Source organism: Pseudomonas sp. W17, assembly GCF_040268305.1.
In the GTDB taxonomy this organism is placed as follows: domain Bacteria; phylum Pseudomonadota; class Gammaproteobacteria; order Pseudomonadales; family Pseudomonadaceae; genus Aquipseudomonas; species Aquipseudomonas protegens.
On the sequence record NZ_CP158490.1, the window covers coordinates 4,071,950 to 4,181,965 of the forward strand.

113 protein-coding genes and 2 pseudogenes (2 of these 115 only partly in view) are annotated in these 110,016 nt (G+C 64.8%); 69 read left to right on the top strand and 46 right to left on the bottom strand.

Annotation, left to right across the window (positions count from 1 at the left end; all coding sequences use genetic code 11):
- Positions 1-692 carry the 3' portion of a phytanoyl-CoA dioxygenase family protein gene (locus ABCR88_RS18710; RefSeq protein WP_019094400.1) on the top strand. The gene continues 244 nt to the left of window position 1, outside the view, so the window shows 692 of its 936 coding nt (coding positions 245-936); the start codon falls outside the window, past its left edge; its stop codon occupies positions 690-692.
- Between the two features lie 6 nt (positions 693-698).
- Here ABCR88_RS18710 and ABCR88_RS18715 read toward each other — a convergent pair whose 3' ends face one another.
- Positions 699-1,592, bottom strand: a complete 894-nt coding sequence (locus ABCR88_RS18715; protein ID WP_041117577.1) for a LysR family transcriptional regulator — start codon at positions 1,590-1,592, stop codon at positions 699-701.
- A gap of 131 nt (positions 1,593-1,723) precedes the next feature.
- Between ABCR88_RS18715 and ABCR88_RS18720 the strand changes: the two genes are divergently transcribed.
- Together ABCR88_RS18720 and ABCR88_RS18725 are read left to right on the top strand one after the other, a co-directional pair.
- Positions 1,724-3,370, top strand: coding sequence for a GMC family oxidoreductase (locus ABCR88_RS18720; protein WP_325985913.1), 1,647 nt, complete (start codon positions 1,724-1,726; stop codon positions 3,368-3,370).
- Positions 3,371-3,565: 195 nt separating this feature from the next.
- Positions 3,566-5,188 (top strand): MFS transporter, encoded by a 1,623-nt coding sequence (locus ABCR88_RS18725; protein ID WP_350403051.1) that lies wholly within the window; start codon positions 3,566-3,568, stop codon positions 5,186-5,188.
- Positions 5,189-5,321: 133 nt separating this feature from the next.
- Here ABCR88_RS18725 and ABCR88_RS18730 read toward each other — a convergent pair whose 3' ends face one another.
- Positions 5,322-6,548: a DUF2599 domain-containing protein gene (locus tag ABCR88_RS18730; protein WP_053157830.1), complete on the bottom strand. Its 1,227-nt coding sequence runs from the start codon at positions 6,546-6,548 to the stop codon at positions 5,322-5,324.
- 207 nt (positions 6,549-6,755) lie between these two features.
- Between ABCR88_RS18730 and ABCR88_RS18735 the strand changes: the two genes are divergently transcribed.
- Positions 6,756-7,505 (top strand): hypothetical protein, encoded by a 750-nt coding sequence (locus tag ABCR88_RS18735; protein ID WP_041117569.1) that lies wholly within the window; start codon positions 6,756-6,758, stop codon positions 7,503-7,505.
- A 52-nt stretch (positions 7,506-7,557) separates the two neighbouring features.
- On the opposite strand, the gene ABCR88_RS18740 is transcribed toward ABCR88_RS18735, so the two are convergent.
- On the bottom strand, positions 7,558-9,015 hold the full coding sequence (locus ABCR88_RS18740) for a serralysin family metalloprotease (protein ID WP_041117567.1): 1,458 nt from the start codon (positions 9,013-9,015) through the stop codon (positions 7,558-7,560).
- 281 nt (positions 9,016-9,296) lie between these two features.
- Here ABCR88_RS18740 and ABCR88_RS18745 point away from each other — a divergent pair, with 281 nt between their 5' ends.
- Positions 9,297-9,593 carry a hypothetical protein gene (locus ABCR88_RS18745; protein ID WP_015635226.1) on the top strand — a complete coding sequence of 99 codons (297 nt, stop codon included), beginning with the start codon at positions 9,297-9,299 and terminating at the stop codon, positions 9,591-9,593.
- 6 nt (positions 9,594-9,599) lie between these two features.
- On the opposite strand, the gene ABCR88_RS18750 is transcribed toward ABCR88_RS18745, so the two are convergent.
- A complete protein-coding gene (locus ABCR88_RS18750) occupies positions 9,600-11,960 on the bottom strand; it encodes a DNA polymerase II (RefSeq protein WP_350403055.1) in 2,361 nt (786 codons plus the stop codon).
- A gap of 568 nt (positions 11,961-12,528) precedes the next feature.
- Here ABCR88_RS18750 and ABCR88_RS18755 point away from each other — a divergent pair.
- Together ABCR88_RS18755 and ABCR88_RS18760 are read left to right on the top strand one after the other, a co-directional pair.
- Positions 12,529-12,858, top strand: coding sequence for a hypothetical protein (locus ABCR88_RS18755; protein ID WP_041117563.1), 330 nt, complete (start codon positions 12,529-12,531; stop codon positions 12,856-12,858).
- A 279-nt stretch (positions 12,859-13,137) separates the two neighbouring features.
- Entirely contained in the window at positions 13,138-13,716 is a 579-nt protein-coding gene (locus ABCR88_RS18760; RefSeq protein ID WP_041117561.1) for a hypothetical protein, read from the top strand.
- Between the two features lie 91 nt (positions 13,717-13,807).
- On the opposite strand, the gene ABCR88_RS18765 is transcribed toward ABCR88_RS18760, so the two are convergent.
- The 3 genes from ABCR88_RS18765 to ABCR88_RS18775 all read right to left on the bottom strand — a co-directional run bounded on the left by ABCR88_RS18765 (position 13,808) and on the right by ABCR88_RS18775 (position 17,024).
- Positions 13,808-15,658, bottom strand: coding sequence for an amidohydrolase (locus tag ABCR88_RS18765; protein WP_337153401.1), 1,851 nt, complete (start codon positions 15,656-15,658; stop codon positions 13,808-13,810).
- Positions 15,659-15,689: 31 nt separating this feature from the next.
- Positions 15,690-16,268 (bottom strand): antibiotic biosynthesis monooxygenase, encoded by a 579-nt coding sequence (locus ABCR88_RS18770; protein ID WP_041117557.1) that lies wholly within the window; start codon positions 16,266-16,268, stop codon positions 15,690-15,692.
- A 114-nt stretch (positions 16,269-16,382) separates the two neighbouring features.
- On the bottom strand, positions 16,383-17,024 hold the full coding sequence (locus ABCR88_RS18775; RefSeq protein WP_011060773.1) for a hydrolase: 642 nt from the start codon (positions 17,022-17,024) through the stop codon (positions 16,383-16,385).
- A 161-nt stretch (positions 17,025-17,185) separates the two neighbouring features.
- On the opposite strand from ABCR88_RS18775, the gene ABCR88_RS18780 reads away from it, so the two are divergent.
- From ABCR88_RS18780 to ABCR88_RS18825, 10 genes are all read left to right on the top strand, one after another.
- Positions 17,186-18,082, top strand: a complete 897-nt coding sequence (locus ABCR88_RS18780; protein ID WP_041117554.1) for a LysR family transcriptional regulator — start codon at positions 17,186-17,188, stop codon at positions 18,080-18,082.
- A gap of 84 nt (positions 18,083-18,166) precedes the next feature.
- Complete coding sequence (locus tag ABCR88_RS18785) at positions 18,167-18,826, top strand: isoprenylcysteine carboxylmethyltransferase family protein (RefSeq protein WP_041117552.1); 660 nt, start codon at positions 18,167-18,169, stop codon at positions 18,824-18,826.
- Between the two features lie 630 nt (positions 18,827-19,456).
- Positions 19,457-20,821: a glutamine synthetase family protein gene (locus ABCR88_RS18790; RefSeq protein WP_015635218.1), complete on the top strand. Its 1,365-nt coding sequence runs from the start codon at positions 19,457-19,459 to the stop codon at positions 20,819-20,821.
- Between the two features lie 137 nt (positions 20,822-20,958).
- Entirely contained in the window at positions 20,959-22,272 is a 1,314-nt protein-coding gene (locus ABCR88_RS18795; protein WP_041117550.1) for an FAD-binding oxidoreductase, read from the top strand.
- Positions 22,273-22,393: 121 nt separating this feature from the next.
- Positions 22,394-23,410 carry a hypothetical protein gene (locus tag ABCR88_RS18800; RefSeq protein ID WP_015635216.1) on the top strand — a complete coding sequence of 339 codons (1,017 nt, stop codon included), beginning with the start codon at positions 22,394-22,396 and terminating at the stop codon, positions 23,408-23,410.
- A gap of 158 nt (positions 23,411-23,568) precedes the next feature.
- A complete protein-coding gene (locus ABCR88_RS18805) occupies positions 23,569-24,234 on the top strand; it encodes a hypothetical protein (RefSeq protein ID WP_015635215.1) in 666 nt (221 codons plus the stop codon).
- On the top strand, positions 24,231-24,752 hold the full coding sequence (locus ABCR88_RS18810; protein WP_015635214.1) for a hypothetical protein: 522 nt from the start codon (positions 24,231-24,233) through the stop codon (positions 24,750-24,752). Before ABCR88_RS18805 ends, ABCR88_RS18810 begins: the two co-directional genes overlap by 4 nt.
- A complete protein-coding gene (locus ABCR88_RS18815; RefSeq protein ID WP_015635213.1) occupies positions 24,749-25,270 on the top strand; it encodes a hypothetical protein in 522 nt (173 codons plus the stop codon). Before ABCR88_RS18810 ends, ABCR88_RS18815 begins: the two co-directional genes overlap by 4 nt.
- Positions 25,270-25,680, top strand: coding sequence for a GFA family protein (locus ABCR88_RS18820; RefSeq protein WP_041117547.1), 411 nt, complete (start codon positions 25,270-25,272; stop codon positions 25,678-25,680). The genes ABCR88_RS18815 and ABCR88_RS18820 overlap by 1 nt, the downstream gene beginning before the upstream one ends.
- A complete protein-coding gene (locus ABCR88_RS18825) occupies positions 25,673-26,140 on the top strand; it encodes a hypothetical protein (protein WP_015635211.1) in 468 nt (155 codons plus the stop codon). The genes ABCR88_RS18820 and ABCR88_RS18825 overlap by 8 nt, the downstream gene beginning before the upstream one ends.
- Positions 26,141-26,244: 104 nt before the next feature.
- Here the strand turns inward: ABCR88_RS18825 and nadE are convergent, their stop codons facing one another.
- From nadE to ABCR88_RS18840, 3 genes are read right to left on the bottom strand one after another with little or no spacing between them, the layout of a single operon-like run.
- Positions 26,245-27,072, bottom strand: coding sequence for an ammonia-dependent NAD(+) synthetase (gene nadE, locus ABCR88_RS18830; protein ID WP_041117545.1), 828 nt, complete (start codon positions 27,070-27,072; stop codon positions 26,245-26,247).
- Position 27,073: 1 nt separating this feature from the next.
- The gene (pncB, locus tag ABCR88_RS18835; protein ID WP_041117543.1) at positions 27,074-28,303 is read right to left on the bottom strand and encodes a nicotinate phosphoribosyltransferase; all 1,230 of its coding nucleotides are present in this window, start codon (positions 28,301-28,303) and stop codon (positions 27,074-27,076) included.
- 9 nt (positions 28,304-28,312) lie between these two features.
- Positions 28,313-28,960, bottom strand: coding sequence for a nicotinamidase (locus tag ABCR88_RS18840; RefSeq protein WP_041117541.1), 648 nt, complete (start codon positions 28,958-28,960; stop codon positions 28,313-28,315).
- Positions 28,961-29,143: 183 nt separating this feature from the next.
- On the opposite strand from ABCR88_RS18840, the gene ABCR88_RS18845 reads away from it, so the two are divergent.
- The 3 genes from ABCR88_RS18845 to ABCR88_RS18855 are packed head-to-tail and all read left to right on the top strand — an operon-like array spanning position 29,144 to position 30,912.
- Positions 29,144-29,689, top strand: a complete 546-nt coding sequence (locus tag ABCR88_RS18845) for an adenylyltransferase/cytidyltransferase family protein (RefSeq protein WP_041117539.1) — start codon at positions 29,144-29,146, stop codon at positions 29,687-29,689.
- Between the two features lies 1 nt (position 29,690).
- A complete protein-coding gene (locus ABCR88_RS18850; RefSeq protein ID WP_015635207.1) occupies positions 29,691-30,398 on the top strand; it encodes an NUDIX hydrolase in 708 nt (235 codons plus the stop codon).
- A 7-nt stretch (positions 30,399-30,405) separates the two neighbouring features.
- Positions 30,406-30,912 carry an NUDIX hydrolase gene (locus tag ABCR88_RS18855; RefSeq protein ID WP_041117537.1) on the top strand — a complete coding sequence of 169 codons (507 nt, stop codon included), beginning with the start codon at positions 30,406-30,408 and terminating at the stop codon, positions 30,910-30,912.
- Here ABCR88_RS18855 and ABCR88_RS18860 read toward each other — a convergent pair.
- Entirely contained in the window at positions 30,864-31,811 is a 948-nt protein-coding gene (locus tag ABCR88_RS18860; RefSeq protein ID WP_041117535.1) for a LysR family transcriptional regulator, read from the bottom strand. The genes ABCR88_RS18855 and ABCR88_RS18860 overlap by 49 nt on opposite strands.
- A 100-nt stretch (positions 31,812-31,911) precedes the next feature.
- Between ABCR88_RS18860 and ABCR88_RS18865 the strand changes: the two genes are divergently transcribed.
- On the top strand, positions 31,912-33,087 hold the full coding sequence (locus ABCR88_RS18865; protein ID WP_041117533.1) for an aspartate aminotransferase family protein: 1,176 nt from the start codon (positions 31,912-31,914) through the stop codon (positions 33,085-33,087).
- A 75-nt stretch (positions 33,088-33,162) separates the two neighbouring features.
- On the opposite strand, the gene ABCR88_RS18870 is transcribed toward ABCR88_RS18865, so the two are convergent.
- The gene (locus ABCR88_RS18870) at positions 33,163-33,699 is read right to left on the bottom strand and encodes a DUF4174 domain-containing protein (protein WP_041117531.1); all 537 of its coding nucleotides are present in this window, start codon (positions 33,697-33,699) and stop codon (positions 33,163-33,165) included.
- A gap of 786 nt (positions 33,700-34,485) precedes the next feature.
- Between ABCR88_RS18870 and ABCR88_RS18875 the strand changes: the two genes are divergently transcribed.
- The 3 genes from ABCR88_RS18875 to ABCR88_RS18885 all read left to right on the top strand — a co-directional run bounded on the left by ABCR88_RS18875 (position 34,486) and on the right by ABCR88_RS18885 (position 37,868).
- Positions 34,486-35,475, top strand: a complete 990-nt coding sequence (locus ABCR88_RS18875; protein WP_011060756.1) for a response regulator — start codon at positions 34,486-34,488, stop codon at positions 35,473-35,475.
- Between the two features lie 3 nt (positions 35,476-35,478).
- Positions 35,479-36,426 carry a sensor domain-containing diguanylate cyclase gene (locus tag ABCR88_RS18880; RefSeq protein ID WP_041117528.1) on the top strand — a complete coding sequence of 316 codons (948 nt, stop codon included), beginning with the start codon at positions 35,479-35,481 and terminating at the stop codon, positions 36,424-36,426.
- 116 nt (positions 36,427-36,542) lie between these two features.
- On the top strand, positions 36,543-37,868 hold the full coding sequence (locus ABCR88_RS18885; protein WP_350403065.1) for a hypothetical protein: 1,326 nt from the start codon (positions 36,543-36,545) through the stop codon (positions 37,866-37,868).
- A 7-nt stretch (positions 37,869-37,875) separates the two neighbouring features.
- On the opposite strand, the gene ABCR88_RS18890 is transcribed toward ABCR88_RS18885, so the two are convergent.
- Complete coding sequence (locus ABCR88_RS18890; RefSeq protein WP_325985907.1) at positions 37,876-39,003, bottom strand: saccharopine dehydrogenase NADP-binding domain-containing protein; 1,128 nt, start codon at positions 39,001-39,003, stop codon at positions 37,876-37,878.
- Between the two features lie 436 nt (positions 39,004-39,439).
- On the opposite strand from ABCR88_RS18890, the gene ABCR88_RS18895 reads away from it, so the two are divergent.
- Entirely contained in the window at positions 39,440-40,309 is an 870-nt protein-coding gene (locus ABCR88_RS18895; protein ID WP_350403067.1) for an oxaloacetate decarboxylase, read from the top strand.
- A 33-nt stretch (positions 40,310-40,342) separates the two neighbouring features.
- Here ABCR88_RS18895 and ABCR88_RS18900 read toward each other — a convergent pair whose 3' ends face one another.
- Positions 40,343-40,747 carry a response regulator gene (locus ABCR88_RS18900; protein WP_011060751.1) on the bottom strand — a complete coding sequence of 135 codons (405 nt, stop codon included), beginning with the start codon at positions 40,745-40,747 and terminating at the stop codon, positions 40,343-40,345.
- 182 nt (positions 40,748-40,929) lie between these two features.
- Between ABCR88_RS18900 and ABCR88_RS18905 the strand changes: the two genes are divergently transcribed.
- The 4 genes from ABCR88_RS18905 (at position 40,930) to ABCR88_RS18920 (ending at position 46,118) form a co-directional block, all read left to right on the top strand.
- A complete protein-coding gene (locus ABCR88_RS18905; protein WP_210693157.1) occupies positions 40,930-41,679 on the top strand; it encodes an NAD-dependent deacylase in 750 nt (249 codons plus the stop codon).
- Positions 41,680-41,730: 51 nt separating this feature from the next.
- A complete protein-coding gene (locus tag ABCR88_RS18910; protein ID WP_350403070.1) occupies positions 41,731-42,396 on the top strand; it encodes a suppressor of fused domain protein in 666 nt (221 codons plus the stop codon).
- Positions 42,397-42,621: 225 nt separating this feature from the next.
- Complete coding sequence (gene ppnN / locus ABCR88_RS18915; protein WP_041117516.1) at positions 42,622-43,995, top strand: nucleotide 5'-monophosphate nucleosidase PpnN; 1,374 nt, start codon at positions 42,622-42,624, stop codon at positions 43,993-43,995.
- Between the two features lie 359 nt (positions 43,996-44,354).
- Positions 44,355-46,118, top strand: a complete 1,764-nt coding sequence (locus ABCR88_RS18920; RefSeq protein ID WP_350403073.1) for an FAD-dependent oxidoreductase — start codon at positions 44,355-44,357, stop codon at positions 46,116-46,118.
- A gap of 15 nt (positions 46,119-46,133) precedes the next feature.
- On the opposite strand, the gene ABCR88_RS18925 is transcribed toward ABCR88_RS18920, so the two are convergent.
- Positions 46,134-46,379, bottom strand: coding sequence for a hypothetical protein (locus tag ABCR88_RS18925; protein ID WP_232512102.1), 246 nt, complete (start codon positions 46,377-46,379; stop codon positions 46,134-46,136).
- 205 nt (positions 46,380-46,584) lie between these two features.
- Between ABCR88_RS18925 and ABCR88_RS18930 the strand changes: the two genes are divergently transcribed.
- Complete coding sequence (locus ABCR88_RS18930; RefSeq protein ID WP_041117510.1) at positions 46,585-46,959, top strand: DUF2784 domain-containing protein; 375 nt, start codon at positions 46,585-46,587, stop codon at positions 46,957-46,959.
- A gap of 152 nt (positions 46,960-47,111) precedes the next feature.
- Entirely contained in the window at positions 47,112-47,852 is a 741-nt protein-coding gene (locus ABCR88_RS18935; protein ID WP_350023972.1) for a TetR/AcrR family transcriptional regulator, read from the top strand.
- Here ABCR88_RS18935 and ABCR88_RS18940 read toward each other — a convergent pair.
- Both ABCR88_RS18940 and ABCR88_RS18945 read right to left on the bottom strand, forming a co-directional pair.
- Positions 47,849-48,700: a helix-turn-helix transcriptional regulator gene (locus ABCR88_RS18940; RefSeq protein ID WP_041117507.1), complete on the bottom strand. Its 852-nt coding sequence runs from the start codon at positions 48,698-48,700 to the stop codon at positions 47,849-47,851. The genes ABCR88_RS18935 and ABCR88_RS18940 overlap by 4 nt on opposite strands.
- Before the next feature lie 6 nt (positions 48,701-48,706).
- Positions 48,707-49,159 (bottom strand): GNAT family N-acetyltransferase, encoded by a 453-nt coding sequence (locus ABCR88_RS18945; RefSeq protein ID WP_041117506.1) that lies wholly within the window; start codon positions 49,157-49,159, stop codon positions 48,707-48,709.
- A 144-nt stretch (positions 49,160-49,303) separates the two neighbouring features.
- Here ABCR88_RS18945 and ABCR88_RS18950 point away from each other — a divergent pair, with 144 nt between their 5' ends.
- Positions 49,304-49,705 (top strand): DUF6713 family protein, encoded by a 402-nt coding sequence (locus ABCR88_RS18950; protein WP_041117504.1) that lies wholly within the window; start codon positions 49,304-49,306, stop codon positions 49,703-49,705.
- A 14-nt stretch (positions 49,706-49,719) separates the two neighbouring features.
- Positions 49,720-50,049: a DUF2834 domain-containing protein gene (locus tag ABCR88_RS18955; RefSeq protein ID WP_011060740.1), complete on the top strand. Its 330-nt coding sequence runs from the start codon at positions 49,720-49,722 to the stop codon at positions 50,047-50,049.
- A gap of 9 nt (positions 50,050-50,058) precedes the next feature.
- On the opposite strand, the gene ABCR88_RS18960 is transcribed toward ABCR88_RS18955, so the two are convergent.
- Positions 50,059-51,414, bottom strand: coding sequence for an MATE family efflux transporter (locus tag ABCR88_RS18960; RefSeq protein WP_325985901.1), 1,356 nt, complete (start codon positions 51,412-51,414; stop codon positions 50,059-50,061).
- Positions 51,415-51,547: 133 nt separating this feature from the next.
- Positions 51,548-52,531, bottom strand: coding sequence for an MDR family oxidoreductase (locus ABCR88_RS18965; protein WP_011060738.1), 984 nt, complete (start codon positions 52,529-52,531; stop codon positions 51,548-51,550).
- A gap of 286 nt (positions 52,532-52,817) precedes the next feature.
- Here ABCR88_RS18965 and ABCR88_RS18970 point away from each other — a divergent pair, with 286 nt between their 5' ends.
- Complete coding sequence (locus ABCR88_RS18970) at positions 52,818-53,753, top strand: ankyrin repeat domain-containing protein (RefSeq protein WP_350403078.1); 936 nt, start codon at positions 52,818-52,820, stop codon at positions 53,751-53,753.
- Between the two features lie 242 nt (positions 53,754-53,995).
- Positions 53,996-54,937, top strand: coding sequence for a class I SAM-dependent methyltransferase (locus tag ABCR88_RS18975; RefSeq protein WP_350403080.1), 942 nt, complete (start codon positions 53,996-53,998; stop codon positions 54,935-54,937).
- 55 nt (positions 54,938-54,992) lie between these two features.
- Here ABCR88_RS18975 and ABCR88_RS18980 read toward each other — a convergent pair whose 3' ends face one another.
- The 5 genes from ABCR88_RS18980 to ABCR88_RS19000 all read right to left on the bottom strand — a co-directional run bounded on the left by ABCR88_RS18980 (position 54,993) and on the right by ABCR88_RS19000 (position 59,913).
- Positions 54,993-55,451 carry a GNAT family N-acetyltransferase gene (locus ABCR88_RS18980; protein WP_236186889.1) on the bottom strand — a complete coding sequence of 153 codons (459 nt, stop codon included), beginning with the start codon at positions 55,449-55,451 and terminating at the stop codon, positions 54,993-54,995.
- Between the two features lie 129 nt (positions 55,452-55,580).
- Complete coding sequence (locus ABCR88_RS18985; protein ID WP_350403081.1) at positions 55,581-56,699, bottom strand: agmatine deiminase family protein; 1,119 nt, start codon at positions 56,697-56,699, stop codon at positions 55,581-55,583.
- A gap of 127 nt (positions 56,700-56,826) precedes the next feature.
- A complete protein-coding gene (locus ABCR88_RS18990) occupies positions 56,827-57,906 on the bottom strand; it encodes an extracellular solute-binding protein (protein ID WP_337153757.1) in 1,080 nt (359 codons plus the stop codon).
- Positions 57,907-57,949: 43 nt separating this feature from the next.
- The gene (aguB, locus tag ABCR88_RS18995; RefSeq protein ID WP_065364710.1) at positions 57,950-58,858 is read right to left on the bottom strand and encodes an N-carbamoylputrescine amidase; all 909 of its coding nucleotides are present in this window, start codon (positions 58,856-58,858) and stop codon (positions 57,950-57,952) included.
- Positions 58,855-59,913, bottom strand: coding sequence for an agmatine deiminase family protein (locus ABCR88_RS19000; RefSeq protein WP_350403084.1), 1,059 nt, complete (start codon positions 59,911-59,913; stop codon positions 58,855-58,857). The genes aguB and ABCR88_RS19000 overlap by 4 nt, the downstream gene beginning before the upstream one ends.
- Before the next feature lie 137 nt (positions 59,914-60,050).
- Between ABCR88_RS19000 and ABCR88_RS19005 the strand changes: the two genes are divergently transcribed.
- Positions 60,051-60,920: a LysR family transcriptional regulator gene (locus ABCR88_RS19005; protein ID WP_041117489.1), complete on the top strand. Its 870-nt coding sequence runs from the start codon at positions 60,051-60,053 to the stop codon at positions 60,918-60,920.
- Between the two features lie 123 nt (positions 60,921-61,043).
- Complete coding sequence (locus ABCR88_RS19010) at positions 61,044-61,658, top strand: LysE family transporter (protein ID WP_236186893.1); 615 nt, start codon at positions 61,044-61,046, stop codon at positions 61,656-61,658.
- Between the two features lie 4 nt (positions 61,659-61,662).
- Here the strand turns inward: ABCR88_RS19010 and ABCR88_RS19015 are convergent, their stop codons facing one another.
- Positions 61,663-62,556: a LysR family transcriptional regulator gene (locus tag ABCR88_RS19015; RefSeq protein ID WP_350403086.1), complete on the bottom strand. Its 894-nt coding sequence runs from the start codon at positions 62,554-62,556 to the stop codon at positions 61,663-61,665.
- Positions 62,557-62,679: 123 nt separating this feature from the next.
- Here ABCR88_RS19015 and ABCR88_RS19020 point away from each other — a divergent pair, with 123 nt between their 5' ends.
- The 5 genes from ABCR88_RS19020 to ABCR88_RS19040 all read left to right on the top strand — a co-directional run bounded on the left by ABCR88_RS19020 (position 62,680) and on the right by ABCR88_RS19040 (position 67,705).
- Entirely contained in the window at positions 62,680-63,207 is a 528-nt protein-coding gene (locus ABCR88_RS19020) for a GNAT family N-acetyltransferase (protein ID WP_041117485.1), read from the top strand.
- A 110-nt stretch (positions 63,208-63,317) separates the two neighbouring features.
- Entirely contained in the window at positions 63,318-64,028 is a 711-nt protein-coding gene (locus ABCR88_RS19025; RefSeq protein ID WP_011060731.1) for a FadR/GntR family transcriptional regulator, read from the top strand.
- A gap of 115 nt (positions 64,029-64,143) precedes the next feature.
- Entirely contained in the window at positions 64,144-65,337 is a 1,194-nt protein-coding gene (gene lhgO, locus ABCR88_RS19030; protein WP_011060730.1) for an L-2-hydroxyglutarate oxidase, read from the top strand.
- 154 nt (positions 65,338-65,491) lie between these two features.
- Positions 65,492-66,820, top strand: a complete 1,329-nt coding sequence (locus ABCR88_RS19035; RefSeq protein ID WP_015635186.1) for an MFS transporter — start codon at positions 65,492-65,494, stop codon at positions 66,818-66,820.
- 87 nt (positions 66,821-66,907) lie between these two features.
- Entirely contained in the window at positions 66,908-67,705 is a 798-nt protein-coding gene (locus tag ABCR88_RS19040; protein WP_041117483.1) for a nucleotidyltransferase domain-containing protein, read from the top strand.
- 119 nt (positions 67,706-67,824) lie between these two features.
- Here ABCR88_RS19040 and ABCR88_RS19045 read toward each other — a convergent pair whose 3' ends face one another.
- The 3 genes from ABCR88_RS19045 to mqo form a co-directional block, all read right to left on the bottom strand.
- A complete protein-coding gene (locus tag ABCR88_RS19045; protein ID WP_350023965.1) occupies positions 67,825-68,607 on the bottom strand; it encodes a DeoR/GlpR family DNA-binding transcription regulator in 783 nt (260 codons plus the stop codon).
- Between the two features lie 67 nt (positions 68,608-68,674).
- Positions 68,675-69,397 carry a GNAT family N-acetyltransferase gene (locus ABCR88_RS19050; protein ID WP_015635183.1) on the bottom strand — a complete coding sequence of 241 codons (723 nt, stop codon included), beginning with the start codon at positions 69,395-69,397 and terminating at the stop codon, positions 68,675-68,677.
- Positions 69,398-69,652: 255 nt separating this feature from the next.
- Positions 69,653-71,290 carry a malate dehydrogenase (quinone) gene (gene mqo, locus ABCR88_RS19055; RefSeq protein ID WP_011060725.1) on the bottom strand — a complete coding sequence of 546 codons (1,638 nt, stop codon included), beginning with the start codon at positions 71,288-71,290 and terminating at the stop codon, positions 69,653-69,655.
- A gap of 665 nt (positions 71,291-71,955) precedes the next feature.
- Between mqo and ABCR88_RS19060 the strand changes: the two genes are divergently transcribed.
- Both ABCR88_RS19060 and ABCR88_RS19065 read left to right on the top strand, forming a co-directional pair.
- Positions 71,956-72,597 carry a hypothetical protein gene (locus tag ABCR88_RS19060; RefSeq protein ID WP_041117477.1) on the top strand — a complete coding sequence of 214 codons (642 nt, stop codon included), beginning with the start codon at positions 71,956-71,958 and terminating at the stop codon, positions 72,595-72,597.
- Positions 72,598-72,701: 104 nt separating this feature from the next.
- Positions 72,702-73,196 (top strand): PaaI family thioesterase, encoded by a 495-nt coding sequence (locus tag ABCR88_RS19065; protein ID WP_232642487.1) that lies wholly within the window; start codon positions 72,702-72,704, stop codon positions 73,194-73,196.
- Positions 73,197-73,223: 27 nt separating this feature from the next.
- On the opposite strand, the gene ABCR88_RS19070 is transcribed toward ABCR88_RS19065, so the two are convergent.
- Positions 73,224-73,679, bottom strand: coding sequence for a tautomerase (locus tag ABCR88_RS19070; protein WP_337153423.1), 456 nt, complete (start codon positions 73,677-73,679; stop codon positions 73,224-73,226).
- Positions 73,680-73,777: 98 nt separating this feature from the next.
- Between ABCR88_RS19070 and ABCR88_RS19075 the strand changes: the two genes are divergently transcribed.
- The 5 genes and pseudogenes from ABCR88_RS19075 (at position 73,778) to ABCR88_RS19095 (ending at position 77,089) form a co-directional block, all read left to right on the top strand.
- Positions 73,778-74,737 (top strand): helix-turn-helix domain-containing protein, encoded by a 960-nt coding sequence (locus ABCR88_RS19075; RefSeq protein WP_350403092.1) that lies wholly within the window; start codon positions 73,778-73,780, stop codon positions 74,735-74,737.
- 79 nt (positions 74,738-74,816) lie between these two features.
- Positions 74,817-75,512: a hypothetical protein gene (locus ABCR88_RS19080; RefSeq protein WP_350403094.1), complete on the top strand. Its 696-nt coding sequence runs from the start codon at positions 74,817-74,819 to the stop codon at positions 75,510-75,512.
- A 100-nt stretch (positions 75,513-75,612) separates the two neighbouring features.
- Positions 75,613-76,458 carry a CAP domain-containing protein gene (locus ABCR88_RS19085; protein WP_236186941.1) on the top strand — a complete coding sequence of 282 codons (846 nt, stop codon included), beginning with the start codon at positions 75,613-75,615 and terminating at the stop codon, positions 76,456-76,458.
- A 9-nt stretch (positions 76,459-76,467) separates the two neighbouring features.
- Positions 76,468-76,674, top strand: a pseudogene (locus ABCR88_RS19090) (NAD(P)-dependent alcohol dehydrogenase); the annotation flags it as partial.
- 196 nt (positions 76,675-76,870) lie between these two features.
- Positions 76,871-77,089 carry a hypothetical protein gene (locus tag ABCR88_RS19095; protein WP_019094443.1) on the top strand — a complete coding sequence of 73 codons (219 nt, stop codon included), beginning with the start codon at positions 76,871-76,873 and terminating at the stop codon, positions 77,087-77,089.
- Positions 77,090-77,175: 86 nt separating this feature from the next.
- On the opposite strand, the gene ABCR88_RS19100 is transcribed toward ABCR88_RS19095, so the two are convergent.
- Positions 77,176-77,850, bottom strand: coding sequence for an ATPase (locus ABCR88_RS19100; RefSeq protein WP_350403096.1), 675 nt, complete (start codon positions 77,848-77,850; stop codon positions 77,176-77,178).
- Positions 77,851-78,096: 246 nt separating this feature from the next.
- Between ABCR88_RS19100 and ABCR88_RS19105 the strand changes: the two genes are divergently transcribed.
- Both ABCR88_RS19105 and ABCR88_RS19110 read left to right on the top strand, forming a co-directional pair.
- Complete coding sequence (locus ABCR88_RS19105; protein WP_041752171.1) at positions 78,097-78,738, top strand: LysE family translocator; 642 nt, start codon at positions 78,097-78,099, stop codon at positions 78,736-78,738.
- Between the two features lie 13 nt (positions 78,739-78,751).
- The gene (locus tag ABCR88_RS19110) at positions 78,752-79,237 is read left to right on the top strand and encodes a hypothetical protein (RefSeq protein ID WP_011060714.1); all 486 of its coding nucleotides are present in this window, start codon (positions 78,752-78,754) and stop codon (positions 79,235-79,237) included.
- On the opposite strand, the gene ABCR88_RS19115 is transcribed toward ABCR88_RS19110, so the two are convergent.
- On the bottom strand, positions 79,238-79,420 hold the full coding sequence (locus ABCR88_RS19115) for a DUF1289 domain-containing protein (RefSeq protein WP_011060713.1): 183 nt from the start codon (positions 79,418-79,420) through the stop codon (positions 79,238-79,240).
- A 3-nt stretch (positions 79,421-79,423) separates the two neighbouring features.
- Entirely contained in the window at positions 79,424-79,795 is a 372-nt protein-coding gene (locus ABCR88_RS19120) for a hypothetical protein (protein ID WP_015635176.1), read from the bottom strand.
- A 114-nt stretch (positions 79,796-79,909) separates the two neighbouring features.
- Between ABCR88_RS19120 and ABCR88_RS19125 the strand changes: the two genes are divergently transcribed.
- The gene (locus ABCR88_RS19125; RefSeq protein WP_350403099.1) at positions 79,910-81,790 is read left to right on the top strand and encodes an amidohydrolase family protein; all 1,881 of its coding nucleotides are present in this window, start codon (positions 79,910-79,912) and stop codon (positions 81,788-81,790) included.
- Between the two features lie 183 nt (positions 81,791-81,973).
- Here ABCR88_RS19125 and ABCR88_RS19130 read toward each other — a convergent pair whose 3' ends face one another.
- On the bottom strand, positions 81,974-83,545 hold the full coding sequence (locus ABCR88_RS19130; protein WP_019094448.1) for a L,D-transpeptidase family protein: 1,572 nt from the start codon (positions 83,543-83,545) through the stop codon (positions 81,974-81,976).
- 153 nt (positions 83,546-83,698) lie between these two features.
- Between ABCR88_RS19130 and ABCR88_RS19135 the strand changes: the two genes are divergently transcribed.
- The 5 genes from ABCR88_RS19135 (at position 83,699) to ABCR88_RS19155 (ending at position 88,268) form a co-directional block, all read left to right on the top strand.
- Positions 83,699-84,424, top strand: coding sequence for a murein L,D-transpeptidase catalytic domain family protein (locus ABCR88_RS19135; protein ID WP_350403102.1), 726 nt, complete (start codon positions 83,699-83,701; stop codon positions 84,422-84,424).
- Positions 84,425-84,532: 108 nt separating this feature from the next.
- The gene (locus ABCR88_RS19140) at positions 84,533-84,850 is read left to right on the top strand and encodes a hypothetical protein (RefSeq protein WP_041117453.1); all 318 of its coding nucleotides are present in this window, start codon (positions 84,533-84,535) and stop codon (positions 84,848-84,850) included.
- 52 nt (positions 84,851-84,902) lie between these two features.
- Entirely contained in the window at positions 84,903-85,424 is a 522-nt protein-coding gene (locus ABCR88_RS19145) for an alpha-ketoglutarate-dependent dioxygenase AlkB (RefSeq protein ID WP_041117452.1), read from the top strand.
- An 87-nt stretch (positions 85,425-85,511) separates the two neighbouring features.
- Positions 85,512-86,393: an alpha/beta hydrolase gene (locus ABCR88_RS19150; RefSeq protein WP_041117450.1), complete on the top strand. Its 882-nt coding sequence runs from the start codon at positions 85,512-85,514 to the stop codon at positions 86,391-86,393.
- A gap of 246 nt (positions 86,394-86,639) precedes the next feature.
- The gene (locus tag ABCR88_RS19155) at positions 86,640-88,268 is read left to right on the top strand and encodes a methyl-accepting chemotaxis protein (RefSeq protein WP_041117448.1); all 1,629 of its coding nucleotides are present in this window, start codon (positions 86,640-86,642) and stop codon (positions 88,266-88,268) included.
- Between the two features lie 11 nt (positions 88,269-88,279).
- Here the strand turns inward: ABCR88_RS19155 and ABCR88_RS19160 are convergent, their stop codons facing one another.
- Positions 88,280-89,614 carry a PLP-dependent aminotransferase family protein gene (locus tag ABCR88_RS19160; protein ID WP_041117446.1) on the bottom strand — a complete coding sequence of 445 codons (1,335 nt, stop codon included), beginning with the start codon at positions 89,612-89,614 and terminating at the stop codon, positions 88,280-88,282.
- A gap of 106 nt (positions 89,615-89,720) precedes the next feature.
- Between ABCR88_RS19160 and ABCR88_RS19165 the strand changes: the two genes are divergently transcribed.
- Complete coding sequence (locus ABCR88_RS19165; protein WP_015635166.1) at positions 89,721-90,617, top strand: DMT family transporter; 897 nt, start codon at positions 89,721-89,723, stop codon at positions 90,615-90,617.
- Between the two features lie 413 nt (positions 90,618-91,030).
- Here ABCR88_RS19165 and metE read toward each other — a convergent pair whose 3' ends face one another.
- Complete coding sequence (metE, locus tag ABCR88_RS19170) at positions 91,031-93,319, bottom strand: 5-methyltetrahydropteroyltriglutamate--homocysteine S-methyltransferase (protein WP_350403106.1); 2,289 nt, start codon at positions 93,317-93,319, stop codon at positions 91,031-91,033.
- A 211-nt stretch (positions 93,320-93,530) separates the two neighbouring features.
- On the bottom strand, positions 93,531-93,860 hold the full coding sequence (locus ABCR88_RS19175; protein WP_041120617.1) for a hypothetical protein: 330 nt from the start codon (positions 93,858-93,860) through the stop codon (positions 93,531-93,533).
- 419 nt (positions 93,861-94,279) lie between these two features.
- Between ABCR88_RS19175 and yfcF the strand changes: the two genes are divergently transcribed.
- Positions 94,280-94,912 carry a glutathione transferase gene (yfcF, locus tag ABCR88_RS19180; protein WP_041117443.1) on the top strand — a complete coding sequence of 211 codons (633 nt, stop codon included), beginning with the start codon at positions 94,280-94,282 and terminating at the stop codon, positions 94,910-94,912.
- A 72-nt stretch (positions 94,913-94,984) separates the two neighbouring features.
- On the opposite strand, the gene ABCR88_RS19185 is transcribed toward yfcF, so the two are convergent.
- Positions 94,985-95,515 carry a DUF1993 domain-containing protein gene (locus ABCR88_RS19185; RefSeq protein WP_011060699.1) on the bottom strand — a complete coding sequence of 177 codons (531 nt, stop codon included), beginning with the start codon at positions 95,513-95,515 and terminating at the stop codon, positions 94,985-94,987.
- A gap of 187 nt (positions 95,516-95,702) precedes the next feature.
- On the opposite strand from ABCR88_RS19185, the gene ABCR88_RS19190 reads away from it, so the two are divergent.
- Positions 95,703-96,140 (top strand): hypothetical protein, encoded by a 438-nt coding sequence (locus tag ABCR88_RS19190; RefSeq protein ID WP_041117441.1) that lies wholly within the window; start codon positions 95,703-95,705, stop codon positions 96,138-96,140.
- A gap of 13 nt (positions 96,141-96,153) precedes the next feature.
- On the opposite strand, the pseudogene ABCR88_RS19195 reads toward ABCR88_RS19190, so the two are convergent.
- Both ABCR88_RS19195 and ABCR88_RS19200 read right to left on the bottom strand, forming a co-directional pair.
- Positions 96,154-96,616: pseudogene (locus tag ABCR88_RS19195) on the bottom strand (isoprenylcysteine carboxylmethyltransferase family protein).
- Between the two features lie 38 nt (positions 96,617-96,654).
- Positions 96,655-97,212 (bottom strand): hypothetical protein, encoded by a 558-nt coding sequence (locus ABCR88_RS19200; RefSeq protein WP_041117438.1) that lies wholly within the window; start codon positions 97,210-97,212, stop codon positions 96,655-96,657.
- Between the two features lie 117 nt (positions 97,213-97,329).
- On the opposite strand from ABCR88_RS19200, the gene ABCR88_RS19205 reads away from it, so the two are divergent.
- Entirely contained in the window at positions 97,330-97,731 is a 402-nt protein-coding gene (locus tag ABCR88_RS19205; RefSeq protein WP_011060695.1) for a GFA family protein, read from the top strand.
- A gap of 31 nt (positions 97,732-97,762) precedes the next feature.
- Positions 97,763-98,128 (top strand): hypothetical protein, encoded by a 366-nt coding sequence (locus ABCR88_RS19210; protein ID WP_041117436.1) that lies wholly within the window; start codon positions 97,763-97,765, stop codon positions 98,126-98,128.
- Here the strand turns inward: ABCR88_RS19210 and ABCR88_RS19215 are convergent.
- Positions 98,125-98,748 carry a cell wall hydrolase gene (locus ABCR88_RS19215; protein WP_041117434.1) on the bottom strand — a complete coding sequence of 208 codons (624 nt, stop codon included), beginning with the start codon at positions 98,746-98,748 and terminating at the stop codon, positions 98,125-98,127. The genes ABCR88_RS19210 and ABCR88_RS19215 overlap by 4 nt on opposite strands.
- Positions 98,749-99,050: 302 nt before the next feature.
- Here ABCR88_RS19215 and ABCR88_RS19220 point away from each other — a divergent pair, with 302 nt between their 5' ends.
- The 3 genes from ABCR88_RS19220 (at position 99,051) to ABCR88_RS19230 (ending at position 103,092) form a co-directional block, all read left to right on the top strand.
- Positions 99,051-99,584 (top strand): RNA polymerase sigma factor, encoded by a 534-nt coding sequence (locus ABCR88_RS19220; RefSeq protein ID WP_011060692.1) that lies wholly within the window; start codon positions 99,051-99,053, stop codon positions 99,582-99,584.
- Positions 99,577-100,551, top strand: coding sequence for a FecR family protein (locus ABCR88_RS19225; protein WP_350403110.1), 975 nt, complete (start codon positions 99,577-99,579; stop codon positions 100,549-100,551). Before ABCR88_RS19220 ends, ABCR88_RS19225 begins: the two co-directional genes overlap by 8 nt.
- Positions 100,552-100,620: 69 nt before the next feature.
- The gene (locus tag ABCR88_RS19230; protein ID WP_350023957.1) at positions 100,621-103,092 is read left to right on the top strand and encodes a TonB-dependent siderophore receptor; all 2,472 of its coding nucleotides are present in this window, start codon (positions 100,621-100,623) and stop codon (positions 103,090-103,092) included.
- A 58-nt stretch (positions 103,093-103,150) separates the two neighbouring features.
- Here ABCR88_RS19230 and ABCR88_RS19235 read toward each other — a convergent pair whose 3' ends face one another.
- The 3 genes from ABCR88_RS19235 to ABCR88_RS19245 are packed head-to-tail and all read right to left on the bottom strand — an operon-like array spanning position 103,151 to position 105,081.
- Positions 103,151-103,579 (bottom strand): NUDIX hydrolase, encoded by a 429-nt coding sequence (locus ABCR88_RS19235; protein ID WP_350403112.1) that lies wholly within the window; start codon positions 103,577-103,579, stop codon positions 103,151-103,153.
- 57 nt (positions 103,580-103,636) lie between these two features.
- The gene (locus ABCR88_RS19240) at positions 103,637-104,266 is read right to left on the bottom strand and encodes a DUF4375 domain-containing protein (protein WP_011060688.1); all 630 of its coding nucleotides are present in this window, start codon (positions 104,264-104,266) and stop codon (positions 103,637-103,639) included.
- Between the two features lie 26 nt (positions 104,267-104,292).
- Complete coding sequence (locus tag ABCR88_RS19245; RefSeq protein WP_350023956.1) at positions 104,293-105,081, bottom strand: hypothetical protein; 789 nt, start codon at positions 105,079-105,081, stop codon at positions 104,293-104,295.
- Between the two features lie 434 nt (positions 105,082-105,515).
- Between ABCR88_RS19245 and ABCR88_RS19250 the strand changes: the two genes are divergently transcribed.
- From ABCR88_RS19250 to ABCR88_RS19265, 4 genes are read left to right on the top strand one after another with little or no spacing between them, the layout of a single operon-like run.
- Positions 105,516-105,896, top strand: a complete 381-nt coding sequence (locus ABCR88_RS19250; RefSeq protein ID WP_123431004.1) for a hypothetical protein — start codon at positions 105,516-105,518, stop codon at positions 105,894-105,896.
- Positions 105,897-105,923: 27 nt separating this feature from the next.
- Positions 105,924-106,253 carry a cyclic-phosphate processing receiver domain-containing protein gene (locus tag ABCR88_RS19255; protein WP_011060685.1) on the top strand — a complete coding sequence of 110 codons (330 nt, stop codon included), beginning with the start codon at positions 105,924-105,926 and terminating at the stop codon, positions 106,251-106,253.
- Between the two features lie 4 nt (positions 106,254-106,257).
- Positions 106,258-106,692, top strand: coding sequence for a hypothetical protein (locus tag ABCR88_RS19260; RefSeq protein WP_350403115.1), 435 nt, complete (start codon positions 106,258-106,260; stop codon positions 106,690-106,692).
- 44 nt (positions 106,693-106,736) lie between these two features.
- Positions 106,737-107,402 (top strand): hypothetical protein, encoded by a 666-nt coding sequence (locus ABCR88_RS19265; protein WP_123431007.1) that lies wholly within the window; start codon positions 106,737-106,739, stop codon positions 107,400-107,402.
- A 52-nt stretch (positions 107,403-107,454) separates the two neighbouring features.
- Here the strand turns inward: ABCR88_RS19265 and ABCR88_RS19270 are convergent, their stop codons facing one another.
- From ABCR88_RS19270 to valS, 3 genes are all read right to left on the bottom strand, one after another.
- The gene (locus ABCR88_RS19270) at positions 107,455-108,006 is read right to left on the bottom strand and encodes a GNAT family protein (protein WP_015635149.1); all 552 of its coding nucleotides are present in this window, start codon (positions 108,004-108,006) and stop codon (positions 107,455-107,457) included.
- Positions 108,007-108,018: 12 nt separating this feature from the next.
- A complete protein-coding gene (locus ABCR88_RS19275) occupies positions 108,019-108,858 on the bottom strand; it encodes an EcsC family protein (RefSeq protein ID WP_350403117.1) in 840 nt (279 codons plus the stop codon).
- A gap of 125 nt (positions 108,859-108,983) precedes the next feature.
- Positions 108,984-110,016, bottom strand: partial view of a valine--tRNA ligase gene (valS, locus tag ABCR88_RS19280; protein ID WP_350403119.1) — the 3' end only. The gene runs 1,541 nt beyond the window's last position; the window shows 1,033 of its 2,574 coding nt (coding positions 1,542-2,574); its start codon lies off the right edge, out of view — the gene reads right to left on this strand; it ends in the stop codon at positions 108,984-108,986.

Sequence of the window (110,016 nt, forward strand, 5' to 3'; positions counted from 1 at the left end):
TCCTCGAACGCCTCTACCGGCAACCGGCCTTCGCCCAGGTGCTGACCCGCCTCAGCGGCTGCCGCCTGATCATGAGCGAGGCCCAGAGTTTCGAGCTGGGGGTGGGACGCTCGGGCTTTGCCTGGCACTACGACTCGCTGAACTTTCGCTACATCCGCCCCCAGGACCCGGCCTTCAGCCTGTGGATGCCGTTGCAGCCGATACGCCCCGAAGTGCAAGGTGGCGGCATGGCCTGGGTGCCCCTGTCGCAATTCTCGGCCCAGGAGAATTTTCAGTTCTCGCGCCTGCTGGCAGGCAAACTGGCACGGGGCGAGTCGGTGGCCGAATTTTCCGCGCACCTGCACCAGACCTACTGCACACCCGGGATGCTCACCGACAGCTTCGAAGCACAGCGCATCGAAGACTCATTCGAACCCGGCGACGCCCTGCTGTTCAGCAAGTACCTGTGGCACCGCTCCAGCCCCTTGCTGGCCGGCGACCTGGAACGCCGCCAGGCTGTGACCCTGCGCCTGCTGGACTGGCGCGCATGCCTTGATCCACTGATGCAGGAAGGCGAAACCCGCAGCGCCGGTGGCCTCGGCATGGGCCTGGACGGTGGCCCGCTGAACCCAGTGTCCTACGGCTCGCGCTTCGTCGATATCACGCCCGGGGCACCGATCCGCAGCTCGGTCCATTGCGGGCCGATCCTCTGATCCAGGCTAGATCTCAGGCCCCAGCAGCACCTGCTGCTGCGCCGCACACTGCTCCACCAGGTAATCCCAGACCACCCGCAGCCGCACCGATTTGTGCAGCTCGCGGCGGGTGCTGATCCAGTAGGCGCGCTGGATGCTTTCCGTCGGCAGCAGCGGCACCAGTTGCGGGTCGGCGGCGGCCATGTAGCACGGCAGCACGGCGATCCCCAGGCCGGAACGGGCCGCTTCCTGCTGGGCAATGACACTGGTGCTGTGGAACACCACCTGGGGGTTGCGGCAGAAGCTGTTGAGGAACATCAGCTCCTGGCTGAACAAGAGATCATCGACGTAGCCGATCCAGGCATGCCGGCCCAGGTCCTCGCGGCTGCGCAAGGGCGGCGCGCGGTCCAGGTAGGCCTGGCTGGCGTACAGCGCCAGGCGGTAGTCGGTGAGCTTGCGGGTCACCAGCATGTCGGCGCTGGGTCGCTCCAGGTGGATGCTGATCTCCGCCTCACGGTTGAGAATGCTGACAAAGCGCGGCACCGCCACCAGTTCCACTTCCAGCCCCGGATACCGCTCGAACAGCCCAACCATGCGGCTGGCGAGAAACTTCACCCCCAGGCCCTCGGTGACCCCGACACGGATCTTGCCCAAAGGCGCGCTGGACTGGGTGATCTCTTCCTGCACCAGCAAGGCGACGTTTTCCATGGCCTCGGCGTGCTTGAGCAGCGCTTCGCCGGCCGGGGTCAGTTCGTAGCCCTGGGCGTGCTGGACGAACAGTGCGGTGCCCAGGGCCTTCTCCACCGCCTCGATGTGCCGGGCCACCGTGGCGTGGGTGGTGTTCAGCCGTCGCGCGGCGGTCAGCAGGCGGCCGCTGCGTTGCAGCTCAAGAAAGAAGCGCAGGTCATTCCAGTCGAACATGGGGTTTCCTTGCCGGAGTCGAAGGCCAACGCTGTTAGAAAACGCACAGCGGGTGGGTAAAAACTAACATTCTTTTAACGAAAGCTAACAACTAGGATGGCTCCCAATAAGAACGAAAAACGAGGTTAAGGATGCTCCCTGCCTTTGACGCCTACGACTACATCGTGGTCGGCGCCGGCCCAGCCGGCTGTCTTCTGGCCAATCGCCTGTCGGCCAACCCCCAGCACCGTGTGCTGCTGCTGGAAGCCGGTGGACGTGACAACTATCCCTGGATCCACATCCCCGTGGGCTACCTGTTCTGCATCGGCAACCCGCGCACCGACTGGTGCTTCAAGACCGAGGCCGAGCCCGGCCTGCAGGGCCGCAGCCTGAGCTACCCGCGGGGCAAGGTGCTGGGAGGCTGCTCGTCGATCAACGGCATGATCTACATGCGTGGCCAGGCTGCCGACTACGACAGCTGGGCCGCTGAAGGCAACCCGGGCTGGGGCTGGGACCAGGTGCTGCCGCTGTTCAAGAAAAGCGAGAACCACTTTGCCGGCGGCAGCGAACTGCACGGCGCCGCCGGTGAATGGCGGGTCGAGCGCCAGCGCCTGTCGTGGCCGATCCTCGATGCCTTTCGCAGCGCTGCCGAGCAGAGCGGCATTCGCAACATCGACGACTTCAACGGCGGCGACAACGAAGGGTGCGGCTACTTCCAGGTCAACCAGAAGGCCGGGGTGCGCTGGAACGCCGCCAAGGCCTTTCTCAAACCCATCGCCCAGCGCCCGAACCTGGTGGTGCTGACCGGCATCGAGGTGCAGCGGCTGATCCTCGAGGACGGCCGCGCCACAGCAGTGCGCGCCAACTGCCAGGGGCGCCTGGAGAACTTCAAGGCGCGCCGCGAGATCATCCTCTGCGCCGGCTCCGTCGGCTCGCCGAGCATCCTGCAGCGCTCGGGGATCGGCCCGGCGCCGCTCCTGCAACGCTTGGGGATCGGCGTCAGCCATGCCCTGCCCGGGGTGGGCGGCAACCTGCAGGACCACCTGCAACTGCGCCTGATCTACAAGCTGGAGAACGCCCGCACCCTGAACCAGATCGCGGGCAGCCTGTGGGGCAAGATGGGCATGGGCCTGCGCTACCTGTATGACCGCAGCGGCCCGCTGTCCATGGCCCCCAGCCAGCTTGGCGCCTTTGCCCGCTCGGGCCCGGAACAGACCCGGGCCAACCTGGAGTACCACGTGCAGCCGCTGTCCCTGGAGCGTTTCGGCGAACCGCTGCACGCCTTCCCGGCCTTTACCGCCTCGGTCTGCGACCTGCGCCCGCAGAGCCGTGGCCGGGTCGAGATCCGTTCCGTGGAGGCCGGCGATGCGCCGCTGATCCAGCCCAACTACCTGAGCCACCCCGAGGACCTGCGGGTCGCCGCCGACGCCATCCGCCTGACCCGACGCATCGTCAGCGCCCCGGCCCTGCAACCCTTCAAGCCCAGCGAATACTTGCCCGGGCCGCAGCTGCAGAGTGAGGAACAACTGCATGAAGCGGCGGCCCGCATCGGCACCACCATCTTCCATCCGGTGGGCACCTGCCGCATGGGCAGCGATGCCCAGGCGGTGGTGGACGCACAACTGCGGGTGCACGGCATTGCGGGGCTGCGCATCGCCGATGCCTCGATCATGCCGCGCATCACCTCGGGCAATACCTGCTCACCGACCTTGATGATCGCTGAAAAGGCCGCTGAACTGATCCTTGCCAGCGTCCCCAGGAGCACCGTCCAGCACAAGGAGCCCGCCACCCCGGCATGAGCGCAGGAGCCGGCTTGCCGGCGAAGGAACCCCCAAGGCCGGCGCCTGGCTTACGGGCCTCTTCGCTGGCAAGCCAGCTCCTACGGATGAGGGAAACGAGGGTTCATCGTGCGGTCGCGGTGAATCTGCAACAGCGGCGCCGGAAACGGCGTCGGCAGTGGAACAACAACAATAATCACTGTAAGGAAGCCCCCTATGTCAGAACACGCACAGCCCCTGAACGCGCCCCTGCAGGACTCCACTGCCAAGGGCAGCCAGAAGGTCATCTTCGCGTCGTCCCTCGGCACGGTGTTCGAGTGGTACGACTTTTTCCTCTACGGCGCCCTTGCGGCGGTGATCAGCAAGCAGTTCTTCGCCGGGGTCAACGACACCACGGCCTTCATCTTCGCCCTGATGGCCTTTGCCGCCGGCTTCGTGGTGCGCCCCTTCGGCGCCCTGGTGTTCGGCCGCCTGGGGGACATGATCGGGCGCAAGTACACCTTCCTTGCCACCATCATCCTCATGGGCGTTGCGACCTTCGCCGTGGGCCTGTTGCCCAACTACGCCAGCATCGGCATCGCCGCGCCGATCATCCTGGTGGCCCTGCGCATGCTCCAAGGCCTGGCCCTGGGCGGCGAGTACGGCGGCGCCGCCACCTACGTGGCCGAGCACGCGCCCCAGGGCAAGCGCGGCTTGCACACCAGCTGGACCCAGTCCACCGCGACCCTGGGCCTGCTGCTGTCGCTGCTGGTGGTGCTGGCCTGCCGTTACTTCACCGGCGACCAGTTCGAGGTCTGGGGCTGGCGCCTGCCGTTCCTGCTGTCCATCGTGCTGCTGGGCATCTCCACCTGGATCCGCATGAGCCTGCACGAGTCGCCGGCCTTCCTGAAAATGAAAGAGGAAGGCCGCGCCAGCAAGGCGCCGATCCGCGAATCCTTCGGCAAGTGGGAAAACCTCAAGGTGGTGCTGATCGCCCTGTTCAGCATCAATGCCGGGCAGGCGGTGACCTTCTATGCCGCGCAGTTCTACGTTTTGTTCTTTCTCACCCAGTTCCTCAAGATGGACCCGGCCCTGGCCAACAGCCTGCTGATCATCAGCGTGGTGATCGGTGCGCCGATGTTCATCTTCTTTGGCTGGCTCTCGGACAAGATTGGCCGCAAGCCGGTGCTGATGCTCGGCCTGCTGCTGGCCACGCTGCTGTACTTCCCGATCTTCAAGGCCCTGGCCCACTACGCCAACCCGGCCATCGACCAGGCCAGCCGCCAGGCGCCCATCAGCGTCACCGCCGACCCGGCCACCTGTACCTTCCAGTTCGACCCGGTGGGCAAGGCGCGCTTCGACAGCCCCTGCGACAAGGTCAAGACCTTCCTGGTGAAGCAGGGCCTGCCCTACAGCAGCATCGCCGCCCCCGCCGGCAGCCCGGTGCAGGTCAGCGTCGGTGATTTGAAGATCAACGGCTTCGACGAGGCCGCCCTGCGCGGCGCGGTGACCCTGGCCGGTTATCCGCAGCAGGCCGACAGCCAGAACGTCAACAAGACCATGGTGGTGGTGCTGATCGTCGCGCTGATCCTGATTGCCGCCATGTGCTACGGCCCGCTGGCGGCGCTGATGGTGGAGCTGTTCCCGACCCGTATCCGCTACACCTCCATGTCCCTGCCCTACCACATCGGCAACGGCTGGTTCGGCGGTTTCCTGCCGACCGTGTCCTTTGCCCTGGTGGTCTACACCGGCGATATCTTCTATGGCCTGTGGTACCCGGTGCTGATTACCGGGGTCAGCCTGGTGGTGGGGTTGTTGTGCCTGCGGGAAACCCGGGACGTCGACATCAACCACAACTGAGCAGCGTGCTCGGGCTTGCCGACGGGGGCGGTCTGGCGGGCCTCTTCGCTGGCAAGCCAGCTCCTACGGTGGCCGGTGATAGTGCGGGGAGCCCGTAGGAGCCGGCTTGCCGGCGAAGGCGGTCTGGCGGGCCTCAGGTGTTGTTGCAGCCCTTGGCGATGGAGTCTTCGTTGGAGGTGTAGGGCCGTGAAGGCTCCAGGTTCCACTCCGGCTTGTTGCGCGCAATATTGAAGTGGCAGACCAGTTGCCGGCGCATGCTGCCCACGCTGCTGTCGCGGTTGTCCGGGTTGTTCTTCCACTGGGCGTCCAGGTAGTGGTCGCTGGCCAGTTCGTTGAAGAAGTTGTTGGTCTGGTTGTCCTTGACGTTGCGCCCGCAATCGGTGGGCGTGACTTCCAGGGTCATGACTTTCTTGCCGAAGCCCGGGTCATCACGTTCGATCCACACCGCACTCTGCACATAGCGATCGCAGCTGTTCTTCTCGGTGATCGGGTAGATCACCTGCTTCTTGTTGTCGTAGACGAAACTCGCGTCCTGCTGGGGCGTCTGCGGCAGCTTCATGTTGATCACCGGCAGATACTGCTGCACGGCCTTGTACCACTGGATCTGGTTCAGCCGCGCACCTTCCAGGCCGCCATCCTCGGTGTAGAACAGGGCCAGGATCGAGGGCGATTGCGGCGGTTTTTCCTCCCACTTGGCCAGGCGCAGCTCATTCTGAGTGCCGAAGGATTCTGCGGCGATCTGCGCCATGGAACGGATGCTCTGGTAGAACGCCGGGCCGGCGGCGCTGTTGCGTTCGTCACGTACATCGAAGGAACACTGGCGCGAGTGGTCGCCACGGTTCTGTCGGTAGTTGGCGCCCCATTGCTCGGCGGTGGTCACACCAATTTCGTGGCAGTACTTCTCGACATTGCCCGGGGTGCGCCGCGAGTCGGTGCAGCCCTGCTGCCCGCGGTCGTCGGTGGCAGCGTCGATGGGGAAGGAACAGAGCACCGCATAGTCCTGGTGATCCTTGGGGTTGCCGAAGATGGTGTCGAAGATGAAGCCGCTCTGCAGTCCGTAGGCCAGCTTGCGGAACTTCGAATCCTTGCGCAGGTAGGACGCCGATACGCCGCCGCTGGCCTGGCTTTTCGGGCTGATGCTGTAGAACTGGTAGTCGGTGGACGGCCAGGTGGCGCGAAACAGCACTCCGGAACACAGGAATGCCGGTTTCGACGGGCCGCCGCAATCCTGGCGGGTGTCGTTGTACAACTGGTTGAGGCGGGCCACCGTGTCGCTGCCCTGGTCGGCCTGCACCGTGGGCAACAGGCACAGGCCGGCGAGACCGATGGCAACGGCAATGGGGGTTCTGCGTGCTTTCATGGGGTGACTTCCGTGTGGTGTGTAAACCCTGGCCAGCCAAGTCGTGGTCCGGCAATAAGCAGAAGATAGAAGCGCTGGTTGGCCCTGATGGACTTTTCCCGGCCTGTGTCCCCGATCCCCACCACCGGCGGCAGGCGCACGGCGATGGCTTGAATAAAACGCCGCATTGCGCCACTGTCTCGGCACTTTTTCCGGCGGAGACCGAACATGCTGTTGATCTTGCCCGCAGTGGTGGCCCTGGCCCTGATCCTGGTGTTCTGGCGCCGTCAGAAAGCCCTCACGGCCTTGCGTCGGGAAGCCCACATCCGCAATTTCACTCTGCCGCCGCGCTTGTTCGAGCCCCTGCGCACCCAGCACCCACACCTGAACCTCAAGGACTGCCAGCTGGTGGCCCAGGGCTTGCGCCAGTTCTTTCTCGCCTACCTCAAGAGTGGCCAGCGCTACGTGTCGATGCCGTCCCAGGTGGTGGACGACCTGTGGCACGAATTCATCTTGCATACCCGGGACTACCAGCAGTTCTGCAACCAGGCCTTCGGCCAGTTCCTCCACCACACCCCGGCGGCGGTGCTCGGCCAGAACGCCGCGCAACAAAGCGACAACGGCCTGCGCCGGGTCTGGCGCCAGGCCTGCCTGGAAGAGAACATCAACCCGGCCCAGCCCAGCCGCCTGCCACTGCTGTTCGCCCTGGACGCCAAGCTGAAGATCGCCGGGGGCTTTCACTACGTCGCCGACTGCCAGTCCCTGCGCCGCCTGACCGACAACGGCGGCAGCGCCACCCTGGTGCACTGCGGCAGCGAGCTGCACAGCAGCTCCCTGGACAGCGACTCTTCCGGCAGCAGCAGCGACAGCGACAGCTCGCGTTTCGGCGGTGATGGCGACGGTGGCGGCAGCGATGGTGGTGGGGGCGACAGCAGTGGCTGCGGGGGCGGAGGTTGTGGCGGCGGGGGCGGTGACTGAAATTCGCCAAAGAGCGGCACCTTGAGGCGCCGCTCCCGTTACCCAGGGTCGATCAGGCGATGATGTCGGTGACCGCCGCCTGGCCCACGGTACCCACGGCGAAGTCCACCGCGCCATGACCGGTCAGGTCGATCATCAGGCTGGTCTGGTTGGTTTCGGCGTAGTAGGTGAGGATCGCGTCGCCGGCATGCCCGGTGAAGCCGCTGACGAAGTTCAGGGTGGCACCACCGGAGGCGAATTGCGGGATCCCGGTGAGGTCGATCTTGTCCTCGCCGCTGACGAAATCCATGATCCAGTCCGGGGCGTCGAAGGTCGAATCCGCGGCTGCGCCGTAGACGAAGGTGTCAGCCCCCGCCCCACCCCACAGGGTGTCGCCACCGCCACCGCCATAGATGATGTCGTTGCCGGCACCGCCTTCGAGGATGTTCGCCGCAGCGTTGCCGATCAGCAGGTCATTGCCCGAGCCGCCGATGGCGTTTTCCACGGTCACGCCATGGGCGATGGACACGTTGCCCACCAGGCCGCCGACATCGGAGAAGCCCCCTTCATTGAGATTGATCTTCTGGTTCTGGGTGAAACCCGAGAAATCCAGGGTATCGTTGCCGCCGCCGTCCCAGACCGCGAACACCAGCTTGTCCGAAGCGCTGTGGGCGCTGTAGAAGTCCCGACCGGTGTTGGAGTTGAAGCCGTAGACAGTGTCGTCGGCACGGGTTTCCAGGTTGGCGCCATAGAGCTTCTGCACCGCGACGATATCGTCCAGCAACGGCGCCGAGGCGTAGGCACCGCCGCCGTCCTTGCTGAAGTCCTGCCCGGTGTTGCTCTCACTCCAGTAGCTCATCAGGCTGTAGCCGCGGGTGTCCTGGGCGTAGGTCACGTCGTTGTAGGTCGGGCTGCCGCTGCCGGCGTTGTACACGCCCGGGTGGGACAGGCCCAGGCTGTGGCCGATTTCGTGGGTCAGGGTCTGGCGGCCGTAGTTGCCGTTGCCCGGGGTTTCGTTGACCCGGTACTGGTCGTTGATCAGGTACCAGGACTGGCCGTCGTAGCTGCTGCCGGACGGCAGGTAGGCAAAGGCCGCGCCGCCGGTGCTGACGTTGTAGTTGCCGAAGCTCATGTGGCCGTCGCCACCCTTGGCCGCTTCAGTGAAGGTCACGTTGGCCACGTCCGCCCAGGATTGCAGGGACAGCAGCGCCTGGGCTTTTTGCAGTGCGCTGAACTCGCTGAAGCTGCCCAGGGCCGGGTTGTAGTTGGCCGGTTTTTCGGTGAGGAAGCTGTAGCTCAGGTCGATCTTGCCGTCGCCGTTCTGGTCGTGCCAGGACAGGCCTTTGCGCAGGATCGAATCCGCCGCCTGGTCGGCGGTGAAGGATGGCTTGCCGTTCACCAGCTCGCTGCCGCCACGGTCATACAGGTGGCTGAAGGCCTGGACCTGTTGGTAGGCAGTGCTGAGCGCTGCGTTCGGGTCGATCCCGTAGCCGATGGTTTCAGGGAGTGCTTTGGAGAGTGCGTTTGACATTGTTACGTCCTTGTTCCAGACAAAAAATTTCCGATAGAACAGCAACGACCCCGCCTGCGAGATCGTCCTATCACTCGCCCATTGAGGCGCAAGAAACCTGACACACTCGTCAACCGCGAGTCCACGGTTTTTTTTGTCCGACAAAAGCCCGAAAAGCGCTCTGGCCCGGGGTAAATATTCCACTCGCGCACGGCTCTGGCAGCAGATAGGCTAAGCATCAATCCGGGGCTGCAAAGCTCGCTCAAGCCTCTGCCCCAAGGCTGTTCCACGAGGAGTCCGCGATGCGCAAAATCCTGCTGCTGGGCACTTTGATGATCTTCACCGGCGCCGCCCACGCCGAAGGTGTACCGCTGTTCAACGTTTCCTGCCCCGGCAATCTGGCCGTCAGTGCCGACCAGGGCGGACCGATTTACATCAATGGCAAGGCGGTCAAGAGCAGCGCCGTGGATGACCGGCATTTCCAGGTCAAGACGCCGGAAACAACCCTGACCATCAGCGTCGAGGACGACGATTCGGTGACCGTGAAATACAGCGACAAACACGGTGCCAGTGGCCTGTGCGAAGCCGTGGACGACTGAGGCCTCTCAGAACAGGCCCATCTGCCCACCCACCAGGGTGCTGAAATCGTCCTGCACGAACGGCAGGATGGCATCTGCCACCGGTTGCAACTGGCGGGTCAGGTAGTGCTCGTAGTCGATGGTCGCGCGGCGGTTTTCCAGGGGCTCGGGGCCGGCCAGGGTGATCACGTAGCTGATCCAGCCGCCGTTCTGGTACTGCAGCGGGCGGCCCTGCTCGCGGTTGTATTCGTCCGCCAGGCGCGCTGCGCGGACATGCGGCGGCACGTTGCGCTCGTAGTCGTCCAGGGGCCGGCGCAGGCGCTTGCGGTAGATCAACAAATCATCCAGTTGCCCGGCCAGGGTGCGCTGCACGTAGTCGCGCACATAGTCCTGGTAGGGCTGGCGGTGGAAGATGCGCTGGTACAGCTCCTGCTGGAATTCCCGGGCCAGGGGCGACCAGTCGGTGCGTACCGTCTCCAGGCCCTTGTAGACCATCTCCTGGCTGCCATCGGCGCGCTGCACCAGGCCGGCGTAGCGCTTCTTGCTGCCCTCCTCGGCGCCACGGATGGTGGGCATCAGAAAGCGTTTGTAGTGGGTTTCGAACTGCAACTCCAGGGCGCTTTCCAGGCCGTATTGCTGCTGCAGGTGATCACGCCACCACTGGTTGACGTGGGCCACCAGGGCACGACCGATCAGGCCTGCCTGTTCCTCGTCATGCAGGCCGCCGAGCCAGACGAAGGTGGAATCGGTGTCGCCGTAGATCACCTGATGGCCCTGGGCCTCGATCAGTTGCCGGGTGCGGGCCATGATCTCGTGGCCACGCAGGGTGATGGAGGACGCCAGGCGCGGGTCGAAGAAGCGACAACCGCTGGAACCCAGCACGCCGTAGAAGGCGTTCATGATGATCTTCAACGCCTGGGACAGCGGCGCATTGTGCTCGCGCTTGGCCACTTCGCGGCCCTCGGCGACCCGGGTCACGATCGACGGCAGGCAATGCCGGGTGCGGGAGAAACGCGCGCCGCGAAAGCCGGCTACCGAATGTTGCTCGTCCGGTTGGCGCAGGCCTTCCACCAGCCCCACCGGGTCGATCAGGAAGCTGCGGATGATCGACGGGTACAGGCTCTTGTAGTCCAGCACCAGCACCGACTCGTAGAGCCCGGGCCGCGAATCCATGACGAAACCGCCGGGGCTGGCCTGGGGCGGCAGCTCGCCCAGGTTGGGGGCGACAAAGCCCTGGCGATGCATCAGCGGCATGTACAGGTGGGTAAAGGCCGCCACCGAACCGCCGCTGCGGTCGGCGGGCAGGCCGGTGACCGTGGCCCGTTCCAGAAGAAAGGTCAGCAACTCGGTCTTGGCGAAGATCCGCGTCACCAGTTCGCAGTCCTTGAGGTTGTAGCGGGCCAGGGCCGGCTTGTCCTCGGCGAACATGCGGTTGATCTCGTCCATGCGCTGGTAGGGATTGTCGATCGACTTGCCCTCCCCCAGCAGGGCCTGGGCGACATTTTCCAGGCTGAAGGACGCAAAGCTCCAGGTCGCCGAACGCAACGCCTCGATGCCGTCGATGATCAAGCGGCCGGCGGCCGAGGCGAAATAGTGGGTACGGCTGCCGTGCTCGCGCCACTGCATTTCCTCGCCACCACGCCCCAGGCGCAGCGGCACCGCCAGGCGCCGGGCATGTTCGTGGAGTACGCGCAGGTCGAACTGCACCAGGTTCCAGCCGATGATCGCGTCGGGGTCATGCTCGGCCAGCCACTGGTTGAGCCTCTCCAGCAACTGCTCGCGGCTGGCGCAGAACTCCAGGTCGAAATCCACCGCACTGTCGTCGTCCCGGGCCTTGCCGAGCATGTACACCTGGCGCTGGCCGCAACCTTCCAGGGCAATGGAATACAACTCGCCGCGCTCGCTGGTCTCGATGTCCAGGGACACCAGCTTGAGGCTCGGCCGGTAGTTTGGCGCCGGCTTCATCTGCGCTTCCAGCAACAAGCCATCGGGGCCGGGCTGGCCGCCGAAGGACACCGGCGCGGTGATGAAGCGCTCCATCAGGTAGCGCTCGGGCGGCCGCACATCGGCTTCGAACACCTCCACCCCGGCGCGCCGCAGGGTCTTCTCCAGGCGCATCAACTGATTGTGCTGCGGGCAGTACAGGCCCAGCACCGGACGCTGGTGGAAGTCACGCAGCTGCAAGGGGCGCAGTTGCACATCCGGGTCGTCGCTCAGCAAGCGCTCGGCCTGGGCGCGCTGCGCCGCCGGGATGAAGGCCACGCAAGTCTGCAACGGCAGGCGGATCTGGCGCGGCCCCTGGTCGGTGGCCAGCCAGAAATCGACTTGCGTGCCCGCCGGCGTATCGCGCCAGTGCCGAGTCAGGACGAAGCCTTGTTGTACATCCACCGCTGCAACCTCAGAACATTTCAAGGCGCCGATTCTACCTGCCCAGCCCTGCGTTGGGGGGGCCGGATGATGGCTTTTCGGCTTTTGTCAGACAATATGTAGTGCCTGAAAATTTTCACTACAAAACCGTTGACGAGAGGATTTCGGCCTTGCATGATGCAGACGTCTCCCCGATCGGGGGACGAGGCAAAGGTGTTATGAGCAAGCTCGTCTGACCGCCGAGTTGTGACCCGGATGTGTACTGCCCACAAGGCAGATTGATGAAACTGACCTGGCATTGACCGTCCAGTACCACGACGGGAAGCCGGCGAAAACTCTTCAAGATGCTTGTGGCCGATGGTGGGAATGTCGGCAGCTTCATCCAGGTTTACGCTGCTTCTCTTCGTTGTGACGCTATTGCGTAGCAGTTAATCAAGGCAACTACACGCATCAGGCTCTGGGCCTTATCTGTATCCGACAGACACCCTCTGTCGCCCTGTTTCCGGTATCAGGGTTCAACTTACCGACGTAGCAAGATGAATTAGCGAATCAACTTAGATAGATCGATAAATGGTCAAGGGGGCTACAAATGAATCTTAATAACCAACCCACTATTGATGAATTGGCACGTATGTTCGCCGCACAGAAAGACAGCCACGACAGCCACATCCTGTGGATCGCCAAGTCGGGCCAAGTGCATATCGACTGCCTGTCGCCCCATAGCCATGAAGCAGAGTTCGACCAGAACAACCGGGAGCTGGCAGCCCGCCTGAAGATGTACCGCCGCGGCCAGGGCTACGTCGGCAAGAAAGCCGCCGCCGACAAGGACTTCATCGGCCGGGTCCTGGAGACCCTGAAAGCCGAATGGCAATCGCTGCGGGATAAATCGGAAGTTCGGGTTATTGATCGGTTTTGCTGAGATAAGTTAACACTGGGTATAAGCCAACAAGGGGCGCTGAACTTTCAGCGCCCCTTTTTATTGTCTGCAACGAACTTGAATTGCCTTTTCCGGACACCGAAACCACTTCAAAAGCGCCATCTGCTAAGGGTTGGACACCATAATGGCTAATTAGTATCATTCGTCCATTCAAGCCGACCTGAAGGTTGGAATACGGACTTTCAGGATCATGCTGAGACTCAGTACAACCATCAGGAGGTCTACTCGATAGCTAAGCCAAATCTGGGAAAAGGATTTTTTGTGACTGATCGCTGCGGTGTTTTGCGTTACATCATTGAACAGTATTACTCGGGAGACATAGAAACTGCCTGTTCCCATACCGGGTACAGCAGCAAGCAGATCGCGGACTGGTGTTCTGGCCAATGCCAGCCACAGCACCTCACAGTTGAACACTTCATACACTGTGCTTTTACGCCTGAATTCCAGTCAGTGGTGGAGTTCGCCGAGTTCAAGCAAGACCAGCCGGTGATGGCTCAGTTGAGAACCCTGTTCAAGGGCCACGAAGAGCGGGCAGGCATCTATGCCTTTTATGACTCGATGGCCAACCTCATCTACCTAGGCAAAGCCACCAACCTGTTGAAAGAAACCTACTCGGCCATTCGCCGGGACGTAGACATCCAGTTCCCGGCAGGGATCAAGAAGAAGCCCGATAAACGCTACGAAATCGTTCGCTACATCTCAGCCTACGACGTCGGCAGCTCCGATTGGTTGGATTTCCCAAAACACGTTGAATCACTGATCCTCAGAATTTCCAAGCCTATCTTGAACAAGAACATCGGCCATATCGAACAGGCGTATACGCCTCCTGGCATCGACTGACACGCATCCTACCCCTCCTGCAGCCGGGAGATCTTCCCAAATAACAGGTGACAGGACGGTCTACCGCCCTGCCGCCTTTTAAGGGTTTGCTTCAGAACGCAAAACACGAACACCCAAACGCCCCCCAGAACCCCTGGAAGTCACTCACCGGCACATTGGACATGCGCGCTTTCTGGTGCCCGTGGGCATGCACCGCGCAGGGTCCGCTGCACTGGTGCACCTGGTTCTGCAGCGGTGCGTTGGGCTTCCAATGCCCTGGCACCTTGGCCACCGGCGACCAGTCCGGAGTCACCGGCAGGCTCGGTGGAGCCAGTTTGTCGAAGTCGCCGGCCGCGTGGACCACCTTGCCGTCCACTACGGTGAGCAGGGATTCGATCCACTTGATCGCCTCTTCCTCGACGCTGAAGTAGTCCGCCGACAGGGCCACCAGGTCCGCCAGTTGCCCGACCTTGATCTGGCCCTTCTTGCCCTGTTCCGAGGAGAACCAGGCGCTGCCGTGGGTGTAGAGCTCCAGCGCGGTATCGCGGCTCAGGCCCTGGGGGTACAGCTCCAGCCCGCCGACAGTCCGGCCACTGACCATCCAGTACAGCGAGGTCCAGGGGTTGTAGCTGGAGACTCGGGTGGCGTCGGTGCCGGCGCCCACCGGAATGCCTTCGGCGAGCATGCGCTGGATCGGCGGGGTCATTTCGGCGGCCTTGGCGCCGTAGCGCTCGACGAAGTACTCGCCCTGGAAGGCCATGCGGTCCTGGATCGCGATGCCGCCGCCCAGGGCCCTCACCCGTTCGATGTTCTTCGGGCTGATGGTTTCCGCATGATCGAAGAACCACGGCAGGCCGTTGAAGGGAATGTCGCGGTCGACCTTTTCGAACACATCGAGCATCCGCGAGATGGATTCATCGTAGGTGGCGTGCAGGCGGAACGGCCAGCGTTGCTCCACCAGGTGGCGCACCACCGGTTCCAGCTCCTGCTCCATGCTCTGCGGCAGGTCGGGACGCGGTTCGAGGAAGTCCTCGAAGTCGGCGGCGGAGAACACCAGCATCTCCCCTGCCCCGTTGTGCCGCAGGAAGTCGTCGCCCTGACCGTAGGTGACACTGGAGGTCCAGTGCTTGAAGTCCGCCAGTTCTTCCTTGGGCTTCTGAGTAAACAGGTTGTAGGCGATGCGCACGGTCAGTTGCTGCTGAGCCGCCAGCTGGTTGATCACCTGATAGTCGTCGGGGTAGTTCTGGAAGCCGCCGCCGGCATCGATGGCGCTGGTGACCCCCAGGCGGTTGAGCTCGCGCATGAACTGGCGGGTCGAGTTGACCTGGTATTCCAGGGGCAGCTTGGGCCCCTTGGCCAGGGTCGCATACAGAATCATCGCGTTGGGGCGGGCGATCAGCATGCCGGTGGGGTTGCCGTTGCCATCGCGGACGATCTCGCCCCCCGGCGGGTTCGGCGTGTTGCGGTCGTAGCCCACCACCCGCAGCGCGGCGCGGTTGAGCAAGGCGCGGTCATACAGGTGCAGGACGAACACCGGGGTATCCGGCGCCGCCTGGTTCAGTTCTTCCAGGGTCGGCATGCGTTTCTCGGCAAACTGGAATTCGTTCCAGCCGCCCACCACCCGTACCCATTGCGGCGCCGGCGTACGCAGCGCCTGTTCCTTGAGCAGGCGCAGGGCATCGGCCAGGGACGGCACGCCCTCCCAGCGCAGTTCCAGGTTGTAGTTGAGGCCGCCGCGGATCAGGTGCAGGTGCGAGTCATTGAGCCCGGGGATCACCGTGCGCCCCATGAGGTCGATGACCTGGGTGCCGGCACCGCGCAGGGCCATGGCCTGGGCGTCATTGCCCACGGCGATGAAGCGCCCGTCCTTGATCGCCACCGCACTGGCCCGGGGCCGGGCCCGGTCCACGGTGTGCAGGCGGCCGTTGAACAGAATCAGGTCGGCAATTGCATCGGGTTTCATGGCATTGCTCCAAACGAAGGTCGGGAAGGAATCAGGCCGCGCTGCGCGGTTGCAGCCAGCGGCGGAACAGGCGCGTGACCCGGGGCATGAAGACGTAGACCACCAGCAGCACGATGCTCAGGGTGATCAGCACCGTGGCCGGCACATAGCCACCAAGCCAGGGCAGCAGGGCAAACACCGGCTTCCACAACTGCGGCACCAGGAAGCTCAGCGGCAGGATCACCAGGAAGGTCACACACGCCTGTTTCCAGCGCGGTGGCGGGGTCGGTGCGCCGCCGTCCTGAGGGGTGAACCAGAATTCGCGTTCGGCGTTGATTTCGGTCTGGTCACCGTCGGCCAGCAGGTGCTGGGCCTGCTGCACCAGCTCGCGGCGGTCGGCGGAATCCAGCCAGTGCTGCAACTGTTCGGTGCTGGCAAAGCGCAGCACGCTGGTGAACAACCCGAGGCCGCCGCTGTGGCCACGCACCACGTCGATGCCCAGGTGCCCCGGATAGCTGCGGGCCTTGGCGATGATCTGCCGCAGCCAGGTTTCATAGGCCTGATCCTGGCCCTGCTTGATCCGGTGACGGACCAGCAGGGTCACGACACCGTCGGTCAGTTCGATGTTCATCAGAAGGCTCCAGTGTCTGCTAGGAGGTGCATTCGCGCATCACAGTTAAGGCCCGTAGGGGCTGGCTCGCCAGCGAAGCGGTGGGTGCGATCGCATTCGCCGGCCAGCAGGCGCCTACAGCTGACGTTGCGGGGCCTTGTGCACCATGCTGTAGGCGTAGTCCACGCCCATGCCATAGGCACCACTGTGTTCCAGTACCAGGCCCATGACCGCGTCGTAGCTGTCCTTGTGCGCCCAGTCGCGCTGGTACTCCAGCAGCACCTGCTGCCAGGTCACCGGTACCGCGCCGGCCTGGATCATCCGCTGCACGGCCATGTCGTGGGCCTCCTGGCTGGTGCCGCCAGAAGCGTCGGTGACGATGTACACCTCATAACCTTCGGCCATGGCCTCCAGGGCCGGGAAGGTCAGGCAGACCTCGGTCCACAGCGCCGCCATCACCAGTTTCTTGCGCCCGGTGGCCTTCACCGCCTCCACCAGCTTGCGGTCTTCCCAGGAATTCATCGACGTGCGCTCAATGGGCTGCTGGCCGGGAAACACCGCCAGCAGTTCCGGCCAGATGTAGCCGCTGAAGCTTTCGGTCTCCACCGAGGTGAGGATGCTCGGCACGTTGAAGATCCTGGCCGCCTTGGCCAGGGCCACGGTGTTGTTCTTCAGGGTCTGGCGATCGATCGATTGCACGCCGAAGGCCATCTGCGGCTGGTGGTCGATGAGGATCAGGGCGGAGTTGGTCGGGTTGAGCAATTCACGAATGGACATGGCGCGTTCCTTTTGCAGTCAGAGAGTGAGGGTCGAACATGACCGGCTGATGGCGCTGCTTGCGCCCCGTGGCGTCCGGCTTGGTGGCTAATCTAGGGCCTGGCAGAAAAAGGAACAATTACCTAAAATAGAGAATCATTGATTCTAAAACAGGGACAATCATGGACCGTATCGAATGCATGCGCGCCTTCGTCGTCACCGTCGACGAAAACGGCTTTGCCGCAGCCGCCCGCGCCATGGACGTGCCCCGCTCCAAGGTCAGCAAACAGATCCAGGCGCTGGAAGAATCCATCGGCGTGCAACTGCTGCAACGCACCACCCGCAGCCTGCGCCTGACCGAAGCTGGCGCCGAGTACTACGAAAGCGTTCGAGAAGTGCTGGCCGCGGTGGACGAGGCCGAACAGCGCGCGCGCGATGGCATCGCCGAACTGCGCGGAGTACTGCGAGTCAATGCACCGATGTCCTTCGGTCTGCGTCGGCTCGGGCCGCTGGTGCCGCTGTTCCATGAACAGCATCCGCTGATTGAGTTGCAACTGGTGCTCAGCGACCAGCAGGTGGACCCGCTGCGCGGCGGCTTCGATGTCACCCTGCGCATTGCCAGCCTGCCGGACTCGTCCATGGTGGCCCGCCAGCTGGCACCGGCACCGCGGATCATGGTGGCCTCCCCCACCTACCTGGCCCGGGCCGGCATCCCGCACCAGCCCAAGGACCTGAGCAGCCACCAGTGCCTGAACTATGGCTACCTGCAAAGCGGCGTCAGCCTGCAATTGAGCAACGGCAGTGACGTGCAGCGGGTGCATGTCACTGGGCCGCTGCACGCCAACAACGGCGACCTGCTGGCCCAGGCCGCCGAGGCCGGCATGGGCATCGCCCTGCTACCGGATTTCATCGTCGAGGACGCCCTGGCGGCCGGGCGCCTGGTGCCGGTGCTCTGCGAATGGCAGGCGCCGCCCATCAGCATCAACGTGGTCTACCCCTCGGCGCGGCGGGTGCCGCAGAAGACCCGGGCCTTCATCGATTTTCTGGCGGGGCACCTGACCCAGAAAACCGCGGGCTGAACCTTGCAGCGGACGAACGTACGCCTTCACCCGCAGGCGGGCTCCTACACTCAGCACAGGTTCCCGCTACTGGCGCAGCGCATCATGAAAATCTCCCTCAGGCTGGCCGTTTCCAGCATCCTCGGTGCCCTCGCCTACCTGGGCCTGGCGATCTGGGGCATGGGCGGTTTCTCCGCCTTCTTCGGCCATCCACAGTTGACCCTGATCGCCATCGCCACCCTGCTGATGGTGGTCGCCGCGCTGTACAGCGAAGTCAACCTGAGCAGCGGCGAGCAGGAAGACCAGGGCAACCGCTGGGTGCTGCCGGTGTTCGGGGTGATCGGCCTGTTGAGCGGCTTTGTCCCGGCTTACAGCGACCGCATCGATTTCTGCACCTTCGGCGGCGAAGGCCTGCGCTGGCTCGGGGCCTTGCTGTTCATCCTCGGCGGCGGGCTGCGGCTGTGGCCGGTGTTCATCCTCGGCCGGCGCTTCAGCGGGCTGGTGGCGATCCAGCCCAACCACCGCCTGGTGGTGGACGGCCTCTACCGCCACCTGCGCAACCCCAGCTACCTGGGCCTGCTGGTGAATGCCCTGGGTTGGGCCCTGGCGTTTCGCTCGGGGCTGGGGTTGTTGCTGGCAGCACTGACCCTGGTCCCGCTGATCGCGCGGATTCACGCCGAGGAGGCCTTGTTGCTCAAGCATTTCGGCGAGGAATACGAGGCCTATCGCGCCCGCAGCTGGCGCCTGCTGCCCGGTGTCTACTGAAGCGCTGTAAAAAAAATCAGACACTTCTGCCGATAAGGACGTACCGCTCTAGCACGCGCCTCTGCCCATGGTTGAGGGGCGCTCGCCAGGGGCCTTGGGCCCTTTACCCCCCTTACATTGGCTGGCGGATTCTTGCAGTATTGATCCGACCTGAGCCTGCGGCGCCCTGTATTCGCCCTGCCAGTGCCCGGTTCCTATCAAGAATAATCACCACGAACTCGACAGCGAGATCACCCGGCGATGTGCCCCCTGAGCCCGTATCACGGATTCGACAGATCAGCTCCCGCGCCCCTGCACTGTGGCCGCGGTGGTGATGTCGACGCTCGGCTCTCGCTGCCCCGCTCACGCCCCGTCACGCCTCATGAGGTTCATGAGGACCGCGCCGCCGTTATCGGCTTGTACTTGCTGGACAGGTCCTGCCCATGAAGCTTCTGGTCAACCTGCCCATGGCCTTGTGCCGCTCCCGTCTGCGCCACTCCTCACGTCCTCCGGATCGCTCGCCTGCGGCCTGATCGCGCGCCCCTGCGCGTAACGCCCCAGAACTGATTTCTGCCCTTGCAACCGAGCCGTGCGCGGCATCGTTGCAGGACCTGAAAACCTGCGCGCCCCAATGGCGCAAGCGAGAATCCGATGAAATTTGCCGCCCTCGATGAAGCCCGTGACTTCCTGGCCGCCCACCCCGATATCGACATGATCGAGCTGTTCATTCTCGACGCCAACGGCGTGCCCCGGGGCAAACTGTTGCACCGCGAAGAACTGCTGGCGGTGTACGAAAGCGGCCGGCCCCTGCCCAGCACCATCCTTGGCCTGACCCTCAACGGCGACGACGTGGAGAACTCCGGCCTGGTCTGGGATGTGGGCGATATCGACTGCCGTGCCTACCCCCTGGCCGGCAGCCTGGTACGCCTGCCCTGGCGGCAGATCCCTACCGCCGCGGTGCAGGTCAGCATGCACCCCCAGGAGGGCCTGCCCGCCAGCATCGCCGACCCGCGCCACCTGCTGATCAAGGTGATCGACGGGCTCAAGGCCGAGGGTTACCACCCGGTGATGGCCTGCGAGCTGGAGTTCTACCTGCTGGACGCCAAGCGCGACGGCAATGGCCGGCCGCAACCGGCGCTGGACGCCGATGGCGGTCGCCCGCGCAGCACCCAGGTCTACGGCCTGCGCGAGCTGGAGCAGATCGAACCGTTCCTCGCCGACCTCTACGCCGCCTGCAAGCTGCAAGGCATTCCGGCGCGCACGGCGATCTCCGAATACGCCCCCGGGCAAGTGGAGATCACCCTGGAACATGGCGACGCCCTGGAAGCCATGGACCAGGCCGTGCGCTACAAGCGCCTGGTCAAGGCCGTGGCCCACAAGCACGGGATGCAGGCCACCTTCATGGCCAAGCCTTTCGATCACCTGGCCGGCACCGGCATGCACATGCACGTGAGCATCGCCGACGCCGAGGGCCGTAACCTGTTCGCCAGCCAGGACCCGGCCGGCACCCCGCTGTTGCGCCAGGCGGTGGGCGGCATGCTCGCGTCTCTGCTGGAGTCGCTGCTGCTGTTCTGCCCCAACGCCAACTCCTACCGGCGTTTCCAGAGCAACAGCTACGCGCCCCTGGCCCCCACCTGGGGCGTCGACAACCGCACCGTGAGCCTGCGGGTGCCCGGCGGCCCGGCCAATAGCCGGCACATCGAGCACCGCATCTGCGGTGCCGACGCCAACCCCTACCTGGCAGCGGCGGCGATTCTCGCCGGCATCCATCGCGGCCTGCGGGAAAACCTCGACCCCGGCGAGCCGGTACAGGGCAATGGCTACGCCCAGGCCACCGAACTGCTGCCCACCGACTGGCTGACCTCGCTGGTGGCCCTGGAGCAATCGGCCTGGGCACGGGATGCCCTGGGCTCCGAATTCCTCGGTGTGTACCTGGCGGTCAAGCGTGCCGAGTACCGCCAGTTCATGGCCGAAGTCGGCGAGCAGGACTGGCGCTGGTACCTGACCCAGGCCTGAGGTCCGTTGCCGATCTGCCGTGCAGGGCTCAGGCGCATCCACTGCGTGCCGAACCCGCCGGCCCATCGACCGATTTCAAAGCCCTGGCCGCTGCCTGCCCGCAGCGGCCCGGCTCACTTTTTTGCGAGGTTCTACTCATGACAGCCGCCTTCGATCCGCGGACCCCGGCAGCCGAGCGCTGCCCCAGCTACTACAGCGCCACCCTTAACCAGGAAACCCACTACCCGACCCTGCAAGGCACCCATCAAGTGGATGTGGTGATCATCGGCGGCGGCTTCACCGGCGTCGCCAGCGCGGTGGAACTGGCCGAGCGCGGCCTGAAAGTCGCCATCGTCGAAAGCCACAAGATCGGCTGGGGCGCCACCGGGCGCAATGGCGGCCAGGTCACCGGCAGCCTCTCCGGCGATGAAGCCATGCGCAAGCAGATGCGCCGCCACCTGGGCGAGGAAGTGGACGATTTCATCTGGCACCTGCGCTGGCGCGGGCACCAGATCATCCAGCAGCGAGTAGAAAAATACGCCATTGCCTGCGACCTCAAGCACGGCCACCTGCACGCGGCCTACAAACCCAGCCACCTGCCGGGCCTGCGCGCCGACTACGAAGAAGCGGTGCGCCGCGGCATGGGCGACGAGGTCAGCCTGCTGGACCGGGCCCAGGTCCGCGGGCTGCTGGAAAGCGAGCTCTACCACGGCGCCATCAAGAACACCCGCAACCTGCACCTGCATCCATTGAACCTGTGCATCGGCGAAGCCAGGGCTGCCGAAAGCCTGGGGGCGCTGATTTTCGAACACAGCGAAGTGCTGGAGATCGTCCACGGCGAGCGCCCGGCGGTGGTCACTGCCCAGGGCCGCATCGACGCCCGGCAAGTGCTGCTGGCGGGCGATGTGTACCACAAGCTGGAACCGAAGAAACTCAAGGGCAAGATCTTCCCGGCCATGGGCGGCATCGTCACCACCGAGCCCCTGGGGGACCTGGCCAGGCGCCTCAACCCCGAGGACCTGGCGGTCTACGACTGCCGCTTCGTGCTCGACTACTACCGCATGACCGCCGACGGCCGCCTGCTGTTCGGCGGCGGCGCCAACTACAGCGGCAAGGACTCGCGGGACATCGCCGGCGAACTGCGCCCGTGCATCGAACGCACCTTCCCGGCGCTCAAGGGCGTAGGCATCGATTTCCAGTGGAGCTGCGCCATGGGCATCGTGATCAACCGCATCCCGCAGCTGGGCAAGCTCTCGGACAACGTCTGGTACTGCCAGGGCTACTCCGGGCATGGCGTGGCCACCACCCACATCATGGGCGAGATCATGGCCCAGGCCCTGACCGGCCACCTCGGCCACTACGACACCTTCGCCGCCTGCCAGCACATCCGTGTGCCCTTCGGCGACCAGTTGGGCAACCCGATGCTCGCGGCGGGCATGTGGTACTACCAGATGCTGGAGAAACTGCGCTGAGGGCACGACGCGAGTCGGGCGGCAGCCGAGGCGCCAGCAAAGCTTGATGAGCCGGGCCTTTGTTCAGTAGGCTGCCCGCCCCTCGAAGGCATGGGCCGCCCCGAACTCGCGGGCGGTCCCTGTGCTTCGTCTTGTAAAGACCCGCCCAAGCCTGAGGCTTGGGCCCAGCGAGACCGCCGTTATCCGAGTCCTCGACCAGGAAAGAATCGACCGCATCAATCAAGACCTGACCCGCGCCTGGAAGGCTGATGTTGAAACCACCTGCGTCCTCTCGGGCATCCTGCTGCTCCCCTGCCTCATCCTCATCTGCCTGCTGGATGGCCCGCTGTTTGCCAAGGTCATCCTGTGCACCTTCCTCTGCCTGATGGTCGGTGGCTGGTGCATCGCCAAATGGCTCAACGCCCAGGCGCAACCCAGGACCGACATCACGGGCGTACAGGTGGAGCAACTGGAAGGCTACTTCGACCGCCGCTGGGTTCGGAACGGCGGCAAGCCCTATATCGAATACAGCTTTGGCAAGCATTGGTTGCACATCCAGACCTCGGCCTGCAGCTTCTTCAGTGGCGACACCCAGTTGAAGCTCAACCGCCGCTATCGCGTCGACGCCCTGTACCTCACAGGCCATTCCAGCGCCTACACCGGCTATTACCTTCTGGAAGAAACCTTCAAGGAAATCTTCGATGACAGCGACCTCAGCGCTACGGAGAAAATCCAGATCGCCGAGCGTGAGAAGCGGATCAACCAGGACCTAGAGGAACAACACAAACGCCTCTACCGCCTCTATCGCAACCCCCAGGGCGAACTGGAAGCCGTGGCCATCGGCTTCAATTTTGCCGCCTGCTTTCTCACCGTACTCTGGTCGTACTGCGTCAGCCTGTACTGGGTGACCGGCCTCACCCTGGCTGCCCTGGGCCTGACCCTGCTGATCCCTGATACAGGCGCCGGCCACCACTGGTTCGCCCTGGGCTGGCTGCTCAGCGCCGGGGTATTCGGCGCGTGCGGCAACCTGTGGCGAGAAAGGCAGGTGCTGTCCAAGGGTTTTGTCCAGGTCGATGCCCTGCTGTCCTGCAACCCCGACCAGGCCAAGGTGCAGTACAAAAGAAAGGTCGAAGAGGCAGCGCCGGGGTTCGGTCAATAGCGCCGCCGGGCAGGTCATTCCGGGTAACGCGCTACACAAAGCCCTAAGGTTCTCGTACCATCGCGCCGCTCACGAGCGGCGCCAGGGAAGGCCATGTACAGACACTCATGCCTCCCTCCCTGCCTGCGCCTTGTCCAAAGTCACTTTCAGGGTTCCCCATGTTCCGCGTACTCAAGGCTTCGTCCTTGCTGCTGGCCACCAGCATAGTTTCTGGCTGCATCAGCCAACCCGCCGCCATCGTCAGCGCCCCTCTGCAACCCGCAGCCAACGAACCCACGACCTATCTGGTGGGCGCTATTGGCCCGCAGTACCTGGGCGGCGGCGGTGCCGCCACCAACCTGCGCCTGCTGATTCGCAAGCGCGGCTCAATCAATGGCGCCGCGGCACTCTGGGAGGGCGACCCACGACCAACGCCTGAGGACATCCATGAACCCCGCGCCGCCGGCAGTGTATTTGTCATGCCGCTCAAACCGGGTGACTACGAGTTCTACAACTTCCAGTTCTGGTCCATGGTCTACACCCCGGGGCTCGGCTCACGACTGCAATCCCAGGAAGCGCGCGAAGAGTTCGTACTGCCGCTGCGCCTGGAGGCGGGCAAGGCGTATTACATCGGCGAGTTTCGCTCGGTCTGCAGCCAAGTGACCCAGTGCTTCTTTGCCTGGAGCAATCAGATGCCCCGTGACGCCGTGATTGCCCAGCGCCAGGTACCGGGGCTGCCGGAGCTGCAATGGATGCCGCTGGATCTGGACAAGGCCAAGCCCTTCATCCTTCCCGTCGACAAGCAAACCAGCCCAGCCAACGCCACTGCGGAGATTCATCCATGAAATCCTGCCTGAGCCTTTGCGCCCTTGTGCTGCTCGCGGGCTGCGCGGCAACCGACACCTTGCCGGACCGTCCGCTGACGGATGGCCAAGCCTATTTGATGCCCCTGCATGTGATGGTCGATGACCCATTACGCGCCGCTGAGTTACGTAACGCCTTGCGTGCCACCGGGGTGTTCGAAGATGTCCAGACCGGCGCCGGACAAGCTGGCGACTACAGCGCCCGAATTCAATTCAAGTCCGAGCGGGACATGCCGCCAATGCCGTTGATCTTCCTCAGTGCCGCCACTCTGTTCCTGATGCCGCTCTCCAATGGCATCGACACCCACACCGACATCAGCCTGCTGCACGAGGGCAAGCTCCTCAAGCGCTACAGCTATCGCAACCTGACGCATAAATACACCTGGCTGCTGGATCAAGGCGGTGAAATGCAAGAGCAGAATATCCAGCGCATCGCCCGCGCCTTTGCTGGCGATCTGCGTCAGGATCAACTGTTGCCAACCGCGAGTCAGGCCCAATGAACCCCATAGGTTTGACCGCCCTGCTGTGCAGCGCACTGATCATCACCGGTTGTGGCACCCGAATGGCGCCGCTGGACTACCGCAGTCAACATCCCTATGTACCGCTGACCCTGGACCTGGGCCCGGTGAAAAGTCGCTTCGACGAACAGGAGCAACGGGAGACCATCGCCGCCCTGCGTCAAACTGGAGCCTTCTCCTTTCTCGATGGTGGCTATAGTCGCAGCGGCTACAGCCTCCTGATCAGCGAGCCTGGAGGCAAGAGTGCGGGACTGCTTGGCGCGTTGAATGCCATCACCCTGCTGACCTTCCCCATGCCCTACTCCTACCAGAGCAACTTGCGCGGCAGCCTGCTCAAGGACGGCCAACTGCTCAAGACCTACGACTACCGTCGTGAAGGCTATAGTGTGGCGGCCTGGTATGTACCGCCGGTGCAGATCGAAAGTCGCAGAGAGATGCTCGATGAACTGCTGCGCGATTTGGAAAAGGACCGTTTGATTCCTCAGGAGAACCCACGCTGATGACTGCCAGCCTGCACCAGGGCGGCTGCCTGTGCGGCCAGGTCCGCTTCGAAGCCCGCGGGCCTGCCGCCAATCCCCATACCTGCTCGTGCCAATTGTGCCAGCGCCACAGTGGCGCGCTGACGCTGGCGTGGGTCGAATTCCCCCGAGAGCGGGTGACCTGGACCGGCCCCGCCGGCGCTCCGGCGACCTTCAGGTCGTCAGACTCTTCGAGCCGGGCCTTTTGCCGGGCTTGCGGCAGCTCCCTGGGGGCCATCGATGATCAGCCGACCATTGCCTTGCTCCTGGGTTGCTTCGATGACAACCGCGACCCGGCGCTGATGCCGCACAGCCATTCGTTCAGCGACCGCTGGCCCGAGGGCTGGCAGCCCGCACCGACAACGCAGGATAAAGGCGGACAGCATGAGTGAAGCACCCACTCGCTGCAGCTCCCCCCTCGCCTCGAACGTCTGGACCTGGTACGGCCAGGACGAGTACCGAAAGATCATCCTGCTGGGAGAGCTGGGCCCGGCCCTGGAGTTCCTGGCCTTGGAGGCCGACCGCCAGCGCACGGAGGTCGGCTGCTGCGCCGACTGTGGCCTGTGGTCCAACCACCTGGATTACCTCGAGGGCTTCGTGAAGCACTTTCCGGCGTACCTGGCGCCCACTCTGCACCCGCGCCTGCAAGCCCTGTTGAGCGGCTGTGAAGCGCTGTGCCGAGAGGCCTACGGGGTAACGCTGGAGGACAACGGTTTCAAACACCCGCAATGGCTGCCCCTGCGCCAGGAAGCGCGTGAGCTGCTGGGCATGCTGGGTTGGCAGGACGTGCGCGAGCATATGCCCGAGCTGATCGAAGAATGCCGGGCGAGCTTGAGGAAATGGCCGGATTGAAGGGCGGGTGGCCGCGCTTGGCTGGCGCGGTTGTTCGCTGGCAAGCCAGCTCCTACGGCCGGGGGTGATGGAGTAGGAGCCGGCTTGCCAGCGAAGGCGTCGGCTCAGGCGGGACTGCGGGGCAAGGCGCGTTTGTGAGCGGTGCGCCGGTAGGCGCTTTCAATCAGTTGGCGCACGCTATCGGGCACCGGTTGGCCCATCAGGTAGGCATCGATTTCTGCGTAACTGCAACCGTAAGCCGTTTCGTCCAGCTTGCCCGGCGCCAGTTCCTCCAGGTCCGCGGTGGGCGCCTTGTACACCAGATGCCTTGGCGCGCCGAGGGCCTCGGCCAGCAGCCGCACCTGGGTCTTGGTCAGCCCCGACAGCGGGGCCAGGTCGCAGGCGCCGTCGCCGTACTTGGTGAAGAAACCCATCAGGGCCTCGGCGCCGTGGTCGGTGCCCACCACCAGGCCGTTGCTGAAGTTGGCCACCGCGTACTGGGCCAGCATCCGCGCCCGGGCCTTGACGTTGCCCTTGACGAAGTCCGTGAGGGCCGGCGAAGGCTGCAGGCCGTCGATCCGCACCTGGTTCATCAGGCCCTCGACGCTGTCGGCAATGTTGCAAGTGCTCACCGCGTCCGGGCCAATGAAGTCCAGGCAAGCCTGGGCATCACTTTCATCCGCCTGTTGCCGATAAGGCAGGCGCATGGCGATGAAACGGGCCTCCTGCCCCGCGGCGCGCATCTGCTCCACCGCCAACTGGCACAGGCGGCCGGCGGTCAGGGAATCCACCCCGCCACTGATGCCCAGTACCAGGGTGCTGCATCCAGACTCGCGCAGTACCTGCTGGATAAAGGCCACACGCCGGGCAATCTCGGCGGCCTCGCCACCGCGAACCAGTTGCCGGTCGATGCCCAGTTCCCGGGCGATGCGTGCTTGGGTTGAATTGCTCATGTCAGGCCTCCAGGGGCGAGTGGGCAAGATCGACGTTGAACACCTGGGCCGCGTACCGGAGGAACGACGGATCTTCGCAGACGTTCTTGATCGGGTCGTCGGAGAACTTCACCACCGGTTCGCCATGCACCCGCACCAGCTTCATCACGATGCTCAGCGGCTCCACGCCCTCCACATCACAGGCCAGGCTGGTGCCCATGCCGAAACCGAAGCGGGCCTGGCCACGCACGTGGCGCAGGATCGGCAGGCATTTCTCGAAGTTCAGGCCATCGGAAAACATCAGGTCCTTGGTCCGAGGGTCGATGCCCAGTTCCCGGTAGCGGGCCAGGACCTTGTCGGCCCAGAGGATCGGGTCCCCGGAATCCTGGCGCAGGCCGTCGTAGAGCTTGGCGAAGTACAGGTCGAAGTCCTTGAGGAAGAAATCGGTGCTGATGCAGTCGGTCAGGGCAATGCCCAGGCGCCCGCGGTACTCGTGCACCCAATTCTCCAGGGCCGCATTCTGGCTCTCGCGCAGCCGCCCCAGTTGCTGGTGCACCATCAGCCATTGGTGGGCCATGGTGCCGATCAGTGGCAGGTCGAACTCATAGGCCAGGTGCGCATTGCTGGTGCCGACGAAGACCCCGGGGAAATCGCTGCGCATGATCTTCACCACTTCGCGCTGGGCCTTGAACGACAGGCGCCGGCGGGTAGAGAAATCCGAAACGCGGAACTGGGCAAGCTCGTCGCGGCTGGCGTTTTTCTCCAGCCATTCGAACTTCTGGTAGAGCCGGCGAGTGACGTCTTCAAGCTCTACCTCCGGGTACTTGTCGCGGTTGCGCAGCTCGCTGACCATGGCCAGTACCGGCTGTTCGAACATGATGCAGTGCAGCATCGGGCCACGGACGCGGATGCTCAGTTGGCCGTCGACCGCCGCCACGTGGATGTAGCGCAGGTTGAAGCGGAACAGGCCGAGGAACTGTTCGAAGTCAGGGGTCAGGTATTCACGAAAGCGCTTGTTGAACAAAAAGCGCTGTTCGCCTTCGCGCATCTGCAGGCCGGCAAGCTTTTCCAGCTCCTGGCGGATCTCGGGGATCAGGTGCACCAGGGACTCTCTGGAACGAACGATGAACTGGTATTCCACGTCCACATTGGGGTGCTGGTGCAACACCGCCTGCATCATGGTGAAGGTGTAGTAGTCGGTATCCAGCAGGCTCTGGATCACGCCGTTGTTGCGGTCAAATGCACTTTCCATGGTGACTCCTCAAACCTTGGCCAATCTGGCGGTTTCTTCGCGGGTCGCGGCAACCGTGATGCCCGCTTGTTGCATGTCGGCGATGGCCTGGGTAGCGCCCTCGGCGCTGATGGCCCGGCACGCCGGCAGGTGAATGAGCACCTTGAAACCGGCAGCGGCCAGTTGCAGGGCAGTGGTCTTGACGCAGAAATCCAACGCCAGGCCGCCGACTATGACTTGCTGTACGCCCTGGCCCTTGAGGTACTCGATGACCCCGGTGGACAGCTTGCCGTGCAGGTCGTGGTAGCAGGCGCCGTAGGGATGCAGGTCCGGCTCCACGCCCTTCCACACGAAGTAGTCGTAGTCATAGGGCGCAGGCAGTTCGTCCAAAAGGGTGAAGCCTTCAGTGCCCGGAACGCAGTGGCTGACCCAGGTCAGATCGGCATGTTCAAGGCCCGTGGGCTGGAGCATCTGGGCGTGCCCGGCCACCACCCAGGGCGCCTGGGGGCTGTGGGCGTCCTTGCTGCCGATACGCAGGCTGGCCAGGGTCGCCATGAAATTCAGCTCGCCACCGATGCGGTCGCCTTCAGCCACGGGCAACTCGTCCGGGCACAGCGGGGTGAAGCTCTTTTGTGCATCGACATCGAAGGAAGCGGTCTTCATCGTTTGGCTGCTCATGCTGGGTCTCTCCTCTGCATGGAACACAAAGTACATGTCATGTACTTTCATAGCAAGGCCCTGAACGTTTTATTTTTCTCGAACCAAATTCAATAAACACGCACAAATAAGGTGCAGAAGATTATTTCCCACTGACAAAAGCGATGCTAAGGTACATGTCATGTACCAATCGAGGAAAAGCAGATGTTTGAACTGGCCCTCTATGGCGGCGCCTTCAACCCGCCCCATGCCGGGCACGCCCAGGTGATGCTCGAAGCCGCCCGCCATGCCCGCCGGGTACTGGTGGTGCCCAGCTTCCGCCACCCGGACGGCAAGCGCATGGCCGACTTCGAGCAGCGCGCCAGCTGGTTGCAGGCAATCACCGCGCACCTGCAGCCAGAGTGCGACGCCGAGCTGGCAGTCAGCCGCCTGGAACGGCAACTGGCCCTGGCCGACCCGGGCCCGGTCTACAGCTTCACCCTGTTGCAACGCCTGGCTGACGACCTGGCCCTGGACGGCAAACGCATCGCCCTGGTGGTGGGCGAAGACGTGGCGCGCCAGTTGCCCAGGTTCCATCGCGGCGAGGAACTGCTGCGGCGCTTTTCCGTCCTCTGCATCGAAGAGCAGCCCGGGGTGCGCAGCAGCGTGTTGCGCCAATGCCTGGCCCGTGGCGAAACGCCGCCCGGGCAATGGCTGGCCCCGGGAATGAATCCGCTAAACTACGGCCTCTACGCCGTCCACGGAAGTTGATATGCACGACCGCACCACCCTCCCCAGCGCCTACCTGCACACCATCGACCTGTGCCTGCTGCGCTATCACCGCGAACGCGGCGAGCTGCAGATCCTCCTCCATCAACGGGATGCTGAGCCCTTCGCCGGGCACTGGGCGCTGCCGGGCATCGTGGTCAACGGCGACGTCGAAGACCGCAGCCTGAATGACGCGGTGGAACGCCTGCGCCGTTCGAGCAAGGTGGACATGCCCCTGGCCTGGCTGGAACAGGTGGGCACGGTGGGCGACGCCTTTCGCGACCCGCGCTGCTGGTCGTCCTCGACCTTCTACCTGGGAATCCTCAGCGAGCCGGTGGAGCCCGCCGCGCAACAGGGCTTCTTCGCCCTCGACGAGGTGGCCAGCGGTGCCTTCAAGCTGCCCTTCGACCACAACGCCCTGGTAGCCCAGGTGCACGAGCGGCTGTTTTCCAAATCCCTGTACAGCAGCCTGCCGCTGATGTTTCTCGGCAACGAGTTCAGCGCCCCCGAGGCGGTGAGCATCTTCTCCCTGGTGCTGCAGCGTCCGGTGCTCAAGACCAGCATCCGCCAGCGCCTGCTGAAGATGAGCGAGGCCGGCTACCTGCGCGACACCGGGCGCAAGAAGAGCGGCGACGGCGGCCGGCCCCAGGCCACCGTGGAGCAGCTCAAGCCCGCCGAGCTGTATTTGTTCGATCGTTGTTTCCTGGAGTGATAGCCCCATGAGTTCCACCCCCGACACCCAGTGCCTGCTGCAAACCCCGTACTTCAAGGTGGTCCGTGAAAACAGCTACTTCATCATCAAGGAAGCCCAGGCGGTGAACGGCGTCGTGGCCGTGCCGACCCTGGCCGATGGCCGACTGATGCTGGTCAACCTGCGGCGCCGGGCCATCGGTGGCCAGTCCATCGAGTTTCCCCGGGGCGCCATCGATGCCGGGGAAAGCGCCTGCGACGCGGCGGCCCGGGAACTGCTGGAGGAAACCGGCTGGCAAGCCTCAGAGGTACGCCAGCTGGGGCTGCTGCACAGCAACACCTCGCTGATCGCCAGCGCCGTGGCGGTGTGCCAGGTGCAGATCGCCGAGCAGCAGGCCGCCGCCACCGATGGCGAAGTGGACCATGTGCTGTGGGCCAGCCGCCAGGAGTTGCTGGCAATGATCGCCGCCGGCCAGATCACCGATGGTCACACGCTGTCGGCGGCGATGATGCTGCTGGCCAGCGAGTCGGCCTGACGCCCCCATTTTTCCAGGGCAAAGTCGACAAAGCTGCGCAGCTTGGGCAAGCGATAGCGGTCCTGGGCATAGAGCAGGTGCATCGTCCGAAAGGGCAACTGATAGTCCTGCAGCACCGGTACCAGCCGGCCCTGCTGCAGGTCTTCCTCCACCAGCGCATCGGGCATCATCACCAGCCCCAGGCCACCCCGCGCCGCACGATGCAGGCCGGACGAGGTGTTGGTCAGCAATGACCCCGACACCGGAATCTGCACATCGCCTTCAGGCCCGCGCAACGGCCACAGGGTGGCGGTGGCGCTCCACTCATCACCGGCCGGATAGGCGAATGCCAGACAGTTGTGCCGCTGCAGGTCCTCGGGGACCTGGGGCGTGCCGCAGCGCTGCAGATACTCCGGCGCAGCGCAGATGGTCAGGGTGTAGTCCTGCAGGCGCCGGGCTATCAGCGAGGAGTTGTCCAGGTTGCCCAGGCGCACAGCCACATCGAAGGTGCCATCGGTCAGATCGAAGCGCTGGTTGGCCAGGGTCAGCTCGACCTTGACCTGGGGGCAGCGCTGGCGGAACTCGTCCAGCGCTGGCGCCAGGCGTTCGGTGCCGAAGGTCAGGGGTGCGGTGATGCGCAAGGTGCCGGTGGGTTCGCCCTGGGCCTGCTCCGCCAGGCGCTCGGAGTCCGCCACCAGCCCCAGCACCGCCAGGCAGCGCTGGTAGTAATCACGGCCAAAATCGGTAAGCCGCTGGCGCCGTGTCGTGCGGTTGAGCAGACGCACCCCGAGGCGCTGCTCCAGGGCCCGCAGGTGATTGCCCACCATGGTGGTGGACATGCCGCATTCCCGGGCCGCGGCGGTCATGTTCCCCGCCTCCACCACCTTGACGTACACCGACATTGCCTGGAACAGATCCATTATCAACCCTGACTTCAAGATGATCAAAGAAATAGCGAGTTTATCTAGCCTGGATGGCTAACGATACTGATAGCACACCCCCAAGATGGAGCCGCCCGCCATGACCGCCGCCTGCCTGATGAGCACCTACCAACCCCTCGCGCTGAGCTTCTGCAAAGGCCTGGGCAGCCGTCTCTGGGACCAGGCCGGGCGAGAATACCTGGACGCCATCGCCGGGGTCGCGGTGACCGGTATCGGCCACAGCCACCCACGGCTGGTCGGCGCCATCAGCGAACAGGCCGGCCTGCTGCTGCACAGCTCCAACCTCTACGACATCCACTGGCAGCAGCAACTGGCCGCCAAGCTGACCCAGTTGAGCGGCATGGACCGGGCGTTCTTCAACAATTCCGGGGCCGAGGCCAACGAGACCGCCCTCAAGCTGGCACGCCTGCACGCCTGGCACAAAGGCATCGAGCAGCCCCTGGTGGTGGTCATGGAAAACGCCTTTCATGGCCGGACCCTGGCCACCCTGGCCGCCAGCGACGGCCCGGCAGTGCGCCTGGGCTACGGCCAGTTGCCAGGCGGTTTTCTCAAGGTGCGCTTCGGCGATCTGGCCGCCCTGGAATCGGCCGTCGCCGAGCATGCTCCACGCATCTGTGCCGTATTGATGGAGCCGATCCAGGGGGAAAGCGGCATCCAGCTGGCCCCACCCGGCTACCTCAAGGCCGTGCGCGAGCTGTGCACCCGGCGCAACTGGCTGCTGATGCTCGACGAGATCCAGAGCGGCATCGGCCGCACCGGGCGCTGGTTTGCCTGCCAGCACGAAGACGTGGTGCCGGATGTGATGACCCTGGCCAAGGGCCTGGGCAACGGCATTCCCATCGGCGCCTGCCTGGCCCGGGGCAAGGCTGCCCAGCTGTTTACCCCGGGCAGCCACGGCAGCACTTTCGGCGGCAACCCCCTGGCCTGCCGCGCGGCCTGCACCGTACTGGACGTCATCGAGGACCAGCAGTTGCTGGCCAACGCCGAACAGCGCGGTGCCCAACTGCTGCGGCGGCTGCGCGAGGAACTGGCGGCACATCCGGCAGTGCGGGAGATTCGCGGACTGGGGCTGATGGTGGGCATCGAACTGCGGCAGCCGGCCCGAGAGCTGGTGCAGGTCGCCGCCCGTGACCACGGGCTGCTGATCAATGTCACCCGGGGCACCACCATCCGCCTGCTGCCACCCTTGGTGATCGATGGGCAGGAAGTGGAGATGATCGTCGATGGGCTGCGTCAGACCCTGGAGGCGTTCTAGCCTGGGCGAGGCGGGGCAATGCAGTCGGCAGGCACCGGGGCGGTCAGCGCCTGCCCCGGCCTCCGCCCATGGGCTTCAGTCGTCCAGCGCCTTGGGCGCTGCGGCGGGCTTGGCCGCCTTGCCGGCCTTGGCATTGGCCGGCTTGGTCTCCGGCTCGGGGGCCGGAGCCGGCGCTGCGGCCTGTTTCTCCGCCGCCGGCAACTGGTCGACGGCACTGAAGACTTCCTTGAGCTCGATGGCCCCGGAGTGCTCCAGCTTCTTCTCGCCGTCCTTGCCTACCAGGATCACTTTGGTCTGCGCCCCGGCGCCCAGCTTGAGGCTGCGGATCAGGGCCATGGTGGATTGCGGGTCGATGTCCTTGCCATCGCGCTGGCCAATGGTGTTGATCACCGTGTACAGGACCATGTTGCGTTCGTTGAAGGCTTGACGGGTAGCCGGCTCTTCCAGGGACTTCTTCAGGCTCACCAGGGTCGGATCGACGGTGCTGGGGGCAATCACGATCAGTGGCCGTGACTTGCCCAGGTCCTGGGTCAATGGGCCGTCGTTGTCGGCCGCCAGGACAGGGCCGGCAACAGCGAGCAGAGTAGCGAAGGTCAATGACCGAATGAACATGCGTCTCTCCTTATGTTTTCCACGCAGTAATGATTGCGCATTGCGGGAAAAGGTCCAGGCCGGGACTCAAAATCTGACATTTTTTTGCCCACGGCGCCGCGCTGGTCGTCGGTTTGCCACAGGCCGCGCACGACCGGGGCTGGCGCCCTTCGAGCGGTTGGCACAACCAGGTTCGCGGTAAGGTTTTGTTGCATATGCAGCCCGACAACTACGCCCCTGGAGCACTCGCTCCAACAGCCTTGCGCCCGTTCTTTAATATTCGAATCAATACAACAGCGGCCCTGGGTTGTTTATAAGAGCCGCTGCACGACACATTCAACCCACACAGTTCCAGCACTCTTAACAACCATTGAAACGAACCACTCGCAGAACCTCCGGCAACAATCAACAAGAAGACTCCGAAAGTTTGAAACTTATGCCTCAAGTGTCATTTTTCAAACGTCAGAAAACAGGCGCACATCCCCTACCCCGATAGAAAAATCGGTCTACATCAAGGCTTACAGAGGCCTCTCAGGTTTTTGCCACAGCCCACCCCACGGGCCGCCGCGGCCTTTTAACTGCTGCCCTGCAACAACTCTAAGTTACATGCCCAGGCCTGCTTGAATTGCAGCAGACAATGATCTGGAGCAAATAACCGAAGCCATCACTACTTGTTCTTTTATTGCCGAGGGAACTATAGTGCGGCGCGGCACGGACAGCCCGATACAGCACAACTATAAAGCGGCAACTCGCCCTATTACCGAACACTATCCCTTACGGGTTTTTTCGAATGAGCGTCCGATACCGATGATCCCCCTCCTCATCTGCGATGACTCGAGCATGGCCCGCAAGCAGGTGCTGCGGACCTTGCCCAGCGAGTGGCGGGTGTCCGTGACCCAGGCCTGCAACGGGCGCGAAGGCCTGGAAGCCCTGCGCCGCGGGCTGGGCAAGGTGGCGCTGCTGGACCTGACCATGCCCGTGATGGACGGCTACCAGGTCTTGAGTGCGGTGCAGGAAGAAGGCATTGAGGCGCAGATCATTGTCATCTCCGGCGACATTCAAGAAGAAGCCGTGCGCCGCACCCGCGAGCTGGGCGCACGGGCCTTCCTCAAGAAGCCCTTCGACCCGCAGCAACTGCGCGCCCTGCTCAACGAACTGCAACTGCTGGACAGCACTGACGCCAAGCCACTGGCAGCCCCTTCGCCAGCACCGGTGGTGACCTTTCGCGACGCCTTCCGGGAAACCGTCAACGTTTCCATGGGCTACGCCGCGGCACTGATCGCCAAGGTCCTGGATGTCTTCGTGCACCTGCCGATTCCCCACGTCAATGTGCTGGAAGCCGGCGAGTTGCAGATGCTGCTGGCCGATGCCAACCGCGCCCGGCAACTGACCGCCATCTGCCAGAGCTACATCGGCAGCGGCATCGCCGGCGAAGCCTTGCTGATGTTCTACGACTCCGAAGTGGCCGACATCGCCCAGTTGATAGAGCAAGGCACCGACCCCTACCAGGAAATGGAAGTGCTGATCGACCTCTCCAGCGTGCTGATCGGCGCCTGCCTGAGCAGCATCGCCGACCAGCTGGATGTGTTCTTTTCCGTGGGCCATCCCCAGGTACTGGGGGAACACACCACCATCGACGAGCTGATCGTGCTCAACCAGCAGCGCTGGAAAAAGACCCAGGCGGTGGAGATCAGCTACAGCCTGGAAGAACAGAACATCCACTTCGACCTGTTGCTGTTGTTCACCGAAGGCTCCATGGCCTTGCTGGAACAGAAGCTCGCCTACCTGATGAGTTGAGCCATGCCCAAGAGAATGGATTTCAGTGAACTGCACTGGTTGCTGGCGGTGGTCCAGAGCATCGACGTGGGTATCGTCGTGCTCGACCTGGAGTGCCGGGTCCAGGTGTGGAACAGCTTCATGGAGAACCGCTCCGGGGTGCCCTCCAAGCAGGCCATCGACCAGTCGTTCTTCGAGCTGTTCCCCGAGGTCGAGCGCCCCTGGTTCACCCGCAAGGTGGGGCGCGTGGTGGCCCTCGGCACGCCGGCCTTCACCATCTGGAAGCAGCGGCCGTACCTGGTGCATTTCAACAACTACCAGCCGATCACCGGCCAGGGCGAGTTCATGTACCAGAACACCACCCTGCTGCCGCTGCGTTCCTCCAACAGCGAGATCCACCACGTCTGCCTGGTGATCTACGACCTGACCGACGTGGCAATCAACAGCCTGGCCTTGCAGAAGGCCAACCAGCAGTTGCAGCACCTGTCGCGCACCGACCACCTGACCCAGCTCTACAACCGCGGCCACTGGGAACAGCGCCTGCAGTTCGAATACAGCCGCCACGGCAGCAGCATTGCCCTGCTGATGCTGGACATCGATCACTTCAAGTCGATCAACGACCTCCATGGGCACCAGGCCGGCGATGCAGTGATCAAGCGCGTCTCCGAGCTGATCCACCAGCATGTGCGCGACAGCGATGTGGCCGGGCGCTATGGCGGCGAGGAGTTCGCCATTCTCCTGCCCCACACCGACCTTGCCGGGGCCCGCACCCTGGCCGAGCGCTTGCGCCAGTCGGTGGAAGAGCAGGAGGTGATCCACAACGGCCAGGCCATCGCCTTCACCATCAGCCTGGGCATCGCCTGCCTCGACCGTCCGGCCCGGGATCATCGCTGCCTGATCGAGTGGGCCGACCAGGCGCTGTACGCCTCCAAGCGCGCCGGGCGCAACCGGGTCAGTACCTACGCGCCTTGAACGGCAGCACTGGAAAAACCTGAAAAAAACTCGCTCCCGAGGGATAAACTGCGCGCTTTTCCGGTCCATCCCCGGTCTGCTACGCCTTTCCCAGCGCCACAAGGAGTCCTGCGCGCATGTCCCAGTCGAATTCGAACCACTCCCCGCAAGAGCAATGGCAGCAAGCCGTGCTGACCTATGCCCGTGACATCAATCGCTATGTCGAGACCGGCAACCGCGACGGCTGGAAGGGCTTGAAGGAACCGCACTTGCCCGACACCGAGCACCTGCTGCCAGACTGGCAGGCGGCCCTGGAAGCGAGCAACCAGGAGCCCTACGACGCAGCCCGGCGCCAGGCGTTCCGCCAGGACTGGCCGCCAGCGCACTTCCCATTGTCGCCACGCCTGGAAAGCCAGGGACGGATGATTCCGACCCTGGCCCTGTTGCCGGACGGCAGCCTGCTGGCGCGCATCGGCGCACCTTACGAGGCTGGCGAAGTGGTGCATATCGACGACGCAAGGATCCAGCCTCTGGAGCAGGTGGAAGGCTTCGGCATGTGCCCCCAGCGGCGCTATTTCGCCTGGGCCCGGGCTGATGGCATCCAGCTCACCGACGGCTGGAACGGGCCAGAGGTGGCAAGTTTTGCCTGGCCCGATCCCCACGCGAACCTGCCGGCGGGGGTGGCGCTTGAAGACACCGGGCGCCCTAACCCCAGCAGCCTGATTCCCTTCCCCGACGGGCGCCGGGTACTGCTGGTGAGCTCCGACGGCATCTTCGTCCTGCAGGCCGAGGGCGCCACGCGCCTGCTGCCGAGCCTGGAAGACCTGCAGCAAGAGCTGGCCGATGGCGTCGCCCCCGAGGACCTGGGCATCGGCCTGAGCATGGAGCATGGCGCGGTGTCGCCCGATGGCCAGTGGATCGCCGTGGGCGAGCAAAGCAGCTCGCACCTGGTGTTCGATGCAAGGTTGCAACGGGTAGCGCAGATCGGCCCCGCCAGCGAGTACCCGCATTTCGCCCATTTCAACCAGCGCGGCGATCGCCTGCTGCTCAACGCCTGCCACTTCTATGGTGGCGCCAGCGTGGGAGTGGCGGTGGCCGACCTGCCAGGGCTGTCCACCGATTTCTACAGCGACGATGCGCGCACCCCGGTGCTGCAGGAAGGCGCCCGGGTGTATGCCGCGGCGTCACGGGGCGACGAATTCATCATCGGCGACGCCTACGGCTACCTGCGGGCCTTCAGTGAAAACGGCGAAGAGCGCTGGCAGCACTATATCGGCTCGACCCTCACCGCCATGGACATCAGCCCCGATGGCAAGACCCTGGTGGCCGCCACCTATGCCGGGATCATCGTCAAGCTTGACCTGGACGCCGGGCGCCCGGATTGGCAGATCGGCACCGGCGAGCACCTTGAAGTGCAGCGCTGGCTGTTCTGGAAAGACTTCGCCAAGCCGCTGCTGTGGTGACCGGGGGTTAAACTGGCGGGCGCGAGAAACTCACTTGCAGTTGCAGGTGATCCGGATCGTCGATCGCCCGCAGGTACTCCTCCACGCTGACCTCGCCGGCACTGGACCGGGCCCCCGGGGCCGGCACATGGCCGGCGAGCAGCTTGTGCACCACCGCCACCGCCGCGCAGCTGGGAATCTCCGGCCCGTGGTCATGGGTTGCGGTGAGCTGCACGCTCATCGACAGTGGCTGGCCGTCCTGGCCCAGGCCGTGCACGTCGATGTACAGGGCACTGAGCCCATCTCCGAAACCTTCGAACCAGGTGCCGCAGCGATGCAGGCGCGCCGCCCAGGGCGCCGGGTCGCGCACCAGGCCGAGCTTCACCGCCTGGGCCAACAGCGCATTGGCCAACCCAGCGATCTTCAGCCCGGCGCCGGCCTGGAAGCTCAAGGTGTGGGCACCGTAGCGCTCGGCGAACAAATCCAGGTCCGGCACATCGACATTGGCCACCAGCCGCGTGCCCAGCCTGGGCAGCTTGCGCAGGGTCAGGCCCTGCCAACCGATCACCGGGTGCGGCCGGCCGTCCTTGAGTTGCAGGATGGGTTTGCCGGCATAGGCCAGCACGCCCTGGATGGTGGACAGGCCGGGCATCTTCGCCGAGGAGGAAATACCGTGCTCGATGCGCTCGATGCGGGAAAAACGCTCACGGTGTTCATCGATCATCGCCGCCGACAGGGTCGGCACCGAGCTGCAGCCGCTGAGCAGCGTCACCCCGGCGGCCCGGGCGGCCTCATCCAGAGTGCCAATGCCGCGCACGAACTGGCGACAGTCGGCCAGGTCGCAGTAGTTGACCCCGGCCTCGATGCAGCCCCGGGCCACCGCGTAGGACTGGCCCTGGAACGGCCCGCCGGTATGGATCACCCAGTGCACCTCAAGGGCCTTGAGCGCCGGTGCCCATTGCGGCCCCATGGCATCGCCGCACCAGCCTTCGCAGGGCTGCCCGCCCTCAGCCTGCAAGGCCTGAACCTTGGCCGCGAGCTTGTGCGGGTCGCGCCCCGAAATCAGCAGATGCACCCCAGGGGTATGGATCAGATAGCGGCAGACGATGCTGCCGAAATTGCCATAACCACCCACCACCAACACCCTGAGCGCCATTGCCTGCATCCTTGAACTAAGCCGTTGCGCAGCGTTAACGCTGCCATTCGAGGCGCGGCAGCTTGGTGGATTTGCCAGCGCTCGACAAGCCCCCGCCGACCTTCGACATGCCCCTGAAACGCCCCTAGCAAGTGCTTGTAATATTCAGTTAGAAAAAAATGCCAATGCCGGTCCGGCATAATGCTATGCAAAATCCTCATCATCTACGGCCCTGGAGCGTGATAGCCTCGTCCTGCTATGTCGGCCTCGCATAATAAACCCGTCGGTTCGCGCAACCGAACGGGATAAAGACGCCTTGCTACCCACCTTGTTTCATCTTCATCTGCCCAACTAACGTTTCGCTGTGAGCCGCTCTTTCCCCGGCTCGCCAAGGGAACTGATTGCAAAATTTGACTCGACCTCAAGGTCGATCTCTCGATCCTATCTCGGAGCTGTTATGTCCAGGCTTTCCCATCAAGATTTGCGCCGCGGTTTCCGTGAACTGATCGCTTCCAACTCCTGCTACCACACCGCTTCCGTATTCGACCCGATGTCTGCCCGTATTGCCGCCGACCTGGGTTTCGAAGTGGGCATCCTCGGCGGCTCGGTGGCCTCGCTGCAAGTGCTGGCGGCCCCCGACTTCGCCCTGATCACCCTCAGTGAATTCGCCGAACAGGCCACCCGCATCGGCCGCGTGGCGCAGTTGCCGGTCATCGCCGACGCCGACCACGGCTATGGCAACGCGCTGAACGTGATGCGCACGGTGGTCGAACTGGAACGCGCCGGCATTGCCGCGCTGACCATCGAAGACACCCTGCTGCCGGCCCAGTTCGGGCGCAAATCCACCGATCTCATCTCGGTGGCCGAAGGCGTCGGCAAGATCCGCGCCGCCCTGGAAGCCCGGGTTGATCCGGAACTGGCGATCATCGCCCGGACCAACGCCGGCATCCTTCCGGTGCAGGAAATCATCAGCCGTACCCAGCAGTACGAGCGTGCCGGCGCCGACGCCATCTGCATGGTGGGCATCCGTGATTTCGAACAGCTGGAACAGATCTCCGAGCACCTGAGCGTGCCGCTGATGCTGGTGACCTACGGCAACCCGGCGCTACGGGACGATGCGCGCCTGGCCGAGCTGGGCGTGAAGATCGCCGTGGACGGTCATGCCGCCTACTTCGCCGCGATCAAGGCCACCTACGACTGCCTGCGCGAGCAGCGGCAGACCTTCACTCAGGCGTCGGACCTGAGCGCCACCGAACTGGCCCACACCTACACCCAGCCCGAGGAGTACATCGTCTGGGCCAAGGAGTTCATGAGCGTCAAGGAGTAACACCGGCGATTGGCCGGGGTGAGGCGCCACGCCTCAACCCTGGGCCGATTTCAACGCGCCTTCCACGCAGTCGAGGATCTGCCCGATGGTCCAGGGCTTGCGGATGAAGGACACCGGATAACGCACCCCGGAACTCTCGGGGGTCTCGAAACCCGACATGACCACGATCGGCAACTGCGGCCAGCGCTCGCCGCACAAATTGCTCAGGCTCGCGCCATTGAGGGTACCGGGCATGGTGATATCGGTGAGCAGCAGGGCCACGTCCGCGGCCTGTTCCTGCAGGAATTCCCAGGCCCGATCCGCGCTGTCCATCGCCTGGGTGGCAAACCCTTCGTCCTGCAGGATCTCGCAGAGAAACTCCAGCACCGTCGGCTCATCCTCCACCACCAGGATCAAACGGGATTGGGCGCCGGGATTGACTGGCGTGGCTGGGTTCATGAGGGTGACACTCCCTGACGGATTGAGGCGGCTACACACAGGACCGCTGACAAGAGTTATGAGCGGCGCCTTGACGATAAATTCATTTACGCTGCAAGGCCGGCGCGTTTTTAGTACCGGTCCGATCCGCACGCGGAAGCGGGCGCCCCGTTCTTTCACCCACGGCAGGAACATCTTCAACCATGCAGTTCGATCCCAAGCGCCTGGCCCAGGCCCGGCATGTGGTGGTATTCAGCGGTGCCGGGGTCTCGGCGCAAAGCGGCATCCCGACCTTTCGTGACGCCCTGACCGGCCTGTGGGAACACTTCGACCCGGCGCGCCTGGCCACCGTGCAAGCCTTTCGCGAAGACCCGGCGCTGGTCTGGGGCTGGTATGAATGGCGACGCCAGAAAGTGCTCCAGGCCCAGCCCAATCCAGCCCATCTGGCCCTGGCCGAACTGGCCCGGCGGGTGCCGCGCCTGACCCTGATCACCCAGAACGTCGACGACCTGCACGAACGCGCCGGCAGCCCCTCGGTGCTGCACCTGCACGGCAGCCTGCACACCCCCAAGTGCTTTGCCTGCAACCGCCCGTTCAAGGGCCAACTGCCCTTGCCGGACTTGCCGGAACAGGGCGCCAGCCTGGAGCCGCCGCGCTGCACCGGTTGCAACGGCAAGATCCGCCCCGGGGTGGTGTGGTTCGGCGAACCCCTGCCCCAGGCAACCCTCAAGGCCGCCTTCAACGCCGCCGAAGAATGCGATCTGCTGCTGTCGGTGGGCACCTCCGGGCTGGTCCAGCCGGCGGCGCGAATTCCCCAACTGGCGCTGCAGCACGGCGCCTGCGTGGTGCATATCAACCCCCAGCCCCAGGCTTGCACCGGAGCCGAGGAATACAGCCTGGAGGGCAAGGCCGGGCAGTTGCTGCCGGAACTATTGCGCCAGGCCTTTGCCTGATTCCCTGGCGGCTCAAGCCGGGCCGCCGCTTCTGTTCAAGGACGCTTTCACATGCCGCAATCCCCCGACTCTTCATGGCTCGAAGCCGCCTGGGCGCAACGTGAAGAACAGATCTACCCGGCGCTGTTCGGCGCACTGGGCCCGGGCATCTATCCCCTGGACATGGCGCTGTTCAGCCAGGTCTTTGGCCAGCACGACGTCGATCCGCGCTGGCTCAGCCACGGGGTCTTCGAATCACCGCCCAATGCCGGGCGCAGCAGTTGGCTGTACGTCACTTCGGGCCTGTCCAATGCCTGGGAAGATGCCCGGCCCGATGCCGATGGCGAATCCGGCATGGGCCACGAGCTGCTGCTGGAAACCCGCGAACAGTCACCCTGGGCCCTGCGCCTGTTACGCAATTTCTGCGCCTACCAGTTGCTGCTGGCCGCCGGCCGTTTTGGCGAGCAGCCGCCGTTGGGCGAATGGGACCGCATGCGTACCGGCGAACCGATCAATGGCGGCGACAGCCTGTTGCAGGCACTGCTGTTCATCCCCGCGCCGGGTTTTGCCGGCCCCCGGCAATTGCTGAGCGGGCGCTTCAGCTTTCTGCAGATCATCGGCCTGACCCTGGCCGAACACGCCTGGGGCCAGGCCGAGGGCTACCCGGCCCTGATGGAGCGCCTGGCCCAGGGCGGGGCTGCGCCGGTGCTGGACCCGAACCGGGCCAGCCTGTGCTGAAGGCCGGTGAAAAATCCGCCACGACCAGGGCGGATCGTCATTTTTCCCGCCACGCCGGGCCCGCATGAGGTAGATTCAAGCAGCGAACAATCTCGCGACGACGTTTGCTTTCTTGCCCTGCCGCTGGAAACCAAGCCCCGTACCGGTGGCTCTGTTCACTGCCCCGCTATTTTTTCGCCACTGGCCGCGCATGGTGCGGTGGCGACGCTTTCAGGAAATGGATGAATGCCGCAAAGACAAGTGATCAATGCTTCGGTGAGCCCGAAAGGCAGCCTGGAGACCCTCTCGCAACGTGAAGTGCAACAGCTCAGCGCCGCCGGTTCCGGCAGCATCTATACCCTGTTCCGCCAGTGCGCCCTGGCCATCCTCAATACTGGCGCCCACGTCGACAACGCCAAGACCATCCTCGACGCCTACCACGATTTCGAAGTGCGCATTCACCAGCAGGATCGCGGCGTGCGCCTGGAACTGCTGAACGCGCCGGCCGATGCCTTCGTTGATGGCGAGATGATCGCCAGCACCCGGGAAATGCTCTTCAGCGCCCTGCGCGACATCGTCTACACCGAGAACGAACTGGACAGCCAGCGCATTGATCTGGACAGCTCCCAGGGCATCACCGACTACGTCTTCCACCTGCTGCGCAACGCCCGCACCCTGCGCCCCGGCGTGGAGCCCAAGATGGTGGTGTGCTGGGGCGGCCACTCGATCAATACCGAGGAATACAAATACACCAAGAAGGTCGGCCACGAGCTGGGCCTGCGCAAGCTGGACATCTGCACCGGCTGCGGCCCGGGCGTAATGAAGGGCCCGATGAAGGGCGCAACCATCGCCCATGCCAAGCAGCGCATGAGCGGCAGCCGCTACCTGGGCCTGACCGAGCCGGGGATCATCGCCGCCGAGGCGCCGAACCCCATCGTCAACGAGCTGGTGATCCTGCCGGACATCGAGAAGCGCCTGGAAGCCTTCGTCCGCGTCGGCCACGGCATCATCATCTTCCCCGGCGGCGCCGGCACCGCGGAGGAGTTCCTCTACCTGCTGGGCATCCTGATGCACCCGGACAACCGCGACCTGCCCTTCCCGGTGATCCTCACCGGCCCCAAGAGCGCGGCGCCCTATCTGGAGCAGCTCAACGCCTTCGTCCTGGCAACCCTGGGCGAAGCGGCGCGCCAGCACTACCAGATCATCATCGACAACCCGCCGGAAGTGGCGCGGCAGATGACCGAGGGGCTCAAGACCGTCAAGCAGTTCCGCCGCGAACGCAACGACGCCTTCCACTTCAACTGGCTGCTGAAGATCGACGAGAGCCTGCAGCGCCCCTTCGATCCGACCCACGAAAACATGGCCAACCTGCAACTGAGCCATGCCCTGGCGCCCCACGAACTGGCGGCCAACCTGCGTCGTGCGTTCTCCGGCATCGTCGCCGGCAACGTCAAGGACCAGGGTATCCGCCTGATCGAGCAGAAAGGCCCGTACAGCATCCACGGCGACCCGGCGATCATGCAGCCCCTGGACCAGTTGCTCAAAGCCTTCGTCGAGCAGCACCGCATGAAGCTGCCCGGCGGCGCCGCCTACGTACCGTGCTACCGCGTGGTCAACTGAGCCCTGCCCTGCTGCCTTGAACAACGCCGCGTTCCCTGCCTGGGAACGCGGCGTTTTTTTTGCCCGGCACCCACCCGCAGCGCAAGCACCTCTGTGCAGCGGCCTTGCGTCCTTGAGCAGCACAAAGAGGCCTGCTGGCCACTCTGACTTTCCCGCCTGAGCGATATCGCCTTCCTGCCCTTCCGGCAGCCCCTCCAGAAGGTGCCCCCGTAACTAAAAGCGCCTTCTGCTCCCCTGCACTAATGAGCCTGCCTGGTCCTCCTCGCGGTTTGACAGCTTCCCAGGCAGTGTGGAATAGTTTTTCATATTAATGGAACTTGATTCCACTTTTATCATAATTCAAAAAAGGCCCTGCCACTGTGAGCAACGTGACCACTGCAACCCTCCCGCCCCTGGATTGTGACTTGCTGGTGATCGGCTCCGGCGCCGCCGGCCTGGCCTGTGCGGTGACCGCTGCGTGGCATGGCCTGAAGGTGATAGTTGTGGAAAAGGATTCCACTTTTGGCGGTGCCAGCGCCTGGTCCGGCGGCTGGATGTGGGTGCCGGGCAATCCCCTGGCACGCCGCACCGGCATCCATGAAAACCCGCAGCAACCGCGCACCTACCTCAAGCATGAGCTGGGGGAGCGCTACGATGCCGCACGCATCGACGCCTTTCTGGATAACGGGCCGCAGATGGTGGCCTTCTTCGAACAGCACACGGCCCTGCAATTCGTCGACGGCAATGGCATCCCGGATATCCACGGCCAGGTGCCCGGGGCCGGGATCGAGGGCCATCAGGTGATCGCCGCGCCGTATGACGCCCGGGCCATCGGCCCACTGCTCAAGCGGCTGCGCAAGACCCTGCGGGAAACCTCGTTCCTGGGCATGCCGATCATGGCCGGGGCCGACCTGGGGGCCTTTCTCAGCATGACCCGATCCTTCAGGTCGCTGCTGCATGTGGCCGGGCGCTTTGCCCGCCACCTGCGGGACCTGGCGCTACACGGCCGGGCCATGCACCTGGTCAACGGTGTGGCGCTGATCGGCCGTCTGGGCAAGTCCGCTGAGGACCTGGGGGTCAACTTGCTGGAGTCCACCCCGGCCCGCTCGCTGCTGCGCGATAGCCAGGGCGTGCAGGGCGCCCTGGTGGACACGCCTGAGGGGCCGCGGGAAATCCGCGCCCGGCGCGGAGTGCTGCTGGCCGCCGGCGGCTTCGCCAATGACCTGCCCCGGCGCCAGGCGTTGTTTCCCCGCGCCCCGGGGCCGGACGAGCACCTGGCTCTGCCGCCGCGCAGTTGCTGCGGCGACGGCATCCGCCTCGGCGAACAGGCCGGTGCCGTGCTGGCCACGGACCTTGCCAGCCCGGTGGCCTGGGCCCCCGTCTCTCGGGTGCGGCATGCCGACGGCAGCATCGGCCACTTTCCCCACATCATCGACCGGGCCAAACCCGGGCTGATCGGCGTGCTGGCCAACGGCAAGCGTTTCGTCAACGAGGCGGACGGCTACTACGACTACACCGCGGCCATGCTGGAGGCGGTTCCCGCGGGCGAGGAAGTGGCGTCCTGGCTGATCTGCGACCACCGCTTCCAGCGCCGTTACGGCCTGGGTTATGCCCGCCCCTTCCCCCTGCCGGTGGGGCCGCTGGTGCGCAGCGGCTACCTGGTAAGGGCCGACTCCATCCAGGCCCTGGCCAGCCAGTGCGGCATCGACCCCCAGGGCCTCGCGGCCACGGTGCAGGCATTCAACCAGCATGCCCGCAACGGCCAGGACCCCGAGTTCGGCCGCGGCTCGACGCCCTACAATCGCAAGCAGGGCGACGCCCTGTATCCCGGGCCCAACCCCTGCGTGGCGCCCATCGAACAGGGGCCTTTCTACGCGGTGAAAGTGCTGCCCGGCAGCTTCGGCACCTTTGCCGGGCTCAAGACCAACGCCCAGGCCCAGGTGCTGGATTCGCACGGCACGGCGATCCCCGGGCTGTATGCCGCAGGCACCGACATGGCCAGCGTGATGGGCGGCTTCTATCCCTCAGGCGGTATCAACCTGGGGCCGGCCATGACCTTCGGCTACATCGCCGGGCGCCATGCGGCCGGGGTCAGTGACTACGAAGTGCCGCTGGATCCTGGTGCCGAGGCCACCCGCGGCTGAACCGCCAGGACGGGTTCAGGGCCCCCGGCCATTGCCGGCGTCATCATTGACCAACGGCGCCTGCAGCTGGCGTTCGAGCTGCTGGCCGAGGCAATACACCCCGGCCATGACCCCATGCTCGGGGTCATGCAACTGCCTGGCCCAGGCCTGATCGAAGGCCGCGCCCAGGTCCCGTCGGGTCTGGGCCTGCAGGCCTTCCCGGTCATGGTCCTGGACCAGCACCAGGACCCCGTGGCGGCAGCAGAGCATCGTTGGCCGCAAGGCATGTACCTCCCGCAAAGGCCGCGCCAGGCTCGACAGGTCGCCCTGGCGTTCCGGCAGTATAGGTAGCGCAAAGGCGGGCCCGATCGATTGCGAGCCGGACTTTTTTCCTGCACCACGAAGAAACACTGCCACCGCCCACCGGCCCTCGGTATATTGCGCCCCGGCGCCTGCGCCACGGATCTGCCCCCTACAAGGAACCCCCATGCTCTACCGTATTGCCGCCGACAGCCTGGTGCTGTTTCACCTCTCCTTTATCGTCTTCGTGCTGCTGGGCGGCCTGCTGGTGCTGCGCCACCCGCAGCTGATGCTGCTGCACCTGCCCGCCGCGGCCTGGGGCGTGGCAGTGGAAGTGCTGCACCTGGAGTGCCCGCTGACCCGCTGGGAAAACCTGCTGCGCCACGCCGCCGGCCAGGACGGCTACGGCGCCGGCTTCATCGAGCATTACCTGATTCCGCTGATCTACCCCGCCGGGCTGACCCCGGGCATTCAGCTGTGGCTGGGTAGCCTGGTGCTGCTGATCAACCTCTGGGTCTACGGCTACCTGGCCCGACGCTGGCTGCGCAAGCGCCGCGCCTGAGCCTGCCGCCAGCCGGAACGACTCACCGTTCCGGCCTTGCCTCCTCTGTTCGCCCCTCTACGAAACAGCCGAGACAGCAGCGCCGGCGCCTGAGGCAGGTGTTTCGCTATATACTTTTTTATATTGCGATTTCACACCCCCGAGATTTGCCCATGCACTGCCCCTCGTCCACCCCGTTTTACCTGACCCCGCAGGCGCTTGAGGCCGACTCGGCAGCGCCCCGGGTGCCAGCGCCAGCCCGCCAGGAACGCCGCTCGCGCCTGCGGCATCGGCAACTGATCCTCGATGCCGCCCGCAACGAGTTCGCCGCCAAGGGCTTCAGTGCCTGCCAGACCCTGGATATCGCGCTGCGCGCCGGGGTGCCCAAGGCCAACCTGTACTACTACTTCCACACCAAGGAAAACCTCTACGCCGAAGTCCTGCAGCCCCTGCTGGAACCCTTGCACCAGGCGTCGCGGCTGCTGCATCCGGAGGCCGATCCGGCGCAGGCGTTGCAGGCCTACATCGAGACGCGGATGCAGATCGTCGAGGATTTCCCCCTGCGTTCGAAGATTCTCTGCAGCGAGTTGCTGCACGGCGCGCAGCAATTGCCAGAGGCCTGGCGTGAAAGCCTGGAGGCGCAGAACCGCAGTGAAATCGCTTGCCTGCGCAATTGGGCCGAACGCGGCCTGATCTGCGCCATTGCCCCGGAGCACCTGCTGCTGTTCATAGGAGCGGCGACCCAGACCTACCCCGCCCTGGGCTGGCAGATCGCCCTGATGAGCGGCGTAGCCCAGCCCTCCAGCAGGGACTTCCAGAGCGTCGCGGCCACCCTGACCCGCATGGTGCTGGCCGGGGCACTGCCGGCGCTGGCGAGCGCCCAGGGGCTGCCGGCCCAGGCCCTGGCGATCTAACCCGGTTCGAGTTCGCCCAGGCGTTCGCAGGCCAGGGTCAGGGCCTGCCAGGTCGGCTCGTCAGCGGGAATCAGGTGTTCGATGCGCAGCGACGCCACGGTAATGTCCTGGGGCATGCCGAAGGTGGTGAAGGTGGACAGAAAACGCAGCTCGCCCCCGGGCCCGCGCACCCGCGTCAGCAGCAACGGCTCGGCCGGACTCGGGGTCGCCGGCGACTCTCCGGGGAACGGCAGGCCGGCCAACAGCGCCGCCAAGCCGGGGTCGCCCATGGCTTCTCGGGAGGCCCGCTGCCAGGCCACCTGGCGCACCTCCTCGGCATTGATCAGGCAGTCACCGAAACCACCGGGCTCCAGCAGGGCCGTCAACAGGTTGAAGCCCTGTTCCATGGCGTGTTGCGACAACCCCAGCAGTTGGAACAGCGCCGCGGTAGCCTGATTGGCCGCCAGCACTTGCCAGCCACTGTCGATGACGATCGCTGGCGCCGGGTTGTTGGCCTTGAGCAGGTGCATCAGCGCTGCGCGCACCGGCGCCAGGCCGGGGTCGGCCAGGGGCAAGGCGGCGTAGCGCGGCGCATAGCCTGCGGCGAGGAACACCCGGTTGCGCTGGGGCAAGGGGGTGTCCAGGGTGGTCAGCAGTGCATCCAGCAAGGCCGGGCTGGGCTGGGCGCGACCGGTCTCGACGCAGCTCAGGTGGCGTTGGGAAATCCCCGCCTGCAACGCCAGATCCAACTGGCTCAAGCGCGCCTGGCGCCGTAACTGGCGCAACTGTGCGCCCACCGGCAAGGACCCGGCGCGGGGAACTTCAAGGGTGCAGGGCATGGCGGCGCGACCGCTGTCGGGCACAGGCATCCCGGCTCAGCCCACACGCTTGCAGAAGATCAGCTCGGGGTCCTGCTCGTCGAGGTTTTCGATCACCCCACTGGGCTGGAAACCGGCCTTGGCAATCAGGCCCCGGGCCGCCAGGTTCGACTGGTTGGTGGAGATGAACAGCCGGGGCGTACGACAGGCCTGCTCGGCGGCGCTAAGCAAGCGCCGAGCCACGCCCTGGCGTTGCTGCCCCGGCGCCACCACCACCAGGGACACGAAGCCATGGTCGAAGAAATCATGGTTCAGCAGCAGGCAGCCGACGACCCGGCCGGCCGCCACCTCCACCCAACCCTGGCCACGGCCCACCGCCACACGCACGGCATCGCCCCGGCTGGCGTGGGCCTGGGCATAGGTGTCGCACTCGAGCATGGCCGGCACATCATCGGGCCCGGCCACGCGGATCACCCGGCCTGCGCCGGGAGCCTGCTGGTTGGAAGTCATCGCTGTTCAATCCTTGAAAGTGAAAGTCGCGCCGCCCCAGCTGACAGCCTGAAGCGCCCCACTGTCTATGACCTGGGGGGTCATTGAGTGACAACAGGCTTGCCACTTAGCCTGTTCGCTCCCGCTTGTTCAAGGATTTTCACCGTGAAAAACACACTCTGGCGACTCTGCATCGGGCTGTTCGCCGGCCATGAGCTGGATGCCGTGGCGCAGCGTGAATGGCGCCTGCTGTATGGCCTGCGCGACCTTGACCCCATGCTCGGGCAGCACCTGTTCATTGCCCTGCACGTCCCCCTGTGTGCCGGGCTGGCCCAGCTGTGCGGCCACCGGCGCCGTCGCGTGCGCGAGCTTGCCCGCCAGTGGCTGGCGGCGCTCGCCCTGGTGCATGCCGGGTTGCATCAACGCCTGCGCGACGACCCGCTGTACCTGTTCGACTCCCTGCTGTCGCAAAGCCTGATCTTTGGCTGTGGCGCAGCCGGCCTGCTGTATCTGCTGCTGGGCCTGGCCACCCGCAACCGCCGCGCCGTACACCCTGCCCATCCCTGATCGAGGACTGCGCCATGCGCCACCCTTACCCCGCCCTGCTGGCTCTACTGGGCTTCAGTGCCTACACCCTGTACTGCCTGTTCCAGGCCGAACAGTCGCTGCTGCAATTCGGCCTGCAACTGCTGTCGCGCCCGGACACCGCACAAGTGGTGATCGACCTGTACCTGATGGCGCTGCTGGCGGCTGCGTGGATGCTGGGAGACGCCCGCGCCCGTGGGCGCTCCTGGCGTTCGGTGCTGCCCTATCTGCTGCTGACGGCGGTCTTCGTCTCCATCGGCCCCTTGCTGTACCTGGTGGTTCGCGACCTGCGCCCGCCCCGGCAGCCACTGGCCGGCGGCGCTTGAGCGCGGGCTTCAGATCAGGCGCTGGATCTCCTTGTGGCGCCACACCAGCTTGAAGTAGCAGACCTGCAGCACCAGCATGGTCAGGTAGGCCACCGGGAACGCCATCCACACCCCTTGCAGGCCGAAATGCGCGTCCAGCACATAGGCCACCGGCACCTGCACCCCGAGGATGCAGAAGATCGAGATCGCCACCGGCACCAGCACCGTGCCGCTGGCGCGCATGATGCCGCCGACCACCGCCTGGAAACCGAACACCAGGATGCTCCAGAGCATGATGTGCAGCAGGTGCTGGGCCTGCACCAGGGCTGCCGGGTCGATGATGAACAGGCCCAGCAGCCAGTGGGAAATCAGGTAGCCGAGCAGCACCAGGGCGCCGGTGAGGCACAGGTTGATCGCAAGCCCGGTACGAAGGATCGGGGTGATGCGCTCCAGGCGCCCGGCGCCGATGGCCTGGGCGCCGAGGATCGAGGCGGTGATAGCGATCGACAGCGCCGGGAACTGCACGTAGTTGACGATCTGGGTCACCGCGCCATAGGCCGCCGTGGCCTGGGAACCGTGGCGGTTGACCAGGGCCAGGATCACCAGTTCGGAAAGCGAGATGACCACCATCTGCACCCCGGTAGGCAGGCCGATGCGCAGCACCTTGCCGAGTATCGCCCGGTTCAGCCGCAGCGCCGCTAACAGCGCCCGGTCCGGGGCCAGGGGGTGGTCGCGGCCACTCAGGCGCCAGACCAGAAACCCCATGGCCAGGATATTTCCCGCCAGCCCGGCGAAGGCCGCACTCTGGATACCCATGGGCGGCAGGCCCAGCCAGCCAAGGATCAACGCCGGGGTCAGCAGCAGCCCCGCCAGGGTCGAGACCATCAAGGCCAGCAGGGGCGACAGGGTATCGCTGACACCCCGCAGCAACTGGGTGTAGAGCACGAACACCAGCAGCAGCGGCATGATCAGCATCATCACCCGGGCATAGCCCACTGCGTCGTCCAGTACATCCGCCGGTGTGCCCAGGCCCTGCAGGGCCGGGCGGGCGAACAGCATGCCCAGCACCGCCCCCAGCAGGCCGATCAAGGCCCCCAGCATCAGGGTACTGCCGGCCACCGACTTCACCGCATCCAGCTCCCGGGCACCCCAGGCCTGGCCGATCAGCACCGAGGCACCGGCCCCCAGGCCGATCACCAGGGCAATGAAGAAGAACACGATGGGGAACATCCCCGACACCGCCGCCAACGCCTGGGTGCCCAGCAACTGGCCAATGTAGATACCGTTGAGGGTGCCGGAAAACGACTGCAGGAAATTCGACAGCACCATGGGCAGCAGGAAGACCAGGTACACCTGCCAGAGGGGGCGCTGAGGGGAAATGGACATGAAACAGGCAACCTCGGATCAAGAGGACGAAGGGCCGCGAAGAAGCCCCGTGGCACGGGGCTCGCGTCGGACCTGAAACATGTAGCAACCCAGGCCGCGCACGGCGTTCCGACAGCGCGGCCCGGGGTTTATATCAGTGGTTGACGTCGACCACCACCCGCCCGCGAACCTTGCCTTCAAGCAACTCATGGGCGACGGTCAGGGCCTCTTCCAGACCCACTTCGCGGGTGATCCGCTGCAGGTGCTGCTGGTCCACCTCGGCGGCCAGGCGTTCCCAGGCATGCACCCGCTCGTGATAGGGACGGGTCACGCTGTTGATCCCCAAGAGGCTCACCCCACGCAGGATGAAGGGCGCCACCGAGGCCGGGAAATCCATGCCCTGGGCCAACCCGCAGGCGGCCACCAGGCCATCGGCGGCGGTGCCGGCACAGACGTTGGCCAGCGTGTGGCTGCCCACCGAGTCGATGGCCGCCGCCCAGCGTTCCTTGGCCAGCGGACGCCCCGGCTGGGACAGCTCGGCGCGCTCGATGATGCGGCTGGCGCCCAGCGCCTTGAGGTAGTCGGCCTCCTCCGGACGCCCGGTGGCGGCGATCACCGAGTAGCCCAGGCGCGACAGCAGGCTGATGGCAAAACTGCCGACCCCGCCGCTGGCACCGGTGACCAGCACCTCGCCGTGTTCGGGGGTCAGGCCGCTGCGCTCCAGGGCGATCAGGCAGAGCATGGCGGTGTAGCCGGCGGTGCCGATGGCCATGGCCTGGCGCGCGCTGAAGGCTTCAGGCAGGTGGATCAGCCAGTCGCCCTGCAACCGGGCCTTCTGCGCCAGCCCGCCCCAGTGGCTCTCGCCCACGCCCCAGCCATTGAGCAGCACCTGTTCACCCGGGCGAAAGCGCGGATGGCTGCTGGCTTCGACGGTGCCTGCCAAGTCGATACCGGGGACCATGGGAAACTGCCGCACCACCGGGCTCTTGCCGGTGATTGCCAGGCCGTCCTTGTAGTTCAGGGTGCTGTAGGCCACCCGCACCGTGACATCGCCCTCAGGCAGTTGCGCCTCCTCCAGCTCGCGCAGATGGGCGCGATAACCTGCAGTGTCTTTGTCGATCACAATGGCCTTGAACATCATGGACTCCTGTTGGCAAGGGAGGCTGCAGCGCTGGCGGCATCGGCGTAGAGCGCGAACGCGCCATCCTACGCAAGCCTTTACAAGGCGTCCATGAGCCTCCCCCCTTCCCACCCGCGACGCTCGAAACAGCCCACCGCCCACGCCGGCGTCGCGTATCGCAGTACAGCCCAGCGCGCCCGGCCGGCCGGAACCAGGGCGTGGAGTCGCCCGGGCGTGGCAGAACCTGGCCCCAGAGCGCTACCATGCGGCGGCATCTGCCCCCTGACCGAACGGATTTCCGACCTTGTCCCATCTCCTGGAAAAAGCCGCCGCGCGCGGCGACCTTGCTGCTCTCGAGCGCCTGCTGGATGCGGGTGCGGACCTTGAATGGCAGCACAAGGGCACCGGCCGCACAGCCTTGCTGGCCGCCACTATCGCCGGGCACCGACCGGCCGTGGCGCTGCTGCTGGCGCGCGGCGCGAATGTCCTGCAGCCGTGCAAGGCCCTGGGCTACAGCCCCCTGGCCTGGGCCGCCAGCCACGGCGACACCGCCCTGGCCGAGTTGCTGATCGCCCATGGCGCAGCGCTCGAACAGGCCAGCCCCGAACTGCAACGCACCGCCCTGATGAACGCCGCCCAGGCTGGCCACGAGGCAATGGTGGCCTTGCTGCTCAAGGCCGGCGCCAACCCCTCGCCCGTGGATTTCCAGCAACGCAACGCCTGGTCCCTGGCCGAAGAAAATGGCCATGCCCAGGTCATGCAACAGCTGGAGCAGGCCGGTACCGGGGCACTGCCAGCGCCTGCACCGGCCCCTTCCCTGCCCTGGCCGCCGCTGGTGCCTGGCACTGACAGCAGCGCAGATCCGGTCACCCAGGTGCGGGCCTATACCCTGGCTTTGTACGCCTGGGAACAGCGCGGCAATGCCCTGGGCCACGAGGCGCTCGACGCCGCCTTCTGGGCCGAACCGCAACAGTTGCTTGAACGTTTTTGTACCCAGCGACCGCGGGCCTATCCGCGAGCCTCCTATGGTTACCCCACGACCCACGCCGAGGCCGACGAGCTACTGGGCTGCCAGTTGCTCAAGCCCGCCCAGGCCGAAGTGCGGGTGCGCGACCCGGCGTCCCGGGCGCTGTGCTACGAGCATCGCTTTGTGGTCAAGCGGGTTGCCGGCCAATGGCGCATCGACAGCGTCAAACGCCGCCTGGCCGGCACCCAGAAATGGGCAAACGCCATTCTCTAGCGGGGGGCAACGGGCAAGAGCGAATGGGCGCAGCCTGCTCGACGTGCGGCACGGTTCGAGCTCGTCGCCCTTGGCGTGCAGTTGCCCGCCATCACTACCGCTGTCGAGATCCGCGTTGAAACACGTGCCGACAAGCCCCTGGCCCGGCAGCAGGCGGCCGCCAGCCGGCAGCCATTCCAGGTTGGCGGGCGGGCTGCTACCCGTGTTTAAATGCCGCCCCGAAAAAAAGACCGGCCCCGCTGATGACCCCTCTCGCCCTCGCCACCCTCAACCAGCATCTGTTGACCGCCCTGGCCGCCGCGCCCAGCGAAACCCGGCGCCTGTTCCATGGCCGCGGCCGCTGCTGGCCGGGGCTGGAACAGCTGACCGTGGACTGGCTGCAGGGGGTGGTGCTGGTGTCCTTGTTCAAAGAACCCGAAGCCGGGCAACTCGAAGCCCTGCAGCAGTTGCTGGCGGACCTGGGCTCGAACCCGCAATGGGTGGCCAGCGGCGCCCGCAGCCTGATGCTGCAACACCGCTACCTGCCCGACAGCCGTGGCGAGTGGCTGCTGGGCGAGGCCATCGACAGTTGCACCATTACCGAGGAAGGCCTGCGCTACCAGGTGGACCTGGGCAGCAAGCAGAACAACGGGCTGTTCCTCGACATGCGCTACGGGCGCAACTGGGTGCGGGCCAATGCCCGGGGCAAGAATGTCCTGAACCTGTTTGCCTATACCTGCGGCTTCTCGGTGGCGGCGATTGCCGGCGGCGCCGAGCGGGTGGTCAACCTCGACATGTCCCGGGCGGCCTTGAGCCGCGGCCGCGACAACCACCGGCTCAACGGCCACGACACCAGCCGGGTGAGCTTCCTCGGCCATGACCTGTTCAAGTCCTGGAGCAAGGTCAAGCAGGGCGGGCCCTATGACCTGGTGATCATCGACCCGCCGTCGTTCCAGAAAGGCAGCTTTGTCCTCGGCAAGGACTATGCGCGGGTGCTGCGGCGCCTGCCGGAGTTGCTCACGGCCGATGGTTGCGTACTGGCGTGCATGAATGATCCGGCGTTTAGCGTGGATTTTCTTCTGGAGGGGATGGCCGAAGCGGCGCCGGGGTTGCGCTTTGAACAGCGGCTGGAGAACCCGCCGGAGTTTCCCGATGCGGATCCGCAGTGCGGGCTCAAGGCACTGGTATTTCGGCATGGGGCATAGGCCTTGATCCTGGCTGGGTGGCCGTTGCTGCAGCAACGGGCATCCAGCCAGGCCCTTACAACTCCATCCGATACTCGATCACCCCCGGCTTGTGCGCCACCCAGTCATACAACCGTTGCGCCCGCTCGTTGCTCTCCTGGGTATGCCAATACAAACGAGCGCACTGGTGTTGCCGGGCAAAGGCCTGCACCCACTCGATCAACAGTTTCCCCGCCCCGCTGCCGCGAATCGACGGGGCCACGTACAGGTCTTCCAGATAGCAGAAGTCGCCGACGGCCCAGGTCGAACGGTGCAACACCAGGTTGACGAAGCCGATGACTTCATCGCCCTGCACCGCCACCGCCGAATACATCGGTTCCCGCGAATCGAGGAAACGCTCGAACGTGCGGCGACTGACCTCTTCGCTCAGCGTCACCTGATAGAAATCCTGATAGGCCAGCCACAGCGGCAGCCATTGCTGGTAATCCCCAGGCTGAATCGCCCGTACCGTCACCGCAGGTTGTTGATCGCTCATTGCGCGCTCCTCTTGATCATCCACACCGGGATCAGCCCCGGTTATTGAAGAGTGCGCAGGTTAGTGCGTGAGTGGCGGATTTTATCAGGCCAATTCTGCCATCTGTAACAGACCACTTTGCCCAAACCCTCACAGCCCGGGCTGCTGATGGGTCACGCAGTGAATGCCGCCGCCCCCTGCGGCGATAGCGTCGATATCCAGCTGGATCACCTGCCGCCCGGGGTACAGGCTGGCGAGCAGGCTGTGGGCCTTGGCGTCGGCCTGCCGGTCACCGAACTGCGGTGAGAGCACCGCCCCATTGATCAGGAAATAGTTGATGTAGCCGGCGGCGAAGTCCGGGTTGCCCCGGCTGAAGCGGTTCTGCCGGGGATTCATCGGCGGCGACAGGGTATGCACCTGCAGCTTGCGACCATCGGCGTCACTGGCGGCTCGCAGGATCTCCAGGTGCTCGAGGGTTACCGAGTGGTCATAGGAGTCGGGATCGTTGTCGAGGTTGGCCACCACCACCCCCGGCCTGACGAAACGCGCATAGAAGTCGACATGGGCATCGGTGATGTCCCGGCCCTTGATCCCCGGTAGCCAGATGATCTTGCGCAGGCCGAGGCAAGCCTTGAGTTCCTCTTCGACCTCGGCCTGGCTCCAGCCCGGGTTGCGGTTGCCGTTGATCCAGCTGCTTTGGGTCATGATCCCGGTGCCGTGGCCGTCCACCTCGATGCCGCCGCCCTCGCCCACCAGTTCGCTGCGCAGATAACGGGCGCCTGCAGCGTCGGCCATCTGCCGCGCCAGCCGGGCGTCCCTGGCGTGGCGCTGTTTGTTGCCCCAGCCATTGAAGTTGAAGTCCACCGCGCCCAATCCGCCTTCCCCATCGACGACAAAGTTGGCACCGATGTCGCGCATCCAGATGTCGTCCAGTTCGGTGCTGACAAAAGTGATGTTGTGCGAGCCGCAAAACTGCTCGGCCAGGCCGCGCTCCTCTGCCCGGCAGAACAGGGTCAGGGGTTGATAGGCGGCAATTGCCCGGGCGATCCGCCCCTGGGCCTGTTGCACGTCGCCGGTAAAGTCTTCCCAGATGGCCTCCTGGGCACCAAAAGCCATGAAGGCTCGCTGCTGGTGGTCGCCTTCATCGGGCAGGTACCAGTGGCCCTGCTCCCCGGCCCGGGCACTGCGCGACCCCAGGCCGAGGGCCGGCATGGCGGCGACAGCGGCCAGCAACGAGGCCTGTTTGATCAGTTGACGTCGGGTGGGCATTGGACGGTTCTCTTGTCGAAGGTATTGCATGAAAAGGTTCGGGGGTGCGGTGCGGGCCTTCGCCGACACGCCGGCTCCTACCCGGGAGTGTAGGAGCCGGCGTGTCGGCGAACCGCATGGCGCCCGGTCAGTGGCGGGCAGCGGTGGCCGTCTTGAACTGGGTCCAGGTGCGCATTCGAGCCCGCATATCGGCCTGAGGAATGTCGCGGCCGGGAATCAACCGTTCGAAGGTGGCGGCATCCGGGTAGATATCCGGGTTGTTGCCCATCTGCGGGTCGACACTTGGCCGCGCCCGGGCATTGGCCGTGGGGTAGCCAGTGAAGTTGCTGATGGCCGCCATGTTCTCTGGTCGGGTCACGAAGTTGATGAAGGCATAGGCGTATTCCGGGTGCCGCGCATCCTTGGGGATCGCCATGGTGTCCATCCACACCGTGGTGCCTTCCCGGGGAATGCGGTACTGGAACTCGACCGCTTTGCCTGCGGCGTCGGCGGCGCGCTGGGCCTGGGTCATGTCACCGCTGTAGCCCAGGGACAGGCACAGGTTGCCATTGACCAGGTCGGTCACCGGCTGCGACTGGAACTTGCGGATATAGGGCCGCAGCTTGCCCAGCAACTCGCCGGCGGCCCGCAGATCCTCGGGCCGGGCGCTGCGCGGGTCGCGCCCCAGGTAGTGGAGCGCCACCGCCAGCACCTCATCCGGCGAGTCGATCAGGGAAATTCCGCAATCGGCGAAGCGCGCCGCCAGCTCCGGCTTGAACAGCAGGTCCAGGCTGTTGACCGGGGCGTCGGGCAGGCGCTCGGCAATCTGCCGGGTGTTGTAGGTCAGGCCGATGGTGCCCCAGGTGTAGGGCACCGTGGCCTGGCGGGCCTCGGGGTACTGGGCGCGCAGCTTCTGCAGGCCGGGCTCGATGTCGTCCTGGCCGGTCAGCCGGGCCGGATCCAGGGTCTGCAGGCTGCCGGCGCGCATCAGGCGCTCGGCCACGGTGTCACCGGGAAAGATCAGGTCGTAGCCGCTGCCGCCGGTCATCAGCTTGGCTTCCAGCACTTCGCTGCCCTCCATCACGTCGTAGATCACCCTGATCCCGGTTTCGGCGGTGAAGCGCGCCAGGGTATCGGCGGCGAAGTAGTCGGCCCAGTTGTACAGGCGCAGGGTCTTGTCCTCGGGTTCGGCCTGGGCCTGGAGCGCTACCAGGGTCAGGGCCAGCATGCCCGCGCAGCGGCGTTTCCAGCGTTTGCCTGTGGTCTGCATGTCATGCCTCCCGAGGGTTCCAGCGTGGGTGAAGGTGTTGGCCGTCCAGGCTCAGCAGCGGCCCGTACATCTCCGGGCGACGGTCGCGGAAGATGCCCCAGGTGCGACGTTCCTCGGCCATGGCGGCCAGGTCCAGGCGCTGCAGCAAGACCCCTGTGCTGTCACGATCGGCCTCGGCCAGCAGCCGGCCCTTGTGGTCGCAGATGAACGATGAGCCGTAGAAATCCATGTGCAACGCCGGGTCACCGGTAGCCACTTCACGGCCGACCCGGTTGGCCGCCACTACCGGCAGCAGGTTGGCCGCCGCGTGCCCGCGCATGGTCATCTGCCAGTGATCCCGGGAATCCAACCCGGCGCTGCCCGGTTCGCTGCCGATGGCGGTGGGAAACAGCAAGACCTCGGCGCCTTGCAGCGCCAGGCAGCGGGCGGTCTCGGGGAACCACTGGTCCCAGCAGATGCCGATGCCCAGGCGGCCGAAAGCGCTGTCCCAGACCTTGAAACCGGTATCGCCGGGGCTGAAGTACTCCTTCTCCTGATAACCCACGGCGTTGGGAATGTGGGTCTTGCGGTACACCCCCAGCAAGCGGCCGTCGGCATCGGCGACGCTCAGGGAATTGAAATAGGCCGTACCGGCCCTTTCGAACCAGCTCAGGGGCAGCACCACACCCAGCTCCCGGGCCAGGGCGGCGAAACGCTGGAGCACCCGGCTCGCGGGGTATTCCTCGGCCAGGGCCAGGTGCCGATGCTGCTGTTCGATGCAGAAGTACGGGGTGGCGAACAGCTCTTGCAGGAGGATCACCTGGGCGCCCCGGGCTGCCGCTTCGCGCACCAGCTGTTCGGCGCGCTCGAGGTTGCCCGGCAGGTCCCAGGTGCAGGGCATCTGGGTGGTCGCGACGGTCAATGGGTTCATGCCTGGGCCCTCGTTGGCCATTGGGGTTGCTGCTGGGTGATGCAATGCACGCCACCGCCGCCGTGGGCCAGATGGTTGATCCGCACCGGCACCACCTGCCGGTCGGGGAAGGCCCGGGCCAGCACCTGGGCCGCTTGCTGGTCGGCGGCGATGCCGTAGGCCGGCATGATCACCGCGCCATTGGCCAGGTAGAAGTTGGTGTAGGAGGCGCAGAACACCTCGGCCCGGTGGTCCACCGCGGCGCTGGCCTCGAACAGCTCGATCAGCTCGAAGGCGCGCCCGCGGGCATCCCGCGCCAGCTCCAGGGCACGACGGTTCTCGCGCACCACTTCGGCGTACACCGAGCCCCGGTCATGGGTGGCATCCACCAGCAGCACCCCGGGGCGGGCAAAGGCGCAGACCCCGTCGACATGGCCGTCGGTCATGTCCCCGGTCACTTGGTCCGGGTCCCCCGGCAGCCAGATGATCTTCTGCACACCCAGCAGGCGCTGGAAGATCGCCTCGACCTCGGCCTTGCCCAGGCCCGGATTGCGGTTGGCGTTGAGCAGCACCGATTCGGTGGTGATCAGGGTGCCCTCGCCGTCCACATGGATGGCCCCGCCTTCGTTGGCCAGGGGCGTGCCGAAGCAAGGCAGCCCCAGCTGGTCCAGCAGGCGCCGGGCCAGGCTGCGGTCCAGGCTGTGCTCGGACTTGCCGCCCCAGGCGTTGAAGCGCCAACTGACCCCGGCCAGCCCCTGCTGCGGATGGCAGATGAAACTCGGGCCGGAATCCCGGCACCAGCTGTCGTCCACCGCCAGGGGGACCAGCTCGACATTGGCGCCACACAGGCGTCGGGCACTGTCCAGGGCAGCGGGATCGACCACCAGTTTCACCGGTTCGAAACCGGCGATGGCATTGGCCACCCGGGCGAAGTCTGCCTGCACCTCGGCCAGGGTCACGCCCCATACCGATTCCCACACCCCCCGGTTGTGGGGCCAGACCATCCAGGTCGCCGCGTGGGGCGCCCACTCGGCGGGCATCCGCCAGCCACTGTCCTGCCTGTCATTGCCTTGCATGGGCCCTGCACCTCTCAAGTAAGGTTTTGTTATCAATCAACCAACAAGGTTGAAACACAGCGCCCATGCTATGGCTTTGAAAAACCGCCAACAAACGATAGATTTAGCGCACATCTGATCAGTCAGGCTTATCAATCATGCTCAAACACTGGCCACCTCTGAATGCCCTGCGAGGCTTCGAAGCCGCCGCGCGCCTGGGCAGTTTTCACCAGGCGGCGCAGGAACTGCACCTCACCCAATCGGCCATCAGCCAGCAGATCCGCAGCCTGGAAACCTTCCTCGAACAGCCGCTGTTCCATCGCAGCGGCCGCAGCGTGACCCTCACCGACGCCGGGCACGACCTGCGTAGCACCACCCAGTCGCTATTGCAGCAACTGGCGGTGGGCATCCGCCGCCTGGAGCAGTACCGCAAGCCCAACCAGCTGGTGGTCAATACCAGCCCGGCCTTTGCCCGCCACTGGCTGTTGCCGCGGCTGGGGGAATTCCATCGCCTGCACCCGGAGGTGGACCTGTGGCTATTCACCAGCTTCGAGCCACCGGACATGAGCACCCAGACCATCGACCTGACCTTGCGCGACGACCTCAGCGCCCAGGCCGAATGCAGCTACCTGGAGCTGTACAGCGACCGCCTCTACCCCGCCTGCCACCCCAGCGTGCTGGCGCAACCCGAAGCACTGCGCACCACCTTGCATGGCGAGCGGGAAATGGACTGGAGCCACTGGCTGGTGGAAGGCGGCAGCGACATTGGTCAACGCAGCAACGGCCTGAACTTTTCCGACCCGGGCCTGCTGCTGGACGCCGCCTGCGCCGGCCACGGCATTGCCCTGGTCAGCCAGCTGCTGAGCCAGCAGGCCCGGAGCCAGGGCTTGCTGAGCCCTTTGTGCGAACAGAGCGTGCGCGGCCCGACCTGGGCCTGGCTGATTCACCGCGACAGTGAAAGCAGCCCGCTGACCCGCAGTTTCTCGCAGTGGCTACAGGCTGCGCTGCAGGCTTCGGCCGAAGCTTGAGGCGCCCGCCCGGCAAAGACTGGAGCGATGCAAAACGGCTTTCCATCCCTGCCCCTAACCCCACGCGTGGCGGCGCCTTAAGCTGGCGCCGGTGCAATCCGCACTGCCTTCCAGGAGCCGCCCGTGCCCCCGATCCACGACATCAACTGGCCGCTGTGGCTGTCCACCATGCTGCCCATGGCCCTGAGCGCCGGGCCCGGCAACCTGATGGTGGCCAGCTCCGGCGCCCGCAGCGGCGTGCGGCGTTCCCTGCGCTTCATCTGCGGGCTGGACCTGACCTACCTGCTCCTGGCGCTACTGGTGGGGCTGGGGCTGTATCACAGCCTGGCGGCTTACCCAGGGTTGCTCTGGGGGCTGCGGGTAGCGGGCAGCCTGTACATTTTCTGGCTGGGCCTGCGCCTGCTGCTGCGGCCATTGCGCAAGCCTGGCGAGCAGAGTGAAGCCCTGCAGTTTCGTGATGGCGTGATGCTGCAACTGGGCAATGTGCAGGGTCTGGTGATGCTGCTGGTCATGTTCTCCACCTTCAGCCCGGGCGCCGATGCGGGCACTGCCGTGATACTGGCGCTCAGCGCCGCGCTGATCGCGGTGAACCTGTTCGGCCACCTGCTGTGGGCCAGCCTGGGCTCAAGCCTGCAGCGGCTGATGCACGACCGCCCTCGCCTGCTGCTGGCGCAGAATGCGCTATTCGGCTTGCTGCTGATGGCGGTGGCCGGGTGGCTATTGCTGCGTGGCGCCTAGCGCGTCAGCCGGCCTTGCCCTCACCCTGCAAGCCCTGGCGCGCCAGCAGATCGCAGAGAAATTCCGCCACCCGCTCGACCCGCTCCTGGCCCTGTGTCGCCAGGTTGCGCAGCAGCCAGATATCCGCGCGGTGGGCCGGAGCCTGGGGCAAGACCCGGTGCAGGCCCAGGGGTTCTGCGATATAGGCCGGCAAGGCGGCAATCCCCAGGCCCGCCTGCACCGCCTTGAGCTGCGCCTCCAGGTTGCCGGTGCGCATCCACAACGGCTGATTACCGCTGAGCTGGTCCAGCCAGCAGGCCAGGGGCATGTGGGCCAGGGTCTGGTTCCAGCCGATCAGCGAATGCTGGCGCAGCTCCGAAGGCTTCTCGGGGCAGCCATGGGCCGCGGCATAACCTGGGGAACAGAACAGCGCCTGGGTCAACTCGCCGACCCGGCGCAGGGTGAAGTTGCCGGCTTCCGGCCGTTGCAGGCGCAGCAGCAGGTCACTGTGACTCTGGGTGAGCTTGACCGAGCGCGCCGCATTGACGAAATCGAAGCTGATCTGCGGATGCTGCAAGCGAAACTGCGCCAGTGCGGGAATGATCAGGTGGCTGCCCATCAACTCCGGGCATTCGATGCGCACCACCCCGGCCATGCGCGCGCCTGGCCGGGACAACTGACGTTCCATCAGGCGCAAGCGCTCCTCGATCTCCAGGGCCATGGGCAGTAGGGCCTGGCCGGCTTCGGTGAGGAAGTAGCCCTGGGTGGTCTTGAGGAACAGCACGCTGCTCAAGGCCTGCTCCAGCACCAGGATCTTGCGCGAGACCGTCGAGGCCGACACCTTCAGCGCCTGCCCGGCGTCGGTGATGTTGCTGGCATTGGCGACGGCAATGAAAAACCGCAGATCGTCCCAGTTCACGCTTACCTGCCCTATCCCTGAAAACCCAGGCCCGGGATCTTATGCGAAATAAGCAGCGCAGCGGTCAGACTTTTCTCCTGTAAAGTGCCCAAAATCTTTCCTGCCCACGGATCGGGAGCCCCCATGCTGGAACTGCACACCCCTCGCCTGAACCTGCGCCCCCTGAACGTCCATGACTGGGAGCTGTTCCTGGCCCTGCACAGCGACCCGGAAAACCTGCGCTATGTCTGCGATCCGCTCTCCCGGATGCAGATCGAGGAGCGTTTCACCTCGCGCCTGCCCCATTGGGACATGGATTGCGACCACTGGCTGTGCCTGGTGATCCGCGATCGCCACAGCGGCGAGGAGCTGGGCTTCACCGGCCTGCGAGTCAGCGACCGGCCCGGCGCCGAAGCCGAGGTCGGCTACCTGCTGGCCCCCGGTCATCAAGGCAAGGGCCTGGCCACGGAATCCCTGCGCACGCTGATGCAATACGCCCGCCACAGCCTGGGGATCAAGCGCCTGGTGGCCACGGTCACCGACGGCAATGCTGCGTCCTGCCAGGTTCTGCAGCGATGCGGTTTCGTCTTCCAGCAACGTGACGAAGGGGCCTTCCGCATGGGTGGCGAAGACTTCGACGACCTGATTTTCAGCTGCCCCCTGACGGCCTGAGTGCGGGTTTGTGGCCCCCGCCTACGCCTGCCTGGCGTGGGTTTTTCTTGACAGCGAAAATTCCCAACGGCTATTGTCTGACAACCTGACTACCAAGGTTTTACCCACCCATGCTTGAACTCCAGCGACCCGACTCTCTCGTTGTGCGTGTGGTCAATGCGATCCGCACCGAGATCGACTCCGGCCGCCTGGCCCCCGAATCGCGCCTGCCCACCGAGCAGCAACTGGCCGAGCAGTTGAACGTCAGCCGCTCGGTGATTCGCGAGGCCATCGCCCAGCTCAAGGCCGACGGCGTACTGATCGCCCGGCGTGGCCTGGGTTCGTACATTTCCAAGACCCCCGCCGGCACCGTGTTCCGTTTCCCCCAGGGCGATGGCCGCCTGCCGGACCTGGCGCAGATGTTCGAGATGCGTTTGTGGATCGAAACCCAGGCCGCGTCGATCGCCGCCCAGCGCCGCGACGCCGCCGACCTGCAACGGATGCAGGGCGCGTTGCAGGAAATGCACGACAAGCGCAGTGATTTCGAAGCCGCGGGGCTGGCCGACGTGGAGTTCCACCGGGCCATCGCCGAGGCCAGCAAGAACGACTATTTCGTGGCCTTTCATGATTTTCTGCGCAGCCAGCTGACCAGCGCCCGCAAGGCCGCCTGGGAGAACTCGGCGCTGCGCATGGTGGGCGGTTCCGCCGATGCCACCCAGGAACACCAGGCGCTGTACCAGGCGATTGCCGCTGGCGACCGCCAGGCCGCCGCCGGTTGCGCCGACGCCCACTTGCGGGCTTCGGCCAAGCGCCTGGGCCTGGAACTGCCGACTATCGATTGACCAAAGCTTCACGCTTGAAGCCGCATGCCACGGCCTGCGGTTTTTTGTCGGATTAGTTAGTCTGACAACCTGATAACCAGACCGAAACGCATTGGATCCAAGGTACCTAAGAACAATGATTTATGACTTTTGCATCATCGGCGGCGGCATCGTCGGCCTGGCTACGGCGATGGAGATCCTCAAGCGCCAGCCCGGCGCTTCGCTGGTCATCCTGGAAAAGGAAAACGTCCTGGCCAAGCACCAGACCGGGCACAACAGCGGGGTGATCCACGCCGGCATCTACTACGCCCCGGGCAGCCTCAAGGCCGACCTGTGCAAGCGTGGCGCCGAGGCCACCAAGCAGTTCTGCAGCGAGCACGGGATCAAGTTCGAGGTCTGCGGCAAAGTGCTGGTGGCGTCCAACGCCCTGGAAGTGCAGCGCATGGAGGCCCTGTACCAGCGCTCGCAACAGAACGGCCTGAAGGTGGAGCGCCTGGACGCCGAGCAACTGCGCCAGCGCGAACCGAATATCGTCGGTCTTGGCGGGCTGTTCCTCGACGCCACCGGCATCGTCGACTACCGCGAAGTCTGCGACACCATGGCCCGGGTGATCCGCCGCGAGGGCGGCGAGATCTGCCTGAGCCAGACCGTCACCGCGATCCAGGAAAGCGCCGACAGCGTCACCGTCAGCAGCCATGGCGGCAGCTGGCGGGCGAAGAAGCTGGTGGCCTGCGCCGGCCTGCAATCGGATCGCCTGGCGGTGATGGCCGGGGTGAAGATCGACCACCAGATCATCCCCTTTCGCGGCGAGTACTTCCGCCTGCCGGCGTCGAAGAACAACATCGTCAATCACTTGATCTACCCGATCCCCGATCCGGAGCTGCCGTTCCTCGGGGTGCACCTGACCCGCATGATCGACGGCAGCGTTACCGTCGGCCCCAACGCGGTACTGGGCCTGGGCCGGGAGAACTACAGGAAGTTCTCCATCAACTGGCGCGACGTGGCGCAGTACGCCAGCTTCCCCGGTTTCTGGAAAACCATCTGGCAGAACCTCGGCTCCGGCACCACCGAGATGAAGAACTCACTGTTCAAGTCCGGCTACCTGGAGCAGTGCCGCAAGTACTGCCCTTCCCTGCAAGTGGAAGACCTGCTGCCTTATGAGGCGGGGATCCGCGCCCAGGCGGTGATGCGCGACGGCAGCCTGGTGCACGATTTCCTGTTCGCCGAAACCCCGCGCATGTTGCACGTGTGCAACGCGCCCTCGCCCGCCGCCACTTCGGCGATTCCCATTGGCTCGATGATTGCCGACCGGATTTTCCAGGCCGCCTGAAACACCCCGCGCCATCACCTTGCAGCGCAGTGCCCCGGCACTGCCAGGCGGGCCGCGTGTCGCCGCAATACCCCTTGGCCGCCCCGTAGGGCGCGTCGCGCAAGGCTCGCGTCAACTCGACAATAACTACAATGATTCATGAGGATGTACGGATATGACCGCAGTTGAAACCAGCAGTACTGCAGCGGAAACCCCACAGCAAACCAAGAAACGCCTGCGCAAGGTCGCAGCGGCCACCATCTTCGGCTCGATGCTGGAGTGGTATGACTTCTACCTCTACGCCACCATGGCGGCCATCGTCTTCTCGAAGATCTTCTTCGATAACAGCAACCCGAAAAGCGCCACCCTGATGGCCTTCTCGACCTTTGCCATCGGCTTTATCGCCCGCCCCTTCGGCGGCATCCTGTTCGGCTACCTGGGGGACAAGTTCGGCCGCAAGCAGGTACTGGTGCTGACCTTCTGCCTGATGGGCGTGTGCACCGCGCTGATCGGCCTGATCCCCAGCTACGCGTCGATCGGCATCTGGGCGCCGATCCTGCTGGTGGCAATCCGCATCATCCAGGGCCTGGGCGCCGGCGCCGAACTGTCCGGCGCGGCGGTCACCTCCTATGAACACGCCAGCGAAGGCAAGCGCGGCAGCCAGGGCGCCTGGCCGGCACTGGGGCTGAACCTAGGCCTGCTGCTGTCGTCGCTGACCATCTACCTGCTGACCATCAACGGCAACGATTTCCTGCTGGCCGGCGGCTGGCGCATTCCGTTCGTCTGCAGCATCGTCCTGGTGGCCGTCGGCCTGTGGGTGCGCAACAGCATTCCGGAAACCCCGGAGTTCAAGGAACTGAGCAAGGAAAGCCAGAAAGCCAAGGCCTCGCCGCTCAAGGCGCTGTTCAAGAACGACCTCAAGGGCCTGGCCGTGGTGTTCTTCGTGGCGGTGGGCTACAACGCCCTGAGCTACATTTTCAAGACCTTCTCCCTGGCCTACCTGACCCAGTACAAGAACGTCGATGTGCACGTCACTTCGCTGTCGGTGACCATCGCCAGCCTGATCGCCATCGTCGCCGTGCCGTTCTTCGGCTGGCTCTGCGACAAGTGGAGCAGCAAGACCGTGCTGATCCTCGGCGGGCTGTTCTCGGTGCTGTTCGCCTACCCCTTCCTGGCCCTGCTCAACACCGGTGAGAGCCTGATGATCTACATCGCCATCGGCGTCGGCACCGGCATTCTGGCGCCGATGATGTTCGCCCCACAGGGCTCCTTCCTCAGCCGCCAGTTCCCCACCGCGACCCGCTCTTCGGGCTTCGGCACCGGGCGCGAGATCGGCACCGCCATCGCCGGTGGCCTGGCGCCGCTGGGCGCTCTGTCCCTGGTCACGGCCTCGGCCACCCACTCCACCGACGGCGTGGTGATCATTCTCGCCGTCGCCGCGGTGCTGGTGGTGGTGTTCGCCTTCCTCGACCAGGGCCGCAAGCACTCGGCCTTCAAGAACTGAGGCTGGACCCAACCCTGCCCGGGCCGCTCCTACGGCCCGGGCAGACTTTGCTAAGGTGGCCGCTGAACCCGCATTACAGGCCACCCCATGTCACCCGATAGCGCATTCGGCGTCGATGCCGACGGCTTGATCGCCCTTCCTGCCGAACCACCCCTGCAGCCCGAGTACCGAGCCCTGCTCGACGAGCTGTGCGCCGCCCTCACCGCTCCCGCCAGCCCGCCGCTGCATAGCCTGTACCTGTACGGCAGCGTCGCCCGTGGCACAGCCCGGCCTGGAGCTTCCGACCTGGACCTGTGCCTGATCCTGCAAGATCCCGCCGACCCGGCCGCGTGCCAGCATCTGGAAAACCTGCGCCAAGCCCTGCAAGCGCGCCACCCGCTAGTGTCGAAGATCGATTTCGATATCGGCGACCTCAACCAGGTGCTGGAAACGCGGAACCTCGACAGCTGGGGCTATTGGCTCAAGCACCATTGCCGCTGCCTGTGGGGCGAAGACCTGCGCTCGCGCTTTGCACCTTTCAGGCCCAGCCGGGAGATTGCCCTGGCGGTGAACGGTGACTTTCTCGCAGTGCTGGACGACTACGCCGAGCGCATCGACCGCGAACAGATGCCCGCCGAAGTCCTCCGGCTGCAACGGCAGGCCTCGCGCAAACTCGTTCGCGCCACCAACCTGCTGCGCCAGGAGCAGGAGCCGAGCTGGCCCCAGAGCCTGGATGAGCACGTGCGGCTGTTTGTGCAGTACTACCCGGAAATGGCAGGCCCCATCGACGAGTTCCGCCAGGCCGCCGAGGCAATGGCCCCCGCCGGCGCCGGTTTCAGCGACCGCTTGCGGCAGATGGCGCAGTGGATGAGCCAGGCACTGACCCCGCCGCCATCCAGAAATTGACCCATGCAATTGCACCGCCCCCGGCAACGGCTGCACCAGAGTTTCAAAACGGCTCCCCCCCCCCGCGAGGCGCTGCCCCATCTACTGCAAGCGGCGCCGGAACGGGGGTCGCTGCCGGGTCAGACCTGCAGCACCTCGATCCCCAACTGCCGATAACCTTCGATGTCCACACCCGGCGCCTCCTGCTCGGTCACCAGCCGGTGCAAACGGTTGCATGGCACCACCACGAAGGGTTCCATGGCCCCGAGCTTGTCGGCGGTGGTCACGGCGATGACCTCTCTGGCACTGTCGAACATTGCCTGCTTGATCGGCACCTCGTCGAAATGCAGGGAGCTGATGCCGATCTCCGGGTGGATCGCGCAGACGCCGGTGAACATCAGGTCGGCCTTGATTCCCTGGATCATGCGCAGTGCTGCATGGCCGCTGGCGGACAGGGTTGCCGGGTTGAGCTGGCCACCGGCGAGAATCACCCTGACCTTGGGGTACTCGGCCAGGGCCACGGCAATCATCGGCGAGGCGGTGACCGCGGTCAGGCTGATGCCCGCCGGCAGCGACTGGGCGATGTGCAGGGTGGTGGAGCCGGAATCGAACAGCACCGTCTGGCCGTCCTGCACCCATTGCACGGCATATTGCGCCAGGCGCAGTTTCGCCTCATTGGTTTCGCCGACCCGGGTGAAATAGTCCTTGCCGCTGTCCTTGGGCCGCGGCAGCGCGCCACCATGGACCCGCTGCACCAGGCCGGCGGCATCCAGCTCCGCCAGGTCGCGGCGGATGGTGTCTTCGGACACCGCGAAATGCCGGCTCAGTTCGGCGGCCATGACCTTGCCGTCGCGCTCCAGCAGCAGAAGGATTTTTTGCCGACGCAAGGATGGCAGCTCGGCTGGCGGGTGTTGACCTTGCATGTTTACGCCCGTTATTGCGTGTTTTCGCCAAGCTACACAGACACTCGGGCAAAAACAAGCAACCCGATCAGTTGATCAGCTGCGGCGCCCGTGAGCGGTACAAGGCCGCTTCCCCGAGGCGCTCGCGCACCAGCGCCTGGGCCTGGCGGGTCATCTGGTCCAACTGCCGGTCGCGCTTTTTCTCCGCTTCCAGCATGGCCTTGCGCCCGTGCTGGGCCAGCAGGTAGGTGTGGATCTGCCGCACTTCCACCGACTGGTAGATCGGTGCCACATCCAGCACCGCCAGCAGGCCGTCGCTGCCATGGTCCCGGGTGTTCATCAGCACCTGCGGGCCGCGGGCGCCCAGCAGCTGGAAGCCCAGGGCCTCGAAACACCCCACCTTGGCCACGTTGCAGGCAAGTTCCGCATGGGGGTAACGCGCCAGCATGGCTTGCAGCATCTGCCGGGCAATGCCCTGGCGCCGGTGGCCTTGCAGCACCGCCATGTACGCCACGGCGCAGGCCTGGGGATCGTCCTTGACCGGCAGGTACAGGGTGAAACCCAGCACCTGGTCCGGGGCCTGCGGGTCGGTGGCCACCACCAGCTCCACCGCGATCCCCCGGGAACCGTCCATGGCCTGCAGGTACAGGTGCACCTCATAGCCGACGCCGTACTGGTACAGGTTGTACAGCGGGTTGCTCGGGGCGATGGCCACCGCGCTGACGTCGGTGATGTAGTCCACCACCATCTGCTGGATCTGGCTCTGGATGGCTTCGGGCGGCGGGGCTTGGAACAGGGTGATGCTGGACATCGAGGCGGTGACTCCGAGGGTTGGGGCAGGCCCGGCTACGGCGGGCGCGCCATGATAACCCGGCGCGGGTGACACAGGCGCACAACCGGGCAGCGCATCGGGTGCGTGCATCGGCGAAAAAGCGCGAATGGGATCGGGAGCAAGAGACTGGCTGGCTGCGGCTATGGCGGGGCCATGGCCGCAACCGGCACAGGATACGGATGCACCGGGGCATCCGCGGTGCTCCGCCCGACGAACGCGGGCGGGGCCGAGGGCTTACAGCGCCATGTCGGCCGCTGGGTTGCTCTCTGGCTTGGCCAGGCTGGCCGGAGCCTGAGGCGCCGCGCCCTTGACCGGCGGTGGCGGGGTCAGTTGCAGCACTTCAGCGGTGTAGGCCCATTCTTTGGCCACACGCTCAGGGCTGTCGTTCAGGGCCGTACCGTAGCTCGGCACGATCTGCTTGAGCTTCTCCTGCCAGGCCGGGGTCGCTACCTGGTCCTTGAAGACTTTCTGCAGCACGCTGAGCATGATCGGCGCGGCGGTCGAAGCACCTGGGGATGCGCCCAGCAGGCCGGCGATGCTGCCGTCTTCGGAGGCCACGATCTCGGTGCCCAGTTTCAGCACGCCGCCCTTCTCTTCGTCACGCTTGATGATCTGCACGCGCTGGCCGGCCTGCCACAGGCGCCAGTCTTCCTGCTTGGCGTTGGGGAAGTATTCCTTCAGCGCGGCAAAGCGGTCGTCATCCGACAGCATCAGTTGGCCGGCCAAGTATTCCACCAGCGGGTACTGCTCGATGCCTACCTTGGTCATCGGCCAGAAGTTGTGGGTGGTGGTGCTGGTCAGCAGGTCGAAGTACGAACCTTCCTTGAGGAACTTGGTGGAGAAGGTAGCGAATGGGCCAAACAGGATCACCCGCTTGCCGTCCAGCACACGAGTGTCCAGGTGCGGAACCGACATCGGTGGCGCGCCGACCGAAGCCTTGCCGTAGGCCTTGGCCAGGTGCTGCTCGGCCACGCTGGCGTTGTCGGTCACCAGGAACGAGCCACCCACCGGGAAGCCGGCGTATTCGTTGGCTTCAGGAATGCCCGACTTCTGCAGCAGGTGCAGGGCACCGCCGCCGGCGCCGATGAACACGAACTTGGCGTCGGTCTCGGTTTTCGAACCGTCCTTGAGGTTCTTGTAGGTCACGCGCCACGAGCCGTCTTTATTGCGCTCGATTTCCTGCACTTCGCTGGACAGTTTCAGCGCGAAGTTGGGCTGGGCCTGCAGGTGGGCAACGAACTGGCGAGTGATCTCGCCGAAGTTGACGTCGGTGCCGATCGGGGTCCAGGTCGCAGCGATCTTCTGCGCCGGGTCACGACCTTCCATCATCAGTGGAACCCACTTCTTGATCTGCTCGGCGTCTTCGGAGTACTGCATGCCGCTGAACAGCGGGCTGGCCTGCAGGGCCTCGTAGCGGGCCTTGAGGAACTTGATGTTGTCATCGCCCCAGACAAAGCTCATGTGCGGGGTGGAGTTGATGAACGAACGCGGGTTCTTCAGGACGCCGTTCTTGACCTGCCAGGACCAGAACTGCCGGGAAATCTGGAACGCTTCGTTGATCTCGATGGCCTTGGCGATCTCGATCTTGCCGTCCTTGCCTTCCGGCGTGTAGTTCAGCTCGGCCAAAGCGGAGTGGCCGGTACCGGCGTTGTTCCAGCCGTTGGAGCTTTCTTCTGCGACGCCGTCCAGGCGCTCGACCATCTCCATCGACCAATCCGGCTGCAGCTCATTGAGCCAGACCCCGAGGGTCGAACTCATGATGCCGCCACCGATCAGCAGCACATCCACTTTCTTCGGCTCAGCCGCGTGCGCGGTCGTGAGGCCTATCGACATCGCCAGCCCGATCAGGGCCGTGTTCACTTTCTTAAACATTCTGAGTACCTACGATAGAACGCCATCCGCCGCCCCATCCTCGATCCTGCGTACTCCGGTGATTGCGAAACAGTCATTTCGCAGGTCCTGGACCAACACATTCAAAAGAACTGGAGGGTGGGCACACAAGGCCGACGAGACAGGCTCGACCTCAGTTTTATATCGCTCCGGCGCTGACTTCTTGTCGTTCTTGGCTTCAGCTACTTGAGTGACAGTGTTTCTCAGGGCACGTCACGGGACGCAACCAACAGGCAGTTTCCCCCTGCCCGACCTTGCGCGCCGCAAACTGCCGGACGAACAAGAATGACGCCCGCACTGGCGGGGGCCAACAGGAAAGTAGGGGTCGGGTTCAACCAAAGAGGTAAACGAACACTGCCTGACATTACATTCGGCGGGGTCGTGCAGACACTCCCACAGCCTTGCAAGGGACCCGAACAGGCCACTTGAAGCTAAGCACGGGTAAGGTATTTCTGCACAAACGATGAACCGATTCAGCGCAAGAATATCATTACGGCATCAGCCTGTCTTGGCCGGAGCCACGAGCCGCCCGCCCGGGAAAACCTCGACGCTGTACGACACCTGCCGCAATCAATGCGTCACAACGACGCTGGCCGCCCCTCATTCAAAGCGGCAAATGCGCCTTCGCCAAGAGGCGACCTTGATGCATGATGGCGCCGCGCCACAACACCACCTTCACCCATTTACTGCAAAGGACGGCCATGCCAGGTATCGACAGTGTTGCAACAGAGTTCCGCGCGTTCCTGAAGTCCTGGGAACAGGAGCGCCCGCACCTTCCCTCGGCCCTCAGCGTGCTCGGCAATGGTTTCGAGGGCTGGCTGAAGTTCGAATTCTATTTCTGGCTGATCCAGCACCGGGGGTTGGCCGGGCCACGCGACGGCTGGCTCGGCGACGTGGGCGTGGAATACAAGGTCGCCCTGGACCAGCGCTGGTCCGACATGGACATTCACCATAAGCAATGTGACCTGTGGATCCGCGACGCAGACAAGCGGCGCTTCCACTTCATCGAACTCAAGGCGCCCTTTGCCAACGCCAACCAAGGCAAGTTGTTCATCTCGGCATCGGACGACTACTGGTACATGACACGCCTGAAGGCCAAGGAAGAAAAGGTCGCCAGCGGCAGCGTGATCATCTTCGGCGTCGGCTTCACAGAGGATAAATGGACAAAGCATCTGAAGGCGGTCGAGGAATACACCGGCTGGGTCGAACACGCCTCCCGCGATATTGGCGAAGTACCTGGGGTCGAGAACCTGCGCTGGGCCGTGCTGACCATGCACTACCCCAGCTAGCTGCAATCCGGCCTTCGATCGTTCAGGCAAATTGGATAGGATGCTGCGCTGCAACGCCGGGAAAGCACCCGGCGCCGCGCCCCCAAGAACAACAAGGAACAACCATGCACCCGACCTCACTGCAAGACACCACCGCCCCCGAAGGCGTGTGCTTCGGCTGCGGCAGCAGCAACCATCACGGCCTGCACATCAAGAGCCACTGGCACGAGGACGGTGTACACGTGGTGGCCGAGCACCTGCCCGACGCCAAGTACTGCGGCTGGCCGGACCTGGTCTACGGCGGCCTGATCGCCATGCTGGTGGACTGCCACTCCAACTGGACCGCCATGGCCTACCACTACCGCAACGAACAGCGCGAGCCCGGCAGCCTGCCACGCATCGACTGCGTCACCGGCAACCTGGGCATCAAGTTCATCAAGCCCACCCCCATGGGCGTGCCCCTGACCCTGCGCGCCAGGGTCGAGGGTGAAGTGGGCCGCAAGAGCCAGGTGATCTGCGAGGTGTATGCCGGCGATGTGCTGACCGCCATTGGCGATTCGGTCTTCGTGCGGGTCGATACCAGCCAGCTCGCGGCAGCGGCTCACGGTAGAGACACCTGAGCCGAGGGCCTGGGAAGGCGGCCGGAACTATCGCGCATGCAGGTGGGACAGGTGCCCATAGCCCGCCGCCCGGGCAAAATCCGCCAGCCGCCACAACGAACCGTTGGCCCCCCAGGTGCCATCAGCCACGTCATCCAGCAGGATCGAGGTCATCAGCATTCGCGGATCGTCCTCTGCCAGACAGGCGGCCAGCGCCTGATGCAAGCCCTCGACATAGGCCTGGCGCTGGGCAGCATCGAGCACGCCCGCCGGGACCTTGACCCGGACCATGCAAGGAACCGCCTGGGCACTGGAGTCGGCACCGCCACAGCTCCAGAAGCCCGGCGCCAGCTCTTCCAGCAGTACCCAGCACAACGCCCGCTGACGGGGGTCATCACCTATTTGCTCCACCGTCAGGGCCACTTGGGTAACCTCTTGCAAGACCTTGGCACGCTGCCGGGCATCGAAAGCGCCCTGGGGGATCTTGATCAGAATATTAGGCATCGGCATCACCACTTACACAGAAAAGGAGCGGCTATTGAGCCTGTGCTCATTCCTGGCCAACAGCGACCGATTCGACATCTTTCATGCATAATCCGCCAATGAACGATTTCACCGTCTTGCTCCTACCCGGTTCCTTTGCCTCCAGCGTCGCCCTGACCCTGGACATGCTTTCCAGCGCCGCGCTGCTGGCCCCACGCCTGGGGCTCGGGGCTCCGCGCTGGCGGGTTTGTGCCTTGCAGGGTGGCCAGGTAGCCCTGGGCCAGGGCCTGCTGCTCGAGGTCGAGGCCTTGGATCCCAGGGGCGATGATCGGTCCTGCTGGATAGTGCCGGGGCTGGGCATTGACACCCCCGAGGCCATCGCCCAGCGCCTGCTGCAAGCAGACATTGCCCCGTTGCTGGATGCATTGCGCGATCATCTGGAACTCGGAGGCGAAGTGGCGGCATCCTGTTCCGCCGTTTTCCTGTTGCAGGCCGCCGGGCTCCTGCCCGGGCGCCGGGTTACGACCTCCTGGTGGTTGGCGCCGCTGCTGCAAGAGTGGGCCGTCGACACCAAGGTGGATCCGGACCAGATGGTTGTGGTCGACCCTCCGCTAACCACCGCCGGAGCAGCATTTGGCCAATCGGATTTGATGCTGCATCTGCTGCGCAGCCGTTTCGGCACGAGCTTGGCAGACGCGGTGGGGCAGACGCTGCTGATTGATCGGCGGCAATTGCAGGCACCGTTTCGGGTACCGGCAATGATGGCCCAGGGCAGCACCCTGATCAGCCGGCTTACCGCCCATATCGAAGCCGGCTTGCCAAACCTGCCCAGCGTCGGCGAACTGGCTGCACAGTTCAGCATGTCCGAACGGACCCTGGGGCGCCAGATACGCAAGGTCACCGGCCACAGCAGCTTGCGCCTGATCCAGAATGTGCAACTGAACCGGGCGAGGGCTCTGTTGCAAAGCAGCAAATATTCGGTGGAGCACGTGGCCGAACAGGTGGGATACCAGGACGCCACGGCCCTGCGCCGGCTGATGCGCAAGTTGCTCAACGCCACTCCGAGGCAATTGCGTTGAGCCCACCACGGTCCCCAGGCAAGAGGACTTTTGATACATTGCCGCTCCCTTTCTTTTGAACAGGACACCCGCCCTGACCATGGACATTCAGGAAATCCAGCGCCGCCTGGCCAAGCCGGCGCTGCAATTGATTCCCGGCGGTTTTCGCCCCTCCGGCAGCGACGAGGAAAGCTGGCTGGGCCGGGTCTTTCTGTTTCGCGAGGATGAAGAGCTACCGCGCAACAGCGCCGGGGAAACCCTGCTGCCGTTCGCCCAGCTCTATCTGCCGGCGCTGCCCTTCCACAGCCCGCTGCTGGAAGGCGTGCGGGTGCTCACGGTGTTTGTCGCCAACCCCTTTCCCGAGCCCCTGGAGCCCATGGGCGAGCGCTGGCTGATCCGTGAATACCGTGCCGAGGATGTGCTGGTGCGCAAGGAACTGACTGCCCCCGAGGCCTTTCTCAAGCCCTTCCCGCTCAAGCCCGAGGCAGTGCCCGCAGACTTTCCGCTGTGGGACGGCGGTGGCGTGCCAGAGGACCTGGAGCGGGAAATCCTCGAACTGGAAAACTCCGGGCAGATCGAGTGCTACTACGACCTGGTGAGCCATTGCTACCAGCACAAGCTCGGGGGCTACCCCTCGTTCTGCCAGTCGGGGATCGATGCCGGGGAAGGCTTCGAATTCGTGATGCAGATTTCCTCCGACGCCAAGATCAACCTCAACGTGGTGCACGGCGGCAGCCTGATGTTCTGGAAGCATCCCGGCAGCGGCGAATGGGCGCTGTACTACGACTTTTATTGAGGCGCAGCGGCTAACACCGATTTCATCCACCGGCGGATGAAATGCCCCGGCGCCGGGTGCATCATGGGCGCTGTCCATTTCCCGGGAGACTTGCATGCCCATGCGCTCACTGTTCTTGCCCGCCGCAGCCCTTGCCCTGGGCTTGCTGGCGGCCACCGGCGCCGCCGCCGACGACCAGTCGCAACTGATCGAATCGATCAATGCCTACCGCAGCCAGCCGCAACGCTGCGCCAACCAGGCCTCCTCGGAGCTGCCGCCGCTGACCGGCGACCCACGGCTGATCCTGCCGGTGGACAACGTCGGTGACCTGCAACAGGCTCTCGCCCGAGCGGCCTACCCCATGGTCAACGTGCAGGCCATCAGCCTGTCCGGCCCCCGGAACGCCCAGGCGGCGATGCAGGCGGTGCGCGAGAGCTTCTGCCAGGTGGTGCTGGACCCGCAGTTCGTCGATATCGGTGTCAATCGCCAGGCCAACCAGTGGCGCATCGTGCTCGCGCGACCGCTGCTGTCCGCGCGCCTGGGGGACTGGCAGGCCGAGGGCCAGCAACTGCTCGCGCAGATCAACAGTGCCCGCGGCCAGCCCCGGCAATGCGGTGGCCAGGGTTTTGCCGCCACCGCGCCCCTGGCCTGGAACGCCACCCTGGGCACCACCGCCGAGGAACACAGCCGGGCCATGGCCAACCAGAACTACTTCGACCACAAGGACCACGACGGCCGCACCCCGGGTGACCGCGCGGAACTGGCAGGCTATGCCGGCCAGCAGGTGGGCGAGAATATCGCCGCCGGCCAGGACACGGTGCGCAAGGTGGTGGACGGCTGGCTGGCCAGCCCCGGGCATTGCGCCAACCTGATGAACCCGGCCTACAGCGAGCTGGGCGCGGCCTACGCGGTGGACCCGAAAAGCGATGCCGGCATTTACTGGACCGCGATGTTCGGCGCGCCCTGAGCCAAGTGCCTGGGACGGCGCCGGCTGGCCGGTTCACCCATCGGCGGCATCGCCCAGACCCAGGAAATGCTCGACTTCTGCGCGCGCAAGAACATCCTCCCGGACTGCGAAATGATCGCCATGCAGGACATCAACCAGGCCTTCGAACGCATGGAACGGGCCGATGTGCGCTACCGCTTCGTGATCGACATGGCGTCCCTGGGCAACGGCGCCTGAAACCCGGCCTGGCACCAGCAGTGAACGCTCGCAAGTGAATGAAGGGTCGATGACGGCACCCTTGCCTATTGCTTTGCACCGCCGTGTCGATAACCCGTCACACCGCTCCCTCTGGCGCGCCGCTGCCCGCATCCGGGCCGCGACGCACCAGAGGGGGTGACCGACCTTCATTCGATAGCGAGACGATTCAATGGTTATGTTCCTGATCCTGTCAGGGCTGGCACTTACGGTGGCGATGCAGTTCGCGATTTTCTGCGTGGCCCTGAAGAATTCTTTGGGCAATGCCATCCTCAGCCTGTTCATTCCCTTCTATGTGTACGTCTACGCCAGGAAAGACCCGCAAGCCCGGCCCTTTCTCTGGGGCTGGTACCTGGGCATAGCGCTGCTGGTCGCGGGGGTTCTGGCCTCGGCCTAGGCACCGCGCCACAGGCTGCCCCCGGCCAGGCACAAAGCAAAAGCCCCGAACATTCGGGGCTTTTTTTCATCAGGCCTGCCTGCAACTCATTTGTTGGCCGCCATCTGCCCCGCTTCGCCCTGGCTCACCAGGGCCTTGAGCGATGCGTCGAACTGCTTCAGGGCATCGACCTGCAACTCGGTCTGCTGGTTGATCTGCGCAGCGATCTCCGGCGCCGCCTTGCCCCGTACCCAGACCGACGGCAGTTCCTTGGCCTGGATCCCGGCTGCCTGGCCGATGTACTGCAGGTTGGCGTCATAGAACTTGGCGATGAAGCGCGCCTCGACCTTGCTGTTGCGCTTGGTCACCAACTGGTTGTAGGTATCGAGCATCACCACCACATCGGGGTGGGCCTGGACCACCGCGTCAAGGCTGTCATAGACGGTCACCGAACCGAAATGCTTGTGCAGCGAAGCCATCAGCCAGTCGATTGCCCGTTTCGGGTCCGAGCTGTTGACGAAGGCTTGGCTGATGCGCGGATCGAGGCCGGCATTCTTCGCCCCGTTGAGCGCCACCGCATGGTAGTGCTCCAGGTATTGCAGGGTGCTGATGGTGTTTTCGCTGTACAGCACGCCTACCGACTGCGCGTGTTGCAGGTCGGTGCTGCTGTCGGCCATGGGCAGGAAGTGGCAGGAGGCGTCGTCAGTGGCGAGGGTGGCCGCAGAAGCCCCGGTTCCCGCGATCAAAAGCACCACAAGGGTCACTAGAGTCGAGATTCTCATCGGGTGTTTCCTTCTGCAGCAAGCACGGTGTAAGCGCTATCTTCCTCCTTTGCCGGAAAAACGGAACCTGCACTTTTTGATGATAACTATCGATTGCAGCAATGGTTGACAATGGGCACCGATGCGCCTCGAAGGCGGTGGCCTGCGCCGTTCGCGCCCTTCGATAAAGCCGTCAATTTCTGGCATACAGCTCGCCCTGGCCCCGATAGAATCAAGCCCCCTTTTTCTGCAAGACGAGTCCGGACCATGGATGCTCACTCGATACTGACCTACACCCTGGTGGCAGCCATCGCCATCGCCAGCCCCGGCCCCGCTACCCTGGTGGCGCTGCACAACAGCGTGGCCTACGGCGCCAAGTCCACTATCTGGTCATCGTTGGGCAATGTCAGCGGGCTGTTCTGCATGTCTGCCGCGGCCATGCTCGGCCTCGGGGCACTGATCGCCAGTTCCGAATGGATTTTCAACGCGGTGAAGATCGTCGGTGCCGGCTACCTGTTCTACCTGGGTGCCAAGCAGCTGTTCAGCAAGAGCCAACTGCTGAGCGAAGCCAGCGCAGACAGCACCAAGGTCGGCAAGCCGCCGCGCCTGAAGCTGTTCAAGTCGGCCTTCCTGACCGCCGCCACCAACCCCAAGGCGACCATCTTCTTCACCGCCCTGTTCCCCCAGTTCATCGACCAGCACGCCGCGCTGCTGCCGCAGTTCTTCATCCTGACCCTGATCTTCATGGCGCTGTCCCTGACCTCCCTCAGCGTCTACGCGGTGCTGGCCTCCCGGGCCAAGGGCGTGCTGACCCGGCCGGCCCTGTCCAAGTGGGTCAACCGGGTGGTGGGTTCCACCTTTATCTTCTTTGGCACCACCATCCTGGCCATGCGCCGGCAAACGGCCTGAGCCCTCAGGCGCGATGCAAATAGACCTGCTCAAGGAATCGCTGCTGGGCCACTGGGAAACCACTGCCGGCGTGCTGCAATGCGAATTGCAGTTCGGCAGCCGCCTGGTCTACGTCCAGCACCCCAGCAACGAACCGCCCCAGCGCCGGCTCGCGACCGCGCAGCAAGGGGTACAGGCCGCCTGGGACGACATCCCCCAGGCCCTGGCCTTTGCCGAGCGCCTGTGCGTGCCCGGCATGCGCAAGGTCTGGCAGCTGTACGCACAAGGCCTGCTGTCGTGCCCGCCACTGGAGGTCTACTCGATTCATTTCGAGATCAACAGCCCTTACCCGTCCTACACCATTTCCCAGAACCCGGATTTCGACTGGGAGACCAGCCTGACGGTGGAGGACGAGCAGGGACAGGTGCACCGCCTGTCTCTGGCCGAGTACGAACCTGGGGAAGACTTCTGGCTGAGCGTGCGGCGCCTGGGCGCCGGCCAATTCCAGAGCGATACCTGATCAGCCCTTCTTTTTCTGCAAGGCCTTGAGCCGGATGCCGGCCCGCTGCACGGCGGCCATTTTTTCCGGGCGCTTCATGCGCTTCCATTTGCGGATGTCGTCCTTGCTGCGCCCGCAACTCAGGCACAGGTCGCCACTGAGCTGGCAAAGGGCGATGCAGGGGTTGTCGATTTCCTTGGCCATGGCTCAACCCCGGCCCGGGCGCAGGCGCTTCAGGCGTTGCGCCCAATCGCCACCATTGATCCGCCGGCATTGCTCTTCGCTGTCGAAGAACACACGGGTTTCCAGGGCGTCGAGGTGAACATCGGCCTCTTCCAGGGCCCGGGCCGTCAGTTCGAGCATCCGCGCGCCCTGCCCGGCCGCCAGGGCCTGCTCCTTGTGGGCCTGGGTGTCGAAGACCCAGACCACCACCAGGCTCGCCGCAAAGGCGGCGTAGTCCACTTCGTGGGTCAGCCAGGAAAAACCGACGATTTCGGCCTTGGCGGCTTCGCAGGCTTCGGTCAGGGTGGCGGCCAGCAGGCGCTCCGTGGCCGCCTGCTGGCGTTTGTTGAATGGCATGACAAGCCTTGAGTCGCAGCTAAAAGGCCGCACACCATACCTCAAGCCACTCGCCCGCGGCGGCGCTTTGCGGCTAGGCTAGTGCGCTCCTGCCCGCTTCAAGGAAGAACGCACATGCAAAAGACCTCCTTCGCGCTGCTCGTGGCAGCGCTCCAGCTCGCCAGTGCCAGTGCCCTGGCGGCCACGCCGCCGGTGGCCGACGCCATCTGGTTCAACGGCCCGATCATCACCATCGATGACCAGCACCCCAAGGCCCAGGCAGTGGCGGTGAAGGACGGCAAGATCCTCACCGTGGGTGACCGACAACACGTACTCAAGAACAAGGGCCCGGCCACGCAGATGCTCGACCTCAAGGGCGCGACCCTGCTACCGGGCTTCGTCGACCCCCACGGCCATGTGTCGATGGTGGGTTTCCAGGCTGCCAGCGCCAACCTGCTGCCGCCACCGGATGGAACCAACAACAGCATCCCCGGGCTCCAGGAAACCCTGCGCAGCTTTGAGCAGCAGTCGCCGATCCCCAAGCAGTTCGGCGTGCTGTTCGGCTTTGGCTATGACGATTCCCAGCTGCAGGAACAGCGCCACCCCACCAAGGCCGACCTGGACGCCGTGACCCGCGACCTGCCCATCGCCATCGTCCACCAGTCCTCGCACCTGGGGGTGCTCAACAGCAAGGCGCTGGAACTGGCGGGGATCGACGCGTCGACCCCCAACCCGGAAGGCGGGGTGATCCGCCGCGTCGACGGCAGCCAGGAACCCAACGGAGTGCTGGAGGAAAACGCCTTCTTCAACGCCCTGATCAAGATCTTCCCCAAGCTCACCGCCGACCAGGCGGTGGACATGCTCAGCGCCGGGCAGAAGCTGTATGTCAGCTATGGCTACACCACGATCCAGGACGGCCGCTCTTCCCCGGACCAGGTCAAGACCGCGATCAAGGCCGCGGGCGATGGCAAGTTGCTGGCGGACATCGTCTCCTACCCGGATATCCTCACCCCCGGCGTCAAGCAACTGATGGTCGCCCCCTGGTATCACCCGAGCAACCAGCCGGTGGTGTACAACCAGCACTTTCGCATCGGTGGGGTCAAGCTGACCCTGGACGGCTCGCCCCAGGGCAAGACGGCCTGGCTGAGCCAGCCCTACTTCAAGCCGCCCCAGGGCCAGGACGCCAGCTATGCCGGCTACGGCGTGGTCAAGGACGCCGACGCCCTGGCCATCTATAAAGAGGCCCTGGCCAACCGCTGGCAGATCCTTTCCCACACCAACGGCGACCGCGCCATCGACCAGTTGCTCGGTTCCATGCATGCCGCGGAACAGGCCTACCCCGGGGTCGATGTGCGGCCGGTAATGATCCACGGCCAGACCCTGCGCAAGGACCAGGTGGCCGAACTCAAGCAACTGAAGATCTTCCCTTCCCTGTTCCCCATGCACACCTACTACTGGGGCGACTGGCATCGCCAGTCGGTGCTGGGGCCCGAACGCGCGGAAAACATCTCGCCGACCCAGTGGGTGCTCCAGGCCGGGATGAAATTCACCACCCACCACGATGCACCGGTGGCCCTGCCGGACTCCATGCGAGTGCTGGCAGCCACGGTCAACCGCACCACCCGCAGCGCCTACGTACTCGGCCCGGACCAGCGGGTGACGCCCTTGCAGGCGCTGAAGGCCATGACCCTGTGGTCGGCCTACCAGCATTTCGAAGAAGACCGCAAAGGCTCCATCACCCCGGGCAAGCTGGCGGATTTCGCGGTGCTCTCGGCCAACCCGCTGACCGTCAAACCCGAGACCCTGAGCGAGATCCAAGTGCTCAAGACCGTCAAGGAAGGCCGGGTGATCTATGAGCGTCCGGCAAAGGTGGCAAGCTTGCCGCCGCCGTTCGGGATGCATGGCGATCCGTCATTGCCGGTACCCCAGGGCATCAGGGCCGTGGCCCAGGGCGACGGCGACCTGGGCCCGGCCCTGGATGTGATCTACGACCGGCTGGCGCCTGTGCAGCCTTGAAACCCGCTATGGAAAACGCCGCGACGCCCATCCAGGCACCGCGGCGTTTTTTCTGCTCGCGCTAAGGCGACGGTGGCGAGAGAGCCTGCGTCCACTAGAGCGCCATGAGGGCCTCGGGGCGGCTACGCCACCCAGCGGGAGCAAGCTCCCTGGCCAGGGTTTGCCTTCACCCACACAGCCACATCAGATCTTGCTGCCCAGCGCAGTCGACAGCACCTGATCATGCCCATAGATATCCGGGGCATACAGCAGTTGCCCGTGGCTGTCGGCCTGCACCGTCCAGTAGCTGAGCAGGATCGGCACCGGCTTGGCCAGGCGGAACTCGTGGGTCAGGCCGGTGGCCAACAGCTCGTTGGTGCGCAACCGCTCCGCCGGGCTGAGCAGCCAGTCGCGCAGTTGCAGGGCCTGCTCGACTCGCACGCAGCCGGAGCTGAAGGCCCGCGGCCCCTTGCTGAACAGCGCCTGGCTCGGGGTGTCGTGCAGGTACACCGAGAACGGGTTGGGGAAGCGGATGGCGATACGCCCCAAGGGGTTGCGCGGGCCGGCGCCCTGGCGCAGGAGGATGTTGCCGGGGCGGTCCCAGTCGATGTCCTCGGCCGCCAGGGGCTGGCCATTGGCATCCAGCACCTGCAGGTTCTGGCGGTTGAGGAAACCCTGGTCGCGGCGGATTTCCGGCAGCTTGTCTTCCTTGAGGATGGTCGGCGGCACGGTCCAGGTGGGGTTCAGGGTCAGCCGGGTGACCTGGGATTTGAGCAAGGGCGTCTGGCGCTCCGCGCGGCCGACCTGGGTGCGGGTCTGCCAGACCACCGCGTCATGCTGATAGAAGGTCAGCTGGGCGGCGGCGACGTTCACCAGCACCAGGTTCGGCTCGTAATCCTGGGCCAGCCAGCGCAGGCGTTCGAGGTTGATACGCAGCTGTTCGCGGCGCTCGGCCGGGCTGATGTTCATCTCTTTCAGGGTGCCCGCGCCGACCACACCGTCGGCCTGCAGCGAATGGCCAAGCTGGAAGTTTTTCACCGCGCTGACCAGCTCGCCGCTGTAGGCGTTGTCCGGGTTGACCACCGGGCTTTGCAGGTAGCCGCCGTGGTACAGGCGCAGGGCCAGGTCCGGCACCCGCTTGTCCTGCATGTCCGGGCGCAGCAACGGGCCGCCGGCCACGGCCTGCCACTGGGGCAAGGGTTGCTGGCGCTCATGGGCATAGGCCTGGCGCAGGTTGCGGTATTGCGCGAGGCTGGGGCGCGCCTGCTCGAAGGCCGTGGCGATGTGGGCGATGCCCGGCACGGCAATCGCCAGCAGCGCGCTCTGGCGATCGTCCGGCAGCGGCTGGGCCCGCCACATAGGCTCGAAACGGCTTTGCGCCAGGCGCCCGTAATGCAGGTCCTGCAGGGCTTGCAGGTACTGATGGGTGATATCGATATCGCTGCACAGGCCATCTCCTGCCGGGCTCGCCTGCGGCAGGCGGTAGTGGCCCGGGTCCAGCCCGTCGTCCACCAGTTGCGCCAACTGCGCCTGCAAGCTGGCCAGGCGGCCCGCCACGGACCATACCTGCTGTTCGCCCTGTTGCTGGTAGAAGCCCTGCAACAGCTGCTGGGCCGGGGTATTGAGCCGCGGCGCCAGGGCCGGGCAGGCCACGGCCAGTTGCGTCAGCGCCGTTTGCATCGGGCTCGCCGACAGCTGTGGCAGTTCATCGGCCAGCGCGACCAATGGCGCAGCGAGCAGGCACAGGGTCAAGTAACATGCGGGTTTTTTGAACAACTGCTTTACTCCAATCCGTGGGCGCCCAGCGGGCGGCCAACCATTACGGCAGATGCGGAAAACAATCGGGCCTGGGCATTAAACATATAGACCAGACTGCCGGGGGAACGACAGGAAGTCAGGAGCCAAAGTGACCATGGGGATGCTCTATACATGTTGAATTTCTTGTGCCGGTTCTGCCTGGTGGCCATTGCCCTGGGCGCCTTTTCCATTTCGTCCTTCGCCGCCAGCAAAGTCCAGCCCGTCGCCAGCTCCACGCTGTACGCCAGCCTCGCCCACGCCGCCCCGCAACTCAATCCCCAGGCCCTGAAAAGTGCCCTGAGCGCCATGCAGTGCGCGGTAGGCAGCGGCGCCCGACAAGCCCGCCACCTAGCGGTGATCGACTACTCGAAGCCCTCCACCGAACGGCGCCTGTGGATCTTCGACCTGCGGACCAAAAAACTGGTGCTGCGCGACCTGGTGGCCCACGGGCAGAAATCCGGGGAAAACTTCGCGACCCAGTTCTCCAATCGCCTGGGCAGCTACCAATCCAGCCTGGGCCTGTTCCGCACCCAGGAAAGCTACGAAGGCAGCCATGGCTACTCGCTGCGCATGGACGGCCTGGAACCGGGCTTCAACGACCGGGCCCGGGACCGCGACATCGTGATCCATGCCGCCGACTACGTGAACCCCTTGTGGAGCCAGCGCCAGGGCCGCATCGGCCGTAGCCAGGGCTGCCCCGCGGTGCGCCCGCAAGTGGCGCGCCAGGTGATAGACAAGCTCAAGGATGGCCAGTTCATGTTCTCCTGGTACCCGGACCAGCGCTGGTTGAAAACCTCGCCCTACCTCAACTGCCAGCCACGCCAGGTGGCGAGCATCCTCAGCGCCAACGGCGGCTGAGCAAGCCGGCCGGACGCTCCGGCGCCTGCCCTCTTCGCAGTTGCGCCGCACGCCAGCGGCGAGATACCGTTACCGACCTGGAACGCCACCTCGCCCGAGCTTCACGCCATGCCTTCGCCACATGCCCTGCTTCTGCAACAGCCCGGACCACGCCCGGCGTTCTACCGGGTGGCCGAATACCTGTGGGGCGCTGGCTGCAATGTGGATTCCGATGGTGACAGCCGGACCGCCGACGATGACCAGTGGACCGAGCTGACCCTGATACTGCGCAATTGCCGCCAGCAACGGCTGGACATCGAGCCACTGTCCCTGGCGCCCCTGGTCCTGCTGATCCGCGCTTCCCAGGCGGACCTGGGGCAAAAGGCCGCACAGTTTATCCAGTCGGTGGCAGGCGGCACACTCCAGGCCCCCATCAAGGACCGATAAGGATCACGCCCTGCCCCCGCAGGCGCTGTCCTTCACGACAGGCAGTACTCCCATGACTCCACCCGAAATCGACTTTTTCCCCGACTTTATCGCCGACCCGCATCGGCTGTTCAACCACCTCAAGGACTCCGTGCTGTGGGACGAGCGCATGCGTGCGCGCAAGACCGCCAGTTTCGGCGCACCCTACGACTACTCCCAGATCACCTACCCCGCCGTGCCGATGCCCGAAGCGCTGGAGCAGCTGTGCGGGCCCATCGAGCAACTGCTGGGCTTTCGCCCCAACAACTGCCTGCTCAACTGCTACCCCGACGGCCAATCCTCCATGGGCTTTCATTCCGACGCCAATGAACAGTTGGTGACAGGCACCGGGGTGGTGATCGTCTCCCTGGGCCACGCCCGGGCCATGGTCTTTCGCCACAAGGAAAGCGGCGCCACCTTCGACTACAGCCTGGCCAGCGGCTCGCTACTGCACATGTCGGACGAACTGCAGAAACACTGGCTGCACGCGATCCCCAAGGCGCCGAACGCCGGCGAGCGCATCAGCCTGTCGTTTCGCCAGCTCAAGACCGGGTAGTGCTGGACTCGGTCAGGATCGGCCCTTGACTCAAGGGCCGGGCCATCGACAATGCCCGGCTGTATTCAGCGTTTGCCCCGAGGCCCCATGCAGTTGCTTCCCTGGTCCTACCCCTGTCCCGAAGGCTTCACCCTGCGCGGCCTGCGCTCCGCGCCTTCGGGCAAGCCGCTGCTGCACTTCCTGCACGGCAACGGTTTCTGCTCCATGGCCTATCAGCCGATGCTGGCGCTGCTGGCCGAGTCCTTCGACCTGTGGCTCAGTGACGTCCAGGGCCACGGCGATACCGACCACGGCGGCCCGTTCCTGGGCTGGAACCGCACCGCCGAACTGGCAGCCGAGGCCTTCGAAGCCGGGCTCGATGCCTATGGCGAGGTACCGCGCTATGCGCTGGGCCACAGTTTTGGCGGGGTGCTCACCTGCCTGATCGTCGCCGAACGCCCGCAACTGTTTCGCAAGGCGGTGATGCTGGACCCGGTGATCTTCACCCCCTCCATGATCGGTTCCCTGGGCGTGCTGTCGGCCCTGGGCCTGAACCGCCGCCACAGCCTCGCGCGCAAGGCCGCCGCCCGCCGCCGGCGCTGGCCGGACCGCACCGCCGCCAAGGCCGCGCTGGCCAACCGGGGCATCTTCAAGGGCTGGAGCGACGCGGCCCTGGCCGCCTATGTCGAACACGGCCTGAAGGACGACGAACAAGGCGTGTCCCTCAAATGCGCCCCCGAGCGCGAAGTGGATATCTACAGCTCCTTTCCCCGCCGCCTGTGGCGCTCGCTGCGCCAGGTGAAGACCCCCAGCCTGGTGATCCACGGCCGCGACAGCTACCCCTACGTGGCTCGCTCGATCAAGCGCTGGGCGGCCATCAACCGGAACCTGAGCACCCAGGTGATCGACGGCCAGCACTGCTTCATGCAGGTCGACCCGGCCACCAGCGCCCGCTCCATCCAGGGCTTTCTCCAGACCGAAGGCCGGTGAAAGCCGCGGGCCAGGCGCCCGCGATAGATGTCACCGTGCTATCATTGGCGGGTTTTCCAGGCAGGCCGTGCAACCTGTCGATCCTGGAAAGCACTGGACAAAGGCGCCGATCAGATGCGCCTGCCGCCTGCCTTGTGTGCAAAAAGCCGACGGTGCCGTGGGGCCTCGCCCCACCGCGCACCGCACCGATGCAAACCGCGACTCGCCTCGCCGGTTGTACTTTTTGCCGCCACAAGGAACACAGTCATGCTCTTGAGAACGATGAACATTTCCCGCCGCGCAGGGTTCAGCTTCGCCCTGATCGCCCTGCTGGCCCTGGCCCTGGGAGGTTTCTCCCTGCTGGAAATGCAACGCATGAACCAGCAATCCCTTGAGGTCGACCAGAACTGGCAGCCATCCATCGTTGCCGCCAATGCCCTGGCCCTGACCAGCACCCAGATCCGAACCCTGACCCTGCGCATGCTGGTGGTGCGCGACAGCGGTGACGTGCAGGCCTTGCTGTCGCGCCTCAGCGAGCTGGAGCAGCAGCAGGATCGGCAACAGCAGGCCTATGAAAAACTGATCAACGTCGAGGACGAACGCGCCGCCTACGAGCGTTTTGTCGAAGCCGAGGCGCTGTACCTCAAGGACCAGCACCGGATCACCGACCTGATGCGCCAGGGCCACAAGGAAGCGGCGATCGACATCGTCGACGGCGGCCCGTTCCTGGCCAATGCCGACGCCATGCTCAAGGAATTGCTGACCATCATCGACGTCAACACCCGGGGCGGTATCGCCGCGGCGGCGCAAAGCAACCAGGTGTTCAAAGGTGCGGTGGGCATGGTCCTGCTGATCATGCTGGTCGTGGTGGCCCTGACCGTGGTCCTGGCCCTGTTCCTGACCCGCAGCATCGTGCGCCCCCTGGGCCAGGCCGTGGAGGTAGCGGAAACCATCGCCCGCGGTGATCTCGGCCAGAGCATCGCAGTCAGCGGCAAGGACGAACCGGCGCGCCTGCTGCACGCCCTGCAGACCATGCAGGCCAGCCTGCGCGGCACCCTGCAGCGGATCGCCGATTCGTCCAACCAGCTGGCCTCCGCCGCCGAGGAACTGCACGCGGTCACCGAGCATTCCAGCCAGACCCTGCACCAGCAAAGCAATGAAGTGGAACAGGCGGCCACCGCAGTCAATGAAATGACCGTCGCCGTGGAGGAAGTGGCGCGCAATGCAGTGAGCACCTCCGAAGCCTCCCAGGAAACCGACCGCACGGCCCATCACGGCCGCGAGCAGGTACAGCACACCGTCGACTCCATCGGCCAACTGGCCGAAGACGTGACCCAGACCTGCCAGCGGGTGGAAAACCTGGCGGTGGACGTGCGCAATATCGGCCAGGTGCTGGAAGTGATCCGCTCGATTGCCGAACAGACCAACCTGCTGGCGCTCAATGCCGCCATCGAGGCCGCGCGGGCCGGGGACGCCGGACGCGGCTTCGCCGTGGTCGCCGACGAAGTGCGGGCCCTGGCCCATCGCACCCAGCAGTCGACCCAGGAAATCGAAAGCATGATCAACACCATCGAGGAAGGTACCGAAGGTGCGGTCAGTGCCATGCGCAACAGCAACGAGCGCGCCCACCTGACCCTGGAAGCCGCCCGCGCTTCGGGGCTGGCCCTGGACCAGATCACCCAGGCCATCACCACTATCAACGAGCGCAACCTGGTGATCGCCAGCGCCAGCGAGGAACAGGCCCAGGTCGCCCGCGAGGTGGACCGCAACCTGATCAATATCCGCGACCTGTCGACCCAGACCTCGGCCGGGGCCAACCAGAGCAATGCCGCCAGCCAGGAGCTGTCACGCCTGGCGGTGGACCTCAATGCCCTGGTGACCCAGTTCAAGCTTTGACACTTGCCGCTTCAGAAGGCGTAACGGCCGATCACCTGCCGGACCCTGGCTAGCGCCACGCCCAGATCGGCCATGGCCACCGAGCCCAACGCCAGGCGAATGGCGTGGGGCACCGGGCCGGCGCCGACAAAGGGCTCGGCGGTGGACACCGAGACCTTCTCCCGCAGCAGCGCCATGGCTACCTGATCGGCCCGGACTTCCTCGGGCAAGGGCAGCCAGAGGAAGTAGGAATTCGGATGGCTGACATAGGCCAGCCCGGCCAGGGCTTCCCGGGCCAGGGCCTGGCGGGCCTGGGCATCCTCGCGCTTCTGGTGCTCCAGGCGCGCCACCGTGCCGTCCTCGATCCAGGCACAGGCCATGGCGGTCATCACCCCCGGGGTGTTCCAGGTGCTGGTGCGGATCGCACGCTCGATCAGCGCCACCCAGGCCGGCGGCGCCACCACATAACCGACCCGCAGGCCGGTGGCCACATTTTTCGAGAACCCCGAGATGTAGACCGTAATCTCTGGTGCCAGGGCAGCCAGCGGCGCGGGAGGATCCTGGGCCAAAAAGGCGTAGGCGGCGTCTTCGATGATCAGTTGCCCGTGGGCCCGGGCAATCGCCACCAGGCGCTGGCGCCAGGCCAGGTCCAGCACCCAGCCCATGGGATTGTGCAGGGTCGGCATGGCGTATACCGCGCGCACCCGCCGCCGTTGGCACAGGCGCTCGAAGGCCTCCAGGTCCGGCCCCTGCTCGCTCAGGGGAATGGCCAGCAGTTCCAGCCCGTGGGCCTCGGCCACCACCTTGAACCCGGGGTAGGTCAAGGCATCCACCGCCACCACATCACCGGGCCTGAGTAACGCCATCAGGGTGGTCGACAGACCGTGCTGGGCGCCGCTGACCAGCAGCACCTGCTCGCCCTCCACCACCAGCCCATGGCCTGCCAGGTAGCGCGCTACCGTGGCCCGCTCATGACTGCGCCCGGCGTGGGGCTGGTAGCGCAGCAAGGCTTCCAGGTCGCCGGTCGCCGCCAACTGGCGCAAGGCGCTACGCAGCAGTTCGGCCTGGCCGGGCAACGCCGGGTAGTTGAAGTTCAGGTCCAGGGTGCCCGGTGCCGTAGCGGGCTGGTCCACGCCCTGCCCTGGCGGCAAGGCAGTTTCCCGGACATAGGTCCCACGCCCGGTTTCACCGCTGATCAGGCCCATGGCTTCCAGCTCGGCATACACCCGCGATGCAGTGACCAGGGCCAGCCCTTCCCGCGCCGCCAGCTCACGATGGGTGGGCAGGCGGGTGCCGGGGGCAAGGATGCCGGTACGGATATCGGCGGCAAAGGTGTCCACCAGTTGTTTGTAGCGGGCACGGGCCATAGGCGCTGTATCCATGACAATTTTTTGATTGTGCTGATTTTCAATCCTAGGATGGGCGCGACACAAGCCCCGCCGCTGCGGCCTCCACTTCTTGAGCACTCCCCGAATGGAACGGACATCGACCCTGCAATCCCCAGCCCTGGAAAAAACCGCCAGTGGCTGGCTCAACGGCTTTATCGGCGTGCTGATCTTCAGCGGCTCACTGCCGGCCACCCGGGTCGCGGTGCTGGAGTTCGACCCGCTATTCCTCACCGTGGCCCGGGCCACCATCGCCGGGCTCCTGGCGTTGTGCATCCTGCTGCTGTTCAAGCAGCGCCGTCCGAGCCGCGCCCAACTCCTGCCCCTGACCATCGTTGCCCTGGGCGTGGTGCTGGGCTTTCCGCTGCTCACGGCCCTGGCCCTGCAGTACGTGACCTCGGCCCATTCCATCGTGTTCCTCGGCCTTTTGCCCCTGGCCACCGCGGTGTTCGGCGTACTGCGCGGCGGCGAGCGGCCGCGCCCTGTGTTCTGGCTGTTCTCGGTGCTCGGCAGCCTGTTGGTGGTGGGCTATGCCCTGTCCCAGGGCCTCACGGCTTCACCCGAGGGTGACCTGCTCATGCTCCTGGCCGTGCTGGTATGCGGCCTGGGTTATGCCGAAGGCGCCAAGCTGTCGCGCACCCTGGGCGGTTGGCAGGTGATCTCCTGGGCCCTGGTGCTGTCGCTGCCACTGATGGCCGCACTGACCCTGTTCAGCATGCCCGCCTCCTTTAGCGGCATCAGCCTGCCGGCCTGGGTCAGCCTGGGCTACGTATCGCTGTTCAGCATGCTGATCGGTTTTGTCTTCTGGTACCGCGGGCTGGCCCAGGGCGGGATCGCCGCCGTCGGCCAGTTGCAGTTGCTGCAACCCTTTTTCGGCCTGGCCCTGGCCGCCGGCCTGCTCCACGAGCACGTCAGCCTGGGCATGCTCGGGGTCACCGTGGCGGTGATCCTCTGCGTGGTCGGGGCACGAAAGTGTTCCAAATAAGTACAAGGCAGTGGCAGCGCTTGCCGGGCTGCCACTGATTGCGTGGGGATATGAAGCAAGAGCCGCAAAGGGCTCGGGGGTCAGGTCGGAGAGATAGTCGCGAGCGCACCGAGCGCGATGGTCAAGGCTAAAAATCCAAACAAGAAAAACGCCATCTTAGTCATCAGGCCTCCTGAACAGTAGGTATGCGGTGCAGCGGGCCCGGTCTCCAGCCGTAAAGCCGGCCGGGCGCGCCATTTTCAAACCATGGCTGTTCTGATAACAGACGCAGATGCTCAAGAAAAATACGGATCAGATGCGCCGCGCCGGCCTCCGCCACCTGCTTGCTCGCCCTCGCACCACTTGCCCCCGATGCCATGCTGGAAGCAGAAAACCGGAGCACGCCGACGTGCTCCGGTGGCGGGGTTGACCGATCAGGCCAGTTCTTTACGCAACTGACGGGCCGCGGTGACCATATGCACCAGGGCTGCTTCGGTTTCCGGCCAGCCGCGGGTCTTCAGGCCGCAGTCCGGGTTGACCCACAGGCGCTCGGCAGGAATGCGCTGGGCGGCCTTGCGCAGCAGGTTGGCCATTTCCGAGGCATCCGGCACCCGTGGCGAGTGGATGTCATAGACGCCCGGGCCGATCTCGTTCGGGTAGGCGAAGGCTTTGAAGGCGTCCAGCAGTTCCATGTCCGAACGCGAGGTCTCGATGGTGATGACGTCCGCATCCATGGCGGCGATGGACTCGATCACATCGTTGAATTCGCTGTAGCACATATGGGTGTGGATCTGGGTTTCATCACGCACGCCAGAGGCGCACAAGCGGAACACTTCGGTGGCCCAGTCCAGGTAGTGCTGCCACTGCGCCCGGCGCAGCGGCAAGCCTTCACGGAACGCGGCTTCGTCGATCTGCACGATCCTGATGCCGGCGGCTTCCAGGTCCAGCACTTCGTCGCGGATCGCCAGGGCCAGTTGCCGGGCCTGCACTTCGCGGCTCACATCTTCGCGCGGGAAAGACCACATCAACATGGTCACCGGGCCGGTGAGCATGCCCTTCATCACCTTGTCGGTCAGGCCCTGGGCGTAGCGGATCCACTCCACGGTCATGGCTTTGGGGCGGCTCAGGTCACCGAAGATCAGCGCCGGCTTGACGCACCGGGAGCCGTAGCTCTGCACCCAGCCGAAACGAGTGAACACATAGCCGTCCAACTGCTCGGCAAAGTATTCGACCATGTCGTTGCGCTCGGCCTCGCCGTGCACCAGCACGTCCAGGCCCAGGCGTTCCTGCACCAGCACCGCGTGACGGATTTCGCTGTGCATGGCTTCGGTATATTCGGCCACGCTCAGCTTGCCCTGCTTGAACGACTGGCGCGCCAGGCGGATCGAGGCGGTCTGCGGAAACGAACCGATGGTGGTGGTGGGGAACAGCGGCAGGTCGAGGCCGGCGCGCTGCTTGGCGATGCGCTGGGTGAAGGCCGAGCGCCGCTGGCTGTCCTTGGTGGTGATGGCCGCCACCCGAGCCTGTACCGCCGGTTTGTGGATGCGCGGCGAGGCCCCGCGGCTGGCCTGTACGGCGCGGCTCTGCTCCAGTGCCTTGAGCACCGCCTGGGCCTGCGGCTGGTTCACCGCCTGGGCCAGTACCGCCACTTCCTGGCATTTCTGCACGGCGAAGGCCAGCCAGCTCTTGAGCTCGGCGTCCAACTGGTCTTCACGGTCCAGGTCCACTGGGCTGTGCAACAGCGAGCAGGAAGGCGCCACCCACAGGCGCTCACCCAGGCGCTCATGGGCGTGCTGCAGGGTGGCCAGGGCTTTTTCCAGGTCGCAGCGCCAGACGTTACGCCCATTGACCAGGCCCAGTGACAGCACCTTGTAGGCCGGCAGGCGATCGAGAATGGTCGGGTACTGCTCGGGAGCACGCACCAGGTCGATGTGCAGGCCATCCACCGGCAGGTTCGCGGCCAGGCCGAGATTCTCTTCCAGGCCACCGAAATAGGTCGCCAGGAGTTTTTTCAGCGGCTCGCGCTGGATCTGGTTGTAGGCGCGTTCGAACGCGTTTTTCCAGTCCTGGGGCAGGTCCAGCACCAGGATCGGCTCGTCGATCTGCACCCACTCCACGCCCTGGGCCGCCAGGCGCTGGAAGATCTGGCCGTACAGCGGCAGCAGGCGGTCCAACAGCTCCAGCTTGTCGAACTCGGCGCCCTTGGCCTTGCCCAGCCACAGGTAGGTCAGCGGGCCGATCAGCACCGGCTTGACGGCGTGCCCCAGGGCCCGGGCCTCCTCGACCTCTTCGAAGAGCTGCTCCCAGCCCAGCTGGAATTGCTGGTCGGCGCCGAATTCAGGCACCAGGTAGTGGTAGTTTGTGTCGAACCACTTGGTCATTTCCTGGGCGTGGGCACCGCCGCCGCAGCCGTCGCTGACGCCACGCGCCATGCCGAACAGGGTCTGCAGGGTGGCTGGGGCATTCTGCGGACGGAAACGCTGGGGAATCACGCCGAACATCAGGGAATGGGTCAGAACCTGGTCGTACCAGGCGAAATCGCCTACGGGCAGCAGGTCAATGCCGGCGTTTTTCTGCAGCTCCCAGTGAGTCTTGCGCAGATCACGGCCCACGGCGCGCAGGCCGGCTTCGTCGAGTTCGCCCTTCCAGAACGCCTCTTGCGCTTTCTTCAGTTCACGGTCGCGGCCAATGCGCGGAAATCCTAGAGAATGGGCCAAAGCCATGACATGCAACTCCCCTGTGTTTGATGGGAGCCATTGTCGGCACTCGGCCCTTGGTGAGACAAACTCATTTTAATCGCGATGATCACAAGTTCCATTCATGACCAAACAGGCAGATCAGACACTGCCGCAGGAGGCTGCGCCCCCTTCAGGCTCCTGCCGGGGCGCCCGGGCCAGCTACAGGCCTGCGACCCGGTGCAGATCTGCGCCCCCCTCAGCGGCGAGCCAACTTGTACCTCAGGCAATCCTCGTTAAAGCTTTTGCGCAATGCCTCGGGCTTGATCCGCGAGGGGCTGTCGTAGGTCTGCTCGGTAATGCCCAGGGCCATCATGCGCATCCAGCCCTTGCTGAACTTGTAGGTCTGGATCTTCTGCCGCGCCGCATACAGCGACACCCCGGACAACTTCAATTCCTGGGCCCTGGCGGCAGTGCCCGCCCCCCAGCTGCAGACATACCGGTCATTGGCCGCCAGCTCCCGGGTCTGGGCCGCAGAAGCCCCGCCCAACAGGGCAAACGAAGTCAGCGTAATCAACACATGGCGCATTTTGCGGTCACCTAACCACCTGAAAATAAAGTGATTTTGGCGACACTTCGGACTGCCCGGGGCCAGTACTTTGCCTTCTCGATCAAGGCAATGTGCCTGCCAATGCTGGCCACTCGCGCGGCACGGGCGCGCCCGCCGCTGAGGCCAGTCGATCAACTGCAACGCGCTGAAGCCAGGTTTTTCCGCGCCCCGGGTGGGCCCACCGTGGGCCGACTCGATAACCGACGCTAGCCACTGCTGCACGCCCCGGTCCGCCTCCGACGCCCGCCCGCGATAGCAGAACCGCATCGCCACGGCTGCATCGCGCACGGAGGCCGGAACGCCAGTATTCCTACGAGGAATGCACGGATAAAAAACCTGCATTTTATTTATCGACCAGGATCTCCTAGCGTGGGCGCTCCCCCCTTGGAGATACCGCCGTGACCGCTTCCCGCCCGCGCCTGTACGTCGATGCCCAGTTCACCAGCCCCTATGCCCTGTCCGTGTTCGTGGTGCTGCGGGAAAAGGGTATCGACTTCGACCTGCTGCCCCTGGACCTGGACGCCGCGCAGAACCGCGAGCCGGCCTACACCCGCCTGTCCCTGACCCAGCGCGTGCCGACCCTGGTGCTGGACGATTTTGCCCTGTCCGAGTCCTCGGCCATCGCTGAATACCTGGAACAGCTGTTCCCGCACAACCCGGTCTATCCCCAGGACCTGCGCCAGCGCGCCAAGGCCCGCCAGGTCCAGGCCTGGCTGCGCAGCGACCTGCTGCCGATCCGCCAGGAGCGCACGACCCTGGTGGTGTTCTACGGCTGCAAGGGCGAACCGCTGTCGCCCCAGGCCCAAGCGGCGGCTAACACCCTGGTGGAGGCCGCGCAGGAGCTATTGGCGGATGGCCGCGACTACCTGTGCGGCCAGTGGTCGATCGCCGATGTCGACCTGGCGCTGATGCTCAACCGGCTGATCCTCAACGGTGACCCGGTGCCGGCGAACCTGGTGGACTATGCCCGGCGCCAGTGGCAACGGCCGGCAGTGCAGGAATGGGTGCAGTTGCCGCGGCCGGCGCTGTAGGACCTGGAGCGCCGGGGGATGCGGCCATCGGCGTTGACCTGACGCTGGCCGGGGAGTCTGCGGCCAGCGCGGCTAGGCTTCTTGCGGTTGGCGCAGGTAGGCGAACATGTGCTGGGCATAATCGGCCTTGCCCAGGGGCACACCGTTGTGCCGCAGGATGTTGTAGGCCGTGACCAGATGGAAATAGAACTGCGGCGTCGCCCAGTTGCGCGCGAACTCCTCGCCGTTCATGTCGAAGGCAATACCGTTGTGCAGCTCGATGGCGATGGCCCTCTGGCCACTGCTGTCGATCAGCTCGCGGTCCGCCGCCGCCAGGAACGCCAGGGTGTCTTCGATCAGTGCCCTGGCCTCGGCCATACCGGCCGGCGCCTGCAATGCAGTCACAGGCTGCCCGCTCAGGCGCTGTACCGCTTCCCGGGCCTGGGTGCAGGCAAAACGCACCTGGGCCGCCAGGTCATACATGTCCGGTGCCAGCCGCGACTGCAACAGCACCTGGGGTTCGAACCCCCGCTCCCGGGCCTGCTCTTCGCCCTTGGCGAGAAAGCCCTCCAGGGCGCGCAGCATCTGGGCAAAACAGGGAACGGTGATTGCGTAGATCGACATGGGTGTTCCTCGATGAGATCAAGACACAGGGGCCGGGTGCTGCCCGTCGCCCCGCCATAAAAGCCGATGGATCCTAGCAAATGTCCCCCCTCTCTCAAGCCGCGAACAATGCCAGAAAAGTACCCCTGGGCCGATGCGGCTGGTATGGTGCGCCCCTTGAGAAATACACCGCCTGACAGTGAGGAAAATGACCTTGAGCAGTGAAACAAAAATGACCGGGGACCTGTTCGAAGTCGACAAGCGCCTGGCCCTCAAGCCCATCGTCGATTTCAACAGTTACCTGCGCGCGGCCTTCGCCGATGGCCCCTGCTCCTGTGGTCGCTGCGTCGCCAGCCAGGGTGACGAGAGCGGCTACGACTACCAGCACACCTTCAACTTCGCCGGCCGGGTGGCCAACCGGCGCTTCGCCTCCACCGCCGGCAGCGATGTGCTGCAGGCCCTGAAGAAAGCCTGGCTGTCCTTCACCAAGGCCGAGCTGCCGGCGAGCGGCGATCTGGACCTGGCAACGGTCAAGGAATTCGTCGACCCCCAACTGCACAAATTGCTGGTACCGCTGTTCGTTGCCAGCGGCCTGACCCGCGAAGTGGATGGCCAGTTGCAACTGCAGGCGCAAGTGGCGGCTTGAACAGCCGTACCGCCTAAAGCCAGCGCCGCACACGCTGGCGATACGCCGCAAAATCAGCCCCGAACAACTGCCCGAGCGCCCGTTCTTCGGGGTAGATCTGAAAGCGGTTCATGTACAGGACGAACCCCAGCACGCCGAGCAGCACCAGGGGCGAGGCCAGGTACAGCCCCCAGGCCAGCAGCCACAGGGCAAAGCCGACATACATCGGGTTGCGTGTGTACTGGTAGATCCCCGAGGTGACCAGGGCCGAGGCGCTGGCGGGTTTCAGCGGGTTGACCGTGGTCTTGGCCCGGCGAAAGGCAAGCCCTCCGGCCAGGACAAACAGCAGCCCGGCCATCACCAGCGGCAGCGCCAGCAACAGGCGTGTGCCCAAGCCCGGATCCAGGCCCGGCAAGCTGCGCGCGAATAGCCCCATCAACACGGCGAACAGGGCCGCGACAAGGGGGGGGTGGAATGCGGTTTTCCAAGGCCTGCATGGTGCCTCTCTCCTCTGCCCGGGTTCAGGCCCGGGGCGTTACAGGTTGTCCGTCACCCGGCACAGCTTGCTGTCTTTCAATGGGGCCGCGGCATATTCCTTCAAGCCAAGCGGCGCCTGCTTGAGCATCACCGCGCACTTGTACATCCCCGAGGCTTCCAGCTGGTAGTCCATGCCTGCCTTGGGCACGAAGCTGAACAGGTTGTAGCACTGGTTGCCCAGGTAGTGGAACGCCATGGGCTGCCCGGCCGGCACCAGCACTTCGGTGCGGGTACCGGGCACTGCGGGAGTCTGCGGCGCCGCCATGCCCAGGCTTTCACCGTTACGGTTGGCGTAGCCGTCCCGGGCAGCCACCACGACCCCGGCACCGGGCAGGCGGAAATCCACGCAGTCGGACCTGGGCACACCGCGCACCATGCCGTCGCTGATCACCCGCAGGCGCACGGTTTCGCCACCCGGCGGCGTGGAATAGGGCGTGGAAAAGGACCGCACATCGGTCAGGGCGCCGCAGCCGGCCAGCGCCAGCAACAGGCCGGCGAGACCCGGCAGGCGCACGCGCCCTATGCAGGTGTTGAGGGGGTGAGGCGATTGACTCACTATGTCGCTCCTTGCGGGTCGGGTTCCTGGGCAGCTGCTGCGATCAGCAGCCGGCGTTTTATAAAGGGTTCACCCACTCGCGGCAATGCTGGCCCTGAAACTTCGGAAACCCTGACCATGCAAAACCAGCATCAAGGCAGTTGCCTGTGCGGCGCGGTGACTTACCAAGTGTGCGGCGCGCTGAAAGCCGTCACCCACTGCCATTGCCACAAGTGCCAGAAGGGCCACGGCGCGGCCTTTGCTTCCTACGCCAGTACGCCGCGTGCGAATCTGGAAATCCGCGACCAGAGATCGGCGCTCAAGGTGTACGAATCCTCCCCTGGCGTGCTGCGCCAGTTCTGCTGCCACTGCGGCTCTTCGTTGTTCTGGCAGGACACCCAGGGCGAATATCGCCAGTGGATTTCCATCGCCATTGCCACCCTGGACACGCCCTTCGCAGCCCCCAGGCAACAGCATTACTGCGTGGCCATGAAGGCCGACTGGTATGCAATCACCGATCAGTTCGACCAAGTGCAATAAGCCACGCCGCGCCCAGAGGAATGCCCCTGTCATGACCCGGCACTTCAGTTACGTCTGGCTCCTGCCGTTGCTTGAACGCCCCTACGAATCGGTCGCGGCCGACCTGCCTGGCGCCCTCGCCGGGCTCTGGATAGAGCCCCCGCCGGGTGAACCGCTGTGCCTGCGCCAGTTGCTGCTGACCGCCCTGGGGTCCGGCTCCGAATACTGGGAGCACTGTGCTGTGGCATGGCTGGAAGCCGGTTTCCCGCTGGATCGCGAGCTGTGCGAAAGCCTGCTGCACCAGGTCTCGCAAAAAATGTTCAGCCAGCCCATCCGCCATCGGCTGACCACCCTCGGCAAACGCTTGCTGCGCCAGGACGACCAGGCCCCTACCCACGACTCAAACCCACGCCACTAGCGCGCCGCGACGTCCTTGGGTTTGTAGAAGCTGAAGCTGCCGATCTCGGTGGTCTTGATATAGGCCCGGGACCAGTCCGGTGAAACACTGCGGTCGTGAAAGAACAGAGCGCCGCCGGTTCGGTCCTTGAGCTGCTGGTTCAGCGCCTTGCGGGCAATTTCCTTGGCGATGGTGTAGCGGCCCTCTTCTTCCACCTGGTCGGGCCGGCCATCGCACCACCAGGAGAACTGGCAGGGGCTTTTTTCCGAACCCTGCTTGACCACTTCGCACACCGTCCCGGGAAAACCCTCATGGCCCAGGCGGTTCAGAACCACATTGGCCACGGCCTCCATATCGGCGCTTTCACCGCCCTTGGCTTCCCAGTAGATAGTCCGCGACAGGCACGTGATGGCGTCGTCCACCGGGGCCTGGCCTGCCGGGTCCACGGCCTGCACTTCGGTCTTGGTGATGGGTGCGGCCTGGGGCTCGGCCTTCGGGCTCTCCTTGTCCGCGGCCTTCTGCTCCAGCGCCTGGGCCTTGTCCTGGGCAGCGGCCTGGACCGCCGGCTGGGGGTCGGCAGCCCAGAGCTGGGCTGCGTGCAACAACAAGGCAAAACACAGGGTCCTGACAATCCAGCGCATGATCGATCCTTCCCGAAAAACCTTTACCCCCTGCCAGCGCCGCCCCTGAACGTACCTGGCGGCAGAGCGGCGCAACCGGTTACAGCATGGCCGGCACGATGGCGCGTCGAGGGGGAGCGAACGGGTCACCGGGGGCCATGTTGAATCGACCATGGGCCGCGCGAATCATTCCCTGGTGCCGCAAGCCCTGCACAAAGCCCAGGACAAGGCTTCTGTGGAAATTCGCTGGTAATGATAAGAATTCTCATTAGAATGCCCAGCCATTCACGCTGAGCCGTATCAGGTAGTGGGAGCAGTGGGCGATGGAAACCGGAGACGACCAGCAACAACTCAGCGCGCTGTTCATTGCACAGCGCGGGGGGCTGATCCGCATGCTTGCGCGGGTGGTGGGGTGCGCCAACCTGGCCGAGGACCTGGCCCAGGAGACCTACCTGCGGGTGGCCAAGGCGCTCAACGCCCGCCCCATCGAGCACTTGCAGCCGTTCCTCTATCAGACCGCCCAGTACCTGGCCTTCGATCACCTGCGCAGCCAGCGCAGCAAACGCCGCTTCGAGTACCAGCCCACCGATGCCAGCCAGCTCAGCGAGGTGCCCACCGCTGCCCCCGGGCCGGAAAGCCATGTCCAGGGCCAGCAGCAGTTGCACTTGCTGCAACAGGTACTGGCCACCCTGCCCAAGCGCCAGCAACAAATCCTGGTTTTGCATAAACTGCACGATCTTTCGCAAAGCCAGATTGCCCAGCGCTTGCAGGTTTCCCTGAGCACGGTGGAAAAGGACCTGCGCCATGCACTCAATGCCTGCATCAAAGCCACCGACCGGCAGAACCCCGATGACTGAACACCTCAGCGCCCTTCCAGGCGACGCCATTCGCGAGCAGGCGAGCTACTGGTTCACCCAGCGTGAGGCCATGACTCACAACCTGCCGCTGCGCCAGCGCTTTGAACAGTGGCGCAACAGCCATGCGCAGCACGCCGAGGCCTACCGCGCCCTGGAGGACCTATGGCAGGCCAGCGCCTTCGAACAGGCCCTGGAACAACTGGCGCTGGGCCTGGACCTGCCCGCTGCCCCGCTCCCCGCCACACCGCGCAGAAAACGCCACCGCACTCGCTGGCTGGCCGCTGCGGCCACGGTGCTGGTGATGCTCGGTGCCGGCTGGTTCAGCGACCTGCCACTGCGCCTGCAGGCCGATCACCTGAGCGCGGTGGGCGAACTCCAGCGCTTCGACCTGGCCGATGGTTCGCACATCGTGCTGGGCAGCGACAGCGCCATCAGCAGCGACTTCAGCAACGCCCGGCGGCGTATCCAGCTGCTGCGCGGCGAGCTCTATGTCGAGGCCTTCCACGACCCGTCCCGGCCGCTGACCATCGAGGCCGGCAGCGCCACGGTGACCGTGGTCGGCACCCGCTTCAGCGTCAGCCGCCAGGCCGACGGGGTGACCGTGGCCGTGCGCGAAGGCCGGGTACGCCTGGCCGACGAAAACGGCCAGCAGAGCCTGCTGCAAGCCGGCAACTGGCAACAGTTGCAGGGCCACCAATTGCTGCCCCTGAACCCCGAGGGCAGCGAACGGCAACTGGCCTGGATCAACGGCCGCCTGTCCTTCCAGGACGCGCCCCTGGCCCAGGTTCTGCAAGAGCTGCGGCGTTACCATCGCGCGCCGATCCTGCTGTTCAACGCCGACGCGGCGCAGCAGAAAGTCAGCGGCAACTACCAGCTCGACAACCCGCAGGCGATTGTCCAGGCCCTGAGCAAAGTCACCGCCACCGAGCTCACCCGCCTGCCGGGCGGTATCCTGGTACTGCGCTGAAACACTGCCCGGGGGACTTAAAAAAAGTTTTACGGCTTTGCCAAGGCCAACCCGTCAGGGTGTTTGCTTATGCAAATCATTCCTATTTCGTACGGGACTTCCATGCACCTTCCAACACTCACCCCGGCCCGCAGTATCCTCGCGCTGGCCATCTGCCTGGCCTGCAACCCCGTGATGGCGGTCGAGCCCACCACCGCTACCGGCAATCAGGCAACCGCCACCTACAGTTTTGTCATCGCCCGCCAGTCCCTGGCCAATGCCCTGGACCAACTGAGTACCCAGAGCGGTCTGCAGATCGCCTACTCCGCGGCACTGGCCCAGGGGATCGAGTCGGCGGGGGTCAGCGGGCGCATGAGCGCGGAACAGGCACTGGGCAAGCTGCTGGCCGGCACCGGCCTGGGTTTTGAACGCAACGGTGCCAACGCGGTGCTGCTGACCCGCCTGCCCCAGAGCAGCCAGGCCGTGGAGCTGGAGGCCACCCAGATCGTCAGCAACCAGTTGGGCACCGTTACCGAAGGCAGCGGCTCCTACACCCCAGGCACCATCGCCACGGCGACCCGCATGGTGCTGACCCCGCGGCAGACACCGCAGTCGATCACCGTGGTCACTCGCCAGCACATGGAAGACTTCGGCCTCAACAACGTCGACGACGTGATGCGCCATACCCCTGGGATCACCGTCTCGGCCTACGACACCGACCGCACCAACTACTACGCCCGTGGTTTCTCGATCAACAACTTCCAGTACGACGGCATCCCCTCCACCGTGCGCAACGTCGCCTATTCAGCCGGCAACACCCTCAGCGACATGGCCATCTACGACCGGGTGGAAGTGCTCAAGGGGGCCACGGGCCTGCTGACCGGCGCCGGCTCCCTGGGGGCCACCATCAACCTGGTGCGCAAGAAGCCCACCGCCCAGTTCCAGGGCCACGCCTCCCTGGGCATGGGCTCCTGGGACAACTACCGCAGCGAACTGGACGTCAGCGGGCCGCTGACCGAAACCGGCAATGTTCGCGGCCGCGCAGTGGCCGCCTACCAGGACAAGCAGTCGTTCCTCGACCACTATTCGCGCAAGACCGCGACCTACTACGGCATCCTCGAATTCGACCTGTCCCCCGATACCCTGCTGACCGTAGGCGGCGACTACCAGGACAACATCCCCAAAGGCTCCAGCTGGTCCGGTACCTTCCCGTTGATCAACGCCACCGGCGGGCACAACAGCATGTCGCGCTCCTACAACAACGGCGCGACCTGGAGCGGCTGGGAGCAGTACACCCGCACCGCTTTTGCCATGCTCGAACACGACCTGGGGGATGGCTGGGTCACCAAGCTGCAACTGGACCACAAGATCAACAGCTACCACGCCGAACTCGGCTCGATCCAGTTCGACGAACCGCAGACCGATGGCACGGCCAAGGTCAACGCACAGAAGTACACCGGCGACACCACCAGCGATTCCGCCGACCTGTACCTGAGCGGCCCCTTCAATCTGTTCGGCCGCGAGCATGAACTGGTGCTGGGTGGCTCCATTGCCAACTCGCGCTGGACCGGCAAGGGCTACTGGTCCCCGGACTTCCCCGGGGGCCAGGGTAACGTGGTGGACTTCTACAACTGGCACGGCAAGATCGAACGGCCCATCTGGGGGCTGCCGGCCCAGCGCACCGACGACACCGTGCGCCAGACCGGCACCTACATGACCACCCGCCTCAACCTGATGGACGACCTGAATCTGTTTCTGGGTGGGCGCGTGGTCAACTATCACCTCACCGGCCTGACCCCGTCCTACAAGGAAACCGGACGCTTCGTGCCTTACGTCGGCGCGATCTACGACCTTAACGACAATTTCTCTGTCTACGCCAGCTACACCGACATTTTCATGCCCCAGGAAAGCTGGAACAAAGACAAGGACAGCAAGCTGCTCAACCCGGACGAAGGCCAGAACTACGAGCTGGGGCTCAAGGGCGAGTTCTTCGAAGGCCGCCTCAACAGCAGCCTGGCCTACTTCGAAGTGCACGAGACCAACCGCTCGGTGCCGGACGATGCCTACAACAACCAGTCGCCCACCCCCGACAACTACGCCTTCAAGGGCGCCAAGGCCGTGACCAAGGGGTACGAACTGGAGATTTCCGGCGAACTGAGCCCGGGCTGGCAAGTGCAGGCCGGCTACACCCACAAGATCGTGCGTGATGACGAGGGCGACAAGATCTCCACCTTCGAGCCGCAGGACCAGGTCAACCTCTACACCAGCTACAAGCTCAAGGGCGACCTGGACAAGCTGACCGTCGGTGGCGGCCTGCGCTGGCAGAGCGAGGGCTGGTATTCGGTCTACAACGCACCGCGCAAGATCAACGAAGACATTTCCCAGGAGGCCTACTGGCTGGTGGACCTGATGACCCGCTACCAGATCACCCAGAACCTGTCGGCGACCCTCAACGTCAACAACATCTTCGACAAGTCCTACTACACCAACGTCGGTTTCTATAACTCGGCGGCCTACGGCGAACCCCGCAACTTCATGCTCAGCACCCGCTGGGACTTCTGAGCCGGCGGCCCTGCCGGGCCACCCCGCCCGGCAGGGCACCAAGCAGCATCAGTGCCCGTCAGCCAAGCAGGTCCGTCAAGCCCGCGGGAACCAGCGGCGTCTGCTCGGTGAAGCTGGCGCTGCCCTGCCAGCGGGCCACGAAGGGCGCGCCATCGCTTTCCCGGGCATCGAGCTGGGCACGCTGGTAGACACTCGGGTCGTCGAAGCGGGCGTCGTAGACCTGGACGAACTCATGGCCGGGCTTGCCGGCATAGGTGAACAGGCTTTCCAGGGTGCCGATCAGGCGCAGGCTGTTGATCGACAGCCCCAGCTCTTCCTGTATTTCCCGAACGATTGCCTGGGCACTGTGCTCGCCAAAGTCGATGCCGCCACCCAGGGGGCGAAACAGCATCTGTTGCTTGTCGGCATCAAAGAACTGATTGACCAGGATCTTGCCCTGGTGATGGAAGATGCACAGCGCGAGCGCGCGGATGCGGGGTTCAGACATGGGGTGAAGTCCATTTGCCGAGACGAGGCGCGGCATTAGAACACGGCGCCAGGCCCCTCAGCCAACGTAAAAATACTTCACCGCCAAGGCCGGGACCTCCTCCATCGCCGACCACAGTTGCTCGTCCAGTTCGCCACTGATCAGCTCATGTTCCTCGTCGCTCAGCAGCCCGGGAATGTCCCACAGTTGCTCCAGTTGCGGGTGGCCTTCCAGGTGCGCGATCAGCTGGCGCTGGCGGCTGACCAGGGCCCGAGTGTTGCGCGCGCCGATCGCGGCCAGGGTGCTGAGCGCCAGCTCGCAGGTCTGCTGCCCCCAGTTGCAGAAGAACTGCAGGAAGCCGCCGTTGTAGCCGTCCGCCTCCAGCCGCCACAGCGCGACGATGGCCTGGTCGTCCGCCGGCAGTTGCTGCAGTTGCCAGTCCAGGGCCTTCAGGCGAGCCATGGACTCATCGCACAGGCATTCCCAGATCCAGTCGATGGCGTTGAGACTGAGCACCGGCTCGCCCAGGTGCGGCCAGGACACGGACCAACCCCGAGGTGCGATGGCAAAATCCGCCCGCTGCTCGGGCGTGGCCTCCCGCAGCCGGCTGTAACGGCTCAGGGGCTGGCGCAGCCGCAAGCCGTCGGCCCAACTCAGGCAGAGCATTTCGTCCTCGAAGGCGACGTGGGTGATGGGGCTGAGGTTCATCAGGCAGGACCTTTGGGCAATGTAATTCAGTCGTAAGCGGCCCGACGGCGGCGCGGGCCGATGCCGTGGAGCACCGTGAACAGCCCACCGCCCAGCAGCCCCAGCAGCAGGAACGGAAAGATCCCACGGTTGAGCAAGGGGATCCAGTAGTCCAGCCCCGAAGCCCCCTTCAGGGACCCGGCGAACAGCCCCGGGGCGCCGGACAGCAGCCAGATCAGCACGCCACTGAGGCCACCGCCGATAACATAGCGCCAGCCAGTGGCGAGAAAGCGCTCCACCAGCCACAGCACCGGCCAACTGACCAGCATGCTGATCCAGGCACCGATCATGGCCCCCAGCAAGAATACCGGCAGGCTTTCCGCGCCCTTGGGATAGAGGGTTACCGCGACGCCCCCCAGGGTCAGCGCCCCCGACAGCGGCACCACCAGCAGCCGCCGCAAGCCCGGCCCTCGCCCATGGGGCGGCACCGACAGCTGATCAATCCCACGGCTCAGCAGGCTGTACACGCCAGCCAAGGCCAGCCCGCCCGCCAGCGGCAACAGCAACAGCTGCATCCATGAAGTACGCACCAGCACCGTGGCCACCAGGCTCAGGATCAGGCTGATCCACAGGTAGCGCGCCCTGGCCTGCGGGCAGCGCCGCTCAGTCCACAGCAACAGGGGAATGCCCAGGACCATGGCGATCACACTGCCAAACAGAAACCCGGAAAACAGCTCCGTGCCATTCCAGCCCTTGATCAGGCCCTTGATCACGGCGTAGACCAGGCCAGCGCACAGGGGCAGTGCAAACAATCGCAGTTCGGCGTTGGGCCGCATGGGGTTCTACCTGGGGTGGCAACGGGTGCCGGGTTGAAGGAAGGAGCGTTTCTACACAAGTGCGGCGGACTAATCCAGTGCCGGAGAAACAATGCAACCTTGAGCCCGGCAATGGCTTATTGCTCAATATCGGGGTATACAGCTGGGCGAAAATTCATCCAGACATCCACCGTTAAAGACCACCCACCGCAAGTCGCTGCACTGCTGTCAGAGCAGAACAAGCATTGGCTTACAGGCAGCCGCCGAGTCCTGTTGCAAGCTCAACAGCAGCTCTGCGACCAGGGCGTGCCCAGCACGATCACCTTGGCACCTGAAACAGCCGGCGCCATTCCTCTGGACAGGCCACTCTGCCACGCTGACTCGGTCCTGTCAGCGCTCCGGCGCAGGTTGCAATGACCCAGCGTTGACCGACGCGATATGAAAGGAAACTTGACGTGCTGGCAAGATTGAACGGGCAGGAACTGCATTTCTTTGGCACACCCAAAGCATTCAATGCCATGGCACGAGCCATTCGCAAAGGCCGGCACGGCGACTCTCAATCAATGCCGCTGGAGCAGGAGCAATCAAGTTTAAGCACCGTGTTCCTGAGTTGCTCCGGTCAATCGAGCAGGATCTGGATTGAGCACAGCGAGGTTCATATCCAGTATGCCGAGGCCAGTAAAAACCGACTCTACCCTTGCCTCTCCATGCCCGCTGAAACAGCGCCGGGTGCGCTTTTTTTCATCGACAAGCTGCAACAGGATCACCCACCGCTGCTCACCGACGACTCGCTAAGCCTTGTGCTGCATGTCATCGCGAACGACGCCGATGCTTGAACTGCATCTGAAAGAGTAAACAGGCCCATGAAAATCTACCTCGACGACGAACGCCAAACCCCGCAAGGCTGGGTTCGCGCCTACTGGCCGGACGAAGTGATCGCGCTGCTAAAAGCCGGTGGCGTCGAGGACATCAGCCTCGACCACGACCTCGGAGATGATCAGCGCGGCACCGGTTACGACGTGATCCTGTGGATCGAAGAGGCCGTGGCCCTCAATGGTTTTCATCCGCCGCGTATTCACATCCACTCGGCCAATGCCAGCGCCGTGGAAAAAATGCGCGCCGGCGTGCAAGCGATCGATCGACTGGCCCGCAACAACGGATGCCGCCAATCAACCCATAACGCAGGCAACTGACCCCATGAGCGGCAACCTGTATGGATACATCCATTGCTTTGACCCTTCGCCGGCTGCCGAAGCGCACAATCGTGCGGTGCTGCAAAGCCTGCCAGTGACGGGGGCGCAGATCACCAGGGCGCTTTTCAGCGTGCTGCCAAACAGCCGGGGGCACTGCTACTTCGGGCATATGGTGCACTTCGCCACCTACCCCAAAGGCAGTTACATCTTCGATGATTCGTGGCTGGCCGAGTACGAAGCCCTGCTGGAGCGCCTGTTCTGGGACAACTCGGAGGTGGTGCATACCTACTGCGGCGAACGGCGCACCTGGGACTCCAGTAAAACCCACGGGCTCGAGCAACCAACCGCCTTGAAGATCACTAACAGGAAGGTTTTTCCTTCCTATCACGACTTGGAGCCCGTCGCGGACAGCGATGTGCCGGAGCCGGGCAACAGCTGAAAGGTCGCCCGCCATCCCCCCTATAACGACGCAAGGAACACGTAATGCCACTGAGTCCTGAGCAAGCGAAAACATTGGCCGATGCGGTAGCAGGCTATGCCTTCCCCACTGCGCATTTTGACTTTGCCCGCCAGACGCCCGTTGTGCGGCTGTCCATGTCCGAACTGGAAACCCGGATTCGCCAACAACTCCTTAGCGACTCGCTGAACACCGTCAAGGACGGGCTATCGAATGTTCTCTATTGGGGGTTCACTCAAATGGGTGGCTTGGCCAATGTCCGTGTTGGCCGCTTCCGCTCCGGGGTCAAAGACTTGCAGATCGCACAGGCCTCGGCGCTGTTCAAGGAGCAACCGCGCCCGGCACTTTACGAGATCGCCAGCCTGAAGATGCCGCAGTTTTCCAGTGTGTCGTTTGTCAGCAAGATCCGCATGTTTCTCGACCCGCTCCAGTCGGCCACCCTGGACCTGCAGATCATGAAAATCCAGCAGGTCCACAGCGACACCGTCCTGGCGGCAATCAAACAGGACCCGACCCGGATCCGTATCAGTAAAGCCAATTCGAACGCTTACGAGGGCTGGTGCGAACGCCTGGCTGACATAGCTCGGAGCTACCTGCCAGAGGCTCGCGTCGCCGATGTGGAACGTGGTCTGTTTCAACTGGTTCAAGACAACAAGGTCAAGCAGGCCGCCGCGATCCTGCGCAACGCCTGAGTTTTATGAAGGGTGCACGGTCTGGATCAAGTACACGGGCGATTGGGGAGGCTCATCGCGCTGTAAACTCTGCCCGCAGCAGCGCGTACTGAACCAGATCATGATGGGCGCCCAGCCAGTAACCCGCTTGCCGTGAAACCCCTTCGCGGACAAACCCTGCCCGCTCCAGCAACCGGAGCGACGCCAGGTTCTGCGGGTGTACCTGGGCCTCGATGCGGTTCAATGCCATGTATTCAAACCCCCAGCCAACAATGGCTTGCAATGCTTCCCCCATCAGCCCCTGCCCTTGCGCCGACTTCGCCAGTTCGAAGCCGACGGCGCAACTGCGCCACTGCCGGTTCCATTTGAACAGGCCGCAGGTACCCAGCAAACCCGGCTGGTTGTGGCGCTCGATGGCCCAGCGCGTCCCCGGGTTGGGCAGGCTGCGCCAGCTGGTAAACAGCGCCAGCAGTTGCTCGGCCTGCGGGTAGTCGGTAATGGGGTCGGTGCCGAACCACTGCATGGTATCGGCGTCGCTGTGGATCGCGAACAGTGCCGGGACATCGGCCGGGCACAGTTCCCTGAGGATCAGGCGCGGGGTGCGGATAACGGGAAAGTCGCTCATGTGGATACCGCCCTAGCCTGCCAGCTGCTTGCGCAGGATGTGCGCATACTCGTCCTTGATCTGCTCAAAACCGTACTTGTGCTCCAGGCGCTTGACGGTGAAGTGCCCACGGGCCATGTCCTGGTAGAAGTCGGTGAACAGCGCATTGATGGTGGCGCCGGTAAAGGCGCCGATCACCGGCACCGCCTGGGCCGCGAACTTGCTGGAGATGGTCACGCCGTAACGGCTAGCGACTTTCTCGATCAGCAGGGCCAGCCACTTGCCCACCTGCCCCGGCGACAAGTTGCCCACCGCCCCGGCCCCGCGCTTGGCGGCAATGGCCGCCAGCTCCTTGGACAGTTGCTGCATGGCCTGGGTGGTGAAGCTGCGGGTGATGTAGTAGCCGGTTTCCGTGGCGTCGTCGGCCTGGCTGTTGCCGCCCATGGCGAACACTTCGATGCAGGCCTGCTTGGTGGCAAAATCCGCCAGATCGAAGCCTTCACTGCGGGCCACATCGGCCACCGAGCGCATCATGATGGTGGTGGAAATGGGCAACTCGACAAACAGCGCGGCGAAACCGAAGGCCCCGCCCACAGCGCCGGAAGTGGCCGCATACATCTTGTGCAGCAAGGTCGATGCCGGTTTTTTGGGCGCGTTGTCCAGGCTCCACAGCGCCGCATCGGCGGAGCTGTGCAGGGCCGCCACCACCGCGCCGTTGATCTTTTTCGCCACCACTGCCGGCAGCGCCTTGACCGCGCTTTCGATGGGCGAACCCAGCAGCCCGGACAGGCGCGCCGTCAGTGAAGGCGACTCCAGCAAGGCGACGGCGCGCTTGAGGTCCCTGTAGTCCTGTGGATGGTCTTTGATAGTCACGCACTTCTCCTGCAAACAAACCGCCCACGACGAGCAAGCGGATGGCTTTACCACCCGCGCAATAATGAGCCCTGGACGCTCCCGAGCCTAGCCTGCCCGCGCAAACGGCGCGGGCAGGCTGCGGGTCATCGCGGTGCTTCCTGCAACCAGACGCGCACCTCCCGCTCTTCACCGGCCATCAACACCAGGCTTGCCACCTGCCCCGCCTCGATCAGGTCCTGTCGAGCCCATTGCAGGTTGTCTAGCAACGGCCCACGTTCCACCAGCTCGACGCGCGCCACCGCGGCCTTCATCGACTGGCAGGCGTCGGACTTGGCCTTGCGAATCGCCGCCAGGGTAGCACTGACCGCCTGCAGCACAGGCTCGACAAAGTCTTCGGCGACCCGTGATTCGGGCCAGGGGGCCTGGTGCACCGAACCCGGTTGCCAGCAGTGCCACACTTCCTCACAGACAAAGGGCAGAAATGGCGCGAACAAGCGTTGCAGCACACTCAAGGCCGCCGCCAGCGCGTTGCGCGCCGAGTGCCCCTCGGGGCGATAGGCACGGCGCTTGACCAGCTCGACATAATCATCGCAGAACCACCAGAAGAAGCCCTCGATGCTCATCAGCGCACGGCTGTAGTCATAGCCTTCCAACGCCGCCTCGGCAGTGCCGGTCACCTCCCCCAGGCGCTGCAGCATGGCCTGGTCCAGCGGCTGCTCGACCGGACCGTGCGGATCACCCGGCACCCCGAACACCAGCCTCGACAAGTTGAACAGCTTGAGCGCCAGGCGCCGGCCGATCTTCATCTGCAGCTCTTCGAAGGCCGTATCGCTGCCCGGGCGTCCCAGCGCCGCCCAATAGCGCACGCCATCGCTACCGTACTGCTCCAGCAGCCCCTGGGGCGTGACCACATTACCTCGGGACTTGGACATCTTCTTGCGGTCCGGATCGAGGATCCAGCCCGACAGCGCCACATGTCGCCAGGGCACCGTGGCCGTCTCGAAGTGGCTGCGCACCAGGCTAGAGAACAGCCAGGTACGGATGATGTCGTGGCCCTGGGGGCGCAGGTCCATGGGGTAGACCCGCGCAAACAAGTCGTCGCCCTCCTCCCAGCCGGCAGCGATCTGCGGGGTCAGGGAACTGGTGGCCCAAGTGTCCATGATGTCCCGCTCGCCG

Coding starts and splice junctions, on each gene's coding strand:
- ABCR88_RS18715 (WP_041117577.1), bottom strand. CDS start 1,592: ATGTTCGACTGGAATGACCTGCGCTTCTTTCTTGAGCTGCAACGCAGC.
- ABCR88_RS18720 (WP_325985913.1), top strand. CDS start 1,724: ATGCTCCCTGCCTTTGACGCCTACGACTACATCGTGGTCGGCGCCGGC.
- ABCR88_RS18725 (WP_350403051.1), top strand. CDS start 3,566: ATGTCAGAACACGCACAGCCCCTGAACGCGCCCCTGCAGGACTCCACT.
- ABCR88_RS18730 (WP_053157830.1), bottom strand. CDS start 6,548: ATGAAAGCACGCAGAACCCCCATTGCCGTTGCCATCGGTCTCGCCGGC.
- ABCR88_RS18735 (WP_041117569.1), top strand. CDS start 6,756: ATGCTGTTGATCTTGCCCGCAGTGGTGGCCCTGGCCCTGATCCTGGTG.
- ABCR88_RS18740 (WP_041117567.1), bottom strand. CDS start 9,015: ATGTCAAACGCACTCTCCAAAGCACTCCCTGAAACCATCGGCTACGGG.
- ABCR88_RS18745 (WP_015635226.1), top strand. CDS start 9,297: ATGCGCAAAATCCTGCTGCTGGGCACTTTGATGATCTTCACCGGCGCC.
- ABCR88_RS18755 (WP_041117563.1), top strand. CDS start 12,529: ATGAATCTTAATAACCAACCCACTATTGATGAATTGGCACGTATGTTC.
- ABCR88_RS18765 (WP_337153401.1), bottom strand. CDS start 15,658: ATGAAACCCGATGCAATTGCCGACCTGATTCTGTTCAACGGCCGCCTG.
- ABCR88_RS18770 (WP_041117557.1), bottom strand. CDS start 16,268: ATGAACATCGAACTGACCGACGGTGTCGTGACCCTGCTGGTCCGTCAC.
- ABCR88_RS18775 (WP_011060773.1), bottom strand. CDS start 17,024: ATGTCCATTCGTGAATTGCTCAACCCGACCAACTCCGCCCTGATCCTC.
- ABCR88_RS18780 (WP_041117554.1), top strand. CDS start 17,186: ATGGACCGTATCGAATGCATGCGCGCCTTCGTCGTCACCGTCGACGAA.
- ABCR88_RS18785 (WP_041117552.1), top strand. CDS start 18,167: ATGAAAATCTCCCTCAGGCTGGCCGTTTCCAGCATCCTCGGTGCCCTC.
- ABCR88_RS18790 (WP_015635218.1), top strand. CDS start 19,457: ATGAAATTTGCCGCCCTCGATGAAGCCCGTGACTTCCTGGCCGCCCAC.
- ABCR88_RS18795 (WP_041117550.1), top strand. CDS start 20,959: ATGACAGCCGCCTTCGATCCGCGGACCCCGGCAGCCGAGCGCTGCCCC.
- ABCR88_RS18805 (WP_015635215.1), top strand. CDS start 23,569: ATGTTCCGCGTACTCAAGGCTTCGTCCTTGCTGCTGGCCACCAGCATA.
- ABCR88_RS18810 (WP_015635214.1), top strand. CDS start 24,231: ATGAAATCCTGCCTGAGCCTTTGCGCCCTTGTGCTGCTCGCGGGCTGC.
- ABCR88_RS18815 (WP_015635213.1), top strand. CDS start 24,749: ATGAACCCCATAGGTTTGACCGCCCTGCTGTGCAGCGCACTGATCATC.
- ABCR88_RS18820 (WP_041117547.1), top strand. CDS start 25,270: ATGACTGCCAGCCTGCACCAGGGCGGCTGCCTGTGCGGCCAGGTCCGC.
- ABCR88_RS18825 (WP_015635211.1), top strand. CDS start 25,673: ATGAGTGAAGCACCCACTCGCTGCAGCTCCCCCCTCGCCTCGAACGTC.
- nadE (WP_041117545.1), bottom strand. CDS start 27,072: ATGAGCAATTCAACCCAAGCACGCATCGCCCGGGAACTGGGCATCGAC.
- pncB (WP_041117543.1), bottom strand. CDS start 28,303: ATGGAAAGTGCATTTGACCGCAACAACGGCGTGATCCAGAGCCTGCTG.
- ABCR88_RS18840 (WP_041117541.1), bottom strand. CDS start 28,960: ATGAGCAGCCAAACGATGAAGACCGCTTCCTTCGATGTCGATGCACAA.
- ABCR88_RS18845 (WP_041117539.1), top strand. CDS start 29,144: ATGTTTGAACTGGCCCTCTATGGCGGCGCCTTCAACCCGCCCCATGCC.
- ABCR88_RS18850 (WP_015635207.1), top strand. CDS start 29,691: ATGCACGACCGCACCACCCTCCCCAGCGCCTACCTGCACACCATCGAC.
- ABCR88_RS18855 (WP_041117537.1), top strand. CDS start 30,406: ATGAGTTCCACCCCCGACACCCAGTGCCTGCTGCAAACCCCGTACTTC.
- ABCR88_RS18860 (WP_041117535.1), bottom strand. CDS start 31,811: ATGGATCTGTTCCAGGCAATGTCGGTGTACGTCAAGGTGGTGGAGGCG.
- ABCR88_RS18865 (WP_041117533.1), top strand. CDS start 31,912: ATGACCGCCGCCTGCCTGATGAGCACCTACCAACCCCTCGCGCTGAGC.
- ABCR88_RS18870 (WP_041117531.1), bottom strand. CDS start 33,699: ATGTTCATTCGGTCATTGACCTTCGCTACTCTGCTCGCTGTTGCCGGC.
- ABCR88_RS18875 (WP_011060756.1), top strand. CDS start 34,486: ATGATCCCCCTCCTCATCTGCGATGACTCGAGCATGGCCCGCAAGCAG.
- ABCR88_RS18880 (WP_041117528.1), top strand. CDS start 35,479: ATGCCCAAGAGAATGGATTTCAGTGAACTGCACTGGTTGCTGGCGGTG.
- ABCR88_RS18885 (WP_350403065.1), top strand. CDS start 36,543: ATGTCCCAGTCGAATTCGAACCACTCCCCGCAAGAGCAATGGCAGCAA.
- ABCR88_RS18890 (WP_325985907.1), bottom strand. CDS start 39,003: ATGGCGCTCAGGGTGTTGGTGGTGGGTGGTTATGGCAATTTCGGCAGC.
- ABCR88_RS18895 (WP_350403067.1), top strand. CDS start 39,440: ATGTCCAGGCTTTCCCATCAAGATTTGCGCCGCGGTTTCCGTGAACTG.
- ABCR88_RS18900 (WP_011060751.1), bottom strand. CDS start 40,747: ATGAACCCAGCCACGCCAGTCAATCCCGGCGCCCAATCCCGTTTGATC.
- ABCR88_RS18905 (WP_210693157.1), top strand. CDS start 40,930: ATGCAGTTCGATCCCAAGCGCCTGGCCCAGGCCCGGCATGTGGTGGTA.
- ABCR88_RS18910 (WP_350403070.1), top strand. CDS start 41,731: ATGCCGCAATCCCCCGACTCTTCATGGCTCGAAGCCGCCTGGGCGCAA.
- ppnN (WP_041117516.1), top strand. CDS start 42,622: ATGCCGCAAAGACAAGTGATCAATGCTTCGGTGAGCCCGAAAGGCAGC.
- ABCR88_RS18930 (WP_041117510.1), top strand. CDS start 46,585: ATGCTCTACCGTATTGCCGCCGACAGCCTGGTGCTGTTTCACCTCTCC.
- ABCR88_RS18935 (WP_350023972.1), top strand. CDS start 47,112: ATGCACTGCCCCTCGTCCACCCCGTTTTACCTGACCCCGCAGGCGCTT.
- ABCR88_RS18940 (WP_041117507.1), bottom strand. CDS start 48,700: ATGCCTGTGCCCGACAGCGGTCGCGCCGCCATGCCCTGCACCCTTGAA.
- ABCR88_RS18945 (WP_041117506.1), bottom strand. CDS start 49,159: ATGACTTCCAACCAGCAGGCTCCCGGCGCAGGCCGGGTGATCCGCGTG.
- ABCR88_RS18955 (WP_011060740.1), top strand. CDS start 49,720: ATGCGCCACCCTTACCCCGCCCTGCTGGCTCTACTGGGCTTCAGTGCC.
- ABCR88_RS18960 (WP_325985901.1), bottom strand. CDS start 51,414: ATGTCCATTTCCCCTCAGCGCCCCCTCTGGCAGGTGTACCTGGTCTTC.
- ABCR88_RS18965 (WP_011060738.1), bottom strand. CDS start 52,531: ATGTTCAAGGCCATTGTGATCGACAAAGACACTGCAGGTTATCGCGCC.
- ABCR88_RS18975 (WP_350403080.1), top strand. CDS start 53,996: ATGACCCCTCTCGCCCTCGCCACCCTCAACCAGCATCTGTTGACCGCC.
- ABCR88_RS18980 (WP_236186889.1), bottom strand. CDS start 55,451: ATGAGCGATCAACAACCTGCGGTGACGGTACGGGCGATTCAGCCTGGG.
- ABCR88_RS18985 (WP_350403081.1), bottom strand. CDS start 56,699: ATGCCCACCCGACGTCAACTGATCAAACAGGCCTCGTTGCTGGCCGCT.
- ABCR88_RS18990 (WP_337153757.1), bottom strand. CDS start 57,906: ATGCTGGCCCTGACCCTGGTAGCGCTCCAGGCCCAGGCCGAACCCGAG.
- aguB (WP_065364710.1), bottom strand. CDS start 58,858: ATGAACCCATTGACCGTCGCGACCACCCAGATGCCCTGCACCTGGGAC.
- ABCR88_RS19000 (WP_350403084.1), bottom strand. CDS start 59,913: ATGCAAGGCAATGACAGGCAGGACAGTGGCTGGCGGATGCCCGCCGAG.
- ABCR88_RS19005 (WP_041117489.1), top strand. CDS start 60,051: ATGCTCAAACACTGGCCACCTCTGAATGCCCTGCGAGGCTTCGAAGCC.
- ABCR88_RS19020 (WP_041117485.1), top strand. CDS start 62,680: ATGCTGGAACTGCACACCCCTCGCCTGAACCTGCGCCCCCTGAACGTC.
- ABCR88_RS19025 (WP_011060731.1), top strand. CDS start 63,318: ATGCTTGAACTCCAGCGACCCGACTCTCTCGTTGTGCGTGTGGTCAAT.
- lhgO (WP_011060730.1), top strand. CDS start 64,144: ATGATTTATGACTTTTGCATCATCGGCGGCGGCATCGTCGGCCTGGCT.
- ABCR88_RS19035 (WP_015635186.1), top strand. CDS start 65,492: ATGACCGCAGTTGAAACCAGCAGTACTGCAGCGGAAACCCCACAGCAA.
- ABCR88_RS19040 (WP_041117483.1), top strand. CDS start 66,908: ATGTCACCCGATAGCGCATTCGGCGTCGATGCCGACGGCTTGATCGCC.
- ABCR88_RS19045 (WP_350023965.1), bottom strand. CDS start 68,607: ATGCAAGGTCAACACCCGCCAGCCGAGCTGCCATCCTTGCGTCGGCAA.
- ABCR88_RS19050 (WP_015635183.1), bottom strand. CDS start 69,397: ATGTCCAGCATCACCCTGTTCCAAGCCCCGCCGCCCGAAGCCATCCAG.
- mqo (WP_011060725.1), bottom strand. CDS start 71,290: ATGTTTAAGAAAGTGAACACGGCCCTGATCGGGCTGGCGATGTCGATA.
- ABCR88_RS19060 (WP_041117477.1), top strand. CDS start 71,956: ATGATGGCGCCGCGCCACAACACCACCTTCACCCATTTACTGCAAAGG.
- ABCR88_RS19065 (WP_232642487.1), top strand. CDS start 72,702: ATGCACCCGACCTCACTGCAAGACACCACCGCCCCCGAAGGCGTGTGC.
- ABCR88_RS19070 (WP_337153423.1), bottom strand. CDS start 73,679: ATGCCTAATATTCTGATCAAGATCCCCCAGGGCGCTTTCGATGCCCGG.
- ABCR88_RS19075 (WP_350403092.1), top strand. CDS start 73,778: ATGAACGATTTCACCGTCTTGCTCCTACCCGGTTCCTTTGCCTCCAGC.
- ABCR88_RS19080 (WP_350403094.1), top strand. CDS start 74,817: ATGGACATTCAGGAAATCCAGCGCCGCCTGGCCAAGCCGGCGCTGCAA.
- ABCR88_RS19085 (WP_236186941.1), top strand. CDS start 75,613: ATGCGCTCACTGTTCTTGCCCGCCGCAGCCCTTGCCCTGGGCTTGCTG.
- ABCR88_RS19095 (WP_019094443.1), top strand. CDS start 76,871: ATGTTCCTGATCCTGTCAGGGCTGGCACTTACGGTGGCGATGCAGTTC.
- ABCR88_RS19100 (WP_350403096.1), bottom strand. CDS start 77,850: ATGAGAATCTCGACTCTAGTGACCCTTGTGGTGCTTTTGATCGCGGGA.
- ABCR88_RS19105 (WP_041752171.1), top strand. CDS start 78,097: ATGGATGCTCACTCGATACTGACCTACACCCTGGTGGCAGCCATCGCC.
- ABCR88_RS19110 (WP_011060714.1), top strand. CDS start 78,752: ATGCAAATAGACCTGCTCAAGGAATCGCTGCTGGGCCACTGGGAAACC.
- ABCR88_RS19115 (WP_011060713.1), bottom strand. CDS start 79,420: ATGGCCAAGGAAATCGACAACCCCTGCATCGCCCTTTGCCAGCTCAGT.
- ABCR88_RS19120 (WP_015635176.1), bottom strand. CDS start 79,795: ATGCCATTCAACAAACGCCAGCAGGCGGCCACGGAGCGCCTGCTGGCC.
- ABCR88_RS19125 (WP_350403099.1), top strand. CDS start 79,910: ATGCAAAAGACCTCCTTCGCGCTGCTCGTGGCAGCGCTCCAGCTCGCC.
- ABCR88_RS19135 (WP_350403102.1), top strand. CDS start 83,699: ATGTTGAATTTCTTGTGCCGGTTCTGCCTGGTGGCCATTGCCCTGGGC.
- ABCR88_RS19140 (WP_041117453.1), top strand. CDS start 84,533: ATGCCTTCGCCACATGCCCTGCTTCTGCAACAGCCCGGACCACGCCCG.
- ABCR88_RS19145 (WP_041117452.1), top strand. CDS start 84,903: ATGACTCCACCCGAAATCGACTTTTTCCCCGACTTTATCGCCGACCCG.
- ABCR88_RS19150 (WP_041117450.1), top strand. CDS start 85,512: ATGCAGTTGCTTCCCTGGTCCTACCCCTGTCCCGAAGGCTTCACCCTG.
- ABCR88_RS19155 (WP_041117448.1), top strand. CDS start 86,640: ATGCTCTTGAGAACGATGAACATTTCCCGCCGCGCAGGGTTCAGCTTC.
- ABCR88_RS19160 (WP_041117446.1), bottom strand. CDS start 89,614: ATGGCCCGTGCCCGCTACAAACAACTGGTGGACACCTTTGCCGCCGAT.
- ABCR88_RS19165 (WP_015635166.1), top strand. CDS start 89,721: ATGGAACGGACATCGACCCTGCAATCCCCAGCCCTGGAAAAAACCGCC.
- metE (WP_350403106.1), bottom strand. CDS start 93,319: ATGGCTTTGGCCCATTCTCTAGGATTTCCGCGCATTGGCCGCGACCGT.
- ABCR88_RS19175 (WP_041120617.1), bottom strand. CDS start 93,860: ATGCGCCATGTGTTGATTACGCTGACTTCGTTTGCCCTGTTGGGCGGG.
- ABCR88_RS19185 (WP_011060699.1), bottom strand. CDS start 95,515: ATGTCGATCTACGCAATCACCGTTCCCTGTTTTGCCCAGATGCTGCGC.
- ABCR88_RS19190 (WP_041117441.1), top strand. CDS start 95,703: ATGACCTTGAGCAGTGAAACAAAAATGACCGGGGACCTGTTCGAAGTC.
- ABCR88_RS19205 (WP_011060695.1), top strand. CDS start 97,330: ATGCAAAACCAGCATCAAGGCAGTTGCCTGTGCGGCGCGGTGACTTAC.
- ABCR88_RS19210 (WP_041117436.1), top strand. CDS start 97,763: ATGACCCGGCACTTCAGTTACGTCTGGCTCCTGCCGTTGCTTGAACGC.
- ABCR88_RS19215 (WP_041117434.1), bottom strand. CDS start 98,748: ATGCGCTGGATTGTCAGGACCCTGTGTTTTGCCTTGTTGTTGCACGCA.
- ABCR88_RS19220 (WP_011060692.1), top strand. CDS start 99,051: ATGGAAACCGGAGACGACCAGCAACAACTCAGCGCGCTGTTCATTGCA.
- ABCR88_RS19225 (WP_350403110.1), top strand. CDS start 99,577: ATGACTGAACACCTCAGCGCCCTTCCAGGCGACGCCATTCGCGAGCAG.
- ABCR88_RS19230 (WP_350023957.1), top strand. CDS start 100,621: ATGCAAATCATTCCTATTTCGTACGGGACTTCCATGCACCTTCCAACA.
- ABCR88_RS19235 (WP_350403112.1), bottom strand. CDS start 103,579: ATGTCTGAACCCCGCATCCGCGCGCTCGCGCTGTGCATCTTCCATCAC.
- ABCR88_RS19240 (WP_011060688.1), bottom strand. CDS start 104,266: ATGAACCTCAGCCCCATCACCCACGTCGCCTTCGAGGACGAAATGCTC.
- ABCR88_RS19245 (WP_350023956.1), bottom strand. CDS start 105,081: ATGCGGCCCAACGCCGAACTGCGATTGTTTGCACTGCCCCTGTGCGCT.
- ABCR88_RS19255 (WP_011060685.1), top strand. CDS start 105,924: ATGAAAATCTACCTCGACGACGAACGCCAAACCCCGCAAGGCTGGGTT.
- ABCR88_RS19260 (WP_350403115.1), top strand. CDS start 106,258: ATGAGCGGCAACCTGTATGGATACATCCATTGCTTTGACCCTTCGCCG.
- ABCR88_RS19265 (WP_123431007.1), top strand. CDS start 106,737: ATGCCACTGAGTCCTGAGCAAGCGAAAACATTGGCCGATGCGGTAGCA.
- ABCR88_RS19270 (WP_015635149.1), bottom strand. CDS start 108,006: ATGAGCGACTTTCCCGTTATCCGCACCCCGCGCCTGATCCTCAGGGAA.